This window comes from Lysinibacillus sp. FSL L8-0126 (assembly GCF_038630385.1).
Lineage (GTDB): Bacteria > Bacillota > Bacilli > Bacillales_A > Planococcaceae > Lysinibacillus > Lysinibacillus fusiformis_D.
The window spans coordinates 115,344-229,397 of the sequence record NZ_CP152028.1 but is presented as its reverse complement, the minus strand read 5'-3'; the positions used below and the strand labels follow the sequence as shown (position 1 = coordinate 229,397).

The window sequence follows — 114,054 nt, the reverse complement described above, 5'->3', positions numbered from 1 at the left end:
CCCTAACGATTGTTGAAAAAGTCGGAGGTAATCCAGTTATGGGAAAAGTAGTGCTGGAGGCCCGCGATAATTTAGAAAAGGGTGGCACATTATCAGAGCCACTTGAAAAAAGCTGGCTATTTCCACCTCTTGTTACACAAATGACAGCAATTGGTGAGAAAACAGGCTCCTTGGATTACATGCTTGAAAAAATTGCTGATTTTTACGAGGAAGAAGTAAACCGTGCCGTCGATACAATGAAGTCACTTATCGAACCTTTAATGATTATAGTACTTGCTCTTGTTGTAGGAGTAATTGTTGCGGCTATATTCTTACCAATGTTCCAACTATATGAAAATATGTAATTTTTAATTATATAAAACTTATTTAGAAATTGAATTAGAAGACCGTGTTTTCACACTTCATATAAAACTACTAAGGAGGAATTCTCTATGTTTAAAAAATGGAAAAATAAAAAACTATTGAAAAATGAGAAGGGTTTAACATTAGTTGAACTTTTAGCTGTAATTGTTATTTTAGCAATTATCGCAGCAATCGCTGTGCCTGCAATTGGTAATATTATTAATAAGTCAAAGGACCGTGCTATTTTAGCAGAAGCATCAAATATTCTATCTGGTGCTAAGATTGCTTATATTGATGGCGCTTGTAAAGGAGACAGCTCAGATAATGAGTGTGTGAAAGATGAATTAGAAGCGTTTGTAGATGGTATTGAGCTAGGAAGCAATGATAAAGTAACGTATAACGAAAGTGAAAAAAAATGGTCAATTTCATATGGTAGATTTGAAGAGATTAAAACAGAGAGTCTCAAAGTTAGCTCAACTGCAGGTGCAATAACAATATTTGAAGAAGAACTTAATAAACTATTAAAAAGTGCAGGAGTAGATAAGAAAAAAACAGAAAATACTAAAACTCAATAATCAGTCCTCCCAACCCATTCAGAAACGATAATTTTCTTGCGTTTCTGGCTGGGGAATGGATGACTAATTGATAAAATCATTTATACTGAATAGGAAAAGGAGGTCTTTTCACATGTTTAAGAGAAAGAGAAAGTCGCATGTATCGATTGAACTGAAGGATTATGTGCTACGTGCGATTGTGGCGAAAGGACCTGAGCCTAGTCAATGGCATGGCTATGAATATCCTTTACCAGTTGATATCGTTGAAAATGGAGCAATCATAGATGAGGTGGCTCTTTTTGAAATTATTAAAGAACAGGTTGTGAAGTGGACAGGAAAAAAACAGGCTGTTCGTATGTTTGTGCCTGATACAACTGTTTTATTAAAAAGTTTCGAGCATCCTAAAGATGTTAAACCTCAGGAATTACGAGGATATGCTGAAATGGAGTTGGGCCATTCTATTCATTTACCTTTTCAGGCCCCGTTAATTGATGTTTATGATCCCGATGCGGAGGACGGTAAAGCGATATTATTTGCAGCACCTTCAGAGGAAATTACGAAAATAGTAGGAATGCTGTTAGATGTCTCCTTGGACCCTGAAGCTGCCGATATTCGTGCCTTATGCAATATACGTTTGTTAGAACATATGTCAATGTTAGTGCCTAATAAAACATATTTAATTGCTGATTGGTCTATCAATGAACTTTCCATTAGTATCTTTTCAAACGGACAGGTTGAGTTTTTGCGTTATCAATCGATTGAAACAGATATGGCACAATGGCAGGGCAAAAAAGTCGATGAATTTAGCTACCAATTTCTCTACAATGGTGAAACCGAAGATTACCAGATGGTCGTCATGGATCAGGTTTTAGAAATTGATCGGATGATGAATTTCTTTAAGTTTTCTTTACATAAAGGGGAAAAAACAGTAGATGAAATCATAATACTTGGTGATAACCCGTTACTCAAATCAATAGGAACCTTATTATCTTCTAATTTAGAGACACCTTTGATGATTGTTGATGGAGCAAAAATTGAAAAGTTCTTTCCTTATTTTAAAAAAGAATTTTCAACATTGCTAGGCTTAGCTTTGAAGGAGGTTCATTAATGGTTCCAGATATAAACCTCTTACCACAGCTTGAAAAACGGTCTACTTCACCAAAGCTTTTTTATAGCTTGATAATTGTCATAGTGGGTCTAATAGTAGCTTATTTACTATTTATATTTTTTACAGCTAAAAGTGATTTGTCACGTTTATCTGCTGAGGAAAAGACATTAACGACACAGCTTGAACAATTACAGCAAGAGTTAGATGTAAGACAAAGTGTTGATCAGGGATCATTGGAGGAATCTGTTGCCTATATTCAAGGTGTTTCTTATCCTGTAACCCCATTAATTGATGAAACGAAAACTTTACTACCAACTCAAACGTACTTGCGTAGCTACGTTTTTGGGGAAAATACAGTTAATATTGAAGTGGATTTTGAAACGATGACCGATATATCGAAATATGTAGAGCGACTTTTAATGAGTAGTTTTTTTACAGACGCACAAATTAATACAGTGTCAAACTTTGATATAGAGCTTGGCGAACAGAAGGAATTAACGCCTGAACAAAAATTTAAAGAAGTACCACGTTATTCAGTGTCCATTACGGCGACAATCGACTTTATGTATTTAGCTGGAGGACGACGCTCATGAATAAATTAACGAGTAGTAAAAATTCATCTATTATCTTGTTATTGACTTTAATCGTTTCTATTTTATTTGCGCTTTATTATTATTTATTATTACCAAGATTAAATGAAGTAGAAGCAAAAGAGAGTCATGTATCACAGATACAGCAAGAGATTTCTAGTGTAAAAGAACAATTAGCTCAATTAGACAAGGAGCAGGGTCAGCCGACTATCAATGTTTTAGCGTTAAGACAGAAGCTACCTACAACAAGAGCTGTTGAAAAGATCATACTAGATTTAGCTGAGATTGAGGAAGTGACAGGAACACGCATAAAGTCATTAACAGTTCAAAATGATGATGCGGCTGTTTCGCAATCAGATGTATCGCAAGACCTTAATCTGTTGGAGCAAGCTGAAGAAGAGGTTAATGGTGAGCAGGATAACAAGATTACGAGTTCACCGATTTCATCTATTTCAAAGGATTCCTTACCATCGAATTTAAAGTTGATTACTTTTATATTAGAGGTTGGGGCGCTTGATTTTAATTCTCTAGAGAGCTTTTTACAGGAAATTGAACAATTACAGCGTGTGATGAAAACGGATACTATCGAATTCAAATTGCCTGGAGAGCAGGATCAATTAGAAAAAGATACGGATCTTACTTTACAAGCTACCGTCCAGGTGACGACGTTCTATTACGAAGGAGAGTAATAATTGCATTGATAGGCGTTCCATACTGCATCTGTATGGGCGCCTATTAGTTTAGGAGGACAGAAAATTGGAAATGGCTTATACAATCTTTCTATTTTTATTTGGGCTTGTCTTTGGCTCTTTTTATAATGTGGTAGGCTTACGTGTGCCACAGAAGGAGTCGATTGTACAACCTCCTTCACATTGTACTAAATGTCAAAGGCAACTGACGGCGCTTGATTTAGTGCCAGTTTTATCTTATGTGTTTTTTGGGGGGAAATGTCGGAGCTGTGGTAATAAAATAGCTTGGATTTATCCAGTAATGGAATTATTAACAGGATTATTGTTTGCCTTTGCATATTGGCAGCTTGGTTGGAGCATAGAGTTTATAGTAGCCCTATTTTTTATTTCATTATTAGTCATCATTGTTGTTTCTGATATAGCCTATATGCTGATTCCGAATAAGGTGCTTTTATTCTTTTTACCCTTCCTTATTATTGGACGAGTATTGTCGCCATTAACACCCTGGTGGGACTGTGCTGTAGGTGCAGTCGTTGGTTTCGGCATATTATATAGTATTGCTGTGATATCAAACGGGGGCATGGGTGGAGGCGATATTAAATTATTCTTTTTAATTGGACTTGTTCTTGGTACAATGCATACACTGTTAACATTATTTATAGCTGCAGTTATCGGCATGATTGTCGGGCTTGTCGTGTTAACGAAGAACAAGCAGGGGAGAAAAACACCTATTCCTTTTGGACCTTCTATTGCATTAGCCGCTATCATTGTCTATTTTTATGGGGATTCATTAATCGATTGGTATTTAGGTTTTTGGTAATTGTTCAATCTTCAAGCATATGGAGGGAAGCAAGTGAAACCGATTATTGGCATTACAGCCTTTGTGGAAGATGATTTATCCTCTCGATTAAATGCTGCTTACAGTAAAAGTATCATTGATGCAGGTGGGATTCCTCTTATTATTCCACTTGGCGTAGAGGAGGATGCCACACAAATTCTATCCCTTACAGATGGTTTATTGTTATCTGGAGGCTATGACGTGCATCCATTTCTGTATGGGGCAGAGCCTGCACCAAAACTAGGGAAAATTCATCCAGCAAGAGATACGGTAGAGTTAGCATTAATTGAAGCGGCATTCACACGAAAGATGCCTATTTTGGGTATTTGCCGAGGCATTCAAATACTAAATGTAGCACTAGGTGGTACTTTATTTCAGGATATTGATAGTGACCATTTTAGTACTAAGCTGCTCAAGCATGTACAGCAATCTGCTCGAGCTGTAGCTACTCATTATGTACAAATTATGGAGGAGAATTTATTAGCGACCATTTTACAACAAGAGAAAATAGCGGTAAATTCATTTCATCATCAGGCAGTTAATGTATTAGCAGAGAAATTAAAAGTAGCAGCAAAATCGAGTGATGGCATTATCGAAGCAGTTGTTCATGAAGAGTTGCCATTTTGCTTGGCTGTTCAGTGGCATCCCGAGGAACTAGCTATAGCAGGAGATGAGCCTGCACAAAAATTATTTTCAGCCTTTGTTGAAGCTAGCTTAAAATTCAAAAAGGAAGCGTAGCAGGGGGACTGTACAAAGAATCCAACCATATATGGATTCTTTTTTTGCGTAAAAAAGAGGATACATGCTCTTAGAAGGAACACATAATCCTCAAAACCTACTTTAAATGATTAATGTACACGACGATATAGTCCTACAACTTGTCCTAAAATAGAAACTTGATCGACGATAATAGGCTCCATAGATGAGTTTTCAGGCTGTAAACGGAAATGATTTTTTTCCTTGAAGAAACGTTTGACCGTTGCTTCATCCTCTGCTGTCATGGCTACAACAATATCTCCGTTATTAGCTGTTGCCTTTTGCTTCACAATAACTAAATCGCCGTCTAAAATTCCTGCTTCAATCATAGATTCCCCCATAATCTCTAGCATGAATAACTGATCCTCGCTTGTGCCATACGTATCTGGTAATGGGAAATATTCTTCAATGTTTTCAATAGCAGTAATTGGGGAACCAGCAGTTACCTTCCCCACAAGTGGTACATGAATGACTTGCTGCTTTTGAATAGACTCTTCAGGCTCTAAAATTTCAATTGCACGTGGCTTTGTTGGATCTCGACGAATAAAGCCCTTTTGTTCTAATCGAGCTAAATGACCATGAACAGTTGAACTTGAAGCAAGTCCGACTGCTTCCCCGATTTCACGTACTGATGGTGGATATCCCTTAGCTCGTACCTCTTCTTTAATAAAAGCCAAAATGTCCTCTTGTCTTTTCGAAACTTTTTTCATGAGTGCTCACCTCTTTTTTCTAATATCATTCTTCTTATTTGATAGTATAACAGAATGCGAACATGTATGCAAACATAGGTTCGAAAAGTGTTTGACAAAAACGTTTGTTCGCTTTATTATGAGAACATACATTCCGAACAAACATTCTAGAAAAGGGGTTGTAACTATGACATGGTTAAAGAAAAATACACATATCTCCATTTTATTAGGAGCTTGTCTATTATTTGCAGGATACCTTTACATCACTGATCCAGGAGATGTTAATTACGCAGAAATTCAAATTGAACATGGGGATAGCTTGTGGTCGTTAGCAGAGCAATACCGTGGTAAGATGAGTACAGATGATTGGATTAAGCTGGTCAAAACAGAAAATGAATTAGCAGATATTAAAATTGTGGCAGGAAAGTCTCTAGTTATTCCTGTATTGGGTGATCAAGCCAATCCCATCCATACTATCGAAATTGCGAGAACTGAACAATGATGAATAAACAAATGTCGGCTGTTGTCTATTGCCGTGTAAGTACTGAAAAAGAAACACAAAGCTCCTCATTAGAGCGCCAACAGGAAGAGTTGCTGCGCTACGCTAGAGAGCAAGGCTATGAGGTAAAGGGTGTATTTAAGGATAAGCATAGCGGCTATGATGTAGAACGCGATGGCTTGCTTGAAATGCTTGATTTCATTAAAGAAAAGGGAATTAATGCCCTTTTTGTACAAGATGAAACACGATTAGGACGTGGGAACGCAAGGATGGCTGTGTTGCATTTATTGCAAAAATCAGCAACAGATGTTTTTTCCATGCGCGATGCAGGACCCGTTCAACTAAATGAAATGGACACGATGCTGCTTGAGATTTTAGCAATCGTGGAGGAGTATCAACGAAGAATCCATAATGCTAAAATACGTCGAGGCATGCGACGCGCTGTAGAAAATGGCTATCGTCCTGAAAATAATTTATCGAACCGAGGGAATCCCCATGGGCAGGAGCGAAAGGATCTACCTGTAGATGAAATTGTCAAGCTACGCAAACGTGGATTTACCTTTGAGGAAATTTCGATCACGCTTCGAGGGTTGGGCTTTGAAGTAAGTAAAGCGACTGTTCATCGTCGCTTCCAAGAACATCAAGAAAGATTAGCAGGCAAATAATATCGCCTGCTAATCTTTTTTTATTCACAGTAAAAAAACGCTATTGATAGGAAGTCAAACTGTTGATGATGATGTTAGTAGGTAGTCGAAAAGGATTCTCTTTATTTATTCGATCATAAAACATTGTGCCATTTAAATGATCGATTTCATGTTGGACAACGATCGCCCCATAGCCCTGAAACGGCAGGATGAATTCTTGACCATCAATGTCATATGCTCTGACCTTAATACGCTCGTATCTTGGCACAAAACCATGGACAGGTCGATTAACCGACAGGCAGCCTTCTCCATCAGGTAAATAAATCATATTGAGGGAATGACTTATGATTTTGGGATTGATAAACACCATTTCATTATGATCAAATAGTACAGCAAACATTCGTTTGTCTACACCTATTTGATTTGCAGACAACCCAGTTCCAGGGCGAAGCTTATATTTTTTTGCTAGCGTTGGATCTTGGCTGTTTTTGAGATATTGCAGCATAGCTAATAAAGTACTTCGATCCTCTTGGTTCAAGGGTGTCGTCACTTCTTCGGTTTGTTTTCGTAATAATATCGAGTCTTCTTTCACAAAATCTTTCATGGTAATGATCGAATCAGGAAGAAATTTAGTCATACATAAACACCTCATCAATACGGCTATTGAGGACTTTAGCCATGTTCAGAGCTAATTCAAAGGTTGGCTCGTACTTATCATTTTCAATACAATTAACAGTCTGTCTAACAACACCGCATTCTTTTGCAAGTATAGCTTTGGTTATCCCTAATTTGTTTCTCAACATTTTGATCATACTCCTCAGGTTTATCCCTCCGTTTTGTCCGAAGTGTTAGCCATTTATTTTATACTCTTTTTACTGAATGACCAAATGTTGTTACTATGTAACACGGTCATTTTATAGAGTTCTATGCCATTCTTCTTGCAAGATTGCGTAATAGTATTCATCCCACCAATTGTCACCATGCGGTATACATTTTTTAAAAAATCCTTCACGCCGCATACCGATCTTTTCCATCACTCGGTAAGAAGCTATATTTTCGGGTTGGCATGTTGCTATTATTCTATGAAGCTTCAATTTGGAAAATCCATAATCTAATAGGGCTTGAGCAGCTTCTGATGCATAGCCATGTTGCTGATAAGCAGGATTCAATACCCATCCAATTTCATAGGTATGTTCGCCAAAGCATCGATGAAAAACTAAATGACCAATAACTTCTGGTTGATCGCGTAAAGTAATGGCAAAATGCTTAGCTTGATCCGCGCTATTTTCTGTTATAAATTTTTGGACTTGTTCTTCCGTTAAAACTCCTTCAGGCATATAATGCATCACCGTTTCATCAGACATATAGCTATAAACAGCCTGCCAATCTTGGGCTTCAAATTTTCGGATAAGTAATCGCTGTGTTGTGATGTTCATCTAATTTCCTCCAATAAATATAAATTTTTTCCTTTTATTATTAGTTATACACGACTAACATCTGGAAGTCATGTAAATTATGGCTAAGAAGTGTTATTAAGGGTTGGTATAACTGCATTTTAAGGGAAAGCATGCTATACTTTGCATACTGAAGTCATTAAGCTAGGTATTGAAAGGTGTGTAACAATGTTATCAAAGGAAAAAATTAACCGAATTAATGAACTTTCTGCTAAGGCCAAAAGTGGTCAATTAACAGAAGCAGAGGCTAAGGAGCGAACAGCGCTTCGCAAGGAGTACTTAGATACGTTTAGAGCGACTATGCGAGATACGATTGAAAATGTAAAAGTGGTAGATGCAGAAGGTAATGATGTGACACCAGAGAAAGTAAGACAAGCTAAAAAAAATAAATTTCTAAATTAATGTGACACAATTCAATAAAGTATGTATGAAAACGCAATTAGTATAACAAAAGCATTGTTTTCTAAAGCAATGTTGACTAAACTGTAAAAGAACAATATAGGACGAGAAAGGATGTCACAATATAATGACTCAACACGCGGATCTTTTAGCAATTAATGCTATTCGAACTTTGTCAATCGACGCTATCGAAAAAGCTAATTCTGGTCACCCAGGTTTACCAATGGGGGCGGCGCCAATGGCTTATACGCTATGGACAAAACAATTACGCCATAATCCAGCAAATCCAAAATGGTATAACCGTGATCGTTTTGTACTATCAGCTGGTCATGGTTCTATGCTTCTGTACAGCTTACTTCATCTTGGAGGCTATGGTTTACCAATGGAAGAAATTCAAAACTTCCGCCAATGGGATTCATTAACACCAGGACATCCTGAATACGGTCATACAGTAGGTGTAGAGGCAACAACTGGTCCACTTGGTCAAGGGATTGCTATGACAGTTGGTATGGCAATGGCTGAGCGTCATTTAGCGGCTACTTACAATAAACCTGGTCATGATATCGTTGACCACTACACATTTGCCCTTTGTGGTGATGGTGACTTAATGGAAGGTGTAGCAGCTGAAGCTATTTCATTAGCTGGTCACTTAAAACTTGAAAAATTAATCGTACTTTACGATTCTAATGATATTTCTTTAGACGGTGACTTAGAAAAGTCATTCTCAGAAAACGTACAAAAACGCTTTGAATCTTATGGCTGGAATTACTTAAAAGTGGCTGATGGTACAGATGTAGATGCCATTAATGCCACAATTGAAGAAGCAAAAAAATCAACTGGCAAACCAACATTAATTGAAGTAAAAACAGTGATTGGTTTTGGTTCTCCAAATAAATCTGGTAAAGCAGATTCACACGGTGCGCCGCTTGGTACAGATGAAGTTGTCTTAACGAAAGCTGCGTATGAATGGGCACACGAGCCATTCCAAATTCCTGCTGAAGTATATGATACATTTAATGCTGCTGCTGAAATACAAGGTGCACAATCTGAGGAAGCTTGGAATGCTAAATTTGCTGCATATAAAGAAGAGTTCCCAGAGTTAGCGGCTCAATTTGAAAAAGCGATGAATGGTGAATTACCAGAGGACTTTGCGTCAGAGCTTCCAGTATATGAGGCAGGTAAATCTGTAGCAACACGTTCTTCTTCTGGGGACGCAATTAATGCCATTGCGAAGAAAACTCCTTCATTCTTTGGTGGTTCCGCTGACCTTGCTGGCTCCAATAAAACAACGATGAAGGGTGCAGGCGATTTCTCTGCAGACGATTATGCTGGTCGCAACATCTGGTTTGGTGTTCGTGAATTTGCAATGGGTGCTGCAATGAACGGTATGGCTCTTCATGGTGGTTTAAATGTATTTGGCGGTACGTTCTTCGTATTCTCTGATTATGTTCGTCCAGCAGTTCGTCTTTCTGCATTAATGGGGCTTCCTGTAACATATGTATTTACACATGACTCTATTGCAGTAGGGGAAGATGGTCCAACACATGAACCAATCGAACACCTTGCATCACTACGTGCGATGCCAAATCTATCTGTTATTCGTCCTGCGGATGCAAATGAATCAGCGGTAGCTTGGGAGCTTGCCGTAGCATCAGAAAAAACGCCAACTGTTTTAGTATTATCTCGTCAAAACTTACCTGTCCTTGACGCTTCTATTGAAACAGTTCGTGATGGTGTTACGAAGGGTGCTTACACAGTATCTCCTGCTACAAAAGAAGTAGCAGATGCTATTTTAATCGCAACAGGCTCTGAGGTTTCACTTGCTGTTGAAGCACAGAAAGCGTTAAGAGCAGAAGGTGTGGATGTGGCAGTTGTTTCCATGCCGTCTATGGATCGCTTTGAAAAACAAGACGCAGCTTATAAAGAATCTGTCCTACCAAAAGCGGTGACAAAACGTCTTGCGATTGAAATGGGTGCATCATTTGGCTGGCATAAATATACTGGCTTTGAAGGTGACGTTCTTGCAATCGACAAGTTCGGTGCATCAGCTCCTGGTGAATTAGTAATGGAAAAATACGGATTCACTGTAGAAAATGTCGTAGCGAAAGTAAAAGCACTATAATTTATATTAAAATACCGCAACACTCAGTCGATGTTTAAGTTCGCTGAGTGTTGCGGTATTTTTTTATCGTTTTTCATTATGATAAAAGTGAGATTATTGCAGAGGTGCTGCATCATTTTGCCAAGTATCTAAAGGAACAATTTATCATGATCGGGGCTCGTGAAAATGATTTTGATGCTATCGGCGTGACATATGGTTATGGATCATGACAAGAATTAGAAAAGGTATATTGAGGATCTAAACAGGTATCTCTAAATACATGAAAAAACTGCATGTTGACATGCAGTTTTTTATGTAGGTGTTTATTTAGCAAGGCCATTTTGAAAAGCATAGACAACAGCCTGTGTACGATCTTGCACTTCGAGCTTTGCTAAAATATTGCTAACATGTGTTTTTACGGTCTTTAAGGCAATGTATAGTTCGTCAGCGATTTCCTGATTGGCTTTACCCTTTGCCATGAGCAATAATACTTCCATTTCACGGTCAGTGAGCTGTTCGTAAAGGGGCGTATTATTACCGTGGCGCATACGGTGCATCATTTTGGATGTGACTTCTGGCTCTAATACTGTTTCGCCACCTATGGTTTTACGAATAGCATCGGCAATTTGTTTAGCATTAGAAGTTTTTAAAATATAGCTTACCGCACCAGCCTCTAAAGCAGGGTAGACTTTATCGTCATCTAAAAAACTAGTCACCATCATGATTTTTGCCTCTGGCCATGCCGTTAAAATTTCCGCTGTTGCCTCTGCTCCTGTCATGATGGGCATGACATTATCCATTAAAATAATATCAGGTCTTAGGGCAAGGGCACGCTCCACAGCCTCTTTGCCGTTTTCAGCCTCACCTACAACTGTAATATCTGGTTGTGCTGAAAGATAGGCTGAAACGCCAATCCGTACCATTTCATGATCATCCACTATGAGCACTTGTATCATCGACATGAACCTCCTCCTTCTGTAGCGGAATTTTAACCTCCACAATCGTTCCTTCTTCAGGCACGGACACAATTTTGTATGTGCAGCCAATTTCAACAGCTCGTTCAGCTATATTTTGTAAGCCGTACGAAGTTGATTTATCGGCCTCCACATCAAAGCCTAACCCATTATCCTGAATTCGTAAAATGGCTAAGTCATCTCGTGCAACAAGCAGTAACTCCACTTCACTTGCTTTGGCATGACGGAGCGTGTTAGAGAGGGCTTCCTGTGCAATACGGAATAAATGGTCTTCTTCTGCTTTTGTTAAGGCCATTTCCTCTAGCTCATATTCAATATGGAAATAAACTTTTTGTTGAAGTTCAATAATCAATTCCTCTAAGCCTTGTGCTAGCGTTTTATTGTGTAGAGCTACAGGTCGTAAGTGGAGCAGCAATGCGCGCATTTCTAGCTGTGCCTGCTGAACAATCTTTTCCACCTGTTTTAAGCTAGTAGCATTTTCGTCATTTTCAGTTAATGCTGAGAGTAACATAGAAGCCGCAAATAATTGCTGTGATACGGAATCATGCAATTCCCTAGCAAGTCGTTGGCGTTCAGCAATAATACGCTCCTGAATAATTTTATCATTTGCTTCTGCCCGTTCATTGGAGAGTCGCTGTAAGCTTTTTCGCTGTGTATCGATTAATTCACTTGTTTGAACTATTGCCTTTTTTAATGATTTCGGAAGTGCTTGTTTTTTAGGGAAAATAAAATCAGGCTCGATTAATTGCTTCACAATGCGTGTTGCTTGAGCTTCTCGTGCCCGAGCAGTCATGCTGATCCAGCTAGCAAACAGGAAGCTAAGTACAAACAGGCTAACTACGATGATGCCTCCTAGCGGAATATTATCGTAAGTCTGCTGCCACAATGGCTCCCATGTTTTTTCATCCGGATTGCCCCATACCGCCACAAGCAGACCGAAAACAGCACTCATTAAAATGAAAAATAGCGTAAACAATCTTGAGATAAAGGCAATCATTTTCGTAGCACCTCCAAATCTCCCAGCCAGGTTGCGACATGAATAATTAAAACGCGTTTAGCATCCCCAGGGTTGCCGTCAGCGAAAGTAATACTTTCATTTAAGATGCGTTGTGGCCCCTTATGTAAGCAGATAAGCTCACCAAATAACGTCGTATACTGTAAACGGAAAGGGATTTCATAGGGAATATAGATTTGAACTTTCCCGATCCCTTGGCGAATTGTAATGAGACTAGTGCCAGCAGGTAAGATTGTTTGTGTTGTATCAATCGTAATATCTCCTGCAAGGCGTTGAATTTGTACATCTTGCCATTTGTACGCTTCTGTAGGTGCTGGCATTGTGCCAATCAAGTCATTTTTAGTTGTAGGAAGCTTTTCAAAAAGCTCTGCACCGACTACCTTTGGTTCGTTTTCTCGTTGTAGGTATTGATAAAGCATATATAAGAGCATGATGACGACGAATAAACGTAGGCTCCACATGGTAAACAAAGCAATAGCAATGAAGAAAATTCCTGTCCATTTAAAAAAACGAACTTTTTTGGAAAAACTTAAATAAAGAAGTACTGCCCCAATCAATAAACAGAAGGCTCCGCCATTATTAAAAATAGTAAGCTCTACAAAGACGAGTAAAAAGAAGCATAGTACCCAAAACGTGAGCTTATTTGTTGTGAAATTTTGCAAGAGGGTCACCCTTCCTTCTACTAATAGTATAAGAGAGGGAATGGGACCCTCTATTTTTAAACGTGAAAGAATGCGCCTTATAAAGTTGGCGCATTGCTTTCATTATAACATGTTATTTATTTTCAATTAGCAGTGGTGAGTGATCTTCTGCTGCTTTTTTTTCTAATTCTGCCAGTCTTGCCTCGAAAGTTGTTACCTCATGATCTTTATCGATTTGGTAAGCTAATTTATCGATATAGGCTTCTAAATCTTCAAAATTTGTTTTATTGTTTTTGGCAATCATGCCGTCCATTTGATGGTGAGCACGTGTTACATTTTCTTTTCCCATCAGCTGTAATTGACGTACTTTCATATCTTTAATTTTATGCTTCATTGTTTCGAATTTACGCTCTAGCTCGAAGTATTCACGTGTACTCGATTCAATGCTCGCTTGTAGTGTATGATTACGAGCTGTGTAAGCCGTTACTTCATCTGTAGCGAAATCAATTAAATCCTGTTCACCACTAGTTGTTGCCAATGTTAGTTGGGCTTCACGTTTAGCTAGTAATTCAGCATTTTGCTTATATTCTTGCTCTAGCTTTTCTTTTAATTGCCCTTGTCGTTCTAATAATTTACCTGTTTGTTCTGTTTGTTTTTCTGCCTCGCGAATGTATTGATTTAACATTGCAATCGGATTTTTTTGTTCCTTTTTATCAAATATTTGATGTAAGTCTGCCTCTACTGTATATCTAAAACGTTGAAATAAATTCATTTAATTTCGCTCCTTTTTATTTTGTTAAGTTTGACCATTCTTTTTCAAAGTTTGTAAACGGATCTTCTTCTTTTTTCCCTTCGATTGTAGGGATTTTTACATCTTCGCCATTCCATTTTTTATAGATGACATAGATAATAGCGATAGCTGCAAGACCGATCATTGCTGGAATGTTAGACACTGCTGATAGAACACCGATTAGACCAACTGTAAACCAGAAAATTTTACCGAATGTTGATTTGCTTGCCATGTAGAAATGCATGCCTAGTGCTACAAATAATCCAGAGAATAGTAAACCTGCCAGTGGTCCTATTAAGGCAAGTGCAACACATGCTGCGATGACGCCTCCAGTTAATAAAAGAAATTTTTTCATTTGTTTTAGCTCCTTTCGTTTGTACCTTTATGTTACCTCTATACAAGATTGTCTAAAACGGACTCGAAATTGATTTTGATCTAGGTCTTGAGGCTGAGAACCATCTAAGCTGTAACGAAAGTGGGTTTTTGGCGTATAAAACGAGCTGTTTTTTCTTGTTTTTGGAAAATAACTATTTTGTTTTATCAAAAAATACCATTTGTCATAAAGTCATTTATAGATGCGAAACTAGAATTTTTTCGACAAAAATAGAAGATAGATCCTTCCTTCGTTTGACAAATTAACAAGGTTGGATGAGCTATACTTATGGAAAAGAAACTGAGCGAAGGAGGATTTCTGGTGAGAACCTATTCTATATATAAGATAAAAGAAGAGCATTTAACATTTATTTTTGGCAGAGAGCGTAAGTTGTTAGAGATGATGCAAGGCTGTGAAGACGCCAACGAGAAATCCTTAAAAGAGCTTGCATATATATGTGAATCTGTTCGTTTTGAAGAAATTGCAGCGATGTTGGAACATCAACTTGATTCCAAATATGCACATTTAGAAAGAGCCCGCAATGCTTTGTTTTTAGAACATCCGATAAAAGGCAAAATGGCTATTTATTTGGTCGATCGTAAAATTTGTGTTTATTGTGAAGGTTCGCGAATGCTAGATTTAGATTTATTTCAAATGCTTGCCAAAATGAGTGAACGGTTTATTGCTTTTAATAAACAGGATAATGAGTGTGGGTGGTTAAAGCCGATGAAGTATACAATGCACTAGGAAAATTCACTACAATATATAGTAACACGCTATCATTTGGTGTATAATGGTGCGTGGAGAGTTTTTCTCGGTATATTGTAGTGGAGGAGGTTGGTTGTATGCCTACATGGGGCTGGATTATTATCGTAATTATCGCATTAGCAGCGGGAGCGGCACTTGGTTTCTATTTCGCTCGTCAAGCTATGATGAAATATTTAAAAGAAAACCCACCTATTAATGAGCAAATGATTCGTATGATGATGGCACAAATGGGTCGTACGCCGTCTGAAAAGCAAGTACGTCAAATGATGGCACAAATGAATAAATTCCAAAAGTAATCGGAATGATGAGAGCAACTAGTTCAAACTTAACTAGTTGTTTTTTTTTTATATTTTTTACAGTATTTAAAAAATTCTTGAAAATCATATAATTCTATCGGGAAACTATGTATAATAGAATTACCATACGGAAAGGGGTTATGTATTATGCAAAAAGAAAAGACAAATGTAGAAAGCTTTGATCTGGATCATACAAAAGTAAAGGCACCTTATGTTCGTTTAGCTGGTGTTAAAACGGGTCAAAATGGCGACGAAGTGTACAAATATGATATTCGCTTTAAACAGCCAAATAAAGAGCATATGGATATGCCTGCCTTACATTCTTTAGAGCATTTATCTGCTGACATTATTCGTAACTACTCTGATCATATTGTTGATTTTAGTCCAATGGGTTGCCAAACAGGCTTCTATGTATCACTGATTAATCATAATGATTATGAGGAATTATTAACTATTTTAGAGAAAACATTTATTGATGTGACAAAAGCAACAGCTGTTCCTGCATGCAATGAGGTGCAGTGTGGCTGGGCTGCTAGCCATAACTTGGAAGGTGCACAATCATTAGCTGAAGAATTTTTAGCAAAACGAGATGAATGGCATATCGTTTTTGGAGAATAATCATTTATAAAACCTTGCGGAGATAATTCCGCAAGGTTTTCTTAGTGTTGAAAAACAAAACAGTCAATTGGAAGGTAGAAATGGATTTCCCTTGCAGGCTACTTGCTTTCCTGTGGGCGAGCGTCCCGAGCCGCTTCCTCCGCTATCGCTCCGTTTAGAGGCTCGCCTGTCTCGTTATCCCACGGGAGTCAAGTAGCCTTCCACTCCAACCTACAAAAGTATTACCTTTTTAGCAAAGGTTTTCAAATAAGGCGAAGGTCTTCACTACTCTTTATGGAGAAGTGTTGTCACACATCACTTCCCCACATTAAAAATAAGAGCTTATTCCCTCTAAAAATAATGGGCTATTTAATCGCTATATTACTATGAAAAAAGTAAAGACACTTTGCAGAATGGTTGATTGGAGTGGAGCCAGCGTCACTCCTAGGGGATTAGCGTCACAGATGAGACCCTGGAGCGAGCGTAAGTGAGTGAAGCGGCTCATCGGACGCCCCCTGGAAAGGGCGCTGGCGGAACGGAAATCAACCTCTCACCTTGCAAAGTTGCTTTTTCTGCCTTTGACATGATCTTTTTTCATGTGTGCTAAAAATGGAATGGAATGACATTGGAGGAGGAAGACTCGGGATTGATTTTTTTGTAAATAAAACTTTCTAAAAAATCATGAATTAAATCCTCATATTCATCCATATTTTCATTAAAGGACTGTGCATGTGCCCCAGTGTCAAAAAGTTTTAATTTTTTGGGACCTGCTTTTTTATTGTAGAGATCTAGTGACATCGACGCTGGAATAAATGTATCAGGAATACTGTGAATAAAGAGTACTGGTTTTTCAATATGTGTCACGGCTTCAGCAGGTGTTACACTTTTGAAGGAGTAACCATCTCTGAGGCGAACAAAGAAATCGGCAAAGCGAATGGGAATAATGGAGCCATATTTAAATTCGGTTTTGGCGATTTGCTTCAACAACATGGAAAAATCGGAGAACGCACAGTCTGAAATATAGAAATCAGCACCATCTTCCACTGTTCCAGCATAAAGTAGCATAGTTGCTGCCCCCATGGATTCACCGTGAATCCCAAGGATGGCGTCTTCACCAATCATGGCTTTCACTGTCTTTACTACTGCATCAAGATCATTTTTTTCATAGTAGCCATAACTCGTTGTTTTGCCCCCAGATTCACCATGACGACGATGGTCAAAAATAACTGAATTATAGCCAAGTCTTTCAAATAATCGAGCATATTTTACGGAATTTATTTTATTTTCAGTGACACCGTGACAAATGATGATGGTGTTATTAGTTTGCAAAGGCTGAAACATAATGCCTCGAATTGAGTAGCCATTAGGAGAATCAATATTGAGTTCACATTTCAAGTTATTATTGTACCAAGCTTCATCAAAGCGCTTGGCAGTCGTTTCTCGTTCTCGAACAAACTCCGGGTCTTTTTGTTGGATATACATTAATTTATTGGAAAGCGCGAAGCCGAACAGACCTGTTGCAGCTGCGGCTAGCGTTGTTGTAATACCAGAGAATAAAAGCATCTTCTTTTTCATCATAAAACACCTCCACATGCTGTTTCTTATTTGTAATGTTCCCAACTAAGATTGTTTAAAACACGTCAACATTTTACAATATCTTTGGCAAAACTGCGATTATTTCTATTATCGAAAATCGTCAAAATATTTGTTAAAATATACATATCTGCTAGTAGCATATGCATGCAGTGTTGATTTTTGAACGGGGAAAAGGGGAGAATGATTATGACAAACGAGGTAGTAATCGTGAGTGCTGTGCGTACAGCGATAGGCTCATTTCAGGGGACATTAAAAGACGTACCAGCGACAACGTTAGGTAGCATTGTCATTAAAGAGGCGTTAGCACGTGCAGGTGTAGTAAGAGAACAAGTAGATGAGGTCATTATGGGGAATGTCTTAGCGGCAGGGCTTGGACAAAACCCAGCTCGTCAAGCGGCAATTAAAGCGGGGTTACCTCACGAGGTATCAGCATTAACAATTAATAAAGTATGTGGATCGGGTTTAAAGGCTGTTCATTTAGCCACACAGGCGATTATAGCGGGAGATGCTGAGATTGTTGTTGCGGGGGGCTTTGAAAATATGAGCCAAGCACCTTACGTCTTAAAAAATGCACGAGAAGGCTTCCGAATGGGCGATCAAAAGGTAGTAGATACAATGATTCAAGATGGCCTATGGTGTGCTTTTAATGATTATCATATGGGGATTACCGCTGAAAATTTATGTGATATGTATCAAATTTCTCGAGAAGAGCAGGATGCTTTTGCGGCTCGTTCTCAGCAACGTGCAGAGGCAGCGATTGCAGTTGGCAAGTTTGAAAATGAAATCGTGGCTGTCGAGATTCCACAGCGTAAGGGAGAGCCACTTCTTTTCAATAAAGATGAATTTCCACGAGCAGGTGTGACAGCGGAGTCCTTAGCTAAGCTACGACCAGCATTTAAAAAGGATGGCTCCGTTACCGCAGCGAACGCATCGGGTATTAATGATGGTGCAGCAGCAGTTGTGGTGATGTCAAAGGAAAAAGCACAAAAGTTAGGCATTCAACCAATGGCAATTATTACAGCGAATGCTAGCGCAGGTGTCGATCCAGCTATTATGGGGACAGGTCCTGTAAAAGCTGTCCAAAAAGCACTAACAAAAGCAGAGACAACTTTAGACGATATCGATTTAATTGAAGCAAATGAAGCATTTGCAGCACAATCAATTGCTGTAGATCGTGAATTAAGCTTTAATCATGATAAACTAAATGTTAACGGGGGTGCTATTGCTCTTGGTCATCCAATCGGTGCAAGTGGTGCTCGTATTTTAGTGACGCTATTGCATGAAATGGAAAAGCGTGACGCAAAAATGGGCTTAGCCACATTATGTATCGGTGGGGGACAAGGCGTAGCAACTGTTGTAAAGCGCCCTTGATATCAATAAGAAGGTGAATGTAATGGGAAAGAAACGAAAACAGCAGCAACGCACTGACAATAGCATGACAGCTAGCCTACCTAAGCAAGAGGCGGTTACATTAGCGGATCAGCTTGGTGGCGATGTGCTCGCAAAATTAAAAGCGGCGAAGCAAGATTTAACAGCCAAAGAGCAGGCGGCAGAGGAAGAACGTCAAGCAAAATTAGCGTTTGAACGCAAACAACGTGAAAAAAATAAATCGTTTGAAGAACTACTAAACGAATATGGCGATAAAGGCTCTAAATTTTAAAAATAAAGCAGTGAATTCACACAGGTGGGTTCACTGTTTTGTCTTTTACAGCATTTAAATTATGTCGTTATAGTCGATATACAAAGAGAGATTTTTGAATTTAATGGAACGGGAGACGCTGCCAATAACATATACCTAATTGTAGTTTAGTATCAATTAAATTATGTTAGGAGAACAACATGGTAGAATTACAGACAGAAAGAATAAGATTAATTCCTTTAAACGCCAAGTATCTAAAATTACTAATAGAGCATGAGAAACAAATGGCCAAGCAGTTGTCATTAAGTATGGGTGAGGGGCATTTAGATTGCGAGCTTAAACAAGCATTGTATTTTAGACTTTCCAAAGTCGTAGAAGATGAGCAAAACTATCTTTGGCATACGAACTGGTTACTTGTGTTAAAAGAGAAAAATTGTGCTGTTGGTGGCATAATGCTAAAAGGTATGCCAAATGACCAAGAGGAAGTTGTGATTGGGTATTATACTTTTCCTCCTTATCAGGGGCAGGGCTATATGACAGAATCAATCATAGCTCTTCAAAACTGGTTACTTCATCAACTAAATGTAAAATACGTTATTGCAGATACCGAAAAAGATAATGTGGCATCCCATCGAGTTTTAGAAAAAGCAGGAGCTGCCTTGTATAAAGAAACAAACTCCCTCTATTTTTGGAGATTCCAACTTTAAAAAATGGCTAAGACAAAAGACTATGATTGTGCCTTTTGTCTTTATTTTGGTTAAAAATGATAATGTCACAAAAAAGATTTTTTAGCAAGGCGAGTAGTTCCGTTCCGCCAGCGTCCTTTTCAGGGGGCGTCCGATGATCTGCTTCCCTCACTTACGTTCGCTCCAGGGTCTTCTCTGTGACGCTGGCTCCACTCCACATTAACCATTCTGTAAAAGTGTCAGTAGCAGTAGTGAATAAAATATTTCTATTTTTAGAGAGTGGAGACGGGATTAATCACCACTACCATCAATAAAGTAGTGAACACCTTCATTTTATTTGTGAAACCTTTGTAAAAAAGAGAACTCTTTTGTAGAGCGGCAAACCTTTTTTTACTTTAAATTCTATGGATATTTTGTTATTCAACACAATGAAGACAAAAGGCTACGGTAATGCCTTTTGTCTTTTATTTTTAAGTATTTTTCTCAGTGCAACAACGATACTCACAAAAACAATGGCTCCAGCTGTATCGACCAAGACATCTTGGAAGCTCATTGTGCGACCTGGTGTAAAGCTTTGACGAAATTCGTCAATGATAGCAATTGTAGCTGTTCCTGCAATGGCAATACTTGCTGCAAAACGTCTTTTTCCCCAAGCAAAATACAGACCAAGTGCAATGCATCCAAACCCAATAAAATGTGTCAATTTACGAATTAAAAACTCTACAAATGGAAAATAACCACGTTCTTCAACGGAAACGATGGTTCCCCAATAGGGAATTTTTAAAACAGATAGTTGTTTTTCAAAAGGTTTATTGGCAAGTAGACCTTCTAATTCTGGTAGGATACTCTGTTGCTCATAGGTCATACTAGAGGAGATTACTAATATGACAAGACAGATGATGAAGACCAGCCATTTTTTCATCGGTGTTCTTGATACTGCTCATTTTTAGTCAGTTTATTGGCTGCATTAAAATCTGTGATTACGTTGATTTTTTCATAGGCAGCTAGCGTTTGAGCTAGCTGTTGTTGTGAGCTTGCCCCAATTACCGTTGAAGCGATCGTAGGCTCTTTCAAATTAAAGGCGATGGCCAGCGCATGTAAATCATCATATTGTAAAGCTAAGTCTGTTAACGATGCTGTTAATTCCTCTGCCGTATAGCCGTTAAAACCATTGACCTGTTGTAGACGTTGTTGCCAGCTATTTGTTAATAAGCCTTTTGCCACTGTGCCACGTGTTACAACAGATGCACCTTGATTTGCAATAAACTCAAACCATTCTTCAGGGCGACGATCTAGAGCACTATATTGCATCATAACGCTTTTAGCTGAGCTTGCAGGTAAAAATCGCTGCAATACATTTGGACGAATAGAAGAAATGCCATATTCACGAATGAGCCCTTCTTTTTTAAGTTCTTCAAATGTGTCAATAATTCCATCCCAATCATCTTCGATTGTGCCGCCATGTAATTGATAGACATCAATATAGTCTGTACCTAGTCGTCGTAAGCTAGCATAGGCAGCTTCTTTAATATAGTCTGGGGATGCGTCCCAATGCCAACCATCGACGCCTTCTGTCCAACGGTTTCCTACCTTTGTTGCTAAGATGACATCATGACGACGTTTACCTAACGTTGTACCAATAATTTCTTCGTTTGCACCAAAATCATATAAATCCGCTGTGTCGATATAATTAATCCCGGCATCTAATGCCATATCGACAATGGCAGCTGCTTGCTTTTTATCTGTCGAAAGAGACATGCCTCCTAAACTAATCTCTGAAATAAACAATTCACTTATGCCAAGCTGTCTTTTTTTCATATGATCGTCCTCCTTCGATTTCTCTACTTGTAATGGTACAATGAACATATCTGAAGAACAAGCGAGGTTATCGTCAGTGAAAAAGTTTGAGGAAAAAACAACGACAACAACACCAATCTATGATGGAAGAATAATAAAACTACAAATTGATGAGGTAACTTTACCAAATGGACAGGTTGCGAAACGTGAAATCATAAAGCATCCCGGTGCCGTAGCAGTTATTGCCGTTACGGACGAGGGGAAACTAGTGTTGGTAGAACAATATCGTAAAGCGCTTGAACGTTCAATCGTTGAAATTCCGGCAGGGAAGCTGGAACCTGGTGAGGAGCCGCTGGTGACAGCACGTCGTGAATTAGAGGAAGAGACAGGCTATGGAGCGCATAAACTGACTTTTTTACAAACATTTGCAACATCACCAGGCTTTGCGGATGAAGTTATTCATTTGTTTGTAGCGAGGGAATTATATACAATAGATAATAAAGCAGATTTAGATGAGGATGAATTTGTCGAATTATTAGAAGTTTCGTTGGAAGAAGCACAAATAATGGTGGCAGATCAGCGTATATATGATGCTAAAACGGCATTTGCAGTACTCTGGCTGGCTGCAAATTTAGAAAATAATCTTTTAGCATAATAGAGACGGACGAGCATAAGCTGTACAAACCTTGATAGAAAAGGAGCATGTTTATGTCTCGTACGGTGTCTATTTTTTATCACGCTTCCATCATTGCAGTAAGTTTTGTTTGCGGCGTTATTTTCTTTCATATTATTGGTGGACCGAAAGCGGAACCATTTATATTATTTATAGAGCCTCGTTTAGCAGATGGGGACAGGCACTCCATTTTTCGTTTAGTACTGCCTGTCACTATTTCTATAGGTCTTGTATTATTACTAGCAACACATAGCGTATTAAAAGTTTTAGTGCGTGTGACAGTAGCCATACGTGCCACTTTTTTTGGCTTTAGTTCTGTTTTTTTATTACAAAAACTTGAAGCTTTTTGGCTTTATACGATTTGGTGGTTTCCATTTCAGCTCATCTATTGTATATTGTTGCTAGTCCTATGCAATTTACTTGTACCCGCTTGGTCCAAGCGAAAAATCGGGAAACAAGTATCTGGTCGAACAATTTTGTTGAATTTTATCGCATTTTTCATCATAATAGTTGCTGAGTTTATTGTTATTGCTTATGTGTTAAAATGAAGGATTGAATGGACAGAAATTGTGATCAGATAAAAAATAGAAGCATGTTAGAAATCTATTCACTATCTTGTAATAGGATTTACTCCTTTGGTATAATGGAAAGAGTTTAGGGGGGCGTCACATGGAGAGCCGAATTGATCGTATAAAAAAACAGCTGCATAGTGCTAGTTACAAGCTGACGCCGCAGCGAGAAGCGACAGTTGCTGTCTTGCTTGAGCACGAAGAGGACCACCTAAGTGCTGAGGATGTTTATCTTTTAGTAAAAGAAAAAGCACCAGAGATTGGTCTAGCTACTGTTTATAGAACGTTAGAATTATTAACTGAGCTCAAAATTGTCGACAAAATCAACTTTGGCGATGGCGTATCGCGCTATGACCTACGCCAAGAGGGAGCTGCCCATTTCCACCATCATCTTGTTTGTATCGAATGTGGTGCTGTTGATGAAATTCAAGAAGATTTACTTGAAGATGTGGAAGCCGTTGTTGAAAAACGTTGGAACTTTATTATAAAAGATCACCGACTAACTTTCCACGGCATATGCTGGCGCTGTCATGATAAAAACGACGAATCGAATGAAGAAAAATAACAAAAAGCTGTCTGTTTTAATCTTAAGTATAGATTGAATCGGGCAGTTTTTTGTTTTTTTGAGGCAGCAAATGTTTTTGTTCCGAAAGCGAAGTGTAAGAACAGAAGTCTCCTCGGACGAGCTTAATGAAAGAGTTATTAATAACTTGGACACATTTAAGTAGAGTGGCCTTGGATTAATTATAATGTAACGATAATATGGTTGGATTATGTCGAATAGAGGGGGCTTTAGCACATTTCTTAAGGCCATGATAAAATAGAGAATAATTGACAGTGAGGGGGCGTTATGATGAATGAATTTCAATATGCAGTAGAGGACTATATCCATTTTATTCAGGTGGAAAGGCAGTTATCTGTTAATACATTAGCATCCTATCGCCGTGATTTAGAAAGCTATGTGCATTTTTTGCAGGAAGCAGAGGGGATGGCTGATTTTAGCCGTGTGGAACGAACAACTATTTTGCGGCATTTAGAGCAATTGCGAGCACAGGGGAAGACAAGCCGTACCGTTGCCCGTCATATTTCTTCTATCCGGAGCTTCCATCAATTTTTACTGCGAGAAAAGCGTGCAGAAACAGATCCGACTGTTCATTTAGAAATGCCAACTATTGAGCAAAAGCTACCGAATATCCTATCTATCGAAGAAATCGAAGCGTTACTAACAGCTCCGAATCGAAGTAAGCCACAAGGTATACGTGATCTTGCCATGCTAGAGTTACTATATGGATCTGGCATGCGCATCAGTGAACTCATTGCACTGGATTTAGCCGATATTCATTTAACGATGGGCTTTGTCCGTGTCTTTGGGAAGGGTGGGAAGGAACGAATTATTCCACTTGGCAAAAATGCCCTTTCGGCGATTAATGCCTATTTAAACGGTGCTCGTGGTCAGTTGCAAGGAAAGCACCCAAAAACAGATGCGTTTTTTATTAATCAAAGAGGGAAACGTTTAACAAGGCAGGGTTGTTGGAAATTAATGAAGGAGCATGCTTTAAAGGCAGGCATCCAACATGAATTAACCCCACATACATTGCGTCACTCCTTTGCAACTCATTTGGTCGAAAATGGCGCTGATTTACGAGCGGTGCAGGAAATGCTTGGTCATGCAGATATTTCTACAACGCAGATTTATACACATATTAGTAAAACAAGATTATCTGAGGTCTATAAGCAATTCCATCCACGTGCTTAAAACTCTTCAATTAAGTAAAAATTATTTTAGTCGGATGTCTGACCTTTATTTTTCGCATTTTTTTGGTAAAATAGAGTCATGAGATTAGGAGGCAACCATTATGAATAAACCGTTTAACAAAATCCATGTTGTTGTCATGGACTCAGTAGGTATAGGTGAAGCGCCAGACGCAGCAAATTTTGGTGATGTTGGTGCACATACATTAGGACATATCGCTGAAAAAATGAATGGGCTTACAATGCCAGTGATGGAGTCCTTTGGTTTAGCAAATATTGAATCATTGCAAGGTATGCACGCGGCTACAGAGCCAAAAGCATACTACGGTAAAATGCAAGAAGCATCTGTCGGCAAAGACACGATGACAGGCCATTGGGAAATCATGGGGTTAAATATCGATAAACCATTTAAGGTGTACCCAGAAGGATTTCCAGTGGAGCTTATTGCTGAGTTAGAGCAACGTACAGGTCGTAAAGTACTGTGCAATCAACCAGCAAGCGGTACACAAGTGATTGAAGATTTCGGTAAGGAACATATGGAAACAGGTGCGATTATTGTTTATACATCAGCCGATCCTGTTTTACAGATTGCTGCTCACGAGGAAATCATTCCATTAGAAGAATTATATAAAATTTGCGAAATGGCGCGTGAATTAACATTACAGCCTGAATATTTAGTAGGACGTGTCATTGCAAGACCATTTGTTGGTACGCCAGGCAACTTCACACGTACAGCCAATCGACATGACTATGCATTGAAGCCATTTGGTCGTACAACGATGAATGTTTTAAAGGACGCAGGATTAGATGTCATTGCCATTGGAAAAATCTCAGATATATTCAATGGTGAAGGTGTCACTGATTCGGTACGCACAAAAAATAATATGGATGGTATGGATCAATTTGCAGAGGTTGTCCGCCGTGATTTTCGTGGGATGAGCTTCTTAAATTTAGTGGACTTTGACGCCAACTTTGGTCATCGTCGTGATCCATTAGGCTATGGACAGGCACTACAAGAATTTGATGCACGCCTACCAGAAATTACAGAAGCGATGTCAGAGGATGATTTATTAATCATTACTGCCGATCACGGAAATGATCCAACCTTCCATGGGACAGATCATACACGTGAATATGTACCGTTAATTGTCTATTCACCACGTTTCAATGGTGGAGCAGAACTAGCTTTGCGTGAAACTTTTGCGGATATTGCAGCGACAGTTGCTGAAAACTTTAATGTAGAAGCACCACCATTCGGCAAAAGTTTCTTACATGATTTGAAATAAGGGGGTTTTTCGTATGAATATGGTTCAATTGTTTGAAAAGAAAAAACAAGGAATAGAGCTATCTCAAGCTGAAATTCAGTATTTTGTTGAAGGCTATACGACGGGTTCCATTCCAGATTATCAAGCAAGTTCACTTTTAATGGCCATACGCTTACTAGGTATGTCTGATGATGAAACATTTTATTTAACAAAGGCCATGATCGAATCAGGGGATGTTATTGATTTAACGTCTATTGATGGCTTTAAAATCGATAAACATTCTACAGGAGGAGTTGGTGACAAGGTCACACTTGTTGTCACACCAATTATCGCTTCTTTAGGAATCCCTGTGGCGAAATTTAGCGGTAAGGGTTTAGGCATTACAGGTGGAACAATCGATAAACTTGAATCCATTGAAGGCTTCAAAACAGAGCTTTCATCACAGGAGTTTATTGACAATGTCAATCAGCATAAAATTGCAGTTGCCGGACAAACAGGGAATCTTGTACCAGCCGACAAAAAATTATATGCATTACGTGATGTGACAGGTACTGTCGATTCTATTCCATTAATCGCTGCGTCGATTATGAGTAAAAAAATTGCAAGTGGCGCAGACGGTATTGTACTTGACGTAAAATGCGGCTCAGGTGCGTTTATGAAGACGCAAGAAGAAGCGCAGATTTTAGCGGATACAATGACGGCCATTGGAGAAAAACTTGGGCGTAAAGTTGTCGCACATATTAGTGATATGGATAATCCTTTAGGAAAAATGATTGGCAATAAACTTGAAGTTGTAGAGGCGTATGCCTTATTAAGTGGACGCTTGGAAGAAACGCATGAAGATTTGTTGGATGAATGTATTGTTATTTCTTCCTTAATGTACCAAGTTGCCGCTGGCGTGAATGAAGCGGAAGCGACCGCTGCGGTTAAGCGCGTGCTTGCTGATGGTTCTGCTGCTGCAAAATTTGAGGAGTTCATTGTTGCACAAGGTGGTGTAGTTTCTGATATTGTCCAAAATGAAACCGCTCATAAAGTAGCGGTGACAGCTGTTGCAGAGGGCACTGTGGAAACCATTAATGCCTTATTAGTAGGTGAAGCGAGTGTCAGTCTAGGTGCTGGACGATTAACGAAGGAATCGGTACTTGATTATGATGCAGGCATCCAGCTGATTGCTAAAAAAGGTGACCATGTCAATCATGGCGACACGATTGCTTATTTATATGCCAATCAACCAATTGTTGAAGAGACAATCAATAAAATACAGCAAGCATATACAATTGCATAAAGATTCGTTAGCGAGGGCTCTCACTTTAAGTGAGCTCTCGCTTTTTTGCGTTCTAAGGATCGTTAAACTTTAGCTAGCAATGGCGTTTAGAAAATGTAGATTTATCCCATACTGCACTTAACCTAAAAAGCTATAAGTATGTCGATTAGACACTATTTCGGAAGACTTTGCACTAGTTCTGTCAGCCGCAAGGATTCATTGCATTGAATGTGGAATTGCACGAAGAGGAGGCGATGTTCATGCATTATCAATTAGAAATGGTCACAAGAGAGACTGTCGTTATACGTTTGTTTGGGGAGCTCGATCACCATGCAGTAGAACAAATTCGAGCGAAAATTTCTACAGCAATTTTTCAAGGCACTGTGACGACCATCATTTGGAACTTAGAAGGGCTTTCCTTTATGGATAGTTCAGGCGTTGGCTTAGTGCTTGGTCGAATGCGTGAGTTAGAAGCAGTTGCTGGGCGAACTATTTTATTGAATCCATCGCCAACAATGCGAAAAGTATTTCAATTTTCAGGATTAGGGCCATGGATGATGGATGCAACAGAGGAACAAGCGATTGATCGCGTAAGGGGGATTGTAAATGGATAACGAAATGACATTAACATTTTTAGCACTTAGTGAAAATGAAGCCTTAGCCCGTGTGGCTGTTACAGGTTTTATTGCACAATTAGACCCAACTATTGATGAGCTATCAGAGTTTAAAACAGTTGTCTCTGAAGCGGTTTCCAATGCCATTATTCATGGCTATGAAGAAAATGGTAAGGGTGTTGTTACAGTTCATGCAAAACGTGAGGATGACATTGTAACGGTATCTGTCATGGATAAAGGAATAGGAATTGAGGACGTTAGTCGAGCGATGGAGCCATTATTTACAACGAAAAGTGCGATGGAGCGTTCGGGTATGGGCTTCACCATTATGGATAGCTTTTCAGATCAGCTAACAGTAATGTCTAAATGGCAAGAAGGAACAACTGTAACGTTTACGAAGAAATTTTACACAGTTCGCACAGCGGTAATGTGAGGTTGAGACAGTGAAGCCGCTAGAACAGTCGTCCGATAAGCTATTGTCTCAGGAGGAAATGCGTGATTTAATTGCACGCGCACAGCAGGGCGATCATGAGGCTCGTAAACGAATGGTAGAAGGCAATACGAGACTTGTGTGGTCCATTGTTCAACGTTTTACAACGAGAGGTGTTGAGCTTGAGGATTTATTCCAGATTGGCTGCATAGGGCTGATGAAATCTGTAGATAAATTCGATTTAACCTATGATGTGAAGTTTTCAACCTATGCAGTCCCTATGATCATTGGTGAAATTCAACGCTTTTTGAGGGATGATGGCATGGTGAAGGTGAGTCGCTCTATTCGTGAGCTAAATTTTAAAATTCGTCATGCTACAGATGAATTTATTAAGAAAAATGAACATCCACCAACCATTCAAGAACTTGCTCAGGTACTTGGTGTGACAACGGAGGAAATTGTCACAGCATCCGATGCGCTGAGAGATCCAGCATCTCTTCATGAGCAATTGTATGAAAGTGAAGGGGATTCCATTACATTGATGGACCAAATGAAAGATGAAAAATCTGAGCAACCATTTGATTATATCCCATTGAAGGAAGTACTTACGAGACTTGAACCGAGAGAGCAGTCTATTATTTATTTACGCTATTTTTCAGATTGCACGCAAACAGAAATTGCGAATAGGTTAGGGATATCACAAGTACAAGTGTCTCGTTTAGAGAAAAAAATCCTTGCCCAGCTGAAAAGTTGGATGGCTACAAGCGCTACCGTGGAGCAGGAAGCTATAAAAAAAGACATCTAAGAAAATGGTGACAGCATGACAAATAAATTATTTAACAGCTTAGAAGAAGCCGAAGATTTTCTTATTGAACATTTTGGTGACGGCGAATCATTTGACGTTGGTATTAAACACTTATTTGTCAAGGATTTGCCGGTCCTTTGTGCATATATTAGCGGGCTTGTGGACGGAGAAGCTTTAACACAGTTACTCTCTAGCATGCTTCCAAATGAAGACATTGACATTGATGTGGAGGATGAGAAGGAATATTTTGAGTCCTATTTTAATTTCCATGGGCGTTCAGAGGAAACAGAGCGTAAAGCCTATTTATTAGCCATGTTAAGTGGACAAGTCACCTTTATTACTAAAAGTGGCTATTGCTACGTTGCAGAGCTGAGGAATTATCCAGGACGCTCTCCAGAAGAGCCAGATAATGAAAAGGTAATTCGTGGTTCGCGGGATGGCTTTACAGAAGGAATTTCTCAAAATACGGCTTTAATACGTAGGCGAATTCGCAATAGTAATTTACGTTTCGAGCTACATAAAATATCCAAAATCGGCCAAACCGACGTGGCGATCGCGTTTATGAAGGATATTGCCAATGAAGATATGCTCGAAAATTTACGACAGCGCCTTGGACAAATTAATCACGATGGCTTGACGATGGCCGATAAATCATTAGAAGAATGGCTTTTTAAGCAAAAATTCCATCCAGTGCCATTTGTACGTTATACGGAACGACCTGATATTGCAGCAGCGCATCTGCTTGAAGGGCATATAGCGATATTGGTCGATACCTCACCATCCGTGATTTTAGTACCTGTTACTATATTTCATTTATTACAGCATGCGGAGGAATATCGACAGGCACCAACAGTTGGTACGTTTGTGCGATTTATGAGGTATTTTGGTTCTGTCATGGGTTTACTTTTATTACCATTGTGGTATGTATTTGCGACAAATGAATCCTTACTGCCGGATGCCTTATCCTTTTTAGGCACCGAAGAGAAATCGCATGTACCATTATTATTGCAAATATTGATTGCAGATATAGGTATTGAATTTTTAAGGATGGCCGCCATTCATACTCCGTCACCATTATCGACTGCGATGGGATTGGTTGCGGGGGTAATCATTGGTCAAATTGCTATTGATGTAGGATTATTTTCTGCGGAGGTAGTTCTTTATACAGCAGTAGCAGCTATTCTTATTTTTATCATTCCATCATATGAACTCAGTATCTCGATCAAAATTTTTAGGTTGCTGTTATTAATTATAACGGGTCTCTGGGGTGTCAATGGCTTATTTATTGGCTTATTTTTATTGTTTACGTATTTATGTTCATTACGACCTATGCAGGCACCTTATTTATGGCCGCTTGTTCCATTCTTCCCAACGGCAATGCTTCGTGTCATCATTCGTTTCCCAATGACTTCGGATGCATTAAGACCTTATGTAGTCGCTTCCAAACAGCGAAAAAGATCATAGGAGCCGTTGCACTCGTTTTTTTCATGTGATAAAGTTCACATATAGTATTTTGTGATTTTTGCAAAAATTATTTTCATTCAAGAAAAAGTAGGGTATATACATTTTTCTTTTAATATTTTTATGGAAATAATTACTTGATGGGATGCCACGAAAGTCCCTACAAAGTGTGAAAATAACAAGATGGAACGATGTGAAAAGGGAGAGATGCACATGCATTTATATGGAACACAAGCGATTTCTGAAGATGGTCATTTAACAATTGGACAGGTAGACACACTAGAGCTAGCAAAAGAGTATGGTACACCACTTTTCGTGTATGATACTGCACTTATTCGTAAGCGTGCACGCGGCTTTATCGATACGTTTAAAAAATTAGGCGTAAAAGCAGAAGTAGCTTATGCTTCAAAAGCATTTGCATGTGTAGCGGTGTATCAATTAGCAGCAGAAGAAAATTTATCCTTGGATGTTGTATCTGGTGGGGAGTTATTTACTGCCTTAAAGGCAGGCTTCCCAGCAGAGCGCATTCATTTCCATGGTAATAATAAAAGCATTGCTGAAATAGAGCTAGCTTTTGACTCCAAGATTGGATGTATGGTTGTAGATAATTTCTATGAAATACAGCTTTTAAAAGAAATTTCGGAGCGCCGTCAGCAAAAAATGCGTATTTTATTACGTGTTACACCAGGTGTGGAAGCACATACGCATGATTTCATCACGACAGGTCAAGCAGATTCAAAATTCGGCTTTGACTTAAACAATGGTCAAGCGGATGAAGCATTCCAACAAACATTTAACCATGAATTCCTAGAGCTACTTGGCTTACATTGTCATATTGGCTCACAAATTTTTGATACTGCTGGCTTTGGCTTAGCTGGAGAAAAATTGATTGACAAAATTTCTGATTGGAACAAGACTCACGAATTTACGTGTACTGTGTTAAACTTAGGTGGGGGCTTTGGTATTCGTTATACTGAAGAAGATGCACCGCTGGAACCACAAGTTTATGTAGAGGATATGATAACAGTTGTGAAAAATAAAGCAACTGTGCTTGGACTGAAGATGCCAGAAATTTGGATTGAACCAGGTCGATCACTTGTAGGTGATGCAGGAACATCTCTTTATACAATCGGTTCACAAAAAACAGTGCCAGATGTGCGCAAATATATTGCGGTTGATGGTGGGATGAGTGATAACATCCGCCCAGCATTATACGATGCTAAGTATGAGGCAGTCATTGCAAGTAAAGCGAATGAGCCGAAAAATGAACTCTATACAGTGGCTGGTAAACTATGTGAATCTGGCGATAAATTAATTATTGATGCGAAACTACAAGATGCTGCTTCAGGCGATGTGTTAGCCATATTCTGTACAGGTGCGTATGGTTATTCGATGGCTAGTAACTATAACCGTGTGCCAAGACCTGCTGTTGTATTTGTAGAAAATGGACAGCATCAACTAGCTATTCGCCGCGAAAGTTATGAAGATATTGTGCAAAACGATCTCCCGCTAACTTTAAAAAAGGGTGAGTAAATTTGAGGAAAAATAAGTGGGTATTACTAGCGTCCATTTCAACTTTTATTTTGTTGTGGGGCGTTGTCTATTGGGTGTTGGCGTCTAAAGGTATTCTCGGACCTGGTTCGTAAGACAGAAATTGGCTTGCGGTAAAAGTACAAATCGTGTAGGATAGTCAAAGATTATGTACAGCTAGAAAAAGAGGGAATAGACAAATATGTTAATTCGATATAAGAAAGCTTTAGAGAAAATAGCAATGGGGCTACTTTCATTTATGCCTAATGAAAAAGACGTAAAAAAGCTTACAGAGACCATCCACTCCTATGAAAATGACGATAATTGGGTTTTATATTTATGGAAAAAGAATGATGAATATGTTGGCATTGTTGGGCTTGTCATTGATGAGCATAATACAGCTACCATCCAGCATGTATCGGTGATCCCTTCCTATAGGGGTGAAGGCGTAGCAACGGAAATGCTTCAAGAAGTGGCAGAACTTGGCCAATATGAAAGTGTACGTGCTACCGATGCAACACGGAGCTTGGTTCAAAAATGTATCCATTGTAAAGATGAAAAAGCAGACGATTAACAGCGTCTGCTTTTTCTTTGTTTGCTTTCTTGCCGCTCTGCAAGAATATGTGAGCGATCTCGTAGCATATGTTTATGAAGAAGATAGTTTGAACTACTAGAAGGCAAGAGCTGTATACGTGCAATCGTTAACTCCAGCAAATTGGGAGAGAGAGGGAGCTGGATAGCTTGAAAGGAATTGCCCGTTTTCAACGAAATAAGGGTCGTTGTTACTTGTGTTAGGAGTTGCTGATAATCGATTTCTTGGAAAAAAATATGGCCTTCATTTTCTTGGAAATTATGAAGTGCCTTTTCTAAAATTCGTATAGCGCCAGTATTGTTACCACGTCGCCAATGATAGAAACCTGTTGCAAGCTGCACATAGCCAACAAGCGGATGCATTTTATCACCAGGTGCAATTTCCTTCCAATATTCCTCCAGTACTTCATGGCATTCAAAAAAATCTTGATTGCCATTAAAATAAGCACAGTAATCTATAAATAAAGTATGATGCTGTGGATGCATTTTGGACTCCTTTCCACTATACTAAAAGAACATAGAATCTCAGGGTGGTAAAATAATGTCTTATGAAGTAAAATTAGAAGCCTTTTCAGGGCCTCTTGATTTATTATTGCATTTAATTCACAGATTGGAAATTGATATCTATGATATCCCAATGGCTGAAATTACACAACAATATATCGACCATATACATGCAATGCAAGTACTGGAATTAAATGAAGCAAGTGAATATTTAGTAATGGCAGCAACATTGCTGGCAATTAAAAGCCGCATGCTATTGCCGATTCATGAAGGTGAAATGGAAGACGCAGAATTAGAAGTGGACGGCCCTGACCCTCGTGAAGAACTGGTGCAACGCTTAATTGAATATAAAAAATATAAGGAAGCAGCCAGTAATTTGCAAGAGCTTGAAACGGACCGATCACAAGTATTTACAAGGCCTCCAGCTGATTTAACAGGGTTGGCCTCGGATGAACAAATGGCTTTGTTTGATTTAAATGTGAACATCTATGATATGCTTGGAGCATTTCAAAAATTGATGCGTCGCAAAAAATTAAAGAAACCACTAAAAACGACAGTAGCGAGGCAGGAAAGATCAGTAAAAGATCAAATGCGTTCTGTTGTTGATTCTTTACGTTTAACAGGTGGACGTGCATCATTTTTCGAGCTTTTTCCCTATGAAGATAAGCCGACACTTATTCTGACGTTTGTTTCCCTTCTAGAACTGATGAAACGTCAGGTCGTCGTCGTAGAACAAGATGGTAACTTTGAAGAATTAACGGTTACCTTGCAGAAGGAGGAATGGGAAGATGACGAAAACTTTGATGTTACAGAGTAGAATTGAAGCCTTATTATTCGTTGTTGGAGATGATGGCTTAACGATTAAACAGCTATCGCAACTTTTAGGAGAACAGGAAGAGCTGATTGTTCAGGCGATGAGTGCATTGAGAGAAGCCTTTGACGAAGATGTAGCAAGAGGCATTACTGTGAAGGAAATTGCAGGCGTTTATCAGCTCATTACAAAATCTGAGTTTGCTGATACGATTCAACGATTAGTAGAGAATCCAACGGCACAATCACTATCCCAAGCCTCCTTGGAGGTGCTGGCGATAGTGGCTTACAAACAGCCCATTACACGTGTAGCAATAGAAGATTTGCGCGGTGTAAAGTGTGAACGACCAATTCAAACATTAGTGTCACGAGGATTAATTAAAGAGGTAGGGCGTTCAGAAGGAACTGGACGTGCCATACTATATGGAACGACAAAAGAATTTTTACATTATTTTGGCTTAAATACTATTGAAGAAATGCCGCCTCTACCTGAAGAGGATCTTGTTGAAACAGAACAAGAAACAGATTTATTTATGACAAAGTTCCAAGAGACATTTAGCAGTGCAAAATAATGATTAGGTATAATGCGTAGCCTTCAACATAAATATGAATCTATATTTTCCTATCACATTAAATAAGGAGTGGCTCGTTGCTTCGGTTATTTCGTTTAACACTGTTCATGCTCATGATATTAATGGTAATGCTTCCTCAAACTAGCTTTGCCAGAGGGGGAAGTGGCTATGCTGTCTTAGATGGCGCTACAGGCCGCGTTTTAATAGGGTCTAATAGCGATGAACGCTTACCTATTGCTAGCCTAACAAAAATTTGGACAGCACTTGTCGCAATCGAAAATAGTGACCTGCAAGATGAAGTTGTAATATCACCGAATGCTGCTATGGCTGAGGGGAGTTCTATTTATTTACAGGCTGGCGAAACAGTAACAGTCGAAACGTTATTGTACGGTTTAATGCTGCGTTCAGGCAATGATGCTGCGACCGCTTTAGCAGAACACGTAGGGGGTTCTGTGGAGGGCTTTGTCAAATTAATGAATGAAAGAGCTGTGATTGCAGGTCTGACTAACACGGTTTTTATGAACCCTTCTGGTCTTCATCATGATGAGCATTTATCGTCAGCAAGAGATACTGCTGAGATGTTAAGACTTGCTTTGCAAAATAAAACATTTGAGAAAATTGCTTCAACGATTCTTTATCGGGCGAATACGGTAAACGGAATGCTTTGGGAAAATAAACACCGATTATTAAGAGAAGGTTCAGGGATGGCTGCACATATAGATGATGAAACGGAGCAGCCTGTTAGTTCTTTAAAATCAGCGACTGGCACTGCGTTCGCTGGAAAAACCGGCTTTACAAAGGTTGCTGGACGTACACTAGCAACAGCCTTTCAAAAGGACGGGCAAATCTGCATTGTTGTCACTTTAAATGAATCCGATGATTGGAATGTACATCGAGGTTTATCGAATAGAGTATGGCAAGACTATAGCCTTGAAACCGTAGTGAAGAAGGGCAAATACAACGTCAACAAAAAGTTAGCTATTCGATTAGAAGAGCCCGTTCGCCTACAATTAAATAAAGAAGAAAAAGAACAGGTGCGGCAAGTTTTACATGTATCAAGAAAACGTCAAGAAGCTGTCTTGTCGATCTTTATTGGTGAAGAGCGTATTTATGCAACTCCAGTAAAAGTTGAATCAGCAGATCGTTAAAAACGATTTGCTGATTTTTTTAGTATGGAATCTCTGCTAAATGACGGATGACTATAGCATAAACAGCCAAGTGATTCAGTGCAATATGCTTTTATTTTGAGCCGTTCTTTCGTGCTCCTATAATCTGCATTACTAGACAACTAACTGCTTGGAAGAAAGGTGAGTAAATCAATATAGAAAAAGCTGACGTAACAATACATGCTAAAATTTTTTTGTGCTACAAGATGTTTTAACAATTGAGCAAACACTAACAAGTAGAAGCTCAAAACGTTTTCATTTCAATATGGACTAACAATTGACAATAAGGACGATTAAAAGCTGCTGAATGATAGCTTTCTTGTCTGTTAAAATAAAGATTTTTAAGTCGATTCGCTTTTTTGCCAAATGAGTATACTGGTTATGAGGAACGTAAAATGTAGGTGCAAATGATAAGAAATTTGTGAATGAGAAATAATTTGGAATACTCAATTAAAAAATGTGAAATTTGTTTTTCTTTAATAATGCTTAAAAGTATGACATAATTTTCACAGATTAGCGGGAAAGATAACCCTATTCATTAGAGCGAAACCGAATGATGACGAAAGTGTCAATGTGAAAGAAAACTAGAGGTGAAAAAATGGAAAGATTACAAAAGGTCATTGCCTATGCAGGAGTTGCTTCAAGGCGCAAGGCAGAGCAATTGATAGTAGAAGGCAAAGTAAAAGTTAATGGTGTAGTTGTTCGTGAGTTAGGAACGAAGGTTTCTAATTCTGATACAATTGAAGTAGAAGGTGTGAAATTGGAAAAGGAAGATAAGGTATATTATTTACTTTACAAACCACGTGGAACAATTTCGGCTGTGACGGATGATAAAGGACGCAAAACTGTCACAGATTTATTTCACCATATTCCGCAACGTATTTTCCCAGTTGGTCGTCTTGATTATGATACATCTGGATTATTGTTATTGACAAATGATGGGGAATTCTCCTATATGTTGACACATCCGAAGTTTAAAATTGATAAAACCTATATCGCGCGTGTCAAAGGTATTCCAACAATTGAAGGGCTTAAAAAACTTCAAAGAGGGATTAAATTAGAGGATGGGAAAACAGCTCCAGCTAAGGTTAGTATGACATCCTTTGACGAAAAAGCAGGCAAAGCAATTTGTGAAATTACGATTCATGAAGGACGCAATCGCCAAGTTCGTCGTATGTTTGAAGCCATTGGGACACCTGTTGTCAAATTAAAACGTGAACGCTTTGCATTCTTAGATTTATTCGGCCTTACACCAGGAGAATACCGTGAATTATCAAAGCATGAAGTCAAGCAATTACGTGTTTTAGCGGAGACTGGAAAGCTTGATTAAAGAACATTTGCCAAAAGAAAGTAGATACCACAATAGGTATTATTTGGGTGTTTACACTTTCTTTATGGTGAATTCGTTCATAAATCATTCATAATTAATAGCTAAGTGTTTTTGTATCATTTTGCTATAATAGGTGAGAATAGTACACCTAGTAACAGTTTGTTCAAAAGAACTGTTACACATACAATCTGGTATTGTTGACGTCAATTTGAAAGAAGTTTTTACATAATTAAAGACGTATATAAAATGAAAAAGTTCATTGGGTCTGCATTAGGTAAAAGCTTCGCGTTTACAAACTTTACGCTAAGCCGTAATTGATAGGGGGTTTATTAACTTGGAGAAAAAGAAAAAGCGTCTCGTACTGCGAACGGTCATCTTAGCACTGCTAGCGTTGGCAATCGGGTACACAGTATATGGAACAGCGACAAAGGAAAAAGTAGAGTTAGTGGCAGTAGGCTCTGAAGCACCTGACTTCACGTTAGTAGATTTAAACGGTGAAAAACATAAATTGTCGGATTATAAAGGACAAGGGGTATTTTTAAACTTCTGGGGAACTTGGTGTAAGCCTTGTGAGAAGGAAATGCCTGCGATGGACAATCAGTATCAAGAATTTAAAGATCAAGGTGTACAAACTTTAGCGGTCAATATCGCTCAAACTGATTTTGAAGTGCAGAATTTTGTCGATCGGTATGGTTTATCCTTCCCAGTAGTGATCGACAAAACGAAAAGTGTTATGACTGCTTATAATGTAGGTCAATTACCTGCTACAGTATTAATTGATCCTGAAGGCAAAGTGACTAAGATTATTACAGGTGAAATGACGGAGGAAAATATCGCTTCGTACATGGAATTAGTGAAGCCGGAATAAGGAGTATATGACGATGGAAAAAATCATTTGTGCTTGCGGTCATAGTAACCCATACGGCACGAAGCTTTGTGAGAAATGTGGTCGTCCTTTAACCGAAGAAGAACAGCAAAATAAAGTAGTTGATATGCGCTACGATGGTATGGCCATTCGCTCTAAAACATATAACAAGTCATTTATTGATAAAATATGGAATTTCTTCTCAAGTGTTAAAGTCGGTATATCCTTAATTATTATCACATTAATTGCTGCTTCAATCGGAACATTACTACCACAAGAGTTTTACGTGAAAGCTTCTGATTTGGAGAAGGGAGCTTATTACGCAGACGTTTATGGTACATTCGGTAAAATTTATTATACGTTAGGCCTTTCAGATTTATATAGCTCGTGGTGGTTCCAAATTTTAGTTGGTATGCTTGCTGTATCCATTATTGTGGCAAGTCTTGACCGGGGAATACCACTTTATAAATCATTGAAGAATCAACGTGTGAAAAGACATGAAAGCTTTATGAAGCGTCAGCGCATTGTTGCAGAAGGACAAGTGACAGCAGGCGCAGAGGAAACGCTTGATAAAGTGGCACAAAAAATGTCTGAGATGAGATATTCTGTTCGTCGAGATGGTAGCGCTCTCTTAGCTGAAAAAGGACGCTTTTCTCGTTACGGTCCGTACATAAACCATGTCGGTCTCATTATCTTTTTAGGTGGGGTCATGCTACGTCTGGTGCCAGGTTTCTATGTTGATGAATCAATCTGGGTACGTGAGGGCGAGACACGTGCGATTACTGGCATGGACGGTTATTTCATTGAAAACAATGATTTTGTTTTAGAGACACATGATAATGAACCACAGGGTGAGCAAGTAAAGCAGGGTGTAAATGTTGTTGCGAAAAATTTCCAAACAGATATTACACTATATAAGCAGCCTAAAGATGCTTTGCCAGGTGACACAGATAATCTAGAAAAAGTAAAAGACTATTCCATTCGTGTAAACCATCCTTTAAAGGAAGATGGCTTTGCGCTTTACCAAATGGATTATCGTTTAAATGAATTAAAGCAAATGAATTTCGAATTAATCAATAAAACGACTGAACAATCACTTGGTAAGGTGGAAATTGATTTAACAAACCCAAAAAAGGAATATGATTTAGGTAATGGTTCTTCCGTTCAAATTCTTGTTTATACACCAGATTTTGATGGATTTGAAAATGGTGAGCCACAAACAAAAACATCCATTCCAAATAACCCAGCATTCTTATTTAAAATGACAACACCAGAAACACCTGAAGGCGAAGTGAGCTTTGTTGAAATTATGCAACCTCCTTTAGAGCCACTTGGTGAAAATAAATACAGAATGAAATTTGCAGCAGCAGAAATGCGTGATATGTCAGGTATTACAGTACGTAAAGATCGTACAATTCCTATCTTATTTGTTGGGGGCGTCATCTTTATGATTGGTGTTGTTATTGGTTCTTACTGGAATCACAGACGTTTATGGATTCAAGTGGAACCAGATGGCCGTGTGTTAATGGCTGCCCATGTTAACAAAAATATGTTCAGCATGAAAAAGGATTTAGATGCTGTTACAACATTTGCTGCATTGCCTCCGTATCAAGATCAGTTAGAGAAAGATGAGGCTGGCGAAGAGTCCACGAATGGTGGCATTAAAGAAAAGGAAGGTGACAACACCTTATGAGTTTGATTGACATAAGTGGAAACCTATTATTTGTAGCTTTTATTGCTTATCTAGTTGCGACATTATTATTTGGTGGTTCAATTAAGCAAGCAAATGCTACTGGTAAAAATACTGGCAAATGGGGCAAGCTTGCCATTGTGGTAACCATTATTGGTTTCTTATCACAGCTAGGCTATTTTATTACGCGTTGGATCTATACAGGACATGCACCAGTAAGTAATATGTTTGAATTTACGACTGCCTTTGGTATGTTCATTGTTGGCGCGTTTATTTTAATTTATTTTATTTATCGTTTGACTGCACTTGGGCTAGTTGCATTGCCTGTTGCATTATTAATCATCTCCTATGCAGCAATGTTCCCGAAAGAAGTAAGTCCGTTAGTACCATCGTTACAAAGTCATTGGCTAACGATTCACGTTATCACAGCAGCATTAGGACAATCTATTTTAGCCATTAGTGCTGTAGCAGGGCTCATTTATTTATTAAAAGTAGTCGATTTAACAAAGCCTTCTAAACAACGTTTTTGGTTAGAAGCCGTGATGTACTGTCTTGTAGTAGTGGTTGGTTTTGTCGCAGTGACATCTACATTCGGTGCTATGGATTATGAGTCTAGCTATAATTATGTGGATAAAGAAGGAACTACTCGTAAAATTATTTACAATTTACCGCCAATTTTCGGTATGAATGAGTATGAAGCAGTTGAAGAACATGGCATGTCACCGCTAGTAGAAATGCCTGCATTAATTAATGCCAAAAAATTAACAACTGTTTTTTGGTCATTATTGGTAGGGTCAATCTTGTATTTATTAATTCGTTTAATTGCTCGTCGTCGAATTAGTGCCATTTTCCAACCACTTGTTAAACGCGTTAATTTGCAATTATTAGATGAAGTTGGTTATCGTTCGGTGCTGATAGGATTCCCTGTATTTACCCTAGGTGCTTTAATTTTTGCGATGATTTGGGCACAAATTGCTTGGAGTCGTTTCTGGGGTTGGGATCCAAAAGAAGTATGGGCTCTTATTACATGGTTATTCTACGCAGCATTCCTACATTTACGTCTATCAAAAGGCTGGGAAGGTCGAAAATCTGCTTGGTTGGCATTAATTGGTTTCGGAATTATTTTATTTAACCTAATTGCTGTTAACTTAATTCTTGCAGGTTTACACTCTTACGCATAACTTGTAAAATAACAAGCCTTTTCGCTGTGGCGAAGAGGCTTTCTTTTCTTTTCAATATGTGTCACACCATGTACAATAGAAGTTAGAGAAAGATTGGAAGAGAGGGATCGTGAAAGTGTCAGAAAATATTTCAGTATTAGTAGTAGACGATGAGGATCGTATTCGCCGATTATTAAAAATGTACCTAGAGCGAGAAGGATACCTTGTTGACGAGGCAGAAAATGGTGAACAAGCGATCGAAAAATCTTTAGAAAAAGAGTATCACTGTATTTTACTTGATATTATGATGCCTGAAAAAGACGGGCTAGAAGTGTGTGCGGAAATTCGAGAACGCGCAGCAACGCCGATTATTTTATTAACTGCAAAGGGCGAGGAAGCGAATCGTGTACAAGGCTTTGAGCTTGGCGCAGATGACTATATTGTAAAGCCATTTAGTCCTCGTGAGGTTGTGTTACGTGTGAAAGCTATTTTACGTCGTTCACAGGCTTTCTCACCAACGACAAATGCCTCTTCTTCAAAAGATTTAGTAGTGTTCCAGCATTTAATGATCGATCATGATGCACACCGTGTAACGGCAGAGGGCATTGAGGTTAATTTAACACCGAAAGAGTATGAATTACTATACTTCTTAGCAAAATCGCCAGACAAAGTATTTGACCGTGAACAATTACTAAAAGAGGTTTGGCATTATGACTTCTTTGGTGATTTACGTACAGTTGACACACACGTAAAACGTTTACGTGAAAAGCTCAACCGAGTTTCTGAAAACGCTGCTAAAATGATTGTGACGGTTTGGGGCGTTGGATACAAATTTGAGGTTGTCAATGAATAGAATATGGAATAGTGTTGTCGGGAAGCTATGGGTAACCATATTGCTTCTCGTTTCATTTGTATTATTTGTTTTCACGGTATTGATGCTTGAATTTCTTCAAAACTATCATATGCAGCAAGCCGAAATATCTTTACGGCAAACAGCTGCAACAGTAGCAAGTATAGTGGATGACAATGAAACAGCGGAATCTACTTCGGAATTATTAAAAGATATCTTACCTACAGGAACCAATGCATTAATTGCAATCAATCATGTTGAAGTATCCTTTGCCATGCAGGAGGGTGTCAACAAAAAAGAAATACAAGAGACCATTTTAGCCAATAAATCGTTTCGAGAAGTATTTCAATCAGATGAACCTATTACGAAAGAAATGATGATGCCTTCTTCGACAGATCAAGAAAAAATGGAATCTTATGTCGTGCTAGGTTTCCCATTAAATGTTGAAAATGCAGTACACGGAGCTGTCTTCATCTATCAAAGCCCAGATGCACTACATAAAACCTCTAAGGAAACAACGAAAATTGTTTTTTTGGCGGCTTTCATTGCATTCGTGTTGACGACATTCTTCGCGTTTTTCCTTTCCTCACGTATTACGTCACCACTTAGAAAAATGCGAGAGTTGGCTTTTGAAATTGCGAAGGGTAATTTTGAAGCGAAAATGCCAACAACTCAAAATGATGAAATTGGTCAACTTGCTGTTGCCTTCAATCAAATGGGCCGTCAATTAAAGCATAACTTAGAGGTCATCAATCAAGAAAATGAACAACTTTCAAATATTTTGACATCTATGACAGATGCAGTTATTACATTTAATCGTGACCTTACAATATTATTAAGTAATCCACCAGCTGAACGACTTATGCAAAAATGGTTCGTCAATAAAGGCTCACAAAGTGCTAAACCTATTCCTCCAGAGCTGTATCATATGCTTGATCATGTGCTAATGTTTGAGGATAAACTAGAAGAGGAAATTGAAATGGATGGTAACTACTATACATTTACTATTAGCCCTCTTTATAGTGGTGACATGATACGTGGCGCTGTGGCTGTTATTCGTGATATGACTGAGCAACATCGCTTAGAAAAACTACGATCCGATTTTATCGCCAATGTCTCTCATGAGCTACGGACACCAATTGCCATGCTGCAAGGATATTCTGAAGCATTAATGGATGATGATTTTATTCAGGATCAGGAAGAACGTAATGAGATTACTAAAATCATTTATGATGAATCGAAGCGGATGGGGCGTCTTGTAACAGATTTATTAGATTTAGCACGCATGGAATCGGGACATATGACGCTGTATAAAGATGAATTACCGATTAATTCTACATTCGAACGTATTACTCAAAAATTTGCACAGGTTGCAAAGGAAAAACACGTTCGTCTATTGTTTGAAAGTGAATTTAATGACGATGCCATGATTAATATCGATGAGGATCGTATTGAACAAGTGCTCACAAATCTAGTAGATAATGCACTTAGACATACGGATGAAGGAGCAGTCACTGTAAAAGTTGAGCAGGAACCAACATTCGCTAAAATATCTGTTCAAGATACAGGGCACGGCATTCCTCATGACGACTTACCTTATGTCTTTGAACGTTTTTATAAAGCAGATAAGGCACGCACCCGTTCAAAAGGTGGTACGGGTCTCGGCTTAGCCATTGCAAGAAATATTGTGAAGGCACACTCAGGTAATATTATGGTAGACAGTGTGCTGAAAGAAGGTACGACCTTCACGTTTTATTTACCGTTCGATTAATAACATGTATTGCTATTAATTGGCTGTAACTTTCACGAATGTAAGACGACAAATATTATAGAACGGGGGTGGAGTGCTTTGAATGACTCCGTGTTCCATCGACTATACGATGCATATCACCAAGACGTGTTCCAGTTTTTAATATATTTAGTAAAAAACCGTACATTGGCTGAAGATTTAGCACATGAAGTTTATGTACGAGTATTGCGCTCATATGATCAATTTGCAGGTAATAGTAGTGAGAAAACATGGCTTTTTGCTATTGCCAAAAATGTAGCGATTGATCATTTTAGAAAGCAGGCTGTACGCCAGAAGCATTCACTTGATTTCTTTGACTGGGAAACGGAACAGCTCCATTCAACCACACCATCACCGGAAGATATGCTACAGGCCAGTGATGAATTTATGCAAGTAGCGTCAGCACTGGAAAACTGTACAGGCGACCAAAAAATGGTCATTATTATGCGCTATTTTCAGGATTTATCGATTGCAGAAACTGCTCAAATATTAGATTGGACAGAAGCTAAGGTAAAAACGACCCAGCATCGAGCCATAAAATTTTTAAGGCAACAGCTACAGCCGATTAGAGAACAGGAGGCGAAACGGCAATGACGCATAAGCCATTTGATGATGAGCAGCTTGAACATGTATTGAACAATGCCCCTAAGCTTTCTGACCACCGTTCAAAAGAGGACATATTAAATCGGTTAATGGCAGATGCTCGCTTGCAGGATAACAGTTACCTTCAAGAAGCGATACAACAACCAAAAGAGGATGAACAAAAGCAAAGCAATTCCTCCATCCAAGAAGAACAAACAACACGATCTAAGCTTCGTAAAATGCCAATTTTTATGAGCATTGCAGCAGTTTTTGCGTTAACGATACTTGTAGGCTCAATGGTCATGAATAATGATGTTGGACATAAAGATCAAGCTAGTACTGCCGATACGGCTACCTATTCTACTTTACAGGAAGATCTTTCTCCAAAGGAGGCTGCTACGCAAGACGAAGCACTCCAATCTCCTATCGTAGCAGAGCATGAGCGCATGTTATCTTTACGGTCATCTGTCTATGAGGAAGATGTGAAAGATGCTGTCGTTTTCCGTATTGGCTTAGCAGGGCGAGATGCGGAAAGTGTACCAATGACGTATGTGATACCAAATGAGCGAGTAGCAACGGATTTTGGAACAGAAAAACCTTCTACTTTACAGATGTATGAAAAATACGCGCCTCAAATAGATGAGAAAGCTAAAGGATTTACTGATTACCATCCTTACAAAGGTGAGCTGAAGGAGAAGGATGATAAGCTTGTCCATGTGTTGCCAAAGGACAATAGCTATGATGTTGCTTCTGCTACTGTCAATGAGTACAAAGGAACTTTGGAGGATACATTCTCTGATTCTGAATATACAGAAGTTGAGATTCAAAATGAAGATGGAACACCTTATGAGTTTTCTCAAGAAGGTGAGCCAAGTCCACCTATGTCATTAACGAACGCCAAGCATTATAATTATTATATATATCAAGATGGTACAGGTGCAGAATATTTATCACCAGATTTCCGTCAAACATTTGCAAATGTCACAGAGGCGCTCACACTGATGAAAAATAAAAATGATGATGTCTATGTGTCGGTTGTTCCTGAAAACGTATCATATACGGTCACAGAGGAAGCAGAGGGTGTAGTCGTTACATTTGATCTTCCGCTTGATTTAACATCAATGGAACCGATTCGTGCCACACAACTGATTGAGGCCATGATGTTAACGGCTGCTAGCTTTGACCAACAATTACGCCTAAATAATGTTGTCCAAGAAAGCTGGGAGGGCTTTGATTTAAAAATGTTTTTACCAAAGCCTGTAGGGCCAAATAAGCAATATATGCCTTAGTCAAAGAAAATAACAATAAGAAATGGAGCATTCCTGTTCGGTGAGGATGCTCCATTTTTTTTACAATGCATACAAGTCTAATAGGTTTTTTGAGCAGAACTATTTACTTTTTGTTGATAATTCTTTATAGTAAAACTGTAGTATAAAATAATAGTGATTCATCTTCGGGGCAGGGTGAAAATCCCGACCGGCGGTAATAGAGTGCTAAACCGTTAATGTTTATTCATTAACTCGAATGGTTTAGGCAAAACTCTTTAGCCCGCGACCTGTGCAAATTTATTTGCATGGCTGACTTGGTGAAATTCCAAGGCCGACAGTTACAGTCTGGATGGGAGAAGATGGAGGTACGATCGTCATTCATTGTTATGAAATGAACTATGACCGAGCGCTTTTTTTGTATGGCTTTTAAAATAGTGCTCAAAAAATAGTTTAGATTGACGCTTATTCGTCATGCCTTTCTCCCTTGTGCTTTTTAATGCATAAGGGTTTTTTCATGCTAACAATTGAAAGATCGTCACCTTTCTTCTTGCGAGATTGAATCAGCAAAGAGGAGAGAGTTTTCTATGAAGAAAAATGTTAAACTTCAATCGTTTATTACGATTGGTATGCTGAGCAGTATTTCGTTTTTATTAATGCTTTTTAATTTCCCAATACCGCCGTTCCCAGCATTTTTGGAAGTGGACTTTAGTGATATGCCTGCATTAATAGCGGCCATCACAATGGGACCTGTAGCTGGTATTTTAGTAGAATTATTTAAAAATGTGTTGGATTGGATTTTCTCGGGTACGCCAACAGGTGTGCCAGTAGGGCATATTGCCAACTTTACAACAGGCATTTTATTTATTTTGCCAGTTAGCTTTATTTTTAATCGTTTTAAAACGACTGCTGGTCTTGTTGGAGGTTTAGCGACAGGAACAGTCGTGATGGCAGTAGGAATGAGCGTTTTGAACTATGTTGTATTTTTACCGATGTACACATATTTCCTTGGTATGGAACCTGTTGTAGGTGACTCCCTTTATAAAATGATCGTCGCTGGAATTTTACCATTTAATATTGTAAAAGGTATTTTATTAACAGCTATTATGGCGTTTTTATTTACTACAATGCGCAAATGGATCGACCGCCAGCGCTCTATGTATATAGCAAAATAATGGACCATAAACCTCGAGTAGTTAGCTCGAGGTTTTTTTTGTGGGAAGAAGTGATGGGACGAATAAAATTAGAAAAAAGTAGTAGAAAATGTTCGTGCTCTAGTGCTTTATTATTATAATCTAGTCGAAGAACACATTTTCATGTAGAATAGAGGGGAGTTTAGAAAGTTTGAGGAGTTTGAAGAGATGAGTGAAAAAAAGGGACAGTGGTCTAGTAAATTAGGATTTATTTTAGCATCAGCGGGTGCTGCGATTGGACTAGGAGCAATTTGGAAGCTACCGTATGTAACGGGGCAAAGTGGTGGAGGTGCATTCTTCCTAATCTTTGTGTTATTTACGTTATTAATAGGGTTGCCAATGCTATTGTCCGAGTATGTTTTAGGGCGTGGTACACAATCGGAGGCGGTAACCGCGTATAAAAAGGTTGCTCCGACAAAAACGGGATGGGCTTGGATTGGCCGAATGGGTGTGCTAGGTTGTTTTTTATTATTAACATTTTATAGTGTTGTTGGAGGTTGGATCTTTATTTACAGCGGGCTAGGTGTTGCTGGCGCTGTGATAGATCCTGCGATTGATCCAGCTGCACTATTTGGAAAAATTATAGGTACACCATGGATTACGCTAGTAGGTTTAGCTTTGTTTACATTAGCTAACGTACTCGTTATTTCATTAGGTGTACAAAATGGTATTGAAAAGGCGAATAAATGGATGATGCCGTTACTCTTTGTGATGTTCATTGTTCTGGTTGTGCGTGCTGTTACATTAGATGGCGCAATGGAGGGAGTGAAATTCTTCTTATGGCCTGATTTCTCAAATATTACTGGTAGGGCATTATTAGAAGCGTTAGGACAATCATTCTTTGGATTAGCTGTAGGATTTTCTTGTCTTGTTACATATAGTTCCTATCTAAAAAAAGATGTCAGCCTTCCGAATTCAGCAGGTTCTGTTGTGCTCTTAACCGTGCTTGTATCATTTTTAGCGGGTTTAGCAATCTTCCCTGTTGTGTTTGCCTTTGATTTAGAGCCAGCCGCGGGACCGGGCTTGTTGTTCATGGTGCTGCCGACAGCTTTTAGTCAAATGCCGTTTGGAGAATTATTTTTAGCGATGTTTTTATTGCTATTTTTATTTGCTACATTAACGTCATCATTTAGTTTATATGAGATTATCGTAGCGGCATTTATGGAACATAGTCAGAAATCTCGTCCGATGTGGACGCTTTTACTTGGTGTAGTCGTATTGATTGCGGCTATTCCAGCGGCACTTTCTTCTAGTGTTTTATCGGATGTAACCATTTTTGAGAAAAGTATTTTTGATGCCACTGATTTTTTAGTGTCGAATATAATGCTGCCATTAGGAAATTTATTCATTGCGATTTTTATTGCCCACATAGTGGATAAGGAATTTGTAAGGAAAGAACTGTTAATGGGTAGTCACTTAGGACAGGGCTATTATGCAACATATCGTATGTTAATGTTAGTCGTTGTACCGATCGTTATTCTAGTTGTGTTCATTAATATGCTATTACAATATTAAAATAAAAAAAGTGTATCCATTGTGGAAATGGATACACTTTTTTTATGCATCGAAAATCAAGATAAATATATTCTAAAAAAACTATGTTATAAAACCTAACATATCTATTGCGTGAATTTCAATTTTCATGTATTTTAAGAACAGTTATAAAAACGTATGTTAACTAAATTTACATTGGAGTGGTGAAGAATGAAACATTACACAAAAGAAGATATTATACGCCGAGTAAAGGAAGAAAATGTGAAATTTATTCGCCTACAATTTACAGATATATTAGGAACAATCAAAAATGTGGAAGTCCCTGTCAGTCAGTTAGAAAAAGCATTAGATAATAAAGTCATGTTTGATGGTTCATCCATTGAAGGTTTTGTGCGTATAGAGGAATCTGATATGTATTTAAAGCCTGACTTTGATACATTCGTGATTTTCCCTTGGACTGCTGAGAAAGGCAAGGTGGCTCGTTTTATTTGTGATATTGCCAGACCAGATGGAACGCCGTTTGAAGGAGATCCGCGCTCCAATTTGAAACGCGTTTTAAAGGAAATGGAGGAGTTAGGCTTTACTTCCTTTAATTTAGGGCCAGAGCCAGAGTTCTTCTTATTCAAACTGGATGATAAGGGGCATCCAACACTAGAGTTAAATGATAGTGGAGGCTACTTCGATTTAGCACCGACAGATTTGGGAGAGAATTGTCGTCGTGATATCGTTTTAGAGTTAGAGGGAATGGGCTTTGAAATTGAAGCCTCCCATCATGAAGTCGCACCTGGTCAGCATGAAATTGATTTTAAGTATGCTAGTGCCATTGAGGCATGTGATAACATACAAACGTTTAAGTTAGTCGTAAAAACCATTGCTGCACAGCATGGTCTCCATGCAACATTTATGCCGAAGCCATTATTCGGTGTAAACGGCTCAGGAATGCATTTTAATCTATCATTATTCGAAGGTGATAAAAATGCCTTCTATGATGAACATGCAGACTTACAATTAAGTGCAACGGCACGTAGTTTTATGGCAGGGATTATAAAGCATGTACACGGCTTTACCGCTATTACGAATCCACTTGTTAATTCCTATAAACGGCTAGTGCCTGGCTATGAGGCTCCTTGTTATGTCGCGTGGTCTGCTCAAAACCGTTCACCACTAATTCGTATTCCAGCAGCTCGTGGACTATCTACTCGAATTGAATTGCGTTCAGTTGATCCAGCTGCAAATCCATACTTAGCAATGGCTGTTATTTTAGCATCTGGACTTGATGGTATACGGAAAGATTTAACGCCACCTGCAGCAGTAGATCGTAATATTTATAAAATGACAGCAGGAGAGCGAGAGTTGAACGGAATTGATAGCTTACCTTCCTCATTAGAATATGCGTTGATTGAATTAGAGATGGATACCATTGTTCGTAATGCACTAGGCGATCATATTTATGATAAATTTACAGTCGCCAAAGAAATTGAGTGGAATAAATATCGCACACGCGTCCACAACTGGGAACGTGAGGAGTATTTAACGATGTACTAAAAAGCGTTGGAGCTGTTTTGGCTCCAACACTTTTACATTTCCTTTCTTTTCATCTATTATTAGAGAAAAGGAGTGTGGGCAATGACACAAACGACCCAGGTTGTGACCATTCAAAACAATGATATTGTGCAATTTGAACATGACATTAACCGGGCTTTAGTAGATTTAAGAAGCTTTTTAATACTTGATATCAAATACAATACGCTCTATATTGGCGAACAGACAGTCATCCATTCTGCTTTAATTATTTATCAACAAAACGATTAGCAATATGTACTTGAGATGAGTCATGTCATTAAGACGTGACTTTTTTATTGAAATAAAGATAAAAGAAAGGCACGATCTTCTGGAAAAGTTAATGACAATTGGGCCACTTCATTTTTTGATTGCCAAGCAATGTCATAAATTAATTCGTCAGGATCATGAATCATCATTTGTCCGTCAATCATAACTGTTTCAAAGTAATGAACTTCCACAGCTTCGTTCTGCTTACAATAAATTTCTTTTAGAATAGCTACTATATAGCCCGTTTCTTCATAAACCTCTCGAATACAGCAAGCCTTAAAATCTTCCGCTGCTTCTTTACCACCTGATGGAACAGCCCACGTTTTTTCTTCTTCCACCGTTCCTTGTAAAACCATTAATAATTGATTGTTATCGTTCAAACAAATAGCAGCAGCACCTTGCCATTTTCCCAAGAGAAAAACCTCCATTTCATTTCTATTTATACTTAATTTACCTATTAAAGAACGTAGTTGTAAATATGTGTAGGGTGGAGGGTGAAAATAAGTAGGGAGAATCGTCGGGAAAATACTTCCCTTTTAACCTGTCCAAAGTTAGCATAAAAAGACAGGTTATACAGCAATATCTATTTTATGATGGAATCAAGGAGTGAAAGCAATGAGTTGGATTGAGTCGATTCAAAAGGCCATTAATTTTATGGAGGATCATTTATTAGAGGACATTACGATTGAACAGATTGCACAGGAGGTTAATTCATCTGTCTTTCATTTTCAACGCACGTTTGCAATTTTGACGGATATGTCCATTGCAGATTATTTGCGACGAAGAAGATTGACATTAGCTGCACAAGAATTAATAGGCACGGAACAAAAAATAATCGATCTCGCCTACAAATATGGCTATGAAACTCCTGAAGCTTTTACAAAAGCGTTTCGTAAGCAGCACCATATAACGCCTAGTGAAGCAAGAAAGAAACAAGGGCCATTACAATCATACAATTGCCTGGTCATCCAGGTAAGCTTGAAGGGAGCAGAACCAATGAAGTATAAAATCGTAGAAAAAGAAAAGTTTCAAATTGTTGGAGTGAAAAGAACGTACAACTGTCAAGACGGGGAGAACACACGAGAAATTCCTCTATTTTGGCAAGAGGTAAATCAAAGTGGCTTCGACCATCAACTATACCAATTAAATAATGGCAATATCAATGGAGTACTAGGTGTTTGTGTACCAAATACAAACCAAGGACAAAAGGGTTTCATTGATTACTGGATTGCTACAGATCATGTAGGGGAAGTAGGAGAAGATCTATTAACAATGGAAGTACCTGCCTCCAAATGGGTTGTCTTTGAAGTACATGGCCCTATGCCAGATGCGATGCAAAATACGTGGAAGCAAATTTATTCAGAGTGGTTCCCGTCCAATCCATACGAACCAGCAGGAACAGCGGAACTTGAGGTTTATCCTGAAGAGGATGCCTATAGTCCTGACTCCTATTCTGAAATTTGGATTCCAATTAAATAACAACAAAGCCAAGAATGCATGGATTAAGCATTCTTGGCTTTTATTATTCAAAAGAAAATTTATCCTTTTTTTAGGTGTGTTAAAGATGTAAAATATATGTATGTTTAAAATAAACGATTGAGTTAATCGTGATATATTTTCATGAGGGGGTTAAAGTATGATGAGAGGTACGATTCAAAACAAGCGTGTAGAAATTTCACAAGAGGAAGCACAGCATTTCTTAAAAGTAGGGCAAGTAGCACATGTTGCAACGGTTGGTGAGGAAGGTTTTCCATACGTTATTCCGTTTGTCTATGTATATGAGGGAGAAGATAAACTATATTTGCATATTGGTAATATTCGAGAAAGCCATTTTTGGTCAAATATTAAACAAAATCCTAAAATCTGTATCGAAGTGAGTGAGATGGGTGATTTACATCCAGGGAAAAAATATGCCTGTCAATCTGCACTTGTGTATCAAAGCGTGGTGTTGTTTGGACAGGTCGTACGCATTGAGGAGGAGTCGAAGAAAGAATGGTTTTTTGATGCACTGCTTGAGAAGTATGGCAATCCTGCATGGACATTTGAAAAAGAAGGCTATCCAATTCTGCCTAAAATCGAGTTGTTTGAAGTACAAATAGAGAAGTTAACAGGGAAAATTAATCATGGCATGTATCACTAAATGAAGAAGCTAAGAATGATAGAATTCTATCATTCTTAGCTTTTAAATTTGATTTCGCTAAAGCGTATAGTTAGCCAGCAAAGTAAAATTTAATTTTTTCCAGCCTCCAAGATTTTCGTGATATTGGATGCAAAATATGGCTATCTGCGCATCATTCAGTCCCTTTAACTAAATTTATCTATTATTATAAGAGAATAGAAATAACAGGAGGAGGTAGCATGATGAAAATTATAGAGGCTCATTACCCAATCATTAAACAAACCATTAAAAGAGCCCCGACATTTGTGTATAGTATACTAGATCAATTAATAGAAGGTACGGTCTATACAGACACAGAGAATTTACAAACATTATTATTTCAAACAAAATCAGGAATCTATTTTGTAGCTGGCGATTCAATTCATACGGTACTTGACGATCAGCTTGTCTGTTGTTTTCAACAGTCTATAGAGCAAAAGAAACGTTTTACCTTATTTTCTTATTCAGAACAGTGGAATATTAAAATTGAACAACTGCTAAATGACCAACTTCGAAAATTAGAGCGCTATACCTTTACTTTCGATGAAAGTTTGTATGATTCTAGAGAGGAGCGGGAAGTACCCAATTTTGAGGTTATGCCTATTACTCATCATCATATAAAAAATGCACAGGCGTTTACCTATGCTTACTACGATGAATATTGGGATTCAACAGCTAATTTCCTTGAAAATGGTTTTGGCTATTGCTTAGTGCTGCAAGAGCAAATCGTTAGTGAAGCTGTCTCTATTTTTAAATCAAATGATTTTGCAGAAATTGATATTATGACAGATTCGAATTTTAGGGGGCAAGGATTAGCTGGCAGGGTTGCCCACATTTTTATCGATCATTGTCTTGCCAACCAGCTAAAGCCTTGCTGGGATTGTGATGTGTCAAATACCGCATCTATGTATCTAGGCACAAAGCTTGGTTTTACGACTCCGCAAAAATATGCTATTTATACAAAAAAGTAGCCCACGCTGTTTGCAAAAACATCGTGAGCGTCATTGTTAAAAAAATCGATGACGTAATTCGAAAACGCGATAAAACAAACGGGCATCTCTAGCCATTTTATGATTTGCATCCATATGGGGGCGGAGGCATTGTTGAAACAATTCATCACAGAACTTTGTGCTACCATGGCGTGCATAGCATTCATCATGCAATTTACAGCAACTATCCACAGCATTCGTAGGCTCACCTGGTCCTGAGCAACCAGGTCCACAGTATCGATAACCAGGATAACAAAAACCGAGCTTGCGATTTCTATTCATCTGTTAAACCTCTCTTTACGATGTTTTTACTATAAAATATGAAACATTTTTTTGAAGAAGCGGATGAAAAACTATAAGACTATTTTTGATTTGTAAGGTTCCTGTAAGCTTTAAAAAAAATAGCTGTAAGGATGGGGAGTTATGCTAGCTATAGCATAAAAGATAAGGAGTTAATTCAACATGAATCCATCTGTTACACAAAAGGAACGTATCGTTTCCTTAGACATTATTCGAGGATTAGCGTTATTCGGTATTTTATTTATTAATGTAGGTGCTTATGTGGTCCTCATAGAGGGAGGACCTATGCCTGATATGAGTGGTATCAATGGCATCATTGATTCACTTATTGATATTTTCATTGAAAAGAAATTCTTCTCTATCTTTTCATTTCTGTTTGGTGTTGGCTTTTATATTTTTGCTTCACGTGCAGAAGCTCGTGGGGATAAACCAAGAAAGCGTTTTGCTAGACGTTTATTCGCGCTATTATTGATTGGCATTATTCATATTTTTCTATTTTGGGGTTCCATCTTAGCCATTTACGCAGTGATTGGATTTTTATTGCTACCATTTTACTCTGTCAAGATTTCAACTATTAGTAAATGGTTATTTACCATCATTTCACTTCATATTCTTGTTATCCTAGGTCAAATGTATATGCCAAATAATGCTGTTTTATCAGCTATTTATGGCTTATTAGGAAATGATGCCGTAGCGATTTTTATCATGTTTTTAAGTGGTTTTTTAGTTGCAAAAGCTGGTTGGGTTGGCCATATTAGTGAGCATGCTCAAAAAATAAAAAGAGTGCTTTATAGTACATGTCCATTCTTTATTGGATTTTCTCTATGGATTTGGTTCGCATCACAAGCAGATGACCAACAAATCCAATCCATTATTGGCTTAGGAGTTGTGCCAACAACCTATTTTTATTTAAGCTGTTTATTTTTACTATTAGAAAATAAACAAATAGCGAAGCTGCTTCAACCAATTGGACGTGTAGGACAAATGGCGTTTACAAACTATTTGGCACAAAGCTTTATTGGGACGGCTATCATTTCGTTAATGGGCTTACAAGTCGTTTCACCATCAGAAATAGTAATCATCGCGAGCATTACTTTTATCATTCAAATTATTTTTAGTGTGATTTGGTTTAAATTCTTTTCAATTGGACCATTCGAAAAGCTATGGCGATTTATGACTTACGGCAAAAAAACTGTGACAAAGCAATCATAAAACTCTGGAAATCCCAAACATGCATACGGTTTGGGATTTTTTTGTTAAAATTAATTGTATGTTTTTGTAAAAGTGAAACCTATCATGATAGACAATCGTAAACTAGAGAACAGAAATAAAGGAGCGTTTATAATATGGCAAAGCAAATGAAAAAATATATGGCTGTGACAACGGCATCTTTTATGGCTGTCCAATTAGCAGCATGTGGCAATAGCGAAACACAGACAGTAGCTTCTTCTACGTCTACCCCAGTAACGGAAGATCAAGGTCAAGGAAACACAAATGAAGAGATAGTAAGTGTTTATAATAGTGAAATGGCAGATGCCTGTGATGAATGGCAAGAAGGAGACGATGGCTCCTATGAATGTCTTGATGAAAATTCTCCTTACTATGCACAGCATTTCTTTAATGGGCTTATGTATGCAACTGCTGGAGCAATGATTGGAAGTGCTATTTATAAAAGTCGTAATTTAAAAAATGGCACAGATCGAAATGAGCAAAATGGTGGCGGTTCTGCAGTACCGCGATCGACACAAAGTGGTAATGCAAATAATAAATCTACAAATGGTATTACAAACAGTTCAAAAAATAAGGCTGGTACAACTTCAAATGGTTCAAATACTTATTCGAGTGGACAACGCTCTTATTCAACAGACAGTTCATCAAAAAGCACGAACTCCTACTCTAATAGCTCCCCCTCCAGCAAAGGAAAATCTGGTTTTGGTTCAGGTGGAGCATCCCGTGGCGGCTCGTCCTCCTCATAAAGTGTGGAAAGGGAGCAAATAACATGATGAATCATACACAACAACGGCAAGCGTTCTATTCAAAATTCCCAGACTTTTTTCCTGACTTTGAGGATTTAGAGTATGCGTTATATGATGTCTTAGAATTGCCAAAGCAGCAGATCGATCAACTTCACTACGCAACACAAATACTTTGGCGCATCTTTTTAAAAGTAGGGAAACAATTTAAGCATTTGTCGATTGATCAACTTTTAGCGTTAGGGATTCGCCCTGAAATGATACCGTATATTCAATTAGACTATTTACAACAGCAATCTGTTTTGGCGCGATTTGACTTTGTTTGTACAGAGGAGGGCCACATTAAATGTCTAGAGTTGAATGGAGAAACACCGTTCCTTGTACAAGAAACCTTCGAGATAAATGAGGCACTTTGTCAGCATCTTGGCTATAACAATCCAAATGATACAATAGCTTTACAAAAAACATTGTCAGGTGCGCTTTTTGCTGCCATGCAATATTTACATAATGTTAAAAAGCCAAAGGTTGTCATCACGGGTAAAGCAGCCAAAGAGGATTATGAGGAGTATTGCCAGGTACAGTTTATTAAGCGCTGTATTCCTTTTGATATTGAGTATGTACCTATCCAGGATCTCATCATATTTACTAGTGATACACCACATATAGTACAAGGTCTTTATACACCTGCAATGGAGAAAATCGATATATTATTTCGACCTGCACATCCTGTAGAGTTTTTAATGGATGATGTAGCATCAGATGGTGATCGCATTGGGCTGCATTTGTTAGAACTTGTCAAAAAACGACAGTTAGCTATCATTAATCCGCCTGCTGCTTATGTATTACAATCGAAAATCTTATTGTGGTTAATATGGGAGCGGAGAAACGATCCTTTACTCTTTACCGCTGAGGAACGGGTAGCTATTCAGCAATATATGCTACCAACCTATCTTTCAGCTGAGCCGTTTATTCGTAATAATCTTCCTTATGTGAAGAAGCCTGTTTATTCTCGGGAAGGAAATACAGTAGAAATTTACGCAGCAAGTGGGCAGAAAATAAATGCCTCCACATCCACACATTATGATGATAATTTATTTATTTTCCAACAGTATGTGGAGATGCCTAGCATGACAATTCAATTAAAAGAAGGATATCAGACTAAAAAATGGCTAATAGGTTCATTTGTTGCTGACAATCGAGCATGTGGTTTAAGCTGTCGTGTCGGTAATCAAATAACAGAATGGGATTCACATTGGCTAGCTGTGGGTTATAGGGACTAACAAATCTAGTTTTGTAGAAGTGGCGAGACTGTTAATAGTCTCGCCAATCGTTTAGTCCTTATTCATTCCAGCCTTTACAGACATCAATCCATTCTTTATAGGGGGCATACGTTTCGAGTTCTGAAATCGTTACCTCAATGGCAGAATTGCTGCTACCACATGCAGGAAAAACAGTGGTAAAACGTTTCAGAGATTCATCTAAATAAATGGCTACACCTTCGTTCACACCAAAAGGGCAAACACCTCCGACATCATGACCAATCATCGTCTCCACATCGTCTTTGGATAACATCTTTGCCTTTGTACCAAACATTGCTTTATATTTTGCATTATCGATTTTAGCATCCCCTGCAGCAACAATTAATACCGCGCCATCATTCACAAGAAAAGATAATGATTTTGCGATGCGTTCGGGCTCGCAGCCAAGGGCCTGCGCTGCTAATTCAACAGTCGCTGAGCTTTCTTCCAGCTCTTGTATTTTGTGCTCAACATGCCATTTTGCTAAATGACTACGTACTTTTTCAATCGCCATATGTACATTCCTCCTACTTTTATCACTGACGCCTCGTCATAATGGTGTCCTGATTCATTCGAGCTTGCTCTTCAAAAGCTCCTCTCCCTTTAAAGAGGGACTTTTCCGTTTTTTTTGTAAAAACAAAAGCAGTCGTTAAATCAAGATAAATTTAATTTTAGCATAATTTTCAGAATATATAGTTGTGAATGCTCTATCTTTCAAGTATGCTAACTATAGGGAGTGTAAAATTACACTAAAAGGGGGTTCCAATGTTCAAGTTTATACAAATCGTATCTGTGTTGATTGGTTTATCAGTAGTGACATTAATGGTTGCATTGATTATCACACTGAATGGCAGCATTCATTTGATACAGTTAGTTTGGACAGTACCTGTTTGTTTATTTGTCCTGTTTATTTGTAGTGTATTTAAATGGACCAACACCAAAAGACGAAGAGGATGGTTATTTGGAGTAATGGGTATTGCCTTATTAATAGCTTCCATCAAACCAATCCAACATTATTATAAAATGAGCATTCCTACTGTTGATGCGGAAATTGATGTATCTGCCTATCAGCCATTTACGCTGGGCAATAAAGTGATAAAGCCTGACACAAAAGCATCCTTACAATTGACCGAGTCATTACCAAGATTAGATGGTGCAACAGCCATGTATCCTTTGTATGCGGCTTTTGTAGAGGCTACTTATCCCAAAGGTGACTATCAGCCAGATACTAGTAGAGTTCAAGTAAGCCGAACACCTGAAGCCTATCAAAATTTAATAGCAGGAGATGTGGATCTTATCTTTGCAGCAGCACCGTCCACCTCACAAGAGTGGCAAGCAGAAAAGGAAGGTCTTACATTTGACATGACACCAATTGGACGTGAAGCATTTGTCTTCTTCGTGCATCATAAAAACAGTGTGGATAATGTCACGCTTGAGCAGGTGAAGAAAATATACGCTGGTGAAATAACCAATTGGCATGAGGTCGGTGGGGAGAATGAGCCAATCCGTGCTTTTCAACGCCCAGCAGATAGTGGAAGTCAAACAACATTAGAAAAATTGATGGGCAATACGCCAATTATGGCGGCGCCTTCTGAAGATATTGTGTCGGGAATGGGAGGAATCATTCGTGAAGTATCACAATATCGAAATTATAAAAACGCAATGGGCTTTACGTTTAGATATTATTCTACAGAGATGGTCGGTAATCAAAAAATCAAATTACTATCCATTGACGGGGTAGCCCCAACAAAAGAAACGATTCAAAATGATACATATCCTTTAGTTGCTGAATTTTATGCCATCACAGCCGGAACAGAAAATCAAAATACGCAGAAACTTATTGAATGGATACTTTCTGAGGAAGGGCAAGCGATGGTTGAAAGGGTCGGCTATGTACCAGTGGAAAATTATTAAAAGGTTTGCTATACTAAGAGCAACAATCGAATGAAAAGTTTTCTAGGGTTCCGTAGCTTTTGCTAGTCTGGTCCGAGAGAAAACCACAAATTAATTTTGTGACACGGAAGGATAAAAGCCTGGGAGATACTGTTTAATGACAGTTTCTTCAGGCTTTTTTGTTTGGCTAAAATCATGTTATTTGGCGAAAGCTGAGGAAGGTGCTTTATCAATCAGTTAATCGACCGTGTCTCATAAAATGGAGGGATTTAGGATGAATAAACAGTGGATCAGTGTCATTATAGCGGCTTGCTTTGAAGTAGGCTGGGTCATTGGTTTAAAGCATGCAACGAGTGTGCTGGAATGGATTGGGACAGTTATTGCTATTTTTATTAGTTTTTATTTACTCATAAAAGCGGGGGAGCATTTACCTGTTGGTACGGTATACGCTGTCTTTGTTGGATTAGGGACAGCGGGGACTGTTTGTGCAGATAGCTTGTTGTTTGGGGAGCCGTGGAAATTAGCCAAAATAATATGTATTGTTGTTTTACTTGCAGGAGTTGTGGGCTTAAAGCTTGTAACGGGAGAGCCGAAGGAACAAGAGGTGAATGAATAATGGCATGGATGGCATTAGTTATGGCAGGGTTATGTGAGATGATGGGCGTATATATGATTAGTAAATATAATAAAACAAAGACTATAAAAAATTTAGGGCTGCTGATTTTTGCATTTACCTTAAGTTTTGCGGGTCTTGCTTATGCGATGGAAACATTACCAATGGGTACTGCCTATGCTATTTGGACAGGAATTGGAGCAGCTGGGGGAGCACTACTGGGTATGTTATTTTTTAATGAATCAAAGGATTGGAGACGGATGGTTTGCATTGTACTTGTTTTAGGAGCAGCCATTATGTTGAAGCTATTGTCGTAAGAAAAAATGCACTTCCCCTTGTAAAAGTGGAAGTGCATTTTTTATATTATTTTTTTACGTCTTTTGTCCATTCTGCTACTTTATCTGGATTAGCTTCCACCCATTCTTTTGCAGCCTCTTTTGGATCTTTGCCATCCATTACTTCAAGCATGACACTTTCTAAATCCTCTGCAGTCCAGTGGAAGTTATCAAGCACCGAGTATACATCTGGTAAATCTTCTTTTAAGCCTTTACGAGCGAATGTATTAATTGTTTCTTCTCCACCATATACACCTTTTGGATCTTCTAAGTATTTAAGATCATATTTTGCAAATTTCCAGTGTGGTGACCAACCAGTTACAATGATTTCTTCTTTATTTTTTAACGCTTTTGCCAATGAAGTTGTCATGGCACCAGAAGAAGATGTAATAAAGTTCCAATCTGCTAAATTATCATATTCTCCTAAAGCTTTTTCTGTAGCAGCAGTAATACCAGCACCAGGCTCGATACCTGTAATAGTATGATCAGCTTCATTTGTTAAATCTTCAATAGAATTTACATTCATATAACTTGGGACAACTAAGCCAATTTTTGCACCAGCAAGGTTTTCGCCAAGCTCATCTAAATTAGCTTTATATTTCTCATATTGTGAGGCGTGTGTATGTGGTAACCATGCCGCTACCATTCCATCAGCCTCTCCTTTCGAAACAGCCTCCCACATAATCGCATTATCCAAAGGAGTTAATGCTACATCATAGCCTAAATCTTCGAGTACTTGACCCACGACATTCGTTGATGCGATTTCTGTATCCCATTCAACATAGGCTAAGTTGACCTCCTTAGAATCACTGTTTTTACCAGAGCTTGACCCTGTGTCGCCTCCACTACATGCAGCAAGCATGAGGCCTAGACCTAGAGCCATTCCTAACTTAGATAGTGTTTTCAGTTTCATCGAATCTCCCTTTCTATTCATCGTTTTGTATCAAACTGCCGACACCCATCGCTTGATGGCTGCAGGCGAGAAAGATTAACTATATTCTATACAGCTTTCTTTTTATTGAAGCTTTGTGTTAAACGGTCAATGATAATCGCAAAAATAACTAAGCCTAAGCCTGCAACGAAGCCATTCCCAACTTGTGTACGCTGTAAGGCTGTTAATACTTCACGTCCTAGACCTGGAGCCCCAATCATAGAGGCGATAACTACCATAGAAAGTGATAGCATAACGGTTTGGTTAATTCCTGCCATAATCGTTGATTTCGCAAGAGGAATTTCTACTTTAAATAGTTTTTGACTAGCCTTACTACCATAAGAGTCTGCGGCTTCTACTAATTCCTTTGGTACCTGACGAATACCTAGGTTTGTCATACGTACAGTTGGGGGTAAAGCAAAAATAACAGAAGCAAAGACACCAGGCACAATCCCGATACCGAAGAAGGCAACTGCTGGGATTAGGTACACAAAGCCAGGCATTGTTTGCATGAAATCGAGTATTGGTTTAATAATGTTTTCAGCTATTGTTGATTTGGACATTAGAATACCAAGTGGAATACCGATGATGATGGATATAATACTTGAAAAGATTACAAGCGTGGTTGTCTCCATAAGGTGAGTCCATAATCCTTGGTTATAGATAAACAGCAAGCCTATTAATGAAAATGCGGCAAGCCCGAATTTTTTACCAGCTACAAAGAAGGCAAATATCACGACAAGTAATATAAGAATAATGGCTGGGATACTAATTAGTAAATCAGTGACCTGATTCATGAGTAGTTTTCCAAATTGTTGAATCGTGTTAAAGAACGCTGAAAAATTACTCGTCAACCAGTCCATAGCTGATTCAACCCACGTAGCTAGTGGAATTGTTGGAATATTATCTAAAAAATTATTCATGTGCTTCGGCCTCCTCATCGCTCGTTGACAGTGCTTGGATGACAACGCCTCTAATCAGAACACCCAGTAAGCGGTCATCTTTGACAACTGCAATAGGAGTAGGTGAATTATAGATCATTCCTAAAATATCCTGTAAAAGCATATCTGGCGGAACAGTTAACACCTCTGATTGCACAATAGAATGGACTGTTTGTTCATGTTTTTTAGCTGCAGCCAGTGCATCATCAGCTGTAATAAAGCCTTTTAAATGTCTATTTTTATCAACAGCCATTAATAAACTGACAGCCTCTTGACGCATACGTTTAAGCGCTACTTTAGGACCGTCAAGGTCTACATTGACATAAACAGGACGCACCATAACGTTTTCTGCTGTTAATACTTTCGAACGGTCCACATCTTCCACGAATGTTTTGACATAGTCATTGGCTGGATTGGTTAATATTTCTTCTCCTGTACCAATCTGAATGATTGAACCATCCTTCATAATGGCGATGCGATCCCCAATACGTAATGCTTCATTTAAATCATGTGTAATGAATAAAATAGTTTTCTTCAATTTTTGTTGTAGATCAAGTAGCTCATCTTGCATTTCTTTACGGATCAATGGATCCAGTGCAGAAAAAGCTTCATCCATTAATAGTATTTCAGGATCGTTGGCAAGGGCACGTGCTAACCCAACACGTTGCTGCATACCACCTGATAATTGACTTGGGTATTGATCTTTGTATGCGAGTAATCCAGCATTTTCGAGAGCCTGTTCCGCTTTTGCTTGGCGTTCTTGCTTTGAAATACCTCGAACTTCAAGGCCATATTCGGTATTTTGAAGTAATGTGCGATGGGGGAATAAACCGAAGTTTTGAAAAACCATACTCATTTTATTTCTTCTGACAGTCCGTAGACTTTCTTTTCCCATAGTAGAAATATTTTCTCCATCGATATATATATTTCCGCTCGTTGGTTCAATAAGGCGGTTTAAGAGCCGTATAAGTGTTGATTTACCACTTCCTGACAGTCCCATGATCACGAAGATTTCTCCTTCGTTGACCGTAAAGCTTGCATCGTATACACCAACAGTCGCACCTGTTTCTTTTAAGATATCAGTTTTACTTTTTTGCTGTTTAACGAGTTCTAGTGCTTGGGGAATATGTTTACCAAACACTTTTGATACGTGTTCTATTTTAATTTTTTCCATAGAAGCACTCCTTTCGTAGATTATTACTATGTGAGGATAATGATACCCAAAAATAAACAAGTAACAACCTTACTGTAACAAAGGGTTGTTACTTTTGTCAAATCGACTAATAAGAAAAAAACCGTTTAAACGCTGTTATATCAGCGTTTAAACGGTTTTTAATTTGGATATAAAAAGCTTTGAACTCTGGCGAAGCTTTCATCATTTCCGACAAAATAAATAATGTCACCTTCCTCAAATGAGACATAAGGACCAGGGGATAGTAATAATTCATTGCCACGTCGTATACCAACAATGGTGCTTGATGTATTTTGCCAAAAATTTAAGGTTTGTACAGTTTGATGAATGCATGGACTATCAGCTGTCATTTCTAATTGATAAGGAATGAATGGATTGACCGAACGGTAATGCTCAGTGCGGCTAATGAGCTGCTTTGCCTTGTCCTGTAAATTAATTAATTCATGATGCTGCTTTTGAATACTCGTCAATAGTTCATTTTGTATTTCGTGAATGGATTGAACATCATGAAACTGTCTGACGAATTGTGCTGCTTTTTCATACGATTTAATAATTACGCCGCTACCTTTAGAAGCCTCAACAATTTCTAAGTCTTGTAACACGGCAATGGCTCTTCTCGCAGTCTCTGCTGAAACATTGTATTGACTTGCAAGAGAGGATCTTGCGTATATTTTATCGCCAATGCGGTATTTTCTTTCTACGATCTTAGAGGCAAGGTCGATGGCTATTTGTTGATATTTTGGCTGTTTTACTTGAACATTTTTTTCTAAGTTCATTTTAAACTTCCTTTCGTCATTACAGTACCACAGCTTATTATAGACTAGCCTGCACAGAAAAAATAGCACCTCCATAAGCTAGTGGTATATGATGAAAAAGTAATGCTAAAATTTTGGTATCTATCATTTATATTAAAAGAATAATAGCTGTTGTTTGACACTTTTTAGTTATTATTATAAACTAAGTTACGTTATGTAAGTGATGTAAAAATACATGTGCTCAGTTGGCGAATTCAGCCAACTGTTTCTATAGAAGGTTGGAGATTAATATGACAATTACGACTAAAGTTATGGACTTAGTGAAGGATAAAATGACAATCGTGAAGCATACAAATACAGAAAATATTTGTCTAGTTGGCCCAGTAAATTTGCCTGTAAAACAAGGCGATTTTTCTGCATCATTTCAATGGTATAACTGGCTAACAGTTGATGCAAATTTAACGAAAGAGGAAATTATTGATGGTTTAGCAAATGCCAATTTAGCATTTTTGCAACAATCATCTGTGCTGGTGTATGGTGATTTTACCCATTCCGAGGATGCTTTAATCCGAATGCATAGTATTTGTCACACTGGTGACATCTTTGGCAGTCAGCGCTGTGATTGTGGCTACCAGTTGCATGAATCCATGAAAATGATCGCAGAGCACGGCTGTGGCGCTATATTTTATTTAGCCGATCATGAAGGTCGTGGCATAGGGTTATTCTCTAAATCTCTTGCTTATTTATTACAAGAGGAAGGGCTAGATACAGTAGAAGCAAATCATGCACTCGGCTTCCCAGATGATACTCGCTCATATGACGAGGCACTTGCGGTATTAGCTACTCTACGCACAAAACCTGTCACACTTATTACAAATAATCCGAAGAAATTGGCTGCTTTACAGGCTCGCGGTATGGCTGCCGAAGGGCATGTTCCATTATGGGGCGGTTTGACAGAGACGAATCGTTTTTATTTAGAAACAAAAGTTGAAAAATCTGGACATATGCGCGAAAAACAATAGGTGGAGGTTGTGATGATGGCAAATGTTGATGAAAAGTATATGCAATTAGCACTCGATTTAGCAGCGAGTGCCAAAGGAAATACGAACCCTAATCCACTTGTTGGGGCTGTGATCGTGAAGAATGGCGTAATTGTAGGCACGGGCTTACACAGAAAAGCAGGTGAACCACATGCTGAAGTGCATGCTTTTCGTATGGCTGGAGAGCATGCACAAGATGCTACATTATATGTAACGTTAGAGCCTTGTTCGCATTATGGGAAGACACCACCTTGTGCGAAGCTAGTGAAGGAATCTGGTGTAAGTCGAGTTGTGGTAGCCATGCAAGATCCAAACCCAGCTGTAGCAGGGCAAGGCATTCAATTGCTACGGGATGCGGGAATAGTAGTTGAGGTGGGAGTTTTGGAGCAACAAGCTCGCCGTGTTAATGAACGTTTCATCCACAATATGCTGACACAACGCCCATTTGTTATTTCCAAATTTGCTATGACTTTAGATGGGAAAATTGCCACACATACAGGGCATTCTAAATGGGTAACTGGCGAGGCTGCACGTGAGGATGTTCACTATATTCGCCATGAAGTAGATGGAATTTTAGTCGGTGTGGGTACAGTCATTGCTGACAATCCTACTTTAACAACAAGATTAAAAGAAGGATACGGAAAAAATCCAACACGTATTATTATGGATAGTTCTCTACGCACACCCGATTATGCAAATGTGTTAAATACGGAGGAAGCACATACGATTCTTGTATGTAGTGAGGACGTAAGCCAAGAAAAAATGAAGCGATTTACAGACAAAGGTGTGACGGTTTTACCAGTACGTAAAAATGAATATGGACTTCAGCTTGATGATATGCTTGAAAAGCTTTATACACATGGCATTACGGATATTTTGCTCGAAGGAGGAAGTAAAATAAATGCTTCTTTTTTACAGCAAGAAGCGATCGACAAATATGTGGTGTATATAGCGCCTAAAGTTCTCGGTGGGAATCTATCATTAACACCGTTTGCTGGTTATAGTCCTTCTCAAATGAATGAGGCATGGAATGTTGAATGGACTTCATTTGATAAGGTAGGCGAGGATTTGCGTATTATTGCTTATCCAAAGCAAGGTGAAGAAAAGTGAACTATCAAGCAGATGTTTGTATAGTAGGGGCAGGACCAGCTGGCGCACTGTTAGCCTACTTACTAGCCAAAAAAGGGCTAACAGTGATCCTACTTGAGCAAAACGCAGCACTTGGTCAGTCATTTCGAGGCGAGCACTTAAATGAAGAGGGCGAGGCTGTTTTAAAAAATCATCATCTTTTTGAGGCAGTTGAGTCACACGGTATATTACGAATGGAGAAGCTGGAGTATTACGCAGATGGTAACGCCTTTAAAACGATTTTTCCTGATGAAGCAGTAGGTCATTTAGGCATACATGTCCCACAAGCTCATTTATTAAAGGGAATTTTACAAAATACACGGCCGTTTCCCAACTTTACATGCTTGCTACATACAAAGGTAACAAAGCTCATCGTAGACACTTCTGGTCATTATAGAGGAGTTATAGCAATAAAAAATGGAAACACTATTAAAATTGATAGCCAATTAATTATTGGTGCAGATGGTCGCTATTCTACCATTCGTAAGGAAGCACATATTGATGTTCAGAAACAGAAACATGGCTTTGATTTACTATGGGCTAAAATTCCTGCACCCCAAAATTGGGAACCTTCGATAAAAATGGCACTAATCGATGATAAGCAGCTGTCATTGTTTACGCAAGTTGGTGGTTATATTCAAATAGGCTGGAATATCGAACAGGGTAGTTTCCCTCAGCTGCGCAAACAAGCTTTTACTCCTTTTATCCAGCAGCTTACAACACAATTTCCACTATTAGCTAATACAGTACAAGAGCATATTCAATCTTGGAAAGATTTTGTGTTATTAGATGTTTTCAGTAGTCACTGTGACTGTTGGGGTACCCAGGGCATTGTATTGTTAGGTGATGCTGTCCATACGATGACACCAACTGGGGCATTTGGATTAAATAGTGCTCTAAAGGATGCCGATTGTTTGGCATCTTTGCTAAATAAAGACACGTTAGCACAATTTAATGTACAAGATTTTCAACAAATGCGTAAGCAAGCCATTGAGGAAGTATTAGCAAAACAAATTGAAAAAGAGCAAACATTTGCTTCTAACTTTATAAATAAGGCTTCTTGAAAGGGCGAACAACTAGATGAAATTTGGCTTTGATATAGATGACACTTTAATTGATTTACGAGCACACGCTTTTTTACTCTATAATAAAAAACTAGGTAAAAATGTTTCCTTTAAAACCTTTCAAGCCTTACAACGTGTAGAAATACATGAGCCTTTTGGTTTAACAGACGAAGAAGGTTATGCAATGTGGAATAGTACAATGGAGGAGATTTATTTTACGGACTGTCCTTCTTTTGAGGGGGCAATAAAAACGCTCCAAGCTCTAGCGGCGCAAGGGCATGATATTTACTATATTACATCTCGTCCCAAACAATACTGTGCACAAACAAGAGCATGGATGGAGGCGCAAGGTTTTCCAATAACGGACGGTCATTTTTTCTGTGGAATGCAGGATGCAGAAAAAGTCAATATTATAAAAGAGCTTGCGTTAGATGTTTATGTAGATGATAAACCAACAGTGCTGGAAACACTTCATGATGTGACAACAAAGGTGATCTTAAAAAATCAATCCTATAACCAGCATGTGAATCTTCCACGTTTATATGATTGGCAAGAGTTTCAAGTGCTGATACAAAAATAAAAGATTGGTACAACGATTATGCGTTCGTTGTACCAATCTTTATTTTTTTAAAATCGATTCAACTTAAAGGTTGATAAATCCTGTTTACTTTTGCCATCTACAATTAATTCCGCTAGTACTTCCCCTACAGCGCTACTAAATTTAAAGCCATGGCCCGAAAAACCTGCAGCAATAATAATATTTTGATGTTTAGGCAAAAAGTCAATTATAAAATCTTCATCAGGAGTCATCGAATACTTGCATGTTTTGCCGTATTTTATTGCACCATGCTTGGGCATAAACTGATGAATGAAATTTTGTAAATCAACAAGATCTGCATCATCAAATGGGCGCAAAGGAGTATTTGGATTGATCACTTCGCCACCATCATGTCGCCCAAGTTTTAATCCTGCTCCATCAATACTAGGAAAGCCGTAGTAGGTTGAATCTGCAAATTCAAAGCAATAGGCTGGGAAATTTTCATCACGATAAAGCTCCTCATCTGCCTCAAACCATGCAAACGTTTTACGTGTTGGGGTAACTGGGATGGTTACGCCCATCGTTTGTAGTAACTCGGTTGCCCATGCACCAGCCGTCACTATTAAGTGCTTTGCTTTGTAAAGGTTATGTACAGTTTGCACCTGTACAATTTCTCCAGCTTGAATAGCAAGTACTTTTTCATTCGTCTGTAAGCTTGCACCAGCCTCTAACGCCAATTTTTGATATGCTCGAATACATGCTTCTACCCGAAGGACGCCTGCTGTCGGCTCAAAGCAAGCCACTAAATCTTCTGGCAAGAATAGCCCTGGCCATTTGTTCATCGCTTCCGCTGCTGAATAATGTTCGAGTGCTAAATCATAGAGTGCTGAGCTTGCCTTGACATTCTGAATAAAGTCACAGGTTGGTTCTCCAATATTGACTACGCCAGTTTGTAAAAATAAGTTCTCATTGGCTAAAGACTCTAGCTCTTGCCAAAGCTCACCAGCTCTTTTTACAAAAGGTACATAGCTAGCCCCTTCACCATAAGCAAAGCGAATGATTCTTGTATCTCCATGATGACTACCTTCTTCATGCGGGGGAGTAAAGGCATCTAGCATAAGAACTTTGTTACCTTTCTTTGCTAAATAATAACCAGCCGCCATCCCCATGGAGCCAGCACCAACTATTATGACATCATATACCATTCTGAATCCCTACTTTTTTGCTCTAGTATAACAGATTAGCAGGGAAGGAAACAGAAATTTTAGAAAATAAATAGGCACAACACCTGCAATCCAAATGGACTAGAGGTGCTATGCATTGTAGATACTTGCTATTTTGAGCTTGGTAGAATTTTATTAAGGAAAATCGCTACTAGCGCAGCGGTTGCGATAGGCGATCCAAATAAATATTGAACGGTTGTAGGTAGTGAATAAAGGAAATCATCAGGCAATAATGTCAGAGCTAACGTTAAAATGACAGGAATCGCAATGACATACATTTCCTTTTCGCCAATATGTTCATTTTTCATCACCTGTAATCCGCTGATGGCAATAATGCCACAGACGATGACAAATACACCACCAATGACTGCTGAAGGAATGGCTGAAATAAGTGCCGCTAATTTACCAGAGAAGCCGAAGATGATAAACCAAATACCTGCTGCTATAAATACTCGACGGCTCGCAATCCCTGTAATTGAGATAACACCTGCATTTGTAGAGTAACCCGTCACAGGTGTAGAGCCTAGTAATGAAGCAATAAAACAGCCAATGCCTTCACCAATAACGCCTCGATTAATTTGTTGATCTGTTAATGGTTTGTCGATGACATTGCTAATGGCAAACCATGTTCCTGTTGTTTCCGCCATTAAGACAATATAAATAATGACCATTGTGATAATGGCTGAAATATTAAAGCTAAAGCCGAAATCTGCAAATGGAATTTGCGGCATACTAAACCATTTTGCTTGTGATACAGGAGATAAATCTAAAACACCCATCCTATTTGCCGCAATACTGCCGCCGATTAAGGCAATGATGACAGATGCAATACGGAATAGACGCCCTTTTTGGTGGAAGACTGTCCCTAACATGACACAAATGATTAATACAATGGCTGAAATCAAAGCTAAATAGATGTTCTGATTAATGGATGCACCTGCTCCATTAAAAATATTATCACTTAAACCGACAGGCATTAAGGAAAGACCGACAACAAAGATAATCGTACCGCCAACAATCGGTGGAATAAATGTTTGAACAATTTTATTGAAAATGCCTGTATAGCCTAAAATAATGACGCAAATAGCACCGATTAAGCTGGCACCTAGCACAGTGCTCCAGCCTAAATCACCACTGCCACTTGCCGCATAGATTCCAACAATAGCCCCTAGTGGAACATAGGAAGGGCCTTGTGCCATCGGTAATTTCATACAAAAATGGGTTTGTACAATAGTCGCAATTCCTGCCGCAATAAAGGTGGATTGAATTAATGCACCTGCCTGCCCTGTTTGTAGACCAATGAGCATGGCAATTAAAAATGGCACAACGTAAACATCCATGGCCATGACATGCTGTAAACCTAGTAGAGCTGATTGGCTGAACGAGATTTTTTCATCTGGTAATACGGTTAATTGTGTTTTTCTTGTTTCGTTTGTTCGTTTACTATGTTGCGTTTTCACGAAGTTGTACACCTCAAAATGATAGATTTTTAATGAATAAGAGAATGACTAGTCTCTCGCATGAACTTTACTTCCTTGCACCCATACCTCACGGATATTTTCTGGGCGTACAAGATACATTATTTTTTGGAATATATCGAGTAAATCTTCCTTTTGATCAAAAATTGGAAGCTTAGCAGTAGGGATTTTTGTATCTATAATTTGTACATCCCATGTATAGTTTTCTTGTAAACGCCCAATTGGAAGGCTTAAGCTTTTACCACCACCAGCAGTGGCTAGATAGAAGGCTTCATTAATGGTAATACGTGAATTTGGCACACCTCGTTTTTCAGCTGCAAGGGTTGTATCGACACCATCCTCTAACATTCTTGATGACATAACAGCTTGTCTTGCATTATCAAAAAGACTTGGAGAAAATCCCCCTGAAACATCTGAGCCTAATCCAATATCAATGCCCATTGCATGGAAGCGGGCGATTGGAATCACACTGTTAGCAAAATAGGCATTAGAGATTGGACAATGACCAATGGCAGTGCCTGTTTCAGCAAATAATTGAGCATCATCATCACTTAAAAAGTTACAATGAGCCATAACCGATTTATCACCTAATAAACCAAAATCATGTAAGGCTACTGCATCATTCTTATTAAATCTCTCTCTGACATAACCATGCTCCCAGTCACTTTCGCTACAGTGAGATTGAATATGAGTATCGTATTTCGCTGCTAAATCACCTAAGCCTATTAAGGCATCATCTGTACAACTTGGAATAAAGCGAGGTGTGACCACGGGGTAAACACCTTGTTTAGTTGTTTTCGCTAATTCTTTTACCGCTAAAATAAACTCTTCTGTATCAGCTAATGCGGTTTGTGTGTTTGCATCTCGATAAAAATCGGGATTTTGCTCAGGATCATCCATGACCACTTTTCCGACAAGGCCACGTTGGCCCTTTTCAGCACAGATTTTAGCTAACAGTATGCTAGCTTCTTTATGAACTGTCGCAAAATATAAGGATGTTGTTGTGCCATTGGCAAGCAGCGTGCTCACTAAATCCTCGTAAACCTCTTGTGCAAACGTTAAATCCGAAAATTTTGATTCGATTGGGAACGTATAAGTGTTTAGCCAGTCATAAAGTGGAATGTCTAAGGCTGTACCCGATTGTGCCCATTGTGGTGCATGAACGTGCAAGTCAACAAATCCTGGTAAGAAATATTGACCTTCAGCTAATGGATGGAAATTAGGTTGATGTTGATATGTAGTTAATAGTTGTTGGTAATCAGTACGTTCTGGACCGACTGCTTTATCAATCATGCCGTCAGCATTTATGAAAAACAAATAATCTTTTAAAATTTGAACTTCAGTAGCAGATTTACTAGTAAAAGCTGTCCCTTTGAAAATATACGTATATTCAGTCATAAAAACCACCTTAATGTTCGTTTATTGATAATAACACGGATTATTATAGGCTATATAAACTATGAAGTCTATAAAAAACGAATATTAATGAGTTTGTGAAAGAAAAAAAGAAGCTGTCCAACTACATTTTTACAGCTTTGACAAGCATTGATGGATGAGAAGAAGGCACATGTTTTAGCGTGCCTTCTTTTTATAGAATGGATTCATTGATGATATGAAGAAAGTTATGAAAGGAGGGGGAATGGTGCTGTTCATTTTTTCGTGTACAAAGATAGATAGGACGTTGAATATCAATATCCTTAATAAAAACACGGGCAACCTGTTGCTGCTGGATAAAGCTAGAAGCTGCTATGGACGGAGCTAGCATTGTTCCGAAACCTGCTGCAATAGCATGGATCGATTCATTAATTCCATCTAGTTGCAGTCCTACTTTCGGTGGGGGAATTTTATGCACTTTACATAAAGCATTTAAATATTCTTTTGTGGAACTCCCGTCTTCCCTTGTCACAAAGGGCTGTTCCATAAGTTCTGCGAGGGAAACCGTTTGACCTGCTAATGGATGACTGTATGGCACGATAAACCAATAATCTAAATTCATCAGAAATTGATAATTAATATCAGGATGATGGCCATCTTCTTTAACGATAAAGGCTAAGTCAGCTTTATAATGCAATAATTCCTCAATGACTTGCTGTGAATTAGCCGTTTTTAAATGGAGATTTGTTGCTGGATAAATTTGTTTAAAATGAGCCAACCATTTGGGCAGTAAAAAATGGGAAGGCACATGCGTCGAGGCAATTTGTAATTCCTCATTGCCTGTATATTTCAGTTGTTCAATTTTATATTCAATATCGATTTCTAAATCAAATAATCGCTGTGCCTGTTTATATAAAAACGTGCCATTTGGTGTTAATGCAATGCCTCTCCCTTTGGATTCTATCAGGGTCAAACCTAGCTCTTTTTCTAAATTTCGTATTTGAATGGTGACAGCAGGCTGACTAATCATAAGCGTTTGTGCCGCTTTGGAAACACTATTGTGCTCAGCCACCTTTGTAAATAGCCGTAAAGCGTGTAAATTCATATGCAAGCACCTTTCATTAATTTTTTTTATGATTTTATATACATTATATATTAGATTTATTAATTTACGCTCTGTATCCTTATAATTACAGTAGGAAAAAGGGGAGGGGGATAAAAATGACTCGACAGCATATGGGGGTTGTCTTTGGAGGAATTTTATTACTAGTTGTCGCAATGGGAATTAGTCGATTTGCATTTACACCGATTTTGCCATTTATGCGTCATGATGTAGGATTTTCGTTAGAGGTGGCTGGATTTTTGGCTTCAAGCAATTATATTGGCTATTTCATTGGCGCATTATGGGCAGGATTTATTCATCGTCGACGTAAAAATATTTTATTGGCAAGTGTCGTTTTCAATGTTCTATCGGTGGGATTAATGGGCTTGCTAGAGGTGTATTCTGTATGGCTAGTTCTACGTTTAATCGCAGGCATTACAGGTGGGCTTATTTTTGTTTTAACGTCTAGCATTATGATGGATTATTTGGCGAGACATTCATTATCGCGATGGTCTGGCTATGTATTTAGTGGCATTGGTTTGGGAATTGCTATTTCTGGCTTATGTGTTCCTACAATAGAAGCGAAATTTGCTTGGGAGGGAACATGGCTAGGTTTAGGTATGCTATCAGCTATCTTTTTACTCATTACCTTTATTCTGTGGAGAAATTTAGAGGTTCAAGACAGCATAAAAGTGATGAAAACGCTCGATACCAAAATGACAAGAGGCTTTATGCCATGGCTGATTCTATCCTATGGCTTAGAGGGATTAGGCTATATTATTACAGGTACTTTTTTGGTTGATATTATTCATAATATCCCTTCTCTCCAAGCTTACTCCTCTTACAGCTGGGTTATTGTGGGACTTGCAGCTATTCCATCAGCACCTGTTTGGACGGTCTTATTGGAGAAGTTTTCAGCGATAAAAATTTTGTTTGTGGCATACATACTTCAAGTGATTGGCATCCTATTACCCGTATTTTCACAAACTGTATGGAGCGTATTGTTAGCATCATTTTTATTTGGTCTGACCTTTGTAGGAATTGTCACGTTAACTACTTCCTATGCACGACAGCTTTTCCCGACACAGAGCGGTTTTGTTGTATCTTTATTAACAACCTTTTATGCTTTTGGACAAATTATCGGACCGATCGTCGCAGGAAAGCTGGTTGAAGTTTATAGTAGCTATAAAGCAGCACTTGTATTTGCTGGTGTCATCGTGTTTCTTGCATTGCTCGTTATGGTAATTGGTAGATGGCTAACTGTAAAAAAAGAAGCTGCTGCAGAACATACAATTTCTATATAGCGCATAAAAGCCAGAAATCCTATTTGGATTTCTGGCTTTATCATTTACTTAAAGAAGCCGTGCCTCTATCTACATGATATTAAAAAATATAATAAAAGTCTATATATTTTTTTCTTTATATGGAAAAATAGATAAGTGCACAAAGGACGTAACGTTACGATTCTACATTGAAATGGGGACTTTATATGAACACAGAACAAGCTATTCAACGTTGGAATCAATATGCAGAGCGGTATACAGCTACCTACGATGAGCAGGGTGACAATCATCGTGTAGTACTGTTAAATCCCACCATCTTTTCTTTACTGGAAGGGCTAGATGGAAAGCATGTATTAGATGCAGGATGTGGAGAAGGATATTTAAGTAGGTTACTAGCGAAGAAAGGGGCAAGCGTAACGGCTGTTGATTTTTCACAAAAAATGCTGGATATTGCTATGGAAAGAACACAACAGCAGGAAGCTATTCAATTTTTACACGGGAACTGTGAAAATTTAGCGTTTCTAGCAGATGAGCAATTTGATGGTATTGTGTCAAATATGGTTCTTCAAGATTTAGAGGACTACAAGGCTGCATTGCATGAAATGTATCGTCTTTTGAAACCTAATAGCATTTTTATTTTTTCAATTCTGCATCCATGTTTTGTGACACCAAATAGTGGATGGATAAGACATGAGCAGCTAGATCAACAGTATTGGAAAATCCAGCGTTATTTTTATGAAGGGGTTTACCAACAACTAGATGCTGACCCCTCAATTGTGCTGTATCACCGTACATTAACAAGCTATGTGCAAGCCATTATTCAAAGTGGCTTTACCATTGAAGCTATTGTAGAGCCAAAGCCATCACAAGACATGCTAGAGAAGTATCCTCAATTTGAGGAAGATTTGCATTGTGCAGATTTTATCGTCTTTAAACTTAGAAAATAAAGGAGAGTGAATCCATGCGTTTATTTCATGTCAGTGAGAACCCTACTATTACGATGTTTCATCCTCGACTACCTGAGCGAGCAGATTTAGATGCAACCAAAGGGCTTGTATGGGCCATCAATGAGAGATGCTTGCCAAATTATTTAACGCCGAGAGATTGTCCTCGTGTTTGCTTTCATGCAGGGGTACAAACAACAGAGCAAGATAGAGGGCATTATTTAGCACAAGCTTCTCATGTAGTGGTCATTGAAAACAAATGGTTTGAAGTATTGAAGAATACGAGACTTTACCTATATGAGTTTGATAGTAATGGATTCACATTACTGGATGATAATGCAGGTTATTATACAAGTGAATTAATACAAATGCCCATTAATGTCTCTGAGGTTAACGATATAGCTAAAGCATTATTGGAACGGAGTGTTGAATTGCGAATAGTGGATCGCTTGTGGGATATCCATGACGAAATCCAGTATACAAGCTTAAATTGGTCGATGTGCAGGATGCGCTTTGCACAGCCAAGACACTAAAGAACAAGCCTCGTCATGCTGCTAGTGCATGGACGAGGCTTGTTTGTCTATTAATTAGATAAAGGTATACAGCTAATTACGAGAAGCAGGGTGATATTCATTGAACCCTACCATCTATTCTTTGGTGGAAGAGCCAGATGGAAAGCATGTATTAGATGCAGGATGTGGAGAAAGATATTTAAAGTACTACTCTAACAAATTTTCAATCTCGTCTTCCAGTACGATCAAAATGAGGTAGTTTTAAAGGGTTTAGGTATATCGTTCATAGTGGTGTTCACTACTGAATGAAAAAGGAAAAGATACTTTTGCAGAATGGTTGATTGAAGTGGAATCAGTACCACTCCTAGGGGATTTAACGTCACAGACGAGACACTAGAGCGAACGCAGTAAGTGAAGCGGCTCAACGGACGCCCCCTGGAAAGGATGCTGGCGGAATGGACATTAGCCCCTCGCCTTGCTAAAAGGTCTTTTTCTGCTAGTAACATGATCCTTTTTCAACAACATTCCCTTTATAACTAGACAGCATGATAACGGCCAACAGGAACAATTAAAGGTGTTTTAGAAACAGGGTCTTCAATAACCATGCTATCTAAGTCAAATGTATCTTTAATTAACTCACTTGTCACAATATCTTTTGGCGAACCTTCTGCAAGTAAACGACCATTTTTTAATGCGAATAAGTAGTCCGCATAACGGGCAGAAAGATTAATGTCATGTAATACCATGACAATGGTTGTACCATATTTTTTATTTAAATCTGTTAGTAAATCTAAAATTTCAACTTGATATGTAATATCTAAAAATGTTGTTGGCTCATCTAAAAATAAAATATCAGTTTGTTGCGCTAATGCCATAGCAATCCACACACGTTGACGCTGACCACCTGAAAGTTCATCGATATTGCGGTCAGCAAACTCTGTAATGTTCATCATTTCAAGAGCTTCTGCAACTGCCTCATAATCTTGTTTGGACCAACCTTTAAATAATGTTTGATGAGGAAATCGACCACGGCCAACTAAATCAGCAACAGTAATTCCTTCAGGAACGATAGGGGACTGAGGTAAAAGTCCTAACACACGAGCTAATTGTTTTGGTGGCATTTGATGAATGGATTTGCCATCTAGCATGGCATGACCACCAGTTGGCTTAATCAGGCGTGCCATTGTTTTTAATAATGTAGATTTTCCGCAACCATTCGCACCAATAATAATGCTAATTTTATTACTTGGAATAGCAATGCTGACATTTTCTAAAATCGTCTTTTGCTCGTAACCAGATGTTATATGTTCAGCCTGAAGCGTATGTGTTGGTTTCATCATATATCTCCCTTTCGATTGATTCGAATTAACAAGTAAATTAAGTAAGGTGCACCAATGATTCCTGTAATAACACCTACTGGATATCTAGCTGTAAATGCGAATTGACCAATTAAATCAGCAGCCAATACTAAAATAACACCAATTAGACCAGCTGGAAGTATATTTGAAAACCCGACACCAACTAATTTTTTGGCAATTGGTCCAGCAAGGAATGCAACAAAGGCAATCGGTCCTGTAGTTGCTGTAGCAAGTGCAATGATTAATACAGAACAAAGCATTAAAATGATTCTTGTTTTGTTTGTGTCTACACCTAGAGAGGTGGATGTTTGTTCACCAAGCTCAAGCATTTCTAAATGCTTCCCGAAAAATAACAGTACAGGTGTAAATACAATGACGATTATCATTAATGGATAGAGTGACTCCATTTTCGCACCATTTAAGCTCCCACTCAACCATCTCATGGCACTTGGAATATCATGTGTATTGCCAATTAGCATTAAATAAGAGATGAATGCATTTAGCATTGCTTGAATACCAATCCCGATTAATATTAATTTGCCAATTGAAAAAGAAGAGCCTCTTGATAAAGCATAAATAATTAGGACAGTAGCTAAACCGCCAATAATTGAAGCGATGGATACAACGATATTACTTGCTTGCAGGACAATAATACAAAATACAGCAGCAGCACTTGAACCAGCTGTAATACCAATAACATTTGGATTTGCTAAAGGATTGCGCAACATAGTTTGGAAAATATAACCTCCAACACCAAATGCAAAGCCAGCAAATGTACCAGCTAACATGCGTGGTAATCGAATTGTGCCTACAGCGAAAGAGGCACCTTGTACATGTTGGCCAAGGAGAACACGGATAACATCTTCAACAGGATAAATCGTGTTACCAAGCATTAGCATTGTGCAACACAGTATTATGGAAATAACAGTCAGTACAGAAGTTATTATGACAAAGCGTCTTTTTCTTCGTTGTCTGCCTTTCATTATGGATATCAATGTTTCATTCATCATAACGCACGCATTTTCGCTTTCATCGTAATTAAAATCAAGATAGGGGCACCAATAAAGGCTGTTAAAATACCCACCTCTAGCTCACCAGGACTGCCGAGAAGTCGACCACAAACATCTGAAAACGTTAAAATAATTGCTCCTGTTAAGGCAGACATAGGAAGGATAAAGCGTATATCAGGTCCTATAATAAGGCGGACAACATGAGTTGCTAATAAACCGATAAAACCAATAGGTCCTGCTAGAGCGGTAGCAGCCCCACATAAAAGAACTCCACCTAGTGCTGCAAACATACGTAGTGTACCAGTACGAACACCTAAACCAGTTGCCACTTCATCCCCGAGTGCTAAAGCATTTAGTGCTGGAGCAGTGAAGAGGGCAATCAATAGGCCTACAACTAAAAATGGAATAAATAGCTGAATAGCGTCCCAGCTTCCAGCTCCTACACTACCAACTTGCCAAAATCGAAATTGATCCATTACATTTGTACGCGGAATCATAACCGCAACGACTAATGAAGATAAAATGGCACTTGTAGCAGCCCCTGCAAGTACAAGCTTTAATGGTGTAGCACCACTTGCACCCATAGAGCCTATTCCAAATACAAAAATAGCAGTGATAATGGCACCCGCTATTGCTAACCATATATATTGATTGGCTGAACTAATGTTTAAAAAGGCGATACCACAAACGACAAAAAGTGATGCCCCTGTGTTTACCCCCAAAATACTTGGATCTGCAATTGGATTACGTGTAACGGCTTGCATTAGTGCCCCAGAAACGCCTAATGCCGCACCACACAGTAAACTAAAAATTGTTCGGACGATTCGTTTTCGAACAACAACGGCTTCATGTGACTGAACATCAGGATGGAACAAGCCATCCATTAGTCCAGTCCAGCCAATTGTACGAGAACCGAATAGTAGCGAAGCAATTACACATAACGCAAGAAAAATGATAAGAAAAAGCAAAACTTTAGCGAAATTTTTAGGGATAAATAACTGCTTCTGTTCGGTAGCTTGTATCTTATTCATATTACTTTATATTTTTTGCTACGTCTGAGATTAATGATAAATAGTCATCAATTGTATAGGCAATTGATAGTGGGCTAGGGGTACCAGCAGCTGCAAGTGGCGTATTATCACCAATAACAACAACATTCCCATTTTGAATAGCAGGTACTTTCCCTAAAATTGGGTCAGCTTGTAAAGCTGGTAAAGTTGTTTCATCTCCGTAAGCAATAAAGATTTCTACATCAGCTAAAGCATCTGCATTTTCAGCGCTTAATTCAATATAGAAGCTGCTATCATCCGAAATTTGTTTTGTAACGCTTTCAGGATATTCCATACCTAATTCCATTAAGAATTCACCGCGTGGATCTGCAGGTGTATAAACATAGAATTTTGATAAATCTGTTGGAGTAAACATAGCGAATGCAGCTTTTTTACCTTTAATAGCAGCATGTTCATTCACTTTATCTTGGATCAATTTTTCAGTGTCTTTGATTAATTGTTGACCTTGTGCTTCCATACCCATACCTTGAGCGTTTAATGTAACTTGGTCACGCCAAGAAGTTACCCAAGGAGTTTCTTTATAGGCTACAACAGGTGCGATTTGACTTAATGTCTCATACTCTTCTTGCGTAATACCAGAGTATGCAGCAAGAATGACATCTGGGTTAGAGTCAGCAATGGCTTCGAAGTCTAAACCGTCAGTATCTTGATAAATATTCGGATTTTCTTCACCAAGCTCTTTTAATTTTTCAGCAGTCCAAGGAAGCATACCACTACCATCTTGTACACCATAGTTAGCTGCAGAGAAACCAACTGGCACTACACCAAGTGATAGTGCAACGTCATGGTTAGACCAAGCAATTGTTGCTACACGCTCAGGCTTTTTCTCAATAACAGTTTCACCAAAAGCGTGTTTAATTGTAATCGGATATTGCTGTTCATCAGTAGTTTCTGATGTATTGTCTTTTGTTTGTTCTTCTTTTTTAGCAGTGTCTTTATTAGATGAATCAGAACATGCTGCTAAAGCTAAAACCATTAATGATAAAAGCATTACTATGAACATAGAATTTTTAATTTTTGACATTTTTTTTACCTCACTTTATTTTAAAAAATGATAATGATAATCCTTATCATTCAGAGAAAAATATTACGCTAATTTCAGTAAAAGTCAACAAATATTTTTGCATTTTTGATGTTTTTTTGCTTTATCACAATTATACGATATTCGGTATAAAAACTGAGCTAGAAAAAAGCGGAAATGCCCCGCACTTCTTGGTTGAGAATTCTTAAACTATTATCCTTAATTACACATCCCTAAATTGGTATATGTAACGAATTTTTCCTAGAAGAGACGTTTAGAAAGCAAGCCCCGTCCTACACTTATTGCATGGACGGGGCTTCCTTGTCTATTAGACTGTAGATGTTTGTTCGATTGGTGTGGAAGAAATATGAACTAATTGTTTGTCTTGATAAGTGAAGATGTAATCATAATTAGTTGCCTCATTGAGCATTGTTGGTAAATAATGTTTTAAATCTGCAATGCCAACATTTTCAGGGTGGAAAATCCAAGTAAGGTCCTTCCAATCAAGAATACCCTCTGCAACTTTTATAGGTGTTATATATGTAAAAGATTCAGGTAGTTCTGCTATAAAAGCATACATACAGCCATAGTTAACAACACCATCTGTCCATGTGATTTTTCCTTTATAAGTAATTTCTTCAACCGTAATACCTGTTTCTTCTTTAATTTCTCGTATAGCACCTGCTAATGGCGTTTCGTCCTGTTCAATTTTACCACCTACACCATTCCAGGCTCCCATCCATGCTGGGTAATTTCTATTCAATAAAAGAATTTGTTCACCCTTCTTTAGAAAACAAATTGTAAATTCAGCCAAAATTGTTTCTCCTTTTCTATTTAGTCGTTACTAAAAATATTGTATCAAAGAAATCATTCTATCACGTCAAAATTGCATCCTGTATGCGTGTTATAGTTAATAAAGATAGTTGAAGGAGTGAGAATCGCTGTGATATTAATAAGTGCTTGTTTAGCAGGGTTAAATGTTCGTTATAATGGCACCAACAGTTTAGATGAAAAAATACAAAGGCTTATGTTAGAAAATAAAGCGATTACTGTTTGCCCAGAGCTGATGGGCGGTTTTTCAACCCCTCGGGAGCCTGCTGAAATTGTGGGAGGCAATGGAGGGGATGTACTTGATGGCAAAGCAACCGTTATTGAAAGGACTGGGCGTGATGTCACAGAGCTGTATTTAAAAGGAGCCTATGCGACTTTACAAAAAGCACTTGAAGTAGACGCCTCTCTGGTCGTTTTAAAGGAGTATAGTCCATCTTGTGGTAGTGCAATGATTTATAATGGGGCGTTCAATGGTACTAAATTATTGGGTGAAGGGGTAACTACAGCATTACTACGAAGGTATGGGATTGAGGTTCTATTAGAAGAGCAATTTTTATGAAAGGTCGGTTTTAACGAGAGAGTAACCTTTGTCAGTTAGAAACGTCTGAACTGGTGGGAGGTGGCTTATATGCCATTAACATTCGCACATCCAGCCGCAATTTTACCTTTTTCAAGACGAAGTAAGTACATCCATTTTTCAGCACTTGTACTAGGAAGTATGGCACCTGATTTTGAGTATTTTTTTAGAGGTAGACCAATAGGTGAGATAGGTCATAGCTTAACGGGATTTTTCATTTTTAATTTACCTCTTATTATTGTGATTTACATCATTTATTGTAAGTATGTTCGGCAGCATGTAGTTCATCATTTACCAGTATGTTTACAGGATACAGCTAACCAAACAACTTCCAGGAGTAAACGACTCAATGTCATTGTCTTTGGTTATTCAGCGTTTTTGGGTATGCTCACACATGTCATTTGGGATTCCTTTACACATAAAAATGGATTTATGGTTTCGCATCTATCTATTTTATCAGAAACAATGCCCATTTTCGGTTTTCAATTCCCCCTTTATAAATACTTACAGCATGGCAGTACTTTAGTAGGCATTACGTTGATTATCGGTTATGTCTATGTTAGAGCAGCCCATCAATCAACGAATTCATTGCTCACTATTCATCCTAAACAAAAATTATTTTTCTGGATACAGGTACTTGGATTAGCAATCTTCTATGTATGTTGCTGGTCTATTATAGATGGGGTATCAGTTAGCAATTATGGTGTATGGGTGGTCCGTATGATTGATTCATTTTTCTGTAGCTTGCTAACCATTTGTTTATTGAAAACATATTGGCAAAAATAAATAATAACGAGCATGACAGGACTTCCTTTAAGTGGGAGTCCTTTTGTTCGTTACCTCCTTTTCAGTTTGGATAAAAAGAAAAATACATAGATAACGAAGCTAGCATAAACTAGTATCCAGATGAACTGCCAATAGAACTTACTAGGGATGGATTTTATTTGATCGCCAACAGTCATTATTTCTAAAGAAAGATGGAGTGGTGGTAGAACCAAAATAAGACCTTTCATTTGCGGGATTGAATCTTTTAACGTTGCGACTACCAAGGTTAATAATAAGACGCTAATGACTCCCCACCAAGTGTTTTGTTTATTTTTGACAAGCTCTCTTGTAAAGATAGCAGAGAGAGCAATCCCCAAAATCGCTAAGCTAACATGAGAGAGAAATCCAAGAAATAGGTGTGTAAAGCTTGGTTCCTCGGCAAAAGCATGGATAGCTGTGGGATAAATAACAGAAACCATACTTAAGCTAAAAGCAATCAAAATGGCAATTATAAACAGGCTGAAATGATAAGATGTCGCACCATTTGCATGTAATATCGTTATCATTTTTTGCCCTTCATCCTCTGAATGAAATAGTGTGACGGTAAACCAGCCCATCAGGAAAAAGAGGATTATAGAGGTAAATGAAAAGCTATCTAATATAGGGTTTGGGACGAATGTGTAGTTAACAACAAGACATAAAATAAAAATAGAAAAAGGTGGAATATACTGATAGGTTCTCAAATAATTTTGTAACTGATATCGGCCTAAACTAATCATGTTGTATGAACTTCTCCTTATCATTGATCGGTATGAGTTGTTTAATAGAAGCGTTTTTATCAAGTAGCTGTTGTAAAAGATGGTCAGTACGCTGTGCTTGGATATGGACAATCACTTCATAAAAACCATTCGCTAATGGTGATTGCTGCTGTATTTCCGTTACATGTAATAGATCTTTTATGTATGTAATATTCGAAATTTCAAAAATTAATTGATTGTAGGTTGTAGGAGTAACAGATAAATCCGTTTGCATCACTTCTTTATGGTGAATCATTAGAATCGTATCAACGACATGCTCCAGTAGCTTTGTTTCGTGACAGGATAAGATAATCGTCATCCCTTGTTGTTTGAGCGTCTTCAGTGTTTCTTCCAAATCATTCTGTGTTTGCAAATCCAGCCCTGATAAAGGTTCATCTAATATTAACAAGTCCGTTTCGTTGAGCATAGCCTGCATAATCATTATTTTTTGTTTCATACCTTTAGAAAAATGGGTCATTCTAGTATCCTGTACATCTTCCAGATGAAATAGTATTAATAAATCATTTATTCTCGATAAAAGTTTTTGTTTAGCCATCCCACGGATTCGCCCCATATGCTGAAGATATTCCTTGGGGGTAAATAGAATAGTGGAAGGGGCAACCTCTGGTACATAGCCAATGTTTAAAGCTTGTTTAGAAGACATAAAGGAACCATTGTCTGGCGTAATAAGCCCAGCAATCATTTTTAAGAGCGTGCTTTTGCCAGATCCGTTTTTTCCAACAATAGCAATTATTTGATTGTCGTAGATGGTAAAGGAGACATTTTCTAAAATGGAAGTACCTCTGTATTGCTTAGTGATGTTTCGTGCGTCGAGCAATATGTTCATCAATCTGCACCTACTTATACTGAAATTCATACATTTCATTGTAAATGATTTGTAGTATGTATGGCAAAAGAAACCATTTTTATTGAAAAACAGTAAGGAGCTGTTGATGATGAACAGAACCTTACTGTATTTTTTACAGCGACCGATATTTTTTTAAACTAATGATATTTAAGGTAATAAATACTACAGCGAAACAAGCAAGAATACTGAGATTAATTATAATATCATTGAAGGAATAACCTTTATACATAACCCCATTTAATGCGTCCGCTGCGTAGTAAAGTGGCATGATACGTCCAATATTTTGAAGCCATTCCGCCATACTATCAAGCGGAAAAATGCCTGAAAAGAATACTTGTGGAACAATAACAAGCGGAATAAATTGCATCATTTGGAATTCTGAAGCGGCAAAGCTTGAAAGCAGGGCACCTAAGGATAACGATACAAGGGCAATCATCATATTAATGAGTAAGACAAGCCAAATGGAGCCTACATGGACAATATCAAGCACATAGATGCCAAACAGTACGATAATAATTGTTTGTAGGAAGGCAAATAAACCATAACCGACCATATAGCCTGCTACAATTTCTGAGCGTTTGATAGGTGTTGCAAGTAAACGTTCCAATGTCCCAGATGTTCGTTCCTTTAACAAGGCAATCCCTGTAATTAAAAAGACAAAGAAAAATACGAAGAAGCCAATGAGCATGGGACTAAATATATCAAAAATGGCCGTATCCTTATCACCATAAACATAGTCTGTTTCTAAACTACCTATGGAGTCTTGAGAAGTCTGTAAAAGTTGAGCAAGCTGCATTGTTAAAGCTTTTGACTGGGAAGGATCATCATTTAATAAAGTTAACTTTAGTTCGTTTTGCTCTATTGCTAGCCATCCATCATACTCTTTGTCCTGTAGCTGTTTTTTCGAAAAATCATCGTCTTCAATAATTGTAAAATCTGTCTCTTTCAATTTGTCAATCAATGGTGTGGGACCATTAGAGACGACAAGTGTGACAGAAGCCTCGTTACTATTGAAAATAAAATACATTAATGACAAGACAAGAAGTGGGGCTAAAAATAATAAAGCAAGTGTCCGCTTATCTCGTTTCATTTGTTGTATGATTCTTGTGACGATAGCACCCATTCTCATTGTACGTCACCTCCAGCCTTTAAAAACACTTCATCAAAATCTTTTGCCTGATAAAAGGCTTTTAATGCCTGTGGTGTCCCTTGTGCAATAATATGCCCGCTTCTGAGCATAGCTAATTGATCGCATCTTTCCGCTTCATCCATCGCATGTGTCGTCACTAAAATCGTTTTATGTTCGTGTTCTTTTAAACGAATAAGTTCTTGCCAAATTTCCTTTTTTAAAACAGGATCAATGCCAACCGTTGGCTCATCTAAAATCAATACCTTAGGATTTTGAATAAGGGCAATGGCAAGGGACAGCCGACGTTTCATACCTCCAGAATAATTCATCACTTTAAGCTGTAAGTCATCGGTCAAACGAACAAGGCTTGCGGCATAGGCTACACGCTCCATTTGCTCCGCCTTCGATAATGAATAAAGCTTGGCAAAAAAATGTAGATTTTCTTCACCAGTTAAATCCGTATAAAGTGCATCTGACTGTGCCATATAGCCGATATCATTCAATAATTGCTTATGTGGAACAGCTAAATCTAATACTTCAATAGTGCCATTATCAGGCTTTAGCATGCCCATAATCATTTTAATTAGCGTTGTTTTTCCACAGCCTGACGGACCAAGTAAGCCCATCAATTGTCCCTTGGGAATATCTAAGGTAAGGGGGGCAATAACTTGCTTATGTTGAAATCTTTTTTCAAGGGTTTTAATAGAGATTGCATGGTTTCCCATATGGATCTCACTCCTTCACTGAACACTATGTTGATTTGATAAAAATTTTACGGTAGCATGTGAACAAATACAATCAACAGTTTGCCTGTAAGTGTTAAGTAACTGGAGGGAAGTTTGTGTCTGTACATGAAAAGATGAATTTTGAAACAAAGCAAGCCATTAAAAAGGTTTTTATCCAGCAAGTAGAGGAGGTCGGCTTTGAACGTGTGACCGTCAAAAATTTAGCGTTAGCTGCCCAAATCAATCGTGGAACGTTTTATTTACATTATACGGATAAATATGACGTAATGGAGGATTTGCAACAGGAGCTATTAATGGAATTAGAACGCTATGTCAAACATGTTCAACCAGTGGAAGCATTCCAAACATTAAAAATGGGTCAATTCTATCAACCCTTTATTAAAGTGATAACATGTATAAAAGAGCATGCAACAGCCTTTCGTATGTTATTAGGAGAGCAAGGAAGTCCTGCTTTTACACAAAAGATGAAAACTATCTTTGGCAATCATATTTTGGACAGATTATCAGTGATTCGTGAGGAAGTAAAGGATCCGGAATTTCAGCAATACTTACAAGCCTTTATCGCATCTGCCATTCTGGGTGTAATTCAGGAGTGGCTTGACAAAGGCAATGAAAATTTAACGGTAGAAGAAATGGTCGCCCTCCATTTTCGATTATTACGATTTTTAGGAAATGTAGTAGCCAATAGTTAACGGCACTGTAGCGGTTGGGGATGATAATTGTCAATCTCGTTTAACGAAAAAATGACTAGCTAAACTATCGCAAAGTACACCAATTAGAAAATGACTGCCAAGCATCCACCGGTAAGAGCAATCTAGTTGAATTTTATTTGAACCGAACAATGTATAGATTGCCCCCTATTATTAAGTGCTTCAATGTGATAAAAGATATTAAAAATTCCAGCACGATAGGCATAGCAAGTTTTAAAGCCTTACTGCTACAACAAAAGTAGACCGAAATTTTGCAACAATAGCCTTGTTATGTTTAGCTCATAAGAAAACAACATTTCGAAGATTGTCACCAAGGTAGTAATAGTAAGGAGTATAAATAGCTAGCGCATTATGCGCATATAAAAAAGAACATGACGATGAGCCTTTTAGCTAGTCTCACGCATGTTCTGCTGATAACCCTTTGTTCAAATTTATTTGTCATAATAATCGTTCAATGCCACTTCCAAGCGTTCTTCTAAATGCTGAGAAATATAGCTTAGCACAAATTGCTCCTTATCCATCTCAATTTGAGCTGACTTGAACATTTTAGTGAAAAAACTTACTTTATGCTTCTCTGAAAAAAGCCGTAATGCTTCCGTTCGCAAAGTAGATACAATCTCATTTTCTATATGACGCTCTCTAATCTTCTGCACAATATCCTTCACACTGTTTTCTTGTAGCTCTGAAATTTGCTGTTGGAGATGTTCATTTTCTTGTTTCAATTCTACTGTTTCTTTTTGAATTTCCTCTACTTGAAGAGCGGAGTCTGCGGATAATCGCTGAATATTTTGAGCAAGAAAATCCTGATTGATGTTTACTTGTAATGTTCCTTGCTCTTCATCTGGCAAAATTTGAAAGAGGCCAGTTTGGATCATCTGCTGTAGGACGTTTCCAAGCACATCAATTTTATGTGATAAATCATCAGAATCCATAGTCGTTGCGGTAATTTGATGTTTCAGCAACTGACCATTATCATCAATGCCTAGCAATAATTTTATCCCCCTCACACGATACTCATCCTTCAATAATAAAATCATTCTTAGCCTTACTATAGCAGGTAGGTTTAAACGAATATTACCATTCACGTTCGGCGATGTATTGTCAAAAATGTATTGTTCAAATGGTTTTAAATAGTAGCGAAGCATAGCGTCTGTAATATCAAACCAGCCCGCGACTTCTGCTATTGTATAGTGTTTGGATTCATCGATATCTGTTAAATAAGCATCCTGATAAAGATTCTCCTCTAAAGGCGTATGTTGTAGTGCAACAAACAATGGGTCATCTTGCACAATTCCAAGTACCATTTCTTTTGCATCATTTACTTTAAGCATCCTTTCACACCCCACTTTATTTTTCCCCATGACTAATTGTTCTCTATATAGGTTTCTATTCGTTTGGCAGCAATTGTATGCCTATTTTATGTAGGAAATAATCATTAGAACAATGTACCTTTTAATCTTTTATGACTCTTGAGGAAAATATTAGTCATAAATGGAGATACATTAAAATAGAGGGGGAGGGGATACTCATTTAATACGTACCACGTTTTGTACCCTGAAATCCAATAAATCATTTCAGTAAAAGTGATGATGTTCGATATGTAGTTGCTAAAGAAAATACAGTGTTTTAATTACTAAGCCATTAAGGTTAGGACCAAGCAAATTATGGATACAAAAATTCCTCTTCACCATTTAGGAAGCAATCACCGATTATTACTATGGGTAACTTTAAGTTCATTTGCATCTCATGAACAGGTATCTAAGTGAAATTGCTAATATTGGAAAATTTCATCAGCATTTCCTTTTAGTACATTTTCGCTGCTTTTGCATCTAATTCATGCATAAATTTATTGTTTTTATATTGTTCTAATCTTTTATAAGCGAAATCCCATTCAACATTGAATAGCTCTTGAATTAGTTGAATGGCTTTATCCTCGCTTTCCGGTAAGGTAATTTTATTCAACATAAATGTTGGTACACATGCTTGTACCATAAAATTATTAGCTTTCCACTCTTGATACTCAATCCACGAGTAGGGCATCTTTTCCTGACTGCCACTATGAAATAAAACATGACACAGTTCATGACAAAAATCTTGCCACAATTGTTTAGGGGACAGATTTTGATCTAAAAAAATATAAGCCTGATCACCTAAAAATAGGACTTGACTGGGATTATCCCAGAAATATACTAGAATGCCTAACTTGTAGGCTATTTCATTTACATCTAGTTGATGTGGTAACAAAATTTCTAATTTAGTATAAAGATTTTCTATAAAATCTTCGGTGTATGTAGTATATGACATAAAACCATCCCCAAATTCCTTGTAATGAAACGTATGTTCTTATTTGATTTATAATAAAAGCCCACTTCTAGGAAGAAGGGCTAAAAAATATTATTTCTTTTCATGTTTGATAATCTCCCAAATGTCTCGTAAACGGCGAACAGTTTCTTCATCTGACTTAGGAAGTTCTTTATAAAAGACCTGCAATTCTGGATCATTAGCAAATGCTTGGAAAGCAGCCTCATCTTTATCAAAAGGTTGTTTTTCATCTGTTTCACATAATATATACGCTACGCTTACATCGTATTTTTCTGCTAACTTTTGAAGGCTTCCTATGGAAATTTCATTGCGGCCTTGTTCATAATACCCGTATGCACTTTCAGAAATATTTAAGAATTTGGCAACATCTGCTTGTGTTAATTTAGCTTCTTTTCTTAACTCTTTAAGCCTTTGCGGTACGTTAGACATGATTACACCTCACTTAAATATGTAACCTAATTATACAACAATTTGTTGGGTTTGTAGTTAAATAAAAATAAAAAACAACAAAAAATCTAGTTTTGGTTTGACAGACAACTTTTTGTTGGGTAATATAAAACCATAAAAAGTTGGGGGTGTGGTTTTGGAAACAACAAATCGTCGGTTAATACTTATTGATGCTAGAAAACAAAAAAATTGGTTGCAAAAAGATGTAGTGGAAAAACTTGATATTGAACTCGGTATCACTATTAGTGAAAGCTATTATGGAATGATTGAACAGGGAGTACGCACACCGTCCTTAGATGTAGCATTAGCAATTTCTGACCTATTTGAAATGGCACCATCAAAAATTTTTTTGAAAAATAAAACAACATTTTGTTGTGTTTGGTAAGAAACTAATCTGGAGGTTCTTATATGAATCGATTGCAAACTTTTAACTTTCATAATCAAAACGTTCGAATTGTTGAATTAAATAACGAGCCTTGGTTTGTAGCCGCGGATGTTTGTAGAGTATTAGCACTAACTAATCCTACTGTAGCAATTAACCGTTTAGAAAATGATGAACGGTCGAAGTTCAACTTAGGGCGTCAGGGTGAAACAAACATTGTCAATGAATCTGGACTTTATGAACTAATATTCGCAAGTCGTAAACCAACGGCAAGAGCATTTAAAAAATGGGTTAAATCAGAAGTTTTACCCTCAGTTAGAAAGGATGGTGGCTATATCACTACTATCGAAAACGATGATGATGCATCAATTATGGCTAAAGCTTTATTAATTGCCAGTAAAAAAATCAAAAATAACGAGAAAAATATGGTTGAGCAGCGATTGTTGATTGATTCACAAAAAACAAAAGTGTTATTTGCAGATGCAATACAAGCTAGTGAAACAAGCATTCTTATTGGAGAGTTCGCCAAAATCTTAAAGCAAAATGGTATAGATGTTGGACAAAAGCGTCTATTCAAATGGCTAAGAGAAAATGGCTATTTAATCAAGCGTAAAGGATCAGCTTACAATTCACCAACACAAAAATCAATGCAACTGGGTTTGTTCGAAATTAAAGAAACACCTATTCATCATAACAGTGGGGAAATCAGTATTAGTAAAACATCTAAAATCACTAGTAAAGGACAGGCTTACTTTATTAATAAGTTTTTGGGCAAGGTAGTGACAATATGATTAGTACAATAGTGAACGAATCGATGGTGATTCGAAATTTTTTCATCATGACTAAAGAAAGAATAGAAGGCAACTCAAATAACTTTACTAGAGTCACTCTTCATCCCAAAGTACGTTTTGTTGATTTAGCACAATTAAAAACAATTGTCCCCTTCGAACCTGATTTCAAATAACTTTTTAAACGATCCACTAGTTAGACAACATCAGTGTCAACCACATAGTAAAAAGAACACATTAGGGGGAGAGAAAATGGCTAAATACAGACATGTACACACAACTTTTTGGGATGACGGCTTTGTATTAGATCTTACACCAGAGGAGAAATATTTCTATCTGTATTTGATGACAAACAATAATACAACACAATGTGGTATTTACGAATTACCTTACAGAGTAATAGAAATGCATACAGGTTATAACCGTGAAACAGTACAGAAACTATTACAAAGGTTCTTTGAATACGGAAAAATTACTTACAACGAATTAACGAAAGAAATCATGCTAATTAACTGGGCAAAATACAACTTTATAAATTCGCCTAAAGTTAAAAAATGTATCGAAAAAGAGCTGTTTGCAGTAAAACATACCCCATTTGTTAAGAGCTATGTTACCTCATTGGAACAGTTAGGATACAGTCTCGATACCGTATCAATACTATTAGAAGTACAGGATGAGCAGAAAGAACTTAATCCTAGTAATGACAATGGTTCGATACCGTATCAATACCCTATCGATACACCTTCTAAAGTGTGTGGGGAAGAAAAACAAAAAGAAAAACAAAAAGAAAAACAAAAACAAACAGCAGATAGTGAAATAGTCAGTCAGTCGACAGTCACTGAGGAACAATTAATTTTCTTAACTAAATTCTATGATGAAAACATTCAAAGAGCATCTAGTTATATTTGCGAGTGCATAGAACGCATGGCAAGTGAAAATAATCCAGCACTTGTTTATGAAGCCATGAAAATAACGGCACTACATCAACCAAACATACCAATGCAGTATACAGAACAAATTTTAGCAAACTGGAGAAAGTCTTTTATTAAGAATGTTGAGCAATTAAAGGCCAAGGAAGAAAGGGAGAAAAAAAATAGACAGCAATCTAGCCGATATTCTTATCAAAAGTCTAACAGTCGTACAGAGATAGTGCCAGAGTGGTTCGCCAATCGTAATGATAAAGACGAGTCATCAATTCCATCTGCTGAGTCTAATAACAACACGATAGATTTTGAAGCTGAAAGACAAAAGGTTTTAGAAATGCTTGGTAAATAGGAGTGTATGAGCAATGACTAAAAATGAGATTGCATGATCGTATGTTTTGGTGTTCAAGGATGAAAGAGCATTTAAAAAACAAAACGTATATTGAGGGTGTGCGTTTGACATTTATTTAGCACAATGTAAAAAACATTTGTTATAACGGCCAGTGGTGGAATGCTAGAGCAGAGAGAATTGAAAAGATACATAGGAGGGCATAACTATGATAAAAGAGAAAATACAACTAAATCGTTACCAACTAGATAAGGCAATTAAAAAGTACAATGACAATATGTGCAAGTACATGAGAATGAAGGATGAACTAGATTCATTAACAGCTGTAACATCTACAGCAAAGTATGGCTTTGAGGCAGCAATGCCAAAAGCTATTGGAAGAACAAGCGACCCAGTGCATGCTCATGTTCAAATGAGAGCTTTACGCGAGGAGCGCATGAACAAGATTAAAGATGAGCTACTATTAGTTCAAAATTTAGCTGACAAGGTAACTGGCGACCTTGAACAGGAAGTACTTTTCTGGTTACTAGAAGGCATGCCATTCCGCTGGATTGGTGCAAATCTTAATATGAGTCATACTAGCGTACAACGTGTGCGAGAAAGAGTTTTAGATATGATGCTGAAGTAACCAAAGGGTTACTTCTTTTTTGTGAACCTTTAAATATTTTACTAGGGGTTTTATTGGGCTAACAGAAATGAAGAGCTATTATTTTGTTATATACTTTTTTCATTTAGACGACAATATAGTATCTACTATTTTATTCTAGTATTCATTTAAGAGTGATTGATAATATTTCATTTTACTTGCCAAATGTTCCAAGTGTGACAGATGTTCCAAACGTTCCAAACATATCATTTTAAGTAATAGATAATGTAAACTTGGAAGTAGGACGACGGGTTAAGGATTTCACCTTTTGGAATTTATAAAACAATAAATGACCAAGGCGACAGACCGTCGACCAATCAATGTCCCATAAACTTGTTTGAGGCATAAAAAGGAGTGGTTTTCAGTTGAAAAATTTGTAGGATAGAACTAAATGGGCAAGAGTAGCAGCTATAGCAATCCCATCACTCCAAGAAGCACAAAACGTATTCCAAGCAACCATTTGAAAAGGAGGCTATGTGGAATGGCTAACGTTCAAGTAAAAGTTAAAACGACGCTTTCCTATTCGGTATAAGGAAGGGCGTTTTTTAGTTGGAGATGAATAAAGGATTGACGGTTCAATGTTAGAACGATTTGATGAGCTGAAAAAACTACTTAATGAACTACCAAAACGTTTGAAAGTGAGTGATTCGATGTATTTAATTCTATATTCATATGTTTACTAACTAACTTGTTGAAGGAGGCTTTTGATGGAAATTTATGATATTCAAAACGCTTTATCTAGTAAGCTCCACGAAGCTTTCGGAGCGGAATATAAAAAATATATTGATGAATTACCGCAGGAGTTTAATACGCCTGCTTTTTTAATTCAATTTTTGAGCTTAGAGCATATCCGACAAATAGGTGGTCGATGGAAAGTAACAGCACATTTTAACGTGAAGTATTTCCCTAAAAATGGCATACCTGAGGCGTCTAATATGACTTTAAAGGTTCAACAAGCAATCAAAGAAATAACATTGTTAAATGGTTCACTACTGCTTGGTACCGGAGCAACTAGCGAAGTTATTGAAGGCATTAGTAATAATTTTATTCATTTTAATTTCTTCTTACAAGAAATTGAAGAGAAAGCTTTTATGGGGTCATTAGATCATAATATTAACAAAGAAGAGGTGGTTTCAGTTGGCGAAAGCAATTCAGAAGAAGGTTGAGTCGATGGAAAGCAAAAACGTTGAAAAGGTAATTAGTTCGAATTTACCGAAATTTACAAAAGAGCAACTTTCAAAAAGTCAAAAATATAAAGATCGCCGTGATGCACTCAATGCATTGTTAGAAAAAGAAAAAACTTATTCATTCGCTCAAGTGGATGAAATACTGAAGAAATTCGATAAGGGAGGTAATTAATATGGCGTTAGGTGGAGGAGTATTTTTATCACAAAACAAAGTATTACCAGGGAAATATCACAATTTTATTAGCGCTACTCGTGCATTTGTAAATCTAAGCAATCGCGGTTACGTTGGTTTGCCAATTGCACTTGACTGGGGCGTAGATGGCGAAGTATTTGCTGTAACACAAGAGGATTTACGAAAGAATTCTCGCAAAATTTTTGGTTATGAATATATGGACTCAAAAATGAAAGGTATCCGTGATGTATTTAAAAATGCTATCACGGTTTATTTTTACAAACTTGCTGTGGATGCAGAAGCGGCTACAAATGATTTTGCAACAGCTAAGTACAAAGGTGCACGAGGGAATGATATTACGATTGTCATTCAGGCAAATGTCGATGAGCCATCGAAATTCGATGTTAAAACATTGCTAGCTAATGTGTTAGTAGACGAACAAATGGCGGTAGCTACTGCTACAGAACTAATCGCTAATGATTTTGTTGTGTTTAAAACGAATGCAACTTTAGCTGTTACAGCTGGTACCGCATTAGCTGGAGGTTCCAATGGCTTAGCTATTACTGGTGGGGCACATCAAGAGGCACTAGATGCTTTAGAAGCATATGGTTTCAATACTCTTGGCTGCTTGTCTTCAGAAAGTTCAATTAAATCGTTATATATTGAGTATACAAAGCGTATTCGTGACCAAATCGGTGGTAAATTCCAACTTGTAGGTCATAAACTTGGCAGTACTAACCATGAAGGGATTATTGACGTACAAAACGATACTAATGGACCAGAAGAAGAAGTGTTTGGTGCAGTATATTGGGTATCTGGTGCTCAGGCTGGAGTAGCTGTCAATAAGTCAAATACTAATAAAAAATACGAAGGTGAATTTACAGTTGATATGTCTGAAACAAAGACACAGTCACAACTCACAACGTTATTAAAGGCTGGCAAATATTTATTACATCGTGTTGGGGATGAAATTCGTGTACTTGAAGATGTGAATACCTTTACATCGTTTTCAGATGAGAAAAACGAGGACTTCAGTTTGAATCAAGTCATTCGTGTGCTTGATCAGCTTGCAATTGATACAGCTCAATTGTTTAACACTCATTATTTAGGTCAGGTGCCAAATGATCAAGATGGTCGAATTTCTTTATGGAATGACATTGGTAGTCTTCGAATGGAAATGCAACGTATTAGAGCTATTCAAAATTACAACAAAGATGAACTAACCGTGGCACAAGGTAATTCAAAGAAAGCTGTTGTCGTAAATGAAGTCGTGATTCCTACGGTTGCGATGTCACAACTTTACATCACGACAACAGTAGCATAAGGGGAGGGCAAACAGATGAAATCAAACAAAACATTAATTCCAATGAATCTACAGTATTTTGCGGATGCTACTATGCATGCTCGCAATGCCATTCATGGCGCTCAAGGCCGAGCATACGTGACGGTTGAAGGCAGTCGTTACTTATTTGCTCAATTAATTAATTTAGAAGCCCGTATGGATAAAACTAAAACGCAAGTTCCTATTATGGGGCGTGTAGCTAAGGGTAACAAAGCTACTGGCGCGGAGTATACAGGCAGCGCTACATTCCACTTTAATACTTCAATATTCCGTAAGTTATTAAAGCGTTACAAAGACACTGGGGAGGATATTTATTTTGATATCCAAGTGACTAACGAAGATGGCTCAGCGTCGGTAGGCCGTCAAACAACCATTCTAATTGATTGTAATATGGATGGAGGGATCATCGCTGCATTAGATGCAGATGCGGAGTACTTAGAAGACTCTATAGATTTCACTTTCGAGGATTGGGATATGCCAGAAGAATTTACAACTTTACAAGAAATGCTATAAGACGAGAGCTCATTATATATGGGCTCTTTTAAATATAAATAAAAAGGATATGGTGATTAATTATGTCAAACTTAACTGCATTTTTTGCACACAATAAAAAGCAAAATGAAAACATTAAGCATGCTATTTCAAAGAAATTCGTGGATGAACATGGCGATCCAATTGAATGGGAGTTCGCGCCAATTTCGCCAGAACGGGACGAGGAATTAAAATCTGAATCTACTAAGCGTTCTATGATCATGCAAGGAAAGCGTAAGGGGCAGTATAATACTGATTTTGATCATTTTAAATACCAACGTTTATTAACTGTAGAATCAATTGTATATCCTAATTTAAACGATAAAGAGCTACAGGATTCTTATGGTGTAATGGGGGCAGATGCTTTACTTGGAAAGATGCTGACAATCGGTGAGATTGCAGATGCCTCAGCGGTAGCACAGGAAGTCAATGGGTATCAAGCTGAGCTAGAGGATATGGTTGAAGAAATAAAAAACTAATAGACGACGGTGATGGTGAGGCTAATATAATGCACTGGTGGGTGCACAAAATGCGTCGCCTTCCGTCTGAATATGTGTCACTATCCTTGGCAGATAAAGCTTGTATTATAGCGTCTCTAAGGATCAAAATCGAAGAAGATAAGAAGCAAGAACGAGAGGCAAAACGAGGGTCTAGAAAAGGTAGAAAGCGTTAGGAAGTAGCTTGTTAACCTAAATGGCTATCGTTAAGCTAGCTGTTTTATATGTTTCTTTAAAAGATATGATATAAAAAAGGGACATTTATTTATTTGAATTCTGTCTGTTTTCAATTAAAAGGGTGGAAAGTTACTTTGGAGTCTTGTGAATTTAACCATGCAGGATAATGTAGTTGGAAACAACAGAAAATATATAAATTTACTAAGAAATAGAGAAAGTTAAAGTACAAATTATTAAACAATAGCCATAAAAAGCATCCTTTGAGTAGGATGCTTTTTTAATAAAGAGGTGAGAGTTCATGGCTACAATCCGTACGGCAATTCAAATTGAAGATCGTTTAAGTAAACCAATTAAAGTCATGCATAAAATGGTTTCCAGGATGGTCAATCAGTTGGAAGCTATGCATGCTGCTTCTAGGCAAATGATAGATACCTCTAGTGTTCAACTAGCTCAGAAAGAATTAGCTAGAGCTGCTGAGCAATTTAATAGAGTTGAAAAGGAAATTCGTAATGCTGATCATGCTCAACAAAGTTTTAGCAACAACATTAGGGATGGTACTACAGCAGTTGGTGGATTATTAACTAAAATCAAGGAGATAGCAGGGAAATATTTAGATTTTCAAGTAGTTGGGAGAGTACTCTTGTCCAATGAAAATAACACCACATCTGGGTTAAATGTAATCAACAATGGTTTACAAACAACCGAGCAACCTTTAACACAAGCAATGGGAAGTGGAAACCTTCAAGGCCAGGATTTAAATAACGTATTTCAGTCTACGTCAAATGGTGTCCAAAATACTACGAATTACCTTAATGCTTTCATTGAGAAATTACGAGAAATAGCAAGTAGTGGTGAAATTTCTATGGCCAAGATAAGGAATGCTGTACTTGGTTTGGCTTTTGAGGGAATATTTGATGGGATTGTAAAAAGCGATCTTTTTAAGGAGCTCGTGCAAAATGCAGCTATTGCTATGGAGAAATTATCTTCAATTGCCTCGAGTACATTGAATTTTTTTATACCCGATGGAAGTTTAAAGGATAGTTGGTCGTTTATAGTTCCTATAATAAGTACTGTTGCAGCGGCAATGTTGGTATACGAGTCCGCTTTACTACTAGTAAAAGCAGCCGAAATAGCGAGTACGATTTGGACTGGTTTAAGAACGCTTGCAATTGGACTATTAACAGCAACTACATGGACGAGTGTGTCTGCAACATCAGCCGCAACGGCCGCAGCATGGGGCTTAAATGCAGCGATAGCAGCCAATCCAATATTTATTTTAGTAATAGCCATTGTAATTCTTATTGGTCTTTTCTATTTAGCGGTAGCCGCTTTCAATTATTTTGCTGGGACCTCGGTTAGTGCTACAGGAATAATAGCTGGGGCTTTCATGGTGTTAGGATCATGGATTTATAATAGAGTAGCCTATATGTGGAATTTGTGGGCCTCTTTTGTGGAATTCTTTGTAAATGTATGGAAAAATCCGATGTATTCGGTCAAGAAATTATTTTATAATCTAGCAACCAATATGTTAGATTTAATTATTTCAATGATTAGTGGATGGGATGGATTTGCTACAAGCTTTGTTAATGCTATTGTTGACGCAGTTAACTTTGCGATACGAGCTTGGAATTGGTTTGTGAAGCTATTACCAGAGAATATTTCATCTTCTGTAGGTTTAAAAGTGGGCACAGAGTATAGTCACCGAGAGTCCATTACAAGTGATCTAAAAGGTCTTAGAGGAGTTTTGGATAACTGGATTGGCGAAGCTCCTGATGATTATTGGGAAGCGCCGAAAATGGAATTTAAGGATCTTGGTAAGTCTTGGGATAAAGGCTACAATTGGGGAGCCAATCTATTTAAATCGGGTGAAGAAAAAAACGACAGTAATAAAGAAGATAAGATGAAAAATGACATTAATAATGCGCTAGCGTTAGGTGACAAACTCGATAAAGGTAATGAGCTAGGTAAGAAAACAGCAGACAATACCGAAAAAGCAACTGAGGGTATTAAAATAATGAATGAGGATTTAAAGTATCTCCGTGATATAGCTGAACGTGAAGCGATTAATCGTTATACAACGGCAGAAATCAAAGTAGATATGAAAAATGAAAACCGTATCAACAGTGAATTAGATATTGATGGCATTATTGATAGATTTGGTCAACGTGTTGAAGAAGTTTCAGGAATGCTAGCGGAAGGGGGTTCAATCGAAGATGTATAATTTTTTTCTAGATGGTTTACAGTTTCCTATTGCGCCTTCTGAACTAGCTCTAAAGATTAATGGTAGAAACGAAACTATGGTGTTAATGAATGAAGGAGAAGTAAATGTAATAAAGAGAACAGGGCTAACGGATATAGATATTGAGGTATTACTCCCTAACGTCAACTATCCGTTTGCTGTTTATCCGAATGGTTTTCAACCAGCTACATTTTATCTTGATAAACTAGAAAAATTAAAAATCTCTGACAAACCCTTTCAGTTTATCGTTAATCGTATGATGCCGAACGGGAACTTACTATTTGACACAAATATGACAGTATCACTTGAGAATTATGAGATTAAGGAATCAGCCGATAATGGCTTTGATGTTATTGTACGAATCCAGTTAAAACAATACAGGGAGTACGGCAATAAAAAAATCAACTTGAAGCCAGCTACAAAAGCTAATAATGCAGGAAGTACAGCAAAAACCGAATCGAAAGCTGTAGTAGAGCAGAAGCGGCCAACTACAGGCAAAGAAACCCCAAAAACACATACCGTTAAATCAGGTGAAACATTATGGGCTATTGCTAAGAAGTACTTAGGTGATGGCTCTAAATACACTGAGTTAGCAAAAATCAATAATATTAGTAATCCAAACATGATTAAAGCAGGGCAGGTGATAAAGCTTGGCTAAATCAAAACTATATATCATGAGTAAAGGGCAGCTATACGAATGCGTTGCAGAGGAAGGTATAGTGTGGGAAACAAATCGGAAAGGTACTCCAGGAAAGTTGACATTCAATGTAATTAAGGATAATATGCTCAGCTTCCACGAGGGTGATGCAGTCCGTTTCGAATATGACGGACACAAGGTTTTCTATGGTTTTGTTTTTATCAAAAAACGTTCAAATAACAGAATCATTACGGTTACTTGTTACGATCAGCTCCGCTACTTTAAAAATAAAGATACGTATAGGTATGAGAATAAAACAGCTGCTCAAGTACTTCAAATGATTGCAAAGGACTTTAAATTAAAGACAGGCACTATAGACAATACAAAATACGTTATTCCTTCTATGGTTGAGGATAATCAAGAACTGTTCACTGTCATGGATAATGCCTTGGCTGAAACGACTCTTAATACTCAAAGGCTATTTGTGCTCTATGATGACTTTGGAGCTTTGAATTTACGTGAAGCTAAGACACTTCAAACAGATTTACTGATAGATGAAGAATCAGGTGAATCATTTGAGTACACCTCATCCATTGATGAAAACACGTACAATAAAATCAAGTTAGAACGTGAGAATAAAGAGACTGGTGAACGTGATACTTACATTGTCCAAGACGATAGCAGGATAACTGAGTGGGGTGTACTTCAGTTAACAGATAAGTTCGAGGAAGGTGAAAACGGCAAAGCTAAAGCTGCAAGCATGCTCAAGTTCTATAACCGTAAATCACGAAAATTACACATCAATAAGGTGTTTGGTAATCCAATTGTGCGTGGAGGAAGTCAGGTAGCAGTGCTGTTGTATGTTGGTGACGTATCAGTAGCCAATTTCATGATGGTAGAAAGTGTTAAGCATACCTTCAAGGAATCTAATCATCGTATGGATTTAACGTTGATTGGCGGTGATTTCATTGCGTAGTATGGAGGATATTTTAAAAGAAATTCAGAAACTTGTTCTGGGCGTTCTCAATGCACAGAAGCTTGCTACGGTTATTTACGGCAATGTAATAAGTGTAGGTCCTTTAGAGGTTCAAATCGATCAAAAATTGACTTTAAAAGAAAAACAATTGAAGCTCACCCGTGCTGTTATGGATTATGAAGTAGAGATGAGTGTGAATGGTGGAGCAAAGCAGAAAGCTAAAGTCTTTAACGGCTTAATAACAGGTGACAAAGTGACGATGATTCGCGTGCATGGTGGTCAACAATATTTAATTATAGATAAAGAGGTGATTTGATGATTCCACAGGTCATAAATGATGGACTGGCATTCGATTTTGAGGAAGAAATTGAACCTTCTAATACTTTTAAAATAAATAACGAATTAGATCGCTGTTATGGCACCGTTGATGAACTAGAGGCCTTGAAACAAGCGATTTTTTTAATGCTCAATATCGAACGATACAATCATTTAATTTACAGCTGGAACACAGGCTTTGAAACTAATGATTTAATTGGGCAACCAACTGTCTATGTTGTTAGCGAAGTAAAACGACGCATCCAAGAGGCTTTACTACAGGATGATCGCATTACAGAAGTGGATACTTTTGAAGTAACAACAAATAAAAATAAAGTGCATATTCAATACACAGCACATACCATATTTGGTGAAATCACAGCAGAGAAAGAGGTGGATTATTGATGGCAGTAGCCTTTGATTTAAATACTCCCTATGAGGATTTATTAGTTCAGAAACTATCCAATGTACCAACACAGGATAAACGAGAGACATCGTTAATTTATCAGGCAACAGCAGCCAATACAGCTGAGACAGCTCAAATACTTTTTACATTGCTGAACTACGAAAACGAAATGTTCGCAGATACGGCCTCACGGGAAAATTTAGTAAGGCGTGCAGCTGAACGAGGGCTTAGTCCAACCCCTGCAACGAAAGCTATTCGAAAAGGAGTATTCAATATTGATGTTCCGTTAGGCGCACGATTTTCACAGGAAGAATACAACTACGTAGCCCTTGAAAAAATTGAAAAAGGTGTTTTTAAGATGGAGTGTGAAACAGAGGGTGAAGTTGGAAATTTCGAGATAGGGCAGCTTATACCGATTGATTACATTGCAGGTCTTGAGACGGCACAGTTAACGGACTTGTTGATTCCAGGAGAGAACGAAGAAGATACAGAGGCTTTTAGGGCACGTTACTTCAATAGCTTTGAAAGTATTTCGTTTGGTGGGAATCGCGCTGATTACAAAGAGCGAGTTGGAAACATACCTGGGGTTGGAGGTGCACGCATCTACCGAGCGAAGTATGGAGGCGGCACTGTTGGTGTTACAATCATCGATTCTACTTTTTCGAAGCCATCCACTGAATTAGTTGAGTTAGTACAACATCTAATGGATCCGTTAGATGCGCAAGGTGATGGAGTCGGGCTTGCTCCTATTGATCATATCGTTACTATCTCAGCTGTCAATGAAACGATAGTGAATATAGTTACAACAATAACGCTTCAATCGGGATGGTCTTTTGAAGATGTAGAGAATGCCCTCCAAGAAGTAATTGATGGATACTTTGAGGAGCTTGCGGAATTTTGGGCATCGGCAGTTACTAAACAAGAAGATGAAACAGGGTTGATTATCCGAATAAGTCAAATTGAAACACGTATTCTTGGTATTAATGGAGTCATTGATATAGCTAACACTTTATTAAATGGCAAGGCAAGCAACCTTGAACTTGATAGAGAAGCAATACCGAAAAGGGGGACTATAAGTGGCTAGAAAAGTAGATATTTTAAGCTACCTCCCTCCTATCCTCCATGAAATCAAGGAACTTCAAAAGATTGCATCACTTGAAAATCCATCACTAGAGCGTATATGGGAACTGACTGAATCATTGTTAGGTAATCAATTTATCTTAACCCTAGATGAACGCGGTGCCGATCGTTATGAGAGAATGCTCGGTTTAGTTACAGGCGAATCCGAAACACTCGAAACACGTCGTTTCCGTATTTTATCAAGATATCAAGAACAAGCGCCCTATAGTTTTCCAGTTCTGAAACAGCTACTTGATAGCTTGCTAGGAGAGGGAAAATACGAGCTTACTCGCAGTACATCTGAGAAGTGGGTACGTGTAAAGCTAGAGTTAACGGTTTCTCGTGAATTTGAAATTGTCGAGGTATTACTTGAGCGAGTAACGCCTCAAAACATGTTGGTCTATGTGGAAATCAGATACATCCAACATAGTGCACTGGCGCGCTTTACACACGCTCAACTGGCTGCTTATACACATAAACAACTGAGAGAGGAAGTGTTATTGTAATGTCTACTGACACTGCTAATTATGGTTTTACAAAGGATAATGAGGATGATTTTTATAATGTAAATGTGGTTAACGCCAATCTTGATAAGATTGATACAGAAATGAAACGTATTGAGGATGCTATTCAGCCCATTAGCCCAACTGATTCAGTCAAATGGATAGGAACTGTTGGAGGAACCGTAAATGCTTTAACGGCTACACATGTAGAGATAACAAGCTATAGTGATGGTTTGGGTGTATCCTTTGCGGCTAATGCTAACAGTACAGTCGCCACAACCTTGGATATTAATGGTTTGGGTGCAATCCCCATCAAGAAAGCAAATGGCACGGCGTTCAGTAATGCAAAGGCTAACGGTGTTTATACTGTTCGTTATCGTGACGGAGCTTTTATCTTACAGGGTGAAAGTGAGGTGGAAATAGGACGACAAATCATCACACCAAGTACAATGAACCAAGCAATCACTCAAGGTGTGCATGATGGTACAGGGTACGTAGTTGGTAGCCCAAACTTATTGCCGCAGAACATCAAGAAAGGCGTATCGATGTTCAATGTAACTGGTGCATATGATGGAGAGATGTCAGGGTTCGGGGTTGAATATCTCATGCCAATAACTACCGCGATTCCAATAACTAGCCCATTATATACGATTCCGATGAATGGATGGCGAATGGCTTATTACCTACCAGATGCTGGACCAAGTGGAGAACGTGACATGTTGAATGGTGGCTCTTACCCAACGTTCAACAAGAGAGTCATATATCCAGACCCAGGATATGGAACTGATGGTATTCTGTCGATAATTGTTAATACAAACATTGGGGCATATACATATCCTTTCCCTAAAAATAAAGGGTATGCATTTATGCCACATTTTATGGTTTATCTATCGGGAACTACTCTTTATTTAAGAGCATACTACGAATATGATAAGCCGACCGGTGAATATAGTGCAGTTGCTAGTGCTCAAACAATCTCAGCAACTCTAGCGAACGGTGTCACGTCATTGATTAGCATACAATTCAAAATGTCATATACTGAAACTCAGAATACTGGGGTAAGAACTAATGTATATGGTACTGTTTACAAAATAAGTTAAGGGGGAGATTATCATTCTAGGTTTTAAAATATATTACGAAATAGAAACTGGTGAAGTTATTCTGACGATTCCAGAGAAAAATAATGCGGGTGTTGTTGAAACAACAAAGGAACAAGACTTTATAATGTTTGATGTACTTTCCGCAAGAAATCCAGAAATGGTCAACTTCATTCAGTTACCATATGGTCAATACCGCAGCGATTTTGAAATCGCAAATAGTTGGAAGGTTGATTTGAAGATAGGACAGGTTGTATTCGAATATCCCAAATTTGAAACGCCTATGTCTGAACAGCTACTTCTTTTGCGGCAAGAAAATGAGAAACTCAAAGTTGAAAATAAAGAATTGAAATTAGCGTTAGCTGAATCAGCAGAGGCACAACAGCAAGATAAAATACAGAATCAGTTAGCTATCGCAGAATTAGTAGAGACACTAACAACTAAGGGGGTCTTATAATCATGGCTAAACTATATTGGGATTTAATTAAAATGAACTTGCGAACAATTGACCAGGTGCCGTTGTTGTGGCGAGAAGCTGTAAAAGCATTACTCAATAACGAAAACAAGTAAACGCAGCATAAGCTAGCGTTATTTTTTATGTTTTAAATGCTATGAGAGCAATCGAGATAGGCTGTACCGAACCTCGATGCTTCTCATGGCTTTTTTTACACTAAAAAAAGGCAAAGGACGTAGATAAATGGAACAATCATTTAAATTTTTACTTAGCACAGTAGGTGGAGTAGTATCGTGGTTCGTAGGTGGATGGGGTTTATTGATGACAGTATTGTTAATATTGAATGTAATTGATTTTTTATCAGGCATGGCAGCAAATTGGGGAACGATTAACAGTAAGAGGGGTTATCAAGGCATCATCAAAAAAGGCATGATGTGGGTTTGGATCGTGGTAGCCAATCTAATTTATTTAGTGCTACAAGATCAAGGGTTTTCAATTGGACAGATTATTCCTGATGCAGTTGTATTATTGTTCATTTTGAACGAGCTTGTTAGCTTAGGAGAAAATTCAGCCAAGCTTGGGGTGGACATGCCTGCACCAGTTAAGAAAGCTTTAGAAATCTTCAATACGAAGGAGGAGAAGACAAAATGAGTACAAGTGTAACAACATGTCGTGATTTAAGGGAATTAACAGTAGCTGCACAAACAGCCTGTCGATTACTCTTTCAGGAGTGTTGTAAAGCAGGTATTGATTTTATATTCGTCACAGAAACATATCGCAGCCAAGCTCGCCAAAATTATCTATATGAACAAGGAAGAACAAGACCAGGGCAAGTAGTTACCTGGACGCGTAATAGTAATCATACATCACGTAGAGCATGGGATATTGCTGTAGCACCGCCACGAAATCTATATGATATTTCTACTCTATTGAAGGTGGGGACAATAGCTAAAAAGCTAGGTATCACTTGGGGAGGCTCTTGGCCAGCAGGGCAATACGATGCACCTCATTTTGAAATTCCTACAACATGGCAAATGCCTAATGGCTATAAATTAGAAGGACAAGTAGTAGTGCCAACGAGTAGCGGTGGAAAGGTTCAGCTTATTGTAGAGGATACACAAAAACAAAAGGAGGATGATATAATGCGATTTACAAACGAGACAACTAAAGCCGCAGTACGTGACTACATTAAACAAGCAGTAGATAAAAAGCTTATTGAAAAGTCACATCTAGAAAAATTTGATGCCGGTACATTGACTGACGGTGATTTTGCAGGAATAAAAATCATTATTTCACAACGTAGTAACTAAAGTATAAAAGACCAAGATAGCTTAATTGCTTTCTTGGCCATATAACTAGTTTTTATATCTGCTATACTTGTGCGACCCTCTTACTATTAGATATTTCATAGTAGAATTTCTTGTAGTAATCATAGAGTGTTGTTTCCTTTTAAGATAATTGTTTTTTTATCATACGTATCCTAGTATCGTACATAATTTTAATTACACTATTTTTATATCTCCCTCACCAAAATAAATTAAAAAAGGACTTTTCATTGTATACTTCATATTTGAAAAGCCGATTTTACTTAAAAACACTATGTACTATAGTAATATGAAGCTATCTTTTTCAAGTCAGATGCTTGGAAATTAGCTAAACCAATCTTGTCCATATCCGTCCTTTTAATGACCGTGGTCATTGCAGACCCAGTAGTAGGGTTACCATAATCATCTTTGAAGTGATCTTGCCAATTGATGTGGATATTACCCATATCCTCTACATCCTTTAAAATTTTAAGTAATTTAACTGTATTTTGTTGAGCATCATTTAGCTTTTTCTTTTTTGTTATGGAATCATCAATCATCAGCTTTAAATAATAGGTATCTCCCATGCTTTCAACCCTAATATCTCGATCGCGGCCATCAGTTGTAGTAGTTCCAAATAAATCAGCAGCTATCTTGGCAATACGTTCCTCTAGGGGGATACTTGTATCATTTGCAGCTTTCATATCAATAACGATGGTATCATTTTTCTCCTTTAATTCCTTTTCAGAAGTTTTCTGATCGTCACCAATCCTTGTAGTTCCAATAGCACCAATTACAATAAATGTGATGATTAAAATAAACCACCATTTTTTATAAAAAGGTTTATTCATAAATGTTGTCTCCTTACATAATTCGTTATTCTATTAAATTATATCAATAATGGAAGGTGTTGTCAGCAGTCGCTCCATATAGCTAATTGTCAAAAATTACTCCTCTCAAAGAACGAGTGATTTTTTTTTATGAACCTACAAATATTTCATACAAAGATGTAACCATTATGGAATTGATATCAACCAAATATTGTAAAACCTTAAGAAAAAGTTAAGAATTCTCCTTGCAATTCTTTAAGAAATGCTCTTTATAGTTAGAACCATCAACAATGTAAGCAAAGCGAGGAGAAAACGACATGCAACTCATTACCTTCCTAACTGAATTTATCAAACATCCGAAAACAATTGGAGCAATATCACCTAGCTCCAAAAAGTTGGCTCATAAAATGGTACAACCCATTTGCTTTGAAACGGCTCAATGCATTGTCGAGCTTGGACCAGGGATGGGTTCCTTTACTACAGAGCTTGTGAAAAGAAAGCAGCCAGCTACATTGCTTATTCTCATTGAACATAATGCGATTTTTTGTGAAAAGCTACGTCATCAATTTGCACATGAAGCCAATGTTGTGGTAGTCAATGGCTCAGCAGAAAACTTAAGGCAGTTTATGGACGAACTCCATATAGAAAAAATTGATTATGTCATTTCTGGGCTGCCATTTACCTCTTTAAAGTCTGATGTATCATGTTGTATTTTAAGCAATGTGAAGGATTGTTTACACAATGGAAAATTTATAACATTCCAATATTCACTTGTGAAAAAAGCATTCTTTCAAACATATTTTGAAGATATTTCTCATGAAAAAGTATGGATGAATATGCCGCCAGCATATGTACTAAGCTGTAAACTTGGTCATACGAGGGCTAGTTAATGGAGCTACAGGATCTTTTAGGATTCATTGAACAATATGGCTATTTTGCTTTGTTTTTTAGTTTATGGTTAGGCATTATAGGGATGCCGCTACCAGATGAGATGATTGTGATGAGTGGTGGCTTTTTATCTTCGTTAGAAAAAATGGTCGTATGGAAATCCTTTTTACTGACCTATTTAGGTGTTGTTTCGGGGCTTTCACTAGGGTATTTCCTTGGTAAAATCTTTGGACATCGAGTGCTCGACAAACTTATCAAAAAGAACAAGGCAAAATACCTTGTAAAATCAAAGGAATTACTAAATAAATATGGTCGCTTTGCATTAGTTCTGAGCTATTTTATTCCGATTGTTCGACATATCTTGCCGTACTTGGTGGGGATGAATAATATGCCCTTTAAAACGTATGCCTTGTTTTCCTATACAACAGGCTTTGTTTGGACATTGATGTATTTTACACTTGGTTTATTATTTGGCAGTCAAATGGAAGTTATTTCGATGCTGGCTACTAAATATGGTATTTATTTTGGAATTTTCAGCGTAATCATCATCAGTTTTTATTATTTTTATATACGAAAATTAAAAAAATAGTTAAAATGAGGAAACGTTATAATTGACAAATATTTGATTATTGGTGGGGTTAGATGAGTAAAGAAACCATTTTAATTGTAGATGATGAAAAAGAGATAAGAAATCTTATCGCTATTTATTTAAAAAATGAAGGCTATCATGTGCTAGAGGCTTGTGATGGGGATGAAGGCTTACAGCTATTAAAGAAGCATCAGGTGCACTTAATTGTATTGGATTTAATGATGCCTAAAGTGGATGGTACTGAAATGTGTATGAAGGTAAGAGAAATTGCGGAAATGCCTATTATTATGCTGACAGCAAAATCTCAGGATATGGACAAGATTGTTGGCTTAACAATAGGCGCTGATGACTATGTGACAAAGCCCTTTAATCCGTTAGAGTTAATTGCCCGCATTAAATCACAGCTTCGTCGCTATCTGAAAATGAATGGCATGAATAGCAGCAATAGTGAAGAGCTGGAAATCGGTGATTTACGTATTAATACTGCGACACATGAGGTTTTTGTCAATAATGAAAAAGTCAAGTTAACACCAAGAGAGTTTGCGATTTTAGAATTGCTTGTCCGTAATCCAGGCATCGTGATGAGTGCAGAGCAAATTTATGAAAGGGTTTGGAAAGAGGAGGCTTTTCAATCAGAAAATACAGTGATGGTCCATATACGTAAAATTCGAGAGCGAATTGAAACAAATCCAAGAAATCCTCAATATATCAAAACAGTATGGGGAGTAGGATATAAAGTTGAAAAAGATCTTTAGGTTTTTATGTAAGCTCATAGGGCTCTTCAAACAAATCGGTACGAAGATAAAAAACAATATTCAGCGTAGCATTCGAATTCAACTATTTACAACGTTTATCCTATGTGCGCTGGGCAGCTTTTTGGTGTCACGTGCAGTCCTCCCATTGTTTGAGAATATCAATGAGACCGTGATGGTGGATTATAGTGCCAGTATGCAGATGATGTATTATCAGGCACAGGATACAGCAGAATTAGCGATCCAAGAAAATAGTGTTAATGTGTTAAAGCAATGGATTGACCAAGAAAATGACAAGGTGGACAGTGACCAGAATGCTTTACAAATTATTGTGACAGATGAGGGCGGGAAGATTTTATATAAAACCAAGCAGGTCAAAGAGCAAGAAATTGATCTGCATGAAGAAATAAGAAATGTCATGGATTTTGCAATCAATCAACCGTTTAACCATACGTATCCAGGTGCGATAGAAACATCACGAGAGGCATTTACCACGTTAGTGCCGCTAACCCTGCAAGATAAAAATTATTATTTCTTCGTGAGTGGGCTTCCACAAGGTGAAGCGATAACTAGTACAAGTGAAGGGCCCATACCTTTTTTCATTGGGGTTATTTTGTTTATCGTATCTTTTTTCTATAGTACAAAGCGTAAAATGAATCAAATTGAGGCATTGGCAGAGGGGGTTATGGTCATCGCAAAAGGAAATTTAGCTTATCGTATTGAGAAAAAAGGACAAGATGAAATTGCATTACTAACCGATAGTATTAACCAAATGGCGGAAGAAATTATGACAAGCATCGAAATGGAGCGAAAAATCGAGCAACAAAAAAATGAGCTTATTACAAATGTTTCACATGACCTGAGAACACCTCTTACCTCTATTATGGGTTATTTACGTTTATTAAGCGAAGAGAAGTATGAGACGAAAGAGCAGTATGACGAATATTTGAAAATAGCTTTTTCTAAATCTGAGCAATTGAAAAATTTAATTGATGATTTATTTGAGTATACCAAGCTAACGAATGATAAAAATACAATAGTACGACAACAGGTTTGTGTGAATGAGCTGCTCGATCAACTAATGGAGGAATTAGTACCCTTAGCAGAGGAAAAACAACGGATTTTTATGAAACATTTCTCAGAGGAAAAAATTTTTGCGGCGCTTGATTCGGAAAAAATTGTTCGTGTGTTTGATAATTTACTCATCAATGCTATTAATTATAGCGCTGATGATGGAAAAATTATGGTTTCTCTTGAAGGGCAAGACGATCATATGCGTATCTGCGTGGCAAATCAAAGTGATGCCTTTACAACGGAGGAGCTTGATAGTTTATTCGAGAGATTTTATAAAAAGGATCAAGCGAGAACAAATGTTACAGAAGGTTCGGGACTTGGGTTAGCGATTGCCAAAAGCATCGTAGAGCTTCATGGAGGAACGATTCACGCTAAATATAAAAATGAGACATTGTATTTTATTATTACATTGCCATTAGCAGCTTCATAAGTTCAATTGCAGTGGAAGAATGTAAATAGCATGCTGTCTGTGTTTATGATGACCTAGCATTTCCTGCATGGTTGCTAGGAGAGCTGTGTCCTTGATGAAGAGTTGAATTTCTGTTTGCTTGTATTGTTTTTGAAAGTCAAAAATATAGTCTGTAATGATTTGTAAGTTATAGTGGTTTTGAATCTCTACCTCGACGAAAAACGGCAGTGTTAACTCTGGCAGTTTTGTGCTCCCTCCACGACGAATCCAAACCGCTTCCTGCACATAGTAGCGGATAGGTAATTGTCGATTACTAGCGATAAAAATATCCATAAAAAGCTCCCTTCAGTATGTAATTACAGCCTAAAGGAAATGTATTCAGTCGTCAAAAGAAAACATAAGCTGCTCAGCCAAGGATTATGTGGGTGCTGCACCCCAAAAGTTAGAGTAAAAAACTTTTGGGGTGTTTTTTTATGGCAAAATATAGCGATGAATTTAAGTTAAAGGTTGTGAAAGAGTATTTAACAGGAAAAATAGGTCTTAAACGATTAGCTAAAAAATATTCCATTCCATCTACTACAGCAATTAGAACATGGGTAGCTGCCTACAAAGCATATGGGAATAATGGTATTAAACGAAAAAGAAGTAAGGAAGTCTATTCTGTTCAATTTAAAGTAGATGTATTACACTTTATGAAACAAACAGGTGCTTCCTATCAAGAGACAGCGATTCAATTTAAGATGAACAATCCACGTTTAATCGCTAAATGGAACCAAAAATTTCTGGAAGAAGGGATAGAGGGCCTGCAAGAAAAAGCAAAGGGGCGCCCATCTATGTCGAAAAAATCAAAACCAACTAAACAAGAAAAAGAAATGTCACGTGAGGAGCAGTTAGAACGTGAAAATGAACTGCTTCGTCTAGAGGTGGCATACTTAAAAAAGTTGAAGGCTTTTCGAGAGAACCCGGAAGCATTCCTCGGAAAGCACAAGCAGTCATTGCCTTTGAACTCAAAGAAGAAGGATTCCGATTAAAAGACATTTTAATGCGTGTAGATATTCCAGAAGCTACGTATCATTATCACATCAAGCAACTGCATCAGGAAGATCCAGATAAGGGATGGCAAACATTGATTTTAGAGACGTTTAAGAAACATGAAGGACGATATGGCTATCGTCGTATACATACGGAGTTAAAAGCGCAAGGCTACATCATTAATCACAAAAAAGTACAGCGCATTATGCAGGAATTAGATTTGAAATGTGAGAAATTCGTCCGCAAGTCGCGCTATAAATCGTATAAAGGTACGGTTGGAAAAGTGGCGAAAAATCGTTTAAATCGCCGTTTCTATACGCATTACGCCGTACAAAAAGTGGTGACAGACGTAACTGAATTCAAATGTACAGATGATGAAAAACTATATCTGAGCCCAATTATGGACTTATATAACGGAGAGGTTATTGGGTTCAGTATGTCTAAACGGCCTACAATGGATTTTGTGCTGGACTCATTGAAACAAGCCCTTCCAGTCATTCGAGAACGTGCAGAATATCGAACAACAATCCATTCAGATCAAGGCTGGCACTATCAACATAATAAATGGGTGAAAACATTAAAGCAGAACAAGATTTTCCAAAGCATGTCTCGCAAAGCAACGTGTGCAGACAATGCAGCAATGGAAAACTTCTTTGGCTTACTCAAACAAGAAATGTATTACGGGGAAGAATTAGTCTCATATGACGTGTTAAAAAAGAAAATTGAAAAATATATCCACTACTATAACAACGAACGTATTAAACAAAAATTGGCCGGCATGAGTCCGGTAAAATACCGAACTCATGCCAGCCAATTAGCTGCATAAATAAAAACTCTAACTTTAAGGGGTCACTACCGTGCTGAACAGCTTTTTAGTAGAAGGTGGATAGTGGTGGATAGCGTTATCAAAGTGAGGGATAGCAATACTAAAGTGGTGGATAGCGTTACCAAAGTGATGGATAGCAATACCAAAGTGGTGGATAGCGTTACCAAAGTGATGGATAGCAATACCAAAGAGACGGATAGCGTTATCAAAGTGATGGATAGCAATACCAAAGTGATAGAAAGCATTTCAAAACTTTTGGCTAGTATTCTCGCAACGTTGGTAAGCATCAAGAGATTCTAAAAAATACTGTAGTATAGGAGACTGTACATCATCCTTACGATAAATAAACCACGTAGGAATTTGTGCTTGCTTGTTCGTGATCGCATGCAGTGCCAATGCTTGTGCGGCACTATATTTTTCCGCGATGGCACGAGGAAGTAAGGTAAAACCTAATCCCGCAGCAACACAGCCTAAGATTCCATCAAGTGTTCCAAACTCCATTCGATTTTGTGGGCGTACACCATCCTCATGTAACCAATGATCTAAAATAGCCCGATAGGAACAGCCATGACGGAATGTAATTACAGTGCTACTCGCTAAATCTCGCAGCTGCTTAATTGGTTTATGCTTGCTAGATGTGACAATAACAAGCTCCTCGTAGACAAACTCCTTTACCAATAGATTTTCTTTATAAACAGGTCCAGTGACAAATGCACCATCTAATTCATAATTTTCTAACCGGTCAATATTATCCTGTGAAGGGCTTGTCAAAATGGTAATATCCACCTGTTCATGAGCTTGATGAAATATGGTTAATAACGCTGGTAAGTGTAGTGCTGCAGTCGTTTCCATTGATCCAATTCGTAATACACCTTTTGGTTCTCCTGTATCCTGAACAATCTCAAAGGATTTTTCATAGAGGTGAAGCATTTTTAAGACTAGCTCGTAAAATTGTTCTCCTTTCGGTGTAAGCTGTATTCCACGATGTCCGCGATAAAAAAATGTTGTGCTATACAGCGTCTCAAGACTTTGAATTTTCATAGAGATGTTGGATTGCGTGTAATTAAGTGCTGTGGCAGCTTTAGAAAAACTACCTGTTTGGACGACTGTCCGAAAGGTCGTTAAATCATTAATATTCATAGATCCTCCAACTATCAGTTTTTTTGATACCTATTATAACGAATTGAGTCTATTTGTGATATCTGGATATTTGTTATAGTAAATTGGAAGGAGTGATTCTATGCACAAGCAAACGATTCAATATGTAATTGGTGGGATTTTTACATTGGTAATCGCCATGGGCATCGCTCGTTTCTCCTATACAGTTATTTTACCGTATATGCAAGAAACATTTGAATTTAGCCGTGCAACAGCAGGATATTTAGCCACAAGCAATTATTTAGGCTATTTAGTAGGAGCATTGGTGGCAGGGCGTTTACCTATAGCAAATAAACGCATTCCTTTTTTACAGCTAGCACTCGTTATTAGCATTTTAACTACTGCCTTCATGGGCATTACGAATGCAATCCTTATATGGTACATACTGCGGTTTATCTCAGGTGTAATGAGTGCCTTTATTTTTGTCGTCATTGCGAGCCTTGTCCTTGATCAGTTAGCTAGCAGTCGTAACATGCATCTATCAGGACTTTTCTATAGTGGGGTAGGGACAGGTATTGCTTTAAGTGCCATCATTGTTTCACCAATACATGCCATTTTTCAATGGAATGGAACTTGGATTGCTTTAGCTCTGTTTTGTGTCGTATTGTTTGTGCTGATTATAAGATTCATCAAACCGATCCCACCGTATGAACAACACTTAGTAAGTCAAGCCATTGCGCCTCAGAAAGCTTCACCGAAGACGTGGCTAAAATGGTTAATCATAGCCTATAGCCTTGAGGGGCTTGGCTATATTGTCACAGGTACCTTTATTGTGTCGATTGCACAGGAGTCAACAAGCTTTCATGGAGATGCAGCTTTTGTATGGTTTGTAGTGGGCGTTGCGGCAATTCCTTCATGTATTGTATGGTCGAAGCTAGCACAGCATTATGGCTATGTAAGAACATTACTGATCTCTATGCTATTGCAAGCGTTTGGTATCGTGTTACCTGCATTCACAACGAATACGCTTACCCTTTATGCCAGTGCCTTTATTTTTGGTGCAACCTTTATGGGCATTACAACAGTTGGCACAACATTAGCAAGACATATTGTACCGATAAACAGTCATCAAATTATAGGCTATTTAACTGCTGGTTATGCATTTGGCCAAATGATTGGCCCATCCATAGCAGGGACAATGGCGAATGTGACGAATAGCTATCAGTATGTATTGATAGGCGCTGCAGCCGTAGTAGTGCTTGGGGCTCTATGTTTAATTGGTGGAGTAAAATATGATAGGACGACTGCTCCCATAAGTGAATAAAAAAAGTAAGTAAGACCTATCTGTGTCTTACTTACTTTTACATTAATGGATATCTCGTTTCTTAAAGTTCCCACCACGAACTTCTGAAACATCAGAAATGACAACAAAAGCACCTTCATCGATATCCTTTATAATTGAAACTAATTTATTTTCTTCCATACGGTTAATGACACAGTTTAAAATTTCCGTTGGTTCGTTAGAGAAACCGCCACGTCCATGTGTATAAGTAACACCACGTCCTAGACGAGCTTGGATCGCGTCCCCAATTTCCTCAGATTTTGCACTAACCACACGAACTTCTTTTGATTTCTCTAAACCAACTTGGATAATATCAATAACATTTTTTGCAATATAATATGTTAAAGCTGAGTATAAAGCACTCTCTAAGCCAAAGATAAAGCTTGCCCCTAAGAAAATAAAGGCGTTGATAAATAAGATAATATCGCCGACTGAAAATGGAATTTTACGTGATAATAGTACAGCTAAAACTTCAGAACCATCTAAAGCACCACCGTTACGTAATACAATCCCGATACCCACACCGAGCAGCATACCACCAGATAAGACAATCAGTAAGGGATCAT

At 38.0% G+C, this 114,054-nt stretch carries 132 protein-coding genes and 2 riboswitches (2 of these 134 running past the window's edge); of the genes, 92 read left to right on the top strand and 40 right to left on the bottom strand.

The window, feature by feature from the left end; translation table 11 throughout:
- The 7 genes from MHI34_RS01175 to MHI34_RS01145 all read left to right on the top strand — a co-directional run.
- On the top strand, positions 1–344 hold the 3' end of the coding sequence (locus MHI34_RS01175; protein ID WP_089932049.1) for a type II secretion system F family protein. 862 nt of this gene lie to the left of the window's left edge; 344 of the gene's 1,206 nt are visible here — the last part of the coding sequence; the start codon falls outside the window, past its left edge; the stop codon is at positions 342–344.
- 87 nt (positions 345–431) lie between these two features.
- Positions 432–917, top strand: a complete 486-nt coding sequence (locus tag MHI34_RS01170) for a prepilin-type N-terminal cleavage/methylation domain-containing protein (protein ID WP_036128097.1) — start codon at positions 432–434, stop codon at positions 915–917.
- Between the two features lie 112 nt (positions 918–1,029).
- Positions 1,030–2,004, top strand: coding sequence for a pilus assembly protein PilM (gene pilM / locus MHI34_RS01165; protein WP_342504042.1), 975 nt, complete (start codon positions 1,030–1,032; stop codon positions 2,002–2,004).
- Positions 2,004–2,597, top strand: a complete 594-nt coding sequence (locus tag MHI34_RS01160) for a hypothetical protein (protein ID WP_089932053.1) — start codon at positions 2,004–2,006, stop codon at positions 2,595–2,597. The genes pilM and MHI34_RS01160 overlap by 1 nt, the downstream gene beginning before the upstream one ends.
- A complete protein-coding gene (locus MHI34_RS01155) occupies positions 2,594–3,283 on the top strand; it encodes a hypothetical protein (RefSeq protein WP_089932054.1) in 690 nt (229 codons plus the stop codon). The genes MHI34_RS01160 and MHI34_RS01155 overlap by 4 nt, the downstream gene beginning before the upstream one ends.
- A 67-nt stretch (positions 3,284–3,350) precedes the next feature.
- Positions 3,351–4,103 carry an A24 family peptidase gene (locus MHI34_RS01150; protein ID WP_036128085.1) on the top strand — a complete coding sequence of 251 codons (753 nt, stop codon included), beginning with the start codon at positions 3,351–3,353 and terminating at the stop codon, positions 4,101–4,103.
- A 33-nt stretch (positions 4,104–4,136) separates the two neighbouring features.
- Positions 4,137–4,859: a gamma-glutamyl-gamma-aminobutyrate hydrolase family protein gene (locus tag MHI34_RS01145; protein ID WP_036128080.1), complete on the top strand. Its 723-nt coding sequence runs from the start codon at positions 4,137–4,139 to the stop codon at positions 4,857–4,859.
- A 110-nt stretch (positions 4,860–4,969) separates the two neighbouring features.
- Here MHI34_RS01145 and lexA read toward each other — a convergent pair whose 3' ends face one another.
- The gene (gene lexA / locus MHI34_RS01140; RefSeq protein ID WP_004232118.1) at positions 4,970–5,587 is read right to left on the bottom strand and encodes a transcriptional repressor LexA; all 618 of its coding nucleotides are present in this window, start codon (positions 5,585–5,587) and stop codon (positions 4,970–4,972) included.
- Positions 5,588–5,753: 166 nt separating this feature from the next.
- Between lexA and MHI34_RS01135 the strand changes: the two genes are divergently transcribed.
- A complete protein-coding gene (locus MHI34_RS01135; protein ID WP_036128077.1) occupies positions 5,754–6,068 on the top strand; it encodes a LysM peptidoglycan-binding domain-containing protein in 315 nt (104 codons plus the stop codon).
- A complete protein-coding gene (locus MHI34_RS01130) occupies positions 6,065–6,730 on the top strand; it encodes a recombinase family protein (RefSeq protein ID WP_342504041.1) in 666 nt (221 codons plus the stop codon). Before MHI34_RS01135 ends, MHI34_RS01130 begins: the two co-directional genes overlap by 4 nt.
- Before the next feature lie 40 nt (positions 6,731–6,770).
- On the opposite strand, the gene def is transcribed toward MHI34_RS01130, so the two are convergent.
- The 3 genes from def to MHI34_RS01115 form a co-directional block, all read right to left on the bottom strand.
- Positions 6,771–7,346 (bottom strand): peptide deformylase, encoded by a 576-nt coding sequence (gene def, locus MHI34_RS01125; protein ID WP_342504040.1) that lies wholly within the window; start codon positions 7,344–7,346, stop codon positions 6,771–6,773.
- A complete protein-coding gene (locus MHI34_RS01120; RefSeq protein ID WP_036128067.1) occupies positions 7,339–7,530 on the bottom strand; it encodes a helix-turn-helix transcriptional regulator in 192 nt (63 codons plus the stop codon). The genes def and MHI34_RS01120 overlap by 8 nt, the downstream gene beginning before the upstream one ends.
- Before the next feature lie 93 nt (positions 7,531–7,623).
- Positions 7,624–8,145 (bottom strand): GNAT family protein, encoded by a 522-nt coding sequence (locus MHI34_RS01115; RefSeq protein ID WP_058843964.1) that lies wholly within the window; start codon positions 8,143–8,145, stop codon positions 7,624–7,626.
- A 186-nt stretch (positions 8,146–8,331) separates the two neighbouring features.
- On the opposite strand from MHI34_RS01115, the gene MHI34_RS01110 reads away from it, so the two are divergent.
- From MHI34_RS01110 to MHI34_RS01100, 3 genes are all read left to right on the top strand, one after another.
- The gene (locus MHI34_RS01110) at positions 8,332–8,565 is read left to right on the top strand and encodes a DUF896 domain-containing protein (RefSeq protein ID WP_036128062.1); all 234 of its coding nucleotides are present in this window, start codon (positions 8,332–8,334) and stop codon (positions 8,563–8,565) included.
- A 124-nt stretch (positions 8,566–8,689) separates the two neighbouring features.
- Positions 8,690–10,684, top strand: a complete 1,995-nt coding sequence (gene tkt / locus MHI34_RS01105; protein WP_342504039.1) for a transketolase — start codon at positions 8,690–8,692, stop codon at positions 10,682–10,684.
- Between the two features lie 47 nt (positions 10,685–10,731).
- On the top strand, positions 10,732–10,893 hold the full coding sequence (locus tag MHI34_RS01100; RefSeq protein WP_340810094.1) for a hypothetical protein: 162 nt from the start codon (positions 10,732–10,734) through the stop codon (positions 10,891–10,893).
- 93 nt (positions 10,894–10,986) lie between these two features.
- Here MHI34_RS01100 and MHI34_RS01095 read toward each other — a convergent pair whose 3' ends face one another.
- The 5 genes from MHI34_RS01095 to MHI34_RS01075 form a co-directional block, all read right to left on the bottom strand.
- On the bottom strand, positions 10,987–11,619 hold the full coding sequence (locus MHI34_RS01095) for a response regulator transcription factor (RefSeq protein ID WP_036128056.1): 633 nt from the start codon (positions 11,617–11,619) through the stop codon (positions 10,987–10,989).
- Positions 11,594–12,634 (bottom strand): sensor histidine kinase, encoded by a 1,041-nt coding sequence (locus MHI34_RS01090; RefSeq protein WP_036128054.1) that lies wholly within the window; start codon positions 12,632–12,634, stop codon positions 11,594–11,596. Before MHI34_RS01090 ends, MHI34_RS01095 begins: the two co-directional genes overlap by 26 nt.
- A complete protein-coding gene (gene liaF / locus MHI34_RS01085) occupies positions 12,631–13,323 on the bottom strand; it encodes a cell wall-active antibiotics response protein LiaF (protein ID WP_342504038.1) in 693 nt (230 codons plus the stop codon). The genes MHI34_RS01090 and liaF overlap by 4 nt, the downstream gene beginning before the upstream one ends.
- Before the next feature lie 103 nt (positions 13,324–13,426).
- The gene (locus MHI34_RS01080; RefSeq protein ID WP_036128047.1) at positions 13,427–14,065 is read right to left on the bottom strand and encodes a PspA/IM30 family protein; all 639 of its coding nucleotides are present in this window, start codon (positions 14,063–14,065) and stop codon (positions 13,427–13,429) included.
- A 16-nt stretch (positions 14,066–14,081) separates the two neighbouring features.
- Positions 14,082–14,438, bottom strand: a complete 357-nt coding sequence (locus MHI34_RS01075) for a hypothetical protein (protein ID WP_036128044.1) — start codon at positions 14,436–14,438, stop codon at positions 14,082–14,084.
- Positions 14,439–14,744: 306 nt separating this feature from the next.
- On the opposite strand from MHI34_RS01075, the gene sirA reads away from it, so the two are divergent.
- From sirA to MHI34_RS01060, 3 genes are all read left to right on the top strand, one after another.
- The gene (gene sirA, locus MHI34_RS01070; RefSeq protein WP_170829784.1) at positions 14,745–15,203 is read left to right on the top strand and encodes a sporulation inhibitor of replication protein SirA; all 459 of its coding nucleotides are present in this window, start codon (positions 14,745–14,747) and stop codon (positions 15,201–15,203) included.
- 98 nt (positions 15,204–15,301) lie between these two features.
- Positions 15,302–15,520, top strand: a complete 219-nt coding sequence (locus MHI34_RS01065; protein ID WP_004232154.1) for a YneF family protein — start codon at positions 15,302–15,304, stop codon at positions 15,518–15,520.
- A gap of 147 nt (positions 15,521–15,667) precedes the next feature.
- Positions 15,668–16,138: an S-ribosylhomocysteine lyase gene (locus MHI34_RS01060; protein ID WP_342504037.1), complete on the top strand. Its 471-nt coding sequence runs from the start codon at positions 15,668–15,670 to the stop codon at positions 16,136–16,138.
- 582 nt (positions 16,139–16,720) lie between these two features.
- On the opposite strand, the gene MHI34_RS01055 is transcribed toward MHI34_RS01060, so the two are convergent.
- Positions 16,721–17,692: an alpha/beta hydrolase gene (locus MHI34_RS01055; protein WP_342504447.1), complete on the bottom strand. Its 972-nt coding sequence runs from the start codon at positions 17,690–17,692 to the stop codon at positions 16,721–16,723.
- Positions 17,693–17,899: 207 nt separating this feature from the next.
- Here MHI34_RS01055 and MHI34_RS01050 point away from each other — a divergent pair, with 207 nt between their 5' ends.
- The 3 genes from MHI34_RS01050 to MHI34_RS01040 all read left to right on the top strand — a co-directional run bounded on the left by MHI34_RS01050 (position 17,900) and on the right by MHI34_RS01040 (position 20,059).
- A complete protein-coding gene (locus tag MHI34_RS01050) occupies positions 17,900–19,084 on the top strand; it encodes an acetyl-CoA C-acetyltransferase (protein WP_342504036.1) in 1,185 nt (394 codons plus the stop codon).
- A gap of 22 nt (positions 19,085–19,106) precedes the next feature.
- Positions 19,107–19,373, top strand: coding sequence for a YqkE family protein (locus MHI34_RS01045; protein WP_036127968.1), 267 nt, complete (start codon positions 19,107–19,109; stop codon positions 19,371–19,373).
- A 179-nt stretch (positions 19,374–19,552) separates the two neighbouring features.
- Positions 19,553–20,059 (top strand): GNAT family N-acetyltransferase, encoded by a 507-nt coding sequence (locus tag MHI34_RS01040; protein WP_058843266.1) that lies wholly within the window; start codon positions 19,553–19,555, stop codon positions 20,057–20,059.
- 421 nt (positions 20,060–20,480) lie between these two features.
- Here the strand turns inward: MHI34_RS01040 and MHI34_RS01035 are convergent, their stop codons facing one another.
- Positions 20,481–20,960 (bottom strand): VanZ family protein, encoded by a 480-nt coding sequence (locus MHI34_RS01035; protein ID WP_342504035.1) that lies wholly within the window; start codon positions 20,958–20,960, stop codon positions 20,481–20,483.
- Positions 20,957–21,856, bottom strand: a complete 900-nt coding sequence (locus MHI34_RS01030) for an aldo/keto reductase (protein ID WP_342504034.1) — start codon at positions 21,854–21,856, stop codon at positions 20,957–20,959. Before MHI34_RS01030 ends, MHI34_RS01035 begins: the two co-directional genes overlap by 4 nt.
- A gap of 76 nt (positions 21,857–21,932) precedes the next feature.
- On the opposite strand from MHI34_RS01030, the gene MHI34_RS01025 reads away from it, so the two are divergent.
- The 12 genes from MHI34_RS01025 (at position 21,933) to MHI34_RS00970 (ending at position 32,772) form a co-directional block, all read left to right on the top strand.
- Positions 21,933–22,490 (top strand): NUDIX hydrolase, encoded by a 558-nt coding sequence (locus tag MHI34_RS01025; protein WP_342504033.1) that lies wholly within the window; start codon positions 21,933–21,935, stop codon positions 22,488–22,490.
- Between the two features lie 53 nt (positions 22,491–22,543).
- The gene (locus tag MHI34_RS01020) at positions 22,544–23,056 is read left to right on the top strand and encodes a hypothetical protein (protein WP_036127953.1); all 513 of its coding nucleotides are present in this window, start codon (positions 22,544–22,546) and stop codon (positions 23,054–23,056) included.
- A 121-nt stretch (positions 23,057–23,177) separates the two neighbouring features.
- Positions 23,178–23,642, top strand: a complete 465-nt coding sequence (locus MHI34_RS01015; protein ID WP_004232171.1) for a Fur family transcriptional regulator — start codon at positions 23,178–23,180, stop codon at positions 23,640–23,642.
- A gap of 288 nt (positions 23,643–23,930) precedes the next feature.
- Entirely contained in the window at positions 23,931–24,833 is a 903-nt protein-coding gene (gene xerD / locus MHI34_RS01010; RefSeq protein WP_036127949.1) for a site-specific tyrosine recombinase XerD, read from the top strand.
- Between the two features lie 100 nt (positions 24,834–24,933).
- Positions 24,934–26,115: a phosphopentomutase gene (gene deoB / locus MHI34_RS01005; RefSeq protein WP_342504032.1), complete on the top strand. Its 1,182-nt coding sequence runs from the start codon at positions 24,934–24,936 to the stop codon at positions 26,113–26,115.
- Positions 26,116–26,128: 13 nt separating this feature from the next.
- Entirely contained in the window at positions 26,129–27,379 is a 1,251-nt protein-coding gene (locus tag MHI34_RS01000; protein WP_036127942.1) for a thymidine phosphorylase, read from the top strand.
- A 239-nt stretch (positions 27,380–27,618) separates the two neighbouring features.
- Positions 27,619–27,972: an anti-sigma F factor antagonist gene (gene spoIIAA, locus MHI34_RS00995; protein WP_036127938.1), complete on the top strand. Its 354-nt coding sequence runs from the start codon at positions 27,619–27,621 to the stop codon at positions 27,970–27,972.
- Complete coding sequence (gene spoIIAB / locus MHI34_RS00990) at positions 27,965–28,405, top strand: anti-sigma F factor (RefSeq protein ID WP_036127935.1); 441 nt, start codon at positions 27,965–27,967, stop codon at positions 28,403–28,405. Before spoIIAA ends, spoIIAB begins: the two co-directional genes overlap by 8 nt.
- 10 nt (positions 28,406–28,415) lie before the next feature.
- Positions 28,416–29,207, top strand: a complete 792-nt coding sequence (gene sigF, locus MHI34_RS00985; protein ID WP_036127932.1) for an RNA polymerase sporulation sigma factor SigF — start codon at positions 28,416–28,418, stop codon at positions 29,205–29,207.
- Positions 29,208–29,222: 15 nt separating this feature from the next.
- Positions 29,223–30,671 (top strand): spore germination protein, encoded by a 1,449-nt coding sequence (locus MHI34_RS00980; RefSeq protein ID WP_036127928.1) that lies wholly within the window; start codon positions 29,223–29,225, stop codon positions 30,669–30,671.
- Positions 30,672–30,881: 210 nt separating this feature from the next.
- Positions 30,882–32,201 carry a diaminopimelate decarboxylase gene (lysA, locus tag MHI34_RS00975; protein ID WP_036127923.1) on the top strand — a complete coding sequence of 440 codons (1,320 nt, stop codon included), beginning with the start codon at positions 30,882–30,884 and terminating at the stop codon, positions 32,199–32,201.
- Between the two features lie 199 nt (positions 32,202–32,400).
- A complete protein-coding gene (locus tag MHI34_RS00970) occupies positions 32,401–32,772 on the top strand; it encodes a GNAT family N-acetyltransferase (RefSeq protein WP_036127920.1) in 372 nt (123 codons plus the stop codon).
- Here MHI34_RS00970 and MHI34_RS00965 read toward each other — a convergent pair.
- Positions 32,769–33,275 carry a DUF309 domain-containing protein gene (locus MHI34_RS00965; protein ID WP_036127917.1) on the bottom strand — a complete coding sequence of 169 codons (507 nt, stop codon included), beginning with the start codon at positions 33,273–33,275 and terminating at the stop codon, positions 32,769–32,771. The two genes, MHI34_RS00970 and MHI34_RS00965, sit on opposite strands and share 4 nt — an antisense overlap.
- Positions 33,276–33,330: 55 nt before the next feature.
- Between MHI34_RS00965 and MHI34_RS00960 the strand changes: the two genes are divergently transcribed.
- The 15 genes from MHI34_RS00960 to MHI34_RS00890 all read left to right on the top strand — a co-directional run bounded on the left by MHI34_RS00960 (position 33,331) and on the right by MHI34_RS00890 (position 49,871).
- Positions 33,331–34,110 (top strand): segregation/condensation protein A, encoded by a 780-nt coding sequence (locus MHI34_RS00960; protein WP_058843273.1) that lies wholly within the window; start codon positions 33,331–33,333, stop codon positions 34,108–34,110.
- Positions 34,082–34,675, top strand: a complete 594-nt coding sequence (gene scpB / locus MHI34_RS00955) for an SMC-Scp complex subunit ScpB (RefSeq protein ID WP_036127911.1) — start codon at positions 34,082–34,084, stop codon at positions 34,673–34,675. Before MHI34_RS00960 ends, scpB begins: the two co-directional genes overlap by 29 nt.
- Positions 34,676–34,752: 77 nt before the next feature.
- Positions 34,753–35,823, top strand: coding sequence for a serine hydrolase (locus tag MHI34_RS00950; protein ID WP_058843274.1), 1,071 nt, complete (start codon positions 34,753–34,755; stop codon positions 35,821–35,823).
- Positions 35,824–36,439: 616 nt separating this feature from the next.
- Positions 36,440–37,171 carry a pseudouridine synthase gene (locus MHI34_RS00945; RefSeq protein ID WP_036127908.1) on the top strand — a complete coding sequence of 244 codons (732 nt, stop codon included), beginning with the start codon at positions 36,440–36,442 and terminating at the stop codon, positions 37,169–37,171.
- 334 nt (positions 37,172–37,505) lie between these two features.
- Complete coding sequence (gene resA / locus MHI34_RS00940; RefSeq protein ID WP_036127905.1) at positions 37,506–38,039, top strand: thiol-disulfide oxidoreductase ResA; 534 nt, start codon at positions 37,506–37,508, stop codon at positions 38,037–38,039.
- Positions 38,040–38,052: 13 nt separating this feature from the next.
- Positions 38,053–39,729 (top strand): cytochrome c biogenesis protein ResB, encoded by a 1,677-nt coding sequence (locus MHI34_RS00935; protein ID WP_036127902.1) that lies wholly within the window; start codon positions 38,053–38,055, stop codon positions 39,727–39,729.
- Positions 39,726–40,907, top strand: coding sequence for a c-type cytochrome biogenesis protein CcsB (gene ccsB, locus MHI34_RS00930; RefSeq protein WP_036127900.1), 1,182 nt, complete (start codon positions 39,726–39,728; stop codon positions 40,905–40,907). Before MHI34_RS00935 ends, ccsB begins: the two co-directional genes overlap by 4 nt.
- Positions 40,908–41,022: 115 nt before the next feature.
- Positions 41,023–41,739 (top strand): response regulator transcription factor, encoded by a 717-nt coding sequence (locus MHI34_RS00925; RefSeq protein ID WP_004232215.1) that lies wholly within the window; start codon positions 41,023–41,025, stop codon positions 41,737–41,739.
- Entirely contained in the window at positions 41,732–43,507 is a 1,776-nt protein-coding gene (locus MHI34_RS00920) for an ATP-binding protein (protein WP_058843275.1), read from the top strand. The genes MHI34_RS00925 and MHI34_RS00920 overlap by 8 nt, the downstream gene beginning before the upstream one ends.
- 57 nt (positions 43,508–43,564) lie before the next feature.
- Positions 43,565–44,119 (top strand): RNA polymerase sigma factor SigX, encoded by a 555-nt coding sequence (gene sigX, locus MHI34_RS00915; protein ID WP_080717168.1) that lies wholly within the window; start codon positions 43,565–43,567, stop codon positions 44,117–44,119.
- Entirely contained in the window at positions 44,116–45,396 is a 1,281-nt protein-coding gene (locus MHI34_RS00910; RefSeq protein ID WP_340810105.1) for an RNA polymerase subunit sigma, read from the top strand. The genes sigX and MHI34_RS00910 overlap by 4 nt, the downstream gene beginning before the upstream one ends.
- A gap of 156 nt (positions 45,397–45,552) precedes the next feature.
- A riboswitch (FMN riboswitch) is annotated at positions 45,553–45,740 on the top strand.
- 219 nt (positions 45,741–45,959) lie between these two features.
- Complete coding sequence (locus MHI34_RS00905; RefSeq protein WP_058843277.1) at positions 45,960–46,547, top strand: ECF transporter S component; 588 nt, start codon at positions 45,960–45,962, stop codon at positions 46,545–46,547.
- Between the two features lie 186 nt (positions 46,548–46,733).
- Positions 46,734–48,080 (top strand): sodium-dependent transporter, encoded by a 1,347-nt coding sequence (locus MHI34_RS00900; protein ID WP_340833830.1) that lies wholly within the window; start codon positions 46,734–46,736, stop codon positions 48,078–48,080.
- Positions 48,081–48,269: 189 nt separating this feature from the next.
- On the top strand, positions 48,270–49,604 hold the full coding sequence (gene glnA / locus MHI34_RS00895) for a type I glutamate--ammonia ligase (protein ID WP_036127833.1): 1,335 nt from the start codon (positions 48,270–48,272) through the stop codon (positions 49,602–49,604).
- A gap of 81 nt (positions 49,605–49,685) precedes the next feature.
- Positions 49,686–49,871, top strand: coding sequence for a sporulation protein Cse60 (locus tag MHI34_RS00890; RefSeq protein WP_036127831.1), 186 nt, complete (start codon positions 49,686–49,688; stop codon positions 49,869–49,871).
- A gap of 44 nt (positions 49,872–49,915) precedes the next feature.
- On the opposite strand, the gene MHI34_RS00885 is transcribed toward MHI34_RS00890, so the two are convergent.
- Positions 49,916–50,302: an NUDIX hydrolase gene (locus tag MHI34_RS00885; protein ID WP_230593962.1), complete on the bottom strand. Its 387-nt coding sequence runs from the start codon at positions 50,300–50,302 to the stop codon at positions 49,916–49,918.
- Between the two features lie 202 nt (positions 50,303–50,504).
- Here MHI34_RS00885 and MHI34_RS00880 point away from each other — a divergent pair, with 202 nt between their 5' ends.
- The 3 genes from MHI34_RS00880 to MHI34_RS00870 all read left to right on the top strand — a co-directional run bounded on the left by MHI34_RS00880 (position 50,505) and on the right by MHI34_RS00870 (position 53,018).
- Complete coding sequence (locus tag MHI34_RS00880; RefSeq protein WP_036127825.1) at positions 50,505–51,368, top strand: AraC family transcriptional regulator; 864 nt, start codon at positions 50,505–50,507, stop codon at positions 51,366–51,368.
- A gap of 157 nt (positions 51,369–51,525) precedes the next feature.
- Positions 51,526–52,029, top strand: a complete 504-nt coding sequence (locus tag MHI34_RS00875; protein WP_271912610.1) for a pyridoxamine 5'-phosphate oxidase family protein — start codon at positions 51,526–51,528, stop codon at positions 52,027–52,029.
- Positions 52,030–52,247: 218 nt separating this feature from the next.
- Positions 52,248–53,018, top strand: a complete 771-nt coding sequence (locus MHI34_RS00870; protein WP_342504031.1) for a GNAT family N-acetyltransferase — start codon at positions 52,248–52,250, stop codon at positions 53,016–53,018.
- A gap of 36 nt (positions 53,019–53,054) precedes the next feature.
- Here MHI34_RS00870 and MHI34_RS00865 read toward each other — a convergent pair whose 3' ends face one another.
- The gene (locus MHI34_RS00865; RefSeq protein WP_080717165.1) at positions 53,055–53,318 is read right to left on the bottom strand and encodes a Parvovirus coat protein VP1-like protein; all 264 of its coding nucleotides are present in this window, start codon (positions 53,316–53,318) and stop codon (positions 53,055–53,057) included.
- A gap of 180 nt (positions 53,319–53,498) precedes the next feature.
- Between MHI34_RS00865 and MHI34_RS00860 the strand changes: the two genes are divergently transcribed.
- The 3 genes from MHI34_RS00860 (at position 53,499) to MHI34_RS00850 (ending at position 56,589) form a co-directional block, all read left to right on the top strand.
- Positions 53,499–54,548 carry a DUF418 domain-containing protein gene (locus MHI34_RS00860; RefSeq protein WP_036127816.1) on the top strand — a complete coding sequence of 350 codons (1,050 nt, stop codon included), beginning with the start codon at positions 53,499–53,501 and terminating at the stop codon, positions 54,546–54,548.
- Positions 54,549–54,682: 134 nt separating this feature from the next.
- Positions 54,683–55,312 carry a hypothetical protein gene (locus MHI34_RS00855; protein ID WP_036127814.1) on the top strand — a complete coding sequence of 210 codons (630 nt, stop codon included), beginning with the start codon at positions 54,683–54,685 and terminating at the stop codon, positions 55,310–55,312.
- Positions 55,313–55,335: 23 nt separating this feature from the next.
- Entirely contained in the window at positions 55,336–56,589 is a 1,254-nt protein-coding gene (locus MHI34_RS00850) for a glutathionylspermidine synthase family protein (protein ID WP_089932086.1), read from the top strand.
- Positions 56,590–56,647: 58 nt separating this feature from the next.
- Here the strand turns inward: MHI34_RS00850 and MHI34_RS00845 are convergent, their stop codons facing one another.
- Entirely contained in the window at positions 56,648–57,121 is a 474-nt protein-coding gene (locus MHI34_RS00845; protein WP_058843284.1) for a YbaK/EbsC family protein, read from the bottom strand.
- A gap of 251 nt (positions 57,122–57,372) precedes the next feature.
- Here MHI34_RS00845 and MHI34_RS00840 point away from each other — a divergent pair, with 251 nt between their 5' ends.
- The 3 genes from MHI34_RS00840 to MHI34_RS00830 all read left to right on the top strand — a co-directional run bounded on the left by MHI34_RS00840 (position 57,373) and on the right by MHI34_RS00830 (position 59,430).
- Positions 57,373–58,521 carry a substrate-binding domain-containing protein gene (locus MHI34_RS00840; protein ID WP_036127758.1) on the top strand — a complete coding sequence of 383 codons (1,149 nt, stop codon included), beginning with the start codon at positions 57,373–57,375 and terminating at the stop codon, positions 58,519–58,521.
- A 31-nt stretch (positions 58,522–58,552) separates the two neighbouring features.
- A riboswitch (guanidine-I (ykkC/yxkD leader) is annotated at positions 58,553–58,649 on the top strand.
- 125 nt (positions 58,650–58,774) lie between these two features.
- Complete coding sequence (locus MHI34_RS00835) at positions 58,775–59,116, top strand: multidrug efflux SMR transporter (RefSeq protein WP_036127755.1); 342 nt, start codon at positions 58,775–58,777, stop codon at positions 59,114–59,116.
- Complete coding sequence (locus tag MHI34_RS00830; RefSeq protein ID WP_036127751.1) at positions 59,116–59,430, top strand: multidrug efflux SMR transporter; 315 nt, start codon at positions 59,116–59,118, stop codon at positions 59,428–59,430. The genes MHI34_RS00835 and MHI34_RS00830 overlap by 1 nt, the downstream gene beginning before the upstream one ends.
- A 46-nt stretch (positions 59,431–59,476) precedes the next feature.
- Here MHI34_RS00830 and MHI34_RS00825 read toward each other — a convergent pair whose 3' ends face one another.
- From MHI34_RS00825 to MHI34_RS00810, 4 genes are all read right to left on the bottom strand, one after another.
- Complete coding sequence (locus tag MHI34_RS00825; protein ID WP_036127748.1) at positions 59,477–60,361, bottom strand: glycine betaine ABC transporter substrate-binding protein; 885 nt, start codon at positions 60,359–60,361, stop codon at positions 59,477–59,479.
- An 86-nt stretch (positions 60,362–60,447) separates the two neighbouring features.
- Positions 60,448–61,302 carry a proline/glycine betaine ABC transporter permease gene (locus MHI34_RS00820; protein ID WP_141903573.1) on the bottom strand — a complete coding sequence of 285 codons (855 nt, stop codon included), beginning with the start codon at positions 61,300–61,302 and terminating at the stop codon, positions 60,448–60,450.
- A complete protein-coding gene (locus MHI34_RS00815; protein WP_036127743.1) occupies positions 61,295–62,494 on the bottom strand; it encodes a glycine betaine/L-proline ABC transporter ATP-binding protein in 1,200 nt (399 codons plus the stop codon). The genes MHI34_RS00820 and MHI34_RS00815 overlap by 8 nt, the downstream gene beginning before the upstream one ends.
- A 158-nt stretch (positions 62,495–62,652) precedes the next feature.
- A complete protein-coding gene (locus MHI34_RS00810) occupies positions 62,653–63,288 on the bottom strand; it encodes a TrkA C-terminal domain-containing protein (RefSeq protein ID WP_036127739.1) in 636 nt (211 codons plus the stop codon).
- Between the two features lie 269 nt (positions 63,289–63,557).
- Between MHI34_RS00810 and MHI34_RS00805 the strand changes: the two genes are divergently transcribed.
- Genes MHI34_RS00805 through MHI34_RS00790 form a run of 4 tightly spaced genes read left to right on the top strand, consistent with a single transcriptional unit; the run spans position 63,558 to position 67,079 of the window.
- Positions 63,558–64,289, top strand: a complete 732-nt coding sequence (locus MHI34_RS00805) for a GTP cyclohydrolase II (RefSeq protein WP_089932088.1) — start codon at positions 63,558–63,560, stop codon at positions 64,287–64,289.
- A 15-nt stretch (positions 64,290–64,304) separates the two neighbouring features.
- Positions 64,305–65,417: a bifunctional diaminohydroxyphosphoribosylaminopyrimidine deaminase/5-amino-6-(5-phosphoribosylamino)uracil reductase RibD gene (ribD, locus tag MHI34_RS00800; protein ID WP_271913547.1), complete on the top strand. Its 1,113-nt coding sequence runs from the start codon at positions 64,305–64,307 to the stop codon at positions 65,415–65,417.
- A complete protein-coding gene (locus MHI34_RS00795; RefSeq protein WP_271912618.1) occupies positions 65,414–66,499 on the top strand; it encodes an FAD-dependent oxidoreductase in 1,086 nt (361 codons plus the stop codon). The genes ribD and MHI34_RS00795 overlap by 4 nt, the downstream gene beginning before the upstream one ends.
- A gap of 16 nt (positions 66,500–66,515) precedes the next feature.
- A complete protein-coding gene (locus MHI34_RS00790; protein ID WP_271912620.1) occupies positions 66,516–67,079 on the top strand; it encodes a hypothetical protein in 564 nt (187 codons plus the stop codon).
- A 47-nt stretch (positions 67,080–67,126) separates the two neighbouring features.
- Here the strand turns inward: MHI34_RS00790 and solA are convergent, their stop codons facing one another.
- From solA to MHI34_RS00770, 4 genes are all read right to left on the bottom strand, one after another.
- Positions 67,127–68,242, bottom strand: coding sequence for an N-methyl-L-tryptophan oxidase (gene solA / locus MHI34_RS00785; protein WP_036127723.1), 1,116 nt, complete (start codon positions 68,240–68,242; stop codon positions 67,127–67,129).
- Between the two features lie 128 nt (positions 68,243–68,370).
- Complete coding sequence (locus tag MHI34_RS00780) at positions 68,371–69,720, bottom strand: solute carrier family 23 protein (protein ID WP_036127721.1); 1,350 nt, start codon at positions 69,718–69,720, stop codon at positions 68,371–68,373.
- A gap of 48 nt (positions 69,721–69,768) precedes the next feature.
- A complete protein-coding gene (guaD, locus tag MHI34_RS00775) occupies positions 69,769–71,136 on the bottom strand; it encodes a guanine deaminase (RefSeq protein WP_271912622.1) in 1,368 nt (455 codons plus the stop codon).
- Between the two features lie 190 nt (positions 71,137–71,326).
- Positions 71,327–72,217 (bottom strand): LysR family transcriptional regulator, encoded by an 891-nt coding sequence (locus MHI34_RS00770; RefSeq protein ID WP_271912623.1) that lies wholly within the window; start codon positions 72,215–72,217, stop codon positions 71,327–71,329.
- 116 nt (positions 72,218–72,333) lie between these two features.
- Between MHI34_RS00770 and MHI34_RS00765 the strand changes: the two genes are divergently transcribed.
- The 3 genes from MHI34_RS00765 to MHI34_RS00755 all read left to right on the top strand — a co-directional run bounded on the left by MHI34_RS00765 (position 72,334) and on the right by MHI34_RS00755 (position 74,974).
- Positions 72,334–73,518, top strand: coding sequence for a YbfB/YjiJ family MFS transporter (locus MHI34_RS00765; protein ID WP_036127709.1), 1,185 nt, complete (start codon positions 72,334–72,336; stop codon positions 73,516–73,518).
- 185 nt (positions 73,519–73,703) lie between these two features.
- Positions 73,704–74,444, top strand: a complete 741-nt coding sequence (locus tag MHI34_RS00760) for a class I SAM-dependent methyltransferase (protein WP_036127705.1) — start codon at positions 73,704–73,706, stop codon at positions 74,442–74,444.
- A 14-nt stretch (positions 74,445–74,458) separates the two neighbouring features.
- Positions 74,459–74,974, top strand: coding sequence for a DUF6886 family protein (locus MHI34_RS00755; RefSeq protein ID WP_036127702.1), 516 nt, complete (start codon positions 74,459–74,461; stop codon positions 74,972–74,974).
- 515 nt (positions 74,975–75,489) lie between these two features.
- Here MHI34_RS00755 and MHI34_RS00750 read toward each other — a convergent pair.
- The 5 genes from MHI34_RS00750 to MHI34_RS00730 form a co-directional block, all read right to left on the bottom strand.
- Positions 75,490–76,290 (bottom strand): ABC transporter ATP-binding protein, encoded by an 801-nt coding sequence (locus tag MHI34_RS00750; RefSeq protein WP_036127699.1) that lies wholly within the window; start codon positions 76,288–76,290, stop codon positions 75,490–75,492.
- Positions 76,290–77,321 carry an iron chelate uptake ABC transporter family permease subunit gene (locus tag MHI34_RS00745; RefSeq protein WP_036127696.1) on the bottom strand — a complete coding sequence of 344 codons (1,032 nt, stop codon included), beginning with the start codon at positions 77,319–77,321 and terminating at the stop codon, positions 76,290–76,292. The genes MHI34_RS00750 and MHI34_RS00745 overlap by 1 nt, the downstream gene beginning before the upstream one ends.
- Positions 77,318–78,352, bottom strand: coding sequence for an iron ABC transporter permease (locus MHI34_RS00740; RefSeq protein ID WP_170829786.1), 1,035 nt, complete (start codon positions 78,350–78,352; stop codon positions 77,318–77,320). The genes MHI34_RS00745 and MHI34_RS00740 overlap by 4 nt, the downstream gene beginning before the upstream one ends.
- Position 78,353: 1 nt before the next feature.
- A complete protein-coding gene (locus tag MHI34_RS00735) occupies positions 78,354–79,415 on the bottom strand; it encodes an iron-siderophore ABC transporter substrate-binding protein (RefSeq protein WP_036127692.1) in 1,062 nt (353 codons plus the stop codon).
- A gap of 325 nt (positions 79,416–79,740) precedes the next feature.
- A complete protein-coding gene (locus MHI34_RS00730; RefSeq protein ID WP_036127689.1) occupies positions 79,741–80,226 on the bottom strand; it encodes an 8-oxo-dGTP diphosphatase in 486 nt (161 codons plus the stop codon).
- A 129-nt stretch (positions 80,227–80,355) separates the two neighbouring features.
- Between MHI34_RS00730 and MHI34_RS00725 the strand changes: the two genes are divergently transcribed.
- Both MHI34_RS00725 and MHI34_RS00720 read left to right on the top strand, forming a co-directional pair.
- Positions 80,356–80,802 (top strand): DUF523 domain-containing protein, encoded by a 447-nt coding sequence (locus MHI34_RS00725; RefSeq protein ID WP_089932097.1) that lies wholly within the window; start codon positions 80,356–80,358, stop codon positions 80,800–80,802.
- Between the two features lie 69 nt (positions 80,803–80,871).
- Entirely contained in the window at positions 80,872–81,606 is a 735-nt protein-coding gene (locus MHI34_RS00720) for a DUF4184 family protein (protein ID WP_036127684.1), read from the top strand.
- A 50-nt stretch (positions 81,607–81,656) separates the two neighbouring features.
- On the opposite strand, the gene MHI34_RS00715 is transcribed toward MHI34_RS00720, so the two are convergent.
- The 4 genes from MHI34_RS00715 to MHI34_RS00700 all read right to left on the bottom strand — a co-directional run bounded on the left by MHI34_RS00715 (position 81,657) and on the right by MHI34_RS00700 (position 85,104).
- Positions 81,657–82,364, bottom strand: coding sequence for a hypothetical protein (locus MHI34_RS00715; RefSeq protein WP_036127682.1), 708 nt, complete (start codon positions 82,362–82,364; stop codon positions 81,657–81,659).
- Positions 82,357–83,229, bottom strand: coding sequence for an ABC transporter ATP-binding protein (locus MHI34_RS00710; protein WP_036127678.1), 873 nt, complete (start codon positions 83,227–83,229; stop codon positions 82,357–82,359). Before MHI34_RS00710 ends, MHI34_RS00715 begins: the two co-directional genes overlap by 8 nt.
- Positions 83,230–83,362: 133 nt before the next feature.
- Entirely contained in the window at positions 83,363–84,379 is a 1,017-nt protein-coding gene (locus tag MHI34_RS00705; RefSeq protein ID WP_036127675.1) for an ABC transporter permease, read from the bottom strand.
- Positions 84,376–85,104, bottom strand: a complete 729-nt coding sequence (locus MHI34_RS00700; RefSeq protein WP_036127672.1) for an ABC transporter ATP-binding protein — start codon at positions 85,102–85,104, stop codon at positions 84,376–84,378. The genes MHI34_RS00705 and MHI34_RS00700 overlap by 4 nt, the downstream gene beginning before the upstream one ends.
- A gap of 116 nt (positions 85,105–85,220) precedes the next feature.
- Between MHI34_RS00700 and MHI34_RS00695 the strand changes: the two genes are divergently transcribed.
- Positions 85,221–85,817, top strand: coding sequence for a TetR/AcrR family transcriptional regulator C-terminal domain-containing protein (locus tag MHI34_RS00695; RefSeq protein ID WP_036127669.1), 597 nt, complete (start codon positions 85,221–85,223; stop codon positions 85,815–85,817).
- A gap of 449 nt (positions 85,818–86,266) precedes the next feature.
- Here MHI34_RS00695 and MHI34_RS00690 read toward each other — a convergent pair whose 3' ends face one another.
- The 3 genes from MHI34_RS00690 to MHI34_RS00680 form a co-directional block, all read right to left on the bottom strand.
- On the bottom strand, positions 86,267–87,166 hold the full coding sequence (locus MHI34_RS00690) for a hypothetical protein (protein WP_036127666.1): 900 nt from the start codon (positions 87,164–87,166) through the stop codon (positions 86,267–86,269).
- Between the two features lie 472 nt (positions 87,167–87,638).
- Positions 87,639–88,139 (bottom strand): ImmA/IrrE family metallo-endopeptidase, encoded by a 501-nt coding sequence (locus tag MHI34_RS00685; RefSeq protein ID WP_036127663.1) that lies wholly within the window; start codon positions 88,137–88,139, stop codon positions 87,639–87,641.
- A gap of 90 nt (positions 88,140–88,229) precedes the next feature.
- Positions 88,230–88,586, bottom strand: coding sequence for a helix-turn-helix transcriptional regulator (locus MHI34_RS00680; RefSeq protein ID WP_036127660.1), 357 nt, complete (start codon positions 88,584–88,586; stop codon positions 88,230–88,232).
- A 154-nt stretch (positions 88,587–88,740) separates the two neighbouring features.
- On the opposite strand from MHI34_RS00680, the gene MHI34_RS00675 reads away from it, so the two are divergent.
- From MHI34_RS00675 to MHI34_RS00575, 21 genes are all read left to right on the top strand, one after another.
- Positions 88,741–88,989, top strand: coding sequence for a helix-turn-helix transcriptional regulator (locus tag MHI34_RS00675; RefSeq protein ID WP_101966368.1), 249 nt, complete (start codon positions 88,741–88,743; stop codon positions 88,987–88,989).
- Between the two features lie 23 nt (positions 88,990–89,012).
- Positions 89,013–89,777, top strand: coding sequence for a phage antirepressor (locus MHI34_RS00670; RefSeq protein WP_036127657.1), 765 nt, complete (start codon positions 89,013–89,015; stop codon positions 89,775–89,777).
- A gap of 249 nt (positions 89,778–90,026) precedes the next feature.
- The gene (locus MHI34_RS00665) at positions 90,027–91,049 is read left to right on the top strand and encodes a DnaD domain protein (RefSeq protein ID WP_051891756.1); all 1,023 of its coding nucleotides are present in this window, start codon (positions 90,027–90,029) and stop codon (positions 91,047–91,049) included.
- Positions 91,050–91,254: 205 nt separating this feature from the next.
- Complete coding sequence (locus MHI34_RS00660) at positions 91,255–91,674, top strand: hypothetical protein (RefSeq protein WP_230593959.1); 420 nt, start codon at positions 91,255–91,257, stop codon at positions 91,672–91,674.
- 725 nt (positions 91,675–92,399) lie between these two features.
- The gene (locus MHI34_RS00655; RefSeq protein ID WP_036127654.1) at positions 92,400–92,858 is read left to right on the top strand and encodes a DUF6838 family protein; all 459 of its coding nucleotides are present in this window, start codon (positions 92,400–92,402) and stop codon (positions 92,856–92,858) included.
- On the top strand, positions 92,830–93,051 hold the full coding sequence (locus MHI34_RS00650; protein WP_080717164.1) for a hypothetical protein: 222 nt from the start codon (positions 92,830–92,832) through the stop codon (positions 93,049–93,051). Before MHI34_RS00655 ends, MHI34_RS00650 begins: the two co-directional genes overlap by 29 nt.
- Position 93,052: 1 nt before the next feature.
- Complete coding sequence (locus MHI34_RS00645; RefSeq protein ID WP_036127649.1) at positions 93,053–94,375, top strand: phage tail sheath family protein; 1,323 nt, start codon at positions 93,053–93,055, stop codon at positions 94,373–94,375.
- A 15-nt stretch (positions 94,376–94,390) separates the two neighbouring features.
- The gene (locus MHI34_RS00640; RefSeq protein WP_080717163.1) at positions 94,391–94,906 is read left to right on the top strand and encodes a phage tail tube protein; all 516 of its coding nucleotides are present in this window, start codon (positions 94,391–94,393) and stop codon (positions 94,904–94,906) included.
- Positions 94,907–94,968: 62 nt separating this feature from the next.
- Positions 94,969–95,403, top strand: a complete 435-nt coding sequence (locus MHI34_RS00635; RefSeq protein ID WP_036127646.1) for a hypothetical protein — start codon at positions 94,969–94,971, stop codon at positions 95,401–95,403.
- 493 nt (positions 95,404–95,896) lie between these two features.
- Positions 95,897–97,819 (top strand): hypothetical protein, encoded by a 1,923-nt coding sequence (locus MHI34_RS00630; RefSeq protein WP_058843302.1) that lies wholly within the window; start codon positions 95,897–95,899, stop codon positions 97,817–97,819.
- A complete protein-coding gene (locus MHI34_RS00625) occupies positions 97,812–98,495 on the top strand; it encodes a LysM domain-containing protein (protein ID WP_340810137.1) in 684 nt (227 codons plus the stop codon). Before MHI34_RS00630 ends, MHI34_RS00625 begins: the two co-directional genes overlap by 8 nt.
- On the top strand, positions 98,488–99,450 hold the full coding sequence (locus MHI34_RS00620; protein ID WP_244504803.1) for a hydrolase: 963 nt from the start codon (positions 98,488–98,490) through the stop codon (positions 99,448–99,450). The genes MHI34_RS00625 and MHI34_RS00620 overlap by 8 nt, the downstream gene beginning before the upstream one ends.
- A 1-nt stretch (position 99,451) precedes the next feature.
- Positions 99,452–99,766 carry a DUF2577 domain-containing protein gene (locus tag MHI34_RS00615; protein ID WP_036127387.1) on the top strand — a complete coding sequence of 105 codons (315 nt, stop codon included), beginning with the start codon at positions 99,452–99,454 and terminating at the stop codon, positions 99,764–99,766.
- Positions 99,766–100,170, top strand: a complete 405-nt coding sequence (locus tag MHI34_RS00610) for a DUF2634 domain-containing protein (protein WP_271912631.1) — start codon at positions 99,766–99,768, stop codon at positions 100,168–100,170. The genes MHI34_RS00615 and MHI34_RS00610 overlap by 1 nt, the downstream gene beginning before the upstream one ends.
- The gene (locus MHI34_RS00605) at positions 100,170–101,255 is read left to right on the top strand and encodes a baseplate J/gp47 family protein (protein WP_342504030.1); all 1,086 of its coding nucleotides are present in this window, start codon (positions 100,170–100,172) and stop codon (positions 101,253–101,255) included. The genes MHI34_RS00610 and MHI34_RS00605 overlap by 1 nt, the downstream gene beginning before the upstream one ends.
- Entirely contained in the window at positions 101,248–101,796 is a 549-nt protein-coding gene (locus MHI34_RS00600) for a putative phage tail protein (RefSeq protein WP_342504029.1), read from the top strand. The genes MHI34_RS00605 and MHI34_RS00600 overlap by 8 nt, the downstream gene beginning before the upstream one ends.
- Positions 101,796–102,893: a hypothetical protein gene (locus MHI34_RS00595; RefSeq protein ID WP_340810143.1), complete on the top strand. Its 1,098-nt coding sequence runs from the start codon at positions 101,796–101,798 to the stop codon at positions 102,891–102,893. The genes MHI34_RS00600 and MHI34_RS00595 overlap by 1 nt, the downstream gene beginning before the upstream one ends.
- A 124-nt stretch (positions 102,894–103,017) precedes the next feature.
- A complete protein-coding gene (locus tag MHI34_RS00590) occupies positions 103,018–103,347 on the top strand; it encodes a hypothetical protein (protein ID WP_340810145.1) in 330 nt (109 codons plus the stop codon).
- A 2-nt stretch (positions 103,348–103,349) separates the two neighbouring features.
- Positions 103,350–103,460, top strand: a complete 111-nt coding sequence (locus tag MHI34_RS00585) for a CD1375 family protein (protein ID WP_340810147.1) — start codon at positions 103,350–103,352, stop codon at positions 103,458–103,460.
- Between the two features lie 127 nt (positions 103,461–103,587).
- On the top strand, positions 103,588–103,995 hold the full coding sequence (locus tag MHI34_RS00580) for a phage holin family protein (protein ID WP_141905579.1): 408 nt from the start codon (positions 103,588–103,590) through the stop codon (positions 103,993–103,995).
- Positions 103,992–104,654: a M15 family metallopeptidase gene (locus MHI34_RS00575; RefSeq protein WP_340810149.1), complete on the top strand. Its 663-nt coding sequence runs from the start codon at positions 103,992–103,994 to the stop codon at positions 104,652–104,654. Before MHI34_RS00580 ends, MHI34_RS00575 begins: the two co-directional genes overlap by 4 nt.
- 287 nt (positions 104,655–104,941) lie before the next feature.
- Here the strand turns inward: MHI34_RS00575 and MHI34_RS00570 are convergent, their stop codons facing one another.
- Positions 104,942–105,499, bottom strand: a complete 558-nt coding sequence (locus MHI34_RS00570; protein ID WP_342504028.1) for a hypothetical protein — start codon at positions 105,497–105,499, stop codon at positions 104,942–104,944.
- 296 nt (positions 105,500–105,795) lie between these two features.
- On the opposite strand from MHI34_RS00570, the gene MHI34_RS00565 reads away from it, so the two are divergent.
- From MHI34_RS00565 to MHI34_RS00550, 4 genes are read left to right on the top strand one after another with little or no spacing between them, the layout of a single operon-like run.
- Positions 105,796–106,368: an rRNA adenine N-6-methyltransferase family protein gene (locus MHI34_RS00565; RefSeq protein ID WP_089932113.1), complete on the top strand. Its 573-nt coding sequence runs from the start codon at positions 105,796–105,798 to the stop codon at positions 106,366–106,368.
- Positions 106,368–106,955 (top strand): DedA family protein, encoded by a 588-nt coding sequence (locus tag MHI34_RS00560; protein ID WP_249645959.1) that lies wholly within the window; start codon positions 106,368–106,370, stop codon positions 106,953–106,955. Before MHI34_RS00565 ends, MHI34_RS00560 begins: the two co-directional genes overlap by 1 nt.
- A gap of 53 nt (positions 106,956–107,008) precedes the next feature.
- Complete coding sequence (locus MHI34_RS00555) at positions 107,009–107,710, top strand: response regulator transcription factor (protein ID WP_089932115.1); 702 nt, start codon at positions 107,009–107,011, stop codon at positions 107,708–107,710.
- A complete protein-coding gene (locus tag MHI34_RS00550; RefSeq protein WP_170829795.1) occupies positions 107,703–109,211 on the top strand; it encodes a HAMP domain-containing sensor histidine kinase in 1,509 nt (502 codons plus the stop codon). The genes MHI34_RS00555 and MHI34_RS00550 overlap by 8 nt, the downstream gene beginning before the upstream one ends.
- Here MHI34_RS00550 and MHI34_RS00545 read toward each other — a convergent pair.
- The gene (locus MHI34_RS00545; protein ID WP_036127276.1) at positions 109,206–109,523 is read right to left on the bottom strand and encodes a hypothetical protein; all 318 of its coding nucleotides are present in this window, start codon (positions 109,521–109,523) and stop codon (positions 109,206–109,208) included. The two genes, MHI34_RS00550 and MHI34_RS00545, sit on opposite strands and share 6 nt — an antisense overlap.
- Before the next feature lie 140 nt (positions 109,524–109,663).
- Between MHI34_RS00545 and MHI34_RS00540 the strand changes: the two genes are divergently transcribed.
- Both MHI34_RS00540 and MHI34_RS00535 read left to right on the top strand, forming a co-directional pair.
- The gene (locus MHI34_RS00540) at positions 109,664–110,221 is read left to right on the top strand and encodes a helix-turn-helix domain-containing protein (protein ID WP_089933748.1); all 558 of its coding nucleotides are present in this window, start codon (positions 109,664–109,666) and stop codon (positions 110,219–110,221) included.
- Positions 110,119–111,048, top strand: coding sequence for an IS3 family transposase (locus MHI34_RS00535; RefSeq protein ID WP_139149526.1), 930 nt, complete (start codon positions 110,119–110,121; stop codon positions 111,046–111,048). Before MHI34_RS00540 ends, MHI34_RS00535 begins: the two co-directional genes overlap by 103 nt.
- Before the next feature lie 246 nt (positions 111,049–111,294).
- Here the strand turns inward: MHI34_RS00535 and MHI34_RS00530 are convergent, their stop codons facing one another.
- Complete coding sequence (locus MHI34_RS00530) at positions 111,295–112,188, bottom strand: LysR family transcriptional regulator (RefSeq protein ID WP_342504027.1); 894 nt, start codon at positions 112,186–112,188, stop codon at positions 111,295–111,297.
- 100 nt (positions 112,189–112,288) lie between these two features.
- Here MHI34_RS00530 and MHI34_RS00525 point away from each other — a divergent pair, with 100 nt between their 5' ends.
- On the top strand, positions 112,289–113,470 hold the full coding sequence (locus MHI34_RS00525; protein ID WP_342504026.1) for a YbfB/YjiJ family MFS transporter: 1,182 nt from the start codon (positions 112,289–112,291) through the stop codon (positions 113,468–113,470).
- Positions 113,471–113,512: 42 nt separating this feature from the next.
- Here the strand turns inward: MHI34_RS00525 and MHI34_RS00520 are convergent, their stop codons facing one another.
- Positions 113,513–114,054, bottom strand: partial view of a YitT family protein gene (locus tag MHI34_RS00520; protein ID WP_036127272.1) — the 3' portion only. 319 nt of this gene lie beyond the right edge of the window; 542 of the gene's 861 nt are visible here — the last part of the coding sequence; its start codon lies off the right edge, out of view; its stop codon occupies positions 113,513–113,515.

Excerpts from the sequence above, each read along its gene's own strand:
- MHI34_RS00830 (WP_036127751.1), top strand. The coding sequence starts at position 59,116 with ATGGCATGGATGGCATTAGTTATGGCAGGGTTATGTGAGATGATGGGC.
- ccsB (WP_036127900.1), top strand. The coding sequence starts at position 39,726 with ATGAGTTTGATTGACATAAGTGGAAACCTATTATTTGTAGCTTTTATT.
- glnA (WP_036127833.1), top strand. The coding sequence starts at position 48,270 with ATGAAACATTACACAAAAGAAGATATTATACGCCGAGTAAAGGAAGAA.
- sirA (WP_170829784.1), top strand. The coding sequence starts at position 14,745 with ATGGAAAAGAAACTGAGCGAAGGAGGATTTCTGGTGAGAACCTATTCT.
- MHI34_RS00890 (WP_036127831.1), top strand. The coding sequence starts at position 49,686 with ATGACACAAACGACCCAGGTTGTGACCATTCAAAACAATGATATTGTG.
- xerD (WP_036127949.1), top strand. The coding sequence starts at position 23,931 with ATGAATGAATTTCAATATGCAGTAGAGGACTATATCCATTTTATTCAG.
- MHI34_RS01075 (WP_036128044.1), bottom strand. The coding sequence starts at position 14,438 with ATGAAAAAATTTCTTTTATTAACTGGAGGCGTCATCGCAGCATGTGTT.
- MHI34_RS01060 (WP_342504037.1), top strand. The coding sequence starts at position 15,668 with ATGCAAAAAGAAAAGACAAATGTAGAAAGCTTTGATCTGGATCATACA.
- MHI34_RS01155 (WP_089932054.1), top strand. The coding sequence starts at position 2,594 with ATGAATAAATTAACGAGTAGTAAAAATTCATCTATTATCTTGTTATTG.
- MHI34_RS00835 (WP_036127755.1), top strand. The coding sequence starts at position 58,775 with ATGAATAAACAGTGGATCAGTGTCATTATAGCGGCTTGCTTTGAAGTA.
- MHI34_RS00980 (WP_036127928.1), top strand. The coding sequence starts at position 29,223 with ATGACAAATAAATTATTTAACAGCTTAGAAGAAGCCGAAGATTTTCTT.
- MHI34_RS00635 (WP_036127646.1), top strand. The coding sequence starts at position 94,969 with ATGTCAAACTTAACTGCATTTTTTGCACACAATAAAAAGCAAAATGAA.
- MHI34_RS00610 (WP_271912631.1), top strand. The coding sequence starts at position 99,766 with ATGATTCCACAGGTCATAAATGATGGACTGGCATTCGATTTTGAGGAA.
- MHI34_RS01040 (WP_058843266.1), top strand. The coding sequence starts at position 19,553 with ATGGTAGAATTACAGACAGAAAGAATAAGATTAATTCCTTTAAACGCC.
- MHI34_RS00595 (WP_340810143.1), top strand. The coding sequence starts at position 101,796 with ATGTCTACTGACACTGCTAATTATGGTTTTACAAAGGATAATGAGGAT.
- lexA (WP_004232118.1), bottom strand. The coding sequence starts at position 5,587 with ATGAAAAAAGTTTCGAAAAGACAAGAGGACATTTTGGCTTTTATTAAA.
- MHI34_RS00860 (WP_036127816.1), top strand. The coding sequence starts at position 53,499 with ATGAATCCATCTGTTACACAAAAGGAACGTATCGTTTCCTTAGACATT.
- MHI34_RS00555 (WP_089932115.1), top strand. The coding sequence starts at position 107,009 with ATGAGTAAAGAAACCATTTTAATTGTAGATGATGAAAAAGAGATAAGA.
- MHI34_RS01055 (WP_342504447.1), bottom strand. The coding sequence starts at position 17,692 with ATGAAAAAGAAGATGCTTTTATTCTCTGGTATTACAACAACGCTAGCC.
- deoB (WP_342504032.1), top strand. The coding sequence starts at position 24,934 with ATGAATAAACCGTTTAACAAAATCCATGTTGTTGTCATGGACTCAGTA.
- MHI34_RS00570 (WP_342504028.1), bottom strand. The coding sequence starts at position 105,499 with ATGAATAAACCTTTTTATAAAAAATGGTGGTTTATTTTAATCATCACA.
- MHI34_RS00700 (WP_036127672.1), bottom strand. The coding sequence starts at position 85,104 with ATGGGAAACCATGCAATCTCTATTAAAACCCTTGAAAAAAGATTTCAA.
- MHI34_RS00740 (WP_170829786.1), bottom strand. The coding sequence starts at position 78,352 with ATGAATAAGATACAAGCTACCGAACAGAAGCAGTTATTTATCCCTAAA.
- MHI34_RS01090 (WP_036128054.1), bottom strand. The coding sequence starts at position 12,634 with ATGATTGCCTTTATCTCAAGATTGTTTACGCTATTTTTCATTTTAATG.
- MHI34_RS00525 (WP_342504026.1), top strand. The coding sequence starts at position 112,289 with ATGCACAAGCAAACGATTCAATATGTAATTGGTGGGATTTTTACATTG.
- MHI34_RS00815 (WP_036127743.1), bottom strand. The coding sequence starts at position 62,494 with ATGGAAAAAATTAAAATAGAACACGTATCAAAAGTGTTTGGTAAACAT.
- guaD (WP_271912622.1), bottom strand. The coding sequence starts at position 71,136 with ATGACTGAATATACGTATATTTTCAAAGGGACAGCTTTTACTAGTAAA.
- MHI34_RS00690 (WP_036127666.1), bottom strand. The coding sequence starts at position 87,166 with ATGCTTAAAGTAAATGATGCAAAAGAAATGGTACTTGGAATTGTGCAA.
- MHI34_RS00655 (WP_036127654.1), top strand. The coding sequence starts at position 92,400 with ATGGAAATTTATGATATTCAAAACGCTTTATCTAGTAAGCTCCACGAA.
- ribD (WP_271913547.1), top strand. The coding sequence starts at position 64,305 with ATGGCAAATGTTGATGAAAAGTATATGCAATTAGCACTCGATTTAGCA.
- MHI34_RS00745 (WP_036127696.1), bottom strand. The coding sequence starts at position 77,321 with ATGATGAATGAAACATTGATATCCATAATGAAAGGCAGACAACGAAGA.
- MHI34_RS01080 (WP_036128047.1), bottom strand. The coding sequence starts at position 14,065 with ATGAATTTATTTCAACGTTTTAGATATACAGTAGAGGCAGACTTACAT.
- MHI34_RS00935 (WP_036127902.1), top strand. The coding sequence starts at position 38,053 with ATGGAAAAAATCATTTGTGCTTGCGGTCATAGTAACCCATACGGCACG.
- MHI34_RS01000 (WP_036127942.1), top strand. The coding sequence starts at position 26,129 with ATGAATATGGTTCAATTGTTTGAAAAGAAAAAACAAGGAATAGAGCTA.
- MHI34_RS00565 (WP_089932113.1), top strand. The coding sequence starts at position 105,796 with ATGCAACTCATTACCTTCCTAACTGAATTTATCAAACATCCGAAAACA.
- MHI34_RS00900 (WP_340833830.1), top strand. The coding sequence starts at position 46,734 with ATGAGTGAAAAAAAGGGACAGTGGTCTAGTAAATTAGGATTTATTTTA.
- MHI34_RS00845 (WP_058843284.1), bottom strand. The coding sequence starts at position 57,121 with ATGGCGATTGAAAAAGTACGTAGTCATTTAGCAAAATGGCATGTTGAG.
- MHI34_RS01045 (WP_036127968.1), top strand. The coding sequence starts at position 19,107 with ATGGGAAAGAAACGAAAACAGCAGCAACGCACTGACAATAGCATGACA.
- spoIIAB (WP_036127935.1), top strand. The coding sequence starts at position 27,965 with ATGGATAACGAAATGACATTAACATTTTTAGCACTTAGTGAAAATGAA.
- MHI34_RS00855 (WP_036127814.1), top strand. The coding sequence starts at position 54,683 with ATGGCAAAGCAAATGAAAAAATATATGGCTGTGACAACGGCATCTTTT.
- MHI34_RS01135 (WP_036128077.1), top strand. The coding sequence starts at position 5,754 with ATGACATGGTTAAAGAAAAATACACATATCTCCATTTTATTAGGAGCT.
- MHI34_RS00665 (WP_051891756.1), top strand. The coding sequence starts at position 90,027 with ATGGCTAAATACAGACATGTACACACAACTTTTTGGGATGACGGCTTT.
- MHI34_RS01050 (WP_342504036.1), top strand. The coding sequence starts at position 17,900 with ATGACAAACGAGGTAGTAATCGTGAGTGCTGTGCGTACAGCGATAGGC.
- MHI34_RS00840 (WP_036127758.1), top strand. The coding sequence starts at position 57,373 with ATGTTCAAGTTTATACAAATCGTATCTGTGTTGATTGGTTTATCAGTA.
- MHI34_RS01020 (WP_036127953.1), top strand. The coding sequence starts at position 22,544 with ATGTCTCGTACGGTGTCTATTTTTTATCACGCTTCCATCATTGCAGTA.
- MHI34_RS00580 (WP_141905579.1), top strand. The coding sequence starts at position 103,588 with ATGGAACAATCATTTAAATTTTTACTTAGCACAGTAGGTGGAGTAGTA.
- MHI34_RS00710 (WP_036127678.1), bottom strand. The coding sequence starts at position 83,229 with ATGAACATATTGCTCGACGCACGAAACATCACTAAGCAATACAGAGGT.
- MHI34_RS00945 (WP_036127908.1), top strand. The coding sequence starts at position 36,440 with ATGGAAAGATTACAAAAGGTCATTGCCTATGCAGGAGTTGCTTCAAGG.
- MHI34_RS00575 (WP_340810149.1), top strand. The coding sequence starts at position 103,992 with ATGAGTACAAGTGTAACAACATGTCGTGATTTAAGGGAATTAACAGTA.
- MHI34_RS00530 (WP_342504027.1), bottom strand. The coding sequence starts at position 112,188 with ATGAATATTAATGATTTAACGACCTTTCGGACAGTCGTCCAAACAGGT.
- MHI34_RS00680 (WP_036127660.1), bottom strand. The coding sequence starts at position 88,586 with ATGTCTAACGTACCGCAAAGGCTTAAAGAGTTAAGAAAAGAAGCTAAA.
- MHI34_RS01065 (WP_004232154.1), top strand. The coding sequence starts at position 15,302 with ATGCCTACATGGGGCTGGATTATTATCGTAATTATCGCATTAGCAGCG.
- MHI34_RS00910 (WP_340810105.1), top strand. The coding sequence starts at position 44,116 with ATGACGCATAAGCCATTTGATGATGAGCAGCTTGAACATGTATTGAAC.
- MHI34_RS00865 (WP_080717165.1), bottom strand. The coding sequence starts at position 53,318 with ATGAATAGAAATCGCAAGCTCGGTTTTTGTTATCCTGGTTATCGATAC.
- tkt (WP_342504039.1), top strand. The coding sequence starts at position 8,690 with ATGACTCAACACGCGGATCTTTTAGCAATTAATGCTATTCGAACTTTG.
- MHI34_RS00640 (WP_080717163.1), top strand. The coding sequence starts at position 94,391 with ATGAAATCAAACAAAACATTAATTCCAATGAATCTACAGTATTTTGCG.
- MHI34_RS00825 (WP_036127748.1), bottom strand. The coding sequence starts at position 60,361 with ATGAAACTGAAAACACTATCTAAGTTAGGAATGGCTCTAGGTCTAGGC.
- MHI34_RS00755 (WP_036127702.1), top strand. The coding sequence starts at position 74,459 with ATGCGTTTATTTCATGTCAGTGAGAACCCTACTATTACGATGTTTCAT.
- pilM (WP_342504042.1), top strand. The coding sequence starts at position 1,030 with ATGTTTAAGAGAAAGAGAAAGTCGCATGTATCGATTGAACTGAAGGAT.
- MHI34_RS00545 (WP_036127276.1), bottom strand. The coding sequence starts at position 109,523 with ATGGATATTTTTATCGCTAGTAATCGACAATTACCTATCCGCTACTAT.
- MHI34_RS00765 (WP_036127709.1), top strand. The coding sequence starts at position 72,334 with ATGACTCGACAGCATATGGGGGTTGTCTTTGGAGGAATTTTATTACTA.
- solA (WP_036127723.1), bottom strand. The coding sequence starts at position 68,242 with ATGGTATATGATGTCATAATAGTTGGTGCTGGCTCCATGGGGATGGCG.
- lysA (WP_036127923.1), top strand. The coding sequence starts at position 30,882 with ATGCATTTATATGGAACACAAGCGATTTCTGAAGATGGTCATTTAACA.
- MHI34_RS01130 (WP_342504041.1), top strand. The coding sequence starts at position 6,065 with ATGATGAATAAACAAATGTCGGCTGTTGTCTATTGCCGTGTAAGTACT.
- MHI34_RS00850 (WP_089932086.1), top strand. The coding sequence starts at position 55,336 with ATGATGAATCATACACAACAACGGCAAGCGTTCTATTCAAAATTCCCA.
- MHI34_RS00590 (WP_340810145.1), top strand. The coding sequence starts at position 103,018 with ATGTTTGATGTACTTTCCGCAAGAAATCCAGAAATGGTCAACTTCATT.
- MHI34_RS00960 (WP_058843273.1), top strand. The coding sequence starts at position 33,331 with ATGTCTTATGAAGTAAAATTAGAAGCCTTTTCAGGGCCTCTTGATTTA.
- spoIIAA (WP_036127938.1), top strand. The coding sequence starts at position 27,619 with ATGCATTATCAATTAGAAATGGTCACAAGAGAGACTGTCGTTATACGT.
- MHI34_RS00905 (WP_058843277.1), top strand. The coding sequence starts at position 45,960 with ATGAAGAAAAATGTTAAACTTCAATCGTTTATTACGATTGGTATGCTG.
- MHI34_RS00735 (WP_036127692.1), bottom strand. The coding sequence starts at position 79,415 with ATGTCAAAAATTAAAAATTCTATGTTCATAGTAATGCTTTTATCATTA.
- MHI34_RS00605 (WP_342504030.1), top strand. The coding sequence starts at position 100,170 with ATGGCAGTAGCCTTTGATTTAAATACTCCCTATGAGGATTTATTAGTT.
- MHI34_RS01110 (WP_036128062.1), top strand. The coding sequence starts at position 8,332 with ATGTTATCAAAGGAAAAAATTAACCGAATTAATGAACTTTCTGCTAAG.
- MHI34_RS00820 (WP_141903573.1), bottom strand. The coding sequence starts at position 61,302 with ATGAATAATTTTTTAGATAATATTCCAACAATTCCACTAGCTACGTGG.
- MHI34_RS00705 (WP_036127675.1), bottom strand. The coding sequence starts at position 84,379 with ATGAGAATGGGTGCTATCGTCACAAGAATCATACAACAAATGAAACGA.
- MHI34_RS01030 (WP_342504034.1), bottom strand. The coding sequence starts at position 21,856 with ATGAAAAAAAGACAGCTTGGCATAAGTGAATTGTTTATTTCAGAGATT.
- MHI34_RS01015 (WP_004232171.1), top strand. The coding sequence starts at position 23,178 with ATGGAGAGCCGAATTGATCGTATAAAAAAACAGCTGCATAGTGCTAGT.
- MHI34_RS00790 (WP_271912620.1), top strand. The coding sequence starts at position 66,516 with ATGAAATTTGGCTTTGATATAGATGACACTTTAATTGATTTACGAGCA.
- MHI34_RS01115 (WP_058843964.1), bottom strand. The coding sequence starts at position 8,145 with ATGAACATCACAACACAGCGATTACTTATCCGAAAATTTGAAGCCCAA.
- MHI34_RS00715 (WP_036127682.1), bottom strand. The coding sequence starts at position 82,364 with ATGATTAGTTTAGGCCGATATCAGTTACAAAATTATTTGAGAACCTAT.
- scpB (WP_036127911.1), top strand. The coding sequence starts at position 34,082 with ATGACGAAAACTTTGATGTTACAGAGTAGAATTGAAGCCTTATTATTC.
- MHI34_RS00965 (WP_036127917.1), bottom strand. The coding sequence starts at position 33,275 with ATGCATCCACAGCATCATACTTTATTTATAGATTACTGTGCTTATTTT.
- MHI34_RS00560 (WP_249645959.1), top strand. The coding sequence starts at position 106,368 with ATGGAGCTACAGGATCTTTTAGGATTCATTGAACAATATGGCTATTTT.
- MHI34_RS00540 (WP_089933748.1), top strand. The coding sequence starts at position 109,664 with ATGGCAAAATATAGCGATGAATTTAAGTTAAAGGTTGTGAAAGAGTAT.
- MHI34_RS01035 (WP_342504035.1), bottom strand. The coding sequence starts at position 20,960 with ATGAAAAAATGGCTGGTCTTCATCATCTGTCTTGTCATATTAGTAATC.
- MHI34_RS00875 (WP_271912610.1), top strand. The coding sequence starts at position 51,526 with ATGATGAGAGGTACGATTCAAAACAAGCGTGTAGAAATTTCACAAGAG.
- MHI34_RS00660 (WP_230593959.1), top strand. The coding sequence starts at position 91,255 with ATGATAAAAGAGAAAATACAACTAAATCGTTACCAACTAGATAAGGCA.
- MHI34_RS00920 (WP_058843275.1), top strand. The coding sequence starts at position 41,732 with ATGAATAGAATATGGAATAGTGTTGTCGGGAAGCTATGGGTAACCATA.
- MHI34_RS00770 (WP_271912623.1), bottom strand. The coding sequence starts at position 72,217 with ATGAATTTACACGCTTTACGGCTATTTACAAAGGTGGCTGAGCACAAT.
- MHI34_RS00625 (WP_340810137.1), top strand. The coding sequence starts at position 97,812 with ATGTATAATTTTTTTCTAGATGGTTTACAGTTTCCTATTGCGCCTTCT.
- MHI34_RS00670 (WP_036127657.1), top strand. The coding sequence starts at position 89,013 with ATGAATCGATTGCAAACTTTTAACTTTCATAATCAAAACGTTCGAATT.
- MHI34_RS00760 (WP_036127705.1), top strand. The coding sequence starts at position 73,704 with ATGAACACAGAACAAGCTATTCAACGTTGGAATCAATATGCAGAGCGG.
- MHI34_RS00750 (WP_036127699.1), bottom strand. The coding sequence starts at position 76,290 with ATGAAACCAACACATACGCTTCAGGCTGAACATATAACATCTGGTTAC.
- MHI34_RS00805 (WP_089932088.1), top strand. The coding sequence starts at position 63,558 with ATGACAATTACGACTAAAGTTATGGACTTAGTGAAGGATAAAATGACA.
- MHI34_RS00645 (WP_036127649.1), top strand. The coding sequence starts at position 93,053 with ATGGCGTTAGGTGGAGGAGTATTTTTATCACAAAACAAAGTATTACCA.
- MHI34_RS00685 (WP_036127663.1), bottom strand. The coding sequence starts at position 88,139 with ATGTCATATACTACATACACCGAAGATTTTATAGAAAATCTTTATACT.
- MHI34_RS01095 (WP_036128056.1), bottom strand. The coding sequence starts at position 11,619 with ATGATACAAGTGCTCATAGTGGATGATCATGAAATGGTACGGATTGGC.
- MHI34_RS00970 (WP_036127920.1), top strand. The coding sequence starts at position 32,401 with ATGTTAATTCGATATAAGAAAGCTTTAGAGAAAATAGCAATGGGGCTA.
- MHI34_RS00720 (WP_036127684.1), top strand. The coding sequence starts at position 80,872 with ATGCCATTAACATTCGCACATCCAGCCGCAATTTTACCTTTTTCAAGA.
- MHI34_RS00630 (WP_058843302.1), top strand. The coding sequence starts at position 95,897 with ATGGCTACAATCCGTACGGCAATTCAAATTGAAGATCGTTTAAGTAAA.
- MHI34_RS00880 (WP_036127825.1), top strand. The coding sequence starts at position 50,505 with ATGAGTTGGATTGAGTCGATTCAAAAGGCCATTAATTTTATGGAGGAT.
- MHI34_RS00585 (WP_340810147.1), top strand. The coding sequence starts at position 103,350 with ATGGCTAAACTATATTGGGATTTAATTAAAATGAACTTGCGAACAATT.
- MHI34_RS01170 (WP_036128097.1), top strand. The coding sequence starts at position 432 with ATGTTTAAAAAATGGAAAAATAAAAAACTATTGAAAAATGAGAAGGGT.
- def (WP_342504040.1), bottom strand. The coding sequence starts at position 7,346 with ATGACTAAATTTCTTCCTGATTCGATCATTACCATGAAAGATTTTGTG.
- MHI34_RS00870 (WP_342504031.1), top strand. The coding sequence starts at position 52,248 with ATGATGAAAATTATAGAGGCTCATTACCCAATCATTAAACAAACCATT.
- MHI34_RS00810 (WP_036127739.1), bottom strand. The coding sequence starts at position 63,288 with ATGAACTTAGAAAAAAATGTTCAAGTAAAACAGCCAAAATATCAACAA.
- MHI34_RS00615 (WP_036127387.1), top strand. The coding sequence starts at position 99,452 with ATGGAGGATATTTTAAAAGAAATTCAGAAACTTGTTCTGGGCGTTCTC.
- MHI34_RS01160 (WP_089932053.1), top strand. The coding sequence starts at position 2,004 with ATGGTTCCAGATATAAACCTCTTACCACAGCTTGAAAAACGGTCTACT.